111 protein-coding genes and 2 tRNA genes (2 of these 113 only partly in view) are annotated in these 113,010 nt (G+C 72.8%); 89 read left to right on the top strand and 24 right to left on the bottom strand.

What is annotated here, in order from left to right; translation table 11 throughout:
- The 4 genes from K4G59_RS04830 to cimA form a co-directional block, all read left to right on the top strand.
- Positions 1 to 216 carry the final stretch of a serine/threonine protein kinase gene (locus K4G59_RS04830; protein ID WP_231249697.1) on the top strand. It extends 1,500 nt beyond the left edge of the window, so only the last 216 of its 1,716 coding nucleotides appear in the window; its start codon lies beyond the left edge, outside the window; it ends in the stop codon at positions 214 to 216.
- 58 nt (positions 217 to 274) lie between these two features.
- Positions 275 to 589, top strand: coding sequence for an HNH endonuclease (locus tag K4G59_RS04825; protein ID WP_231249696.1), 315 nt, complete (start codon positions 275 to 277; stop codon positions 587 to 589).
- Between the two features lie 79 nt (positions 590 to 668).
- Complete coding sequence (locus K4G59_RS04820) at positions 669 to 1,694, top strand: zinc metalloprotease (RefSeq protein WP_231249694.1); 1,026 nt, start codon at positions 669 to 671, stop codon at positions 1,692 to 1,694.
- A gap of 211 nt (positions 1,695 to 1,905) precedes the next feature.
- Positions 1,906 to 3,486, top strand: coding sequence for a citramalate synthase (cimA, locus tag K4G59_RS04815; protein ID WP_231249692.1), 1,581 nt, complete (start codon positions 1,906 to 1,908; stop codon positions 3,484 to 3,486).
- A gap of 72 nt (positions 3,487 to 3,558) precedes the next feature.
- Here the strand turns inward: cimA and K4G59_RS04810 are convergent, their stop codons facing one another.
- On the bottom strand, positions 3,559 to 5,349 hold the full coding sequence (locus K4G59_RS04810; protein WP_231249691.1) for an LVIVD repeat-containing protein: 1,791 nt from the start codon (positions 5,347 to 5,349) through the stop codon (positions 3,559 to 3,561).
- A 154-nt stretch (positions 5,350 to 5,503) separates the two neighbouring features.
- On the opposite strand from K4G59_RS04810, the gene K4G59_RS04805 reads away from it, so the two are divergent.
- Positions 5,504 to 6,166 (top strand): DUF305 domain-containing protein, encoded by a 663-nt coding sequence (locus K4G59_RS04805; protein WP_231249689.1) that lies wholly within the window; start codon positions 5,504 to 5,506, stop codon positions 6,164 to 6,166.
- Between the two features lie 9 nt (positions 6,167 to 6,175).
- The gene (locus K4G59_RS04800) at positions 6,176 to 7,570 is read left to right on the top strand and encodes an amidase (protein WP_231249688.1); all 1,395 of its coding nucleotides are present in this window, start codon (positions 6,176 to 6,178) and stop codon (positions 7,568 to 7,570) included.
- A gap of 135 nt (positions 7,571 to 7,705) precedes the next feature.
- On the opposite strand, the gene K4G59_RS04795 is transcribed toward K4G59_RS04800, so the two are convergent.
- The 3 genes from K4G59_RS04795 to K4G59_RS04785 are packed head-to-tail and all read right to left on the bottom strand — an operon-like array spanning position 7,706 to position 9,638.
- On the bottom strand, positions 7,706 to 8,317 hold the full coding sequence (locus tag K4G59_RS04795; RefSeq protein ID WP_231249686.1) for a CbiQ family ECF transporter T component: 612 nt from the start codon (positions 8,315 to 8,317) through the stop codon (positions 7,706 to 7,708).
- 7 nt (positions 8,318 to 8,324) lie between these two features.
- Positions 8,325 to 9,023, bottom strand: coding sequence for an energy-coupling factor ABC transporter ATP-binding protein (locus tag K4G59_RS04790; RefSeq protein WP_231249685.1), 699 nt, complete (start codon positions 9,021 to 9,023; stop codon positions 8,325 to 8,327).
- A gap of 6 nt (positions 9,024 to 9,029) precedes the next feature.
- Positions 9,030 to 9,638, bottom strand: coding sequence for a biotin transporter BioY (locus K4G59_RS04785; protein ID WP_231249684.1), 609 nt, complete (start codon positions 9,636 to 9,638; stop codon positions 9,030 to 9,032).
- 97 nt (positions 9,639 to 9,735) lie between these two features.
- On the opposite strand from K4G59_RS04785, the gene K4G59_RS04780 reads away from it, so the two are divergent.
- Positions 9,736 to 10,287: a TetR family transcriptional regulator gene (locus tag K4G59_RS04780; protein WP_231249683.1), complete on the top strand. Its 552-nt coding sequence runs from the start codon at positions 9,736 to 9,738 to the stop codon at positions 10,285 to 10,287.
- Between the two features lie 5 nt (positions 10,288 to 10,292).
- Here K4G59_RS04780 and K4G59_RS04775 read toward each other — a convergent pair whose 3' ends face one another.
- Positions 10,293 to 10,901: a pentapeptide repeat-containing protein gene (locus tag K4G59_RS04775; protein ID WP_231249682.1), complete on the bottom strand. Its 609-nt coding sequence runs from the start codon at positions 10,899 to 10,901 to the stop codon at positions 10,293 to 10,295.
- 42 nt (positions 10,902 to 10,943) lie between these two features.
- Here K4G59_RS04775 and K4G59_RS04770 point away from each other — a divergent pair, with 42 nt between their 5' ends.
- On the top strand, positions 10,944 to 11,585 hold the full coding sequence (locus K4G59_RS04770; protein WP_231249681.1) for a sulfotransferase family protein: 642 nt from the start codon (positions 10,944 to 10,946) through the stop codon (positions 11,583 to 11,585).
- Here the strand turns inward: K4G59_RS04770 and K4G59_RS04765 are convergent.
- Complete coding sequence (locus tag K4G59_RS04765; RefSeq protein ID WP_231249679.1) at positions 11,573 to 12,430, bottom strand: 3-methyladenine DNA glycosylase; 858 nt, start codon at positions 12,428 to 12,430, stop codon at positions 11,573 to 11,575. The two genes, K4G59_RS04770 and K4G59_RS04765, sit on opposite strands and share 13 nt — an antisense overlap.
- A gap of 46 nt (positions 12,431 to 12,476) precedes the next feature.
- On the opposite strand from K4G59_RS04765, the gene K4G59_RS04760 reads away from it, so the two are divergent.
- The 8 genes from K4G59_RS04760 to K4G59_RS04725 all read left to right on the top strand — a co-directional run bounded on the left by K4G59_RS04760 (position 12,477) and on the right by K4G59_RS04725 (position 19,605).
- Complete coding sequence (locus tag K4G59_RS04760) at positions 12,477 to 13,844, top strand: pyridoxal phosphate-dependent decarboxylase family protein (protein ID WP_231249678.1); 1,368 nt, start codon at positions 12,477 to 12,479, stop codon at positions 13,842 to 13,844.
- 9 nt (positions 13,845 to 13,853) lie between these two features.
- Complete coding sequence (locus tag K4G59_RS04755) at positions 13,854 to 14,666, top strand: fumarylacetoacetate hydrolase family protein (protein ID WP_231249677.1); 813 nt, start codon at positions 13,854 to 13,856, stop codon at positions 14,664 to 14,666.
- Positions 14,667 to 14,672: 6 nt separating this feature from the next.
- Positions 14,673 to 16,139, top strand: coding sequence for a glutamate--tRNA ligase (gene gltX, locus K4G59_RS04750; RefSeq protein ID WP_231249676.1), 1,467 nt, complete (start codon positions 14,673 to 14,675; stop codon positions 16,137 to 16,139).
- Positions 16,140 to 16,146: 7 nt separating this feature from the next.
- A complete protein-coding gene (locus K4G59_RS04745) occupies positions 16,147 to 17,148 on the top strand; it encodes a CPBP family intramembrane glutamic endopeptidase (protein ID WP_231249675.1) in 1,002 nt (333 codons plus the stop codon).
- Between the two features lie 72 nt (positions 17,149 to 17,220).
- A tRNA-Gln gene (locus K4G59_RS04740) sits at positions 17,221 to 17,292 on the top strand.
- Positions 17,293 to 17,379: 87 nt separating this feature from the next.
- Positions 17,380 to 17,455: transfer RNA gene (locus K4G59_RS04735), tRNA-Glu, on the top strand.
- 139 nt (positions 17,456 to 17,594) lie between these two features.
- Positions 17,595 to 19,121 (top strand): DNA-3-methyladenine glycosylase 2 family protein, encoded by a 1,527-nt coding sequence (locus K4G59_RS04730; RefSeq protein ID WP_231249673.1) that lies wholly within the window; start codon positions 17,595 to 17,597, stop codon positions 19,119 to 19,121.
- Position 19,122: 1 nt separating this feature from the next.
- Complete coding sequence (locus K4G59_RS04725; RefSeq protein WP_231249672.1) at positions 19,123 to 19,605, top strand: methylated-DNA--[protein]-cysteine S-methyltransferase; 483 nt, start codon at positions 19,123 to 19,125, stop codon at positions 19,603 to 19,605.
- Positions 19,606 to 19,732: 127 nt separating this feature from the next.
- Here the strand turns inward: K4G59_RS04725 and K4G59_RS04720 are convergent, their stop codons facing one another.
- Entirely contained in the window at positions 19,733 to 20,455 is a 723-nt protein-coding gene (locus K4G59_RS04720) for an IclR family transcriptional regulator (protein ID WP_207082043.1), read from the bottom strand.
- An 80-nt stretch (positions 20,456 to 20,535) separates the two neighbouring features.
- On the opposite strand from K4G59_RS04720, the gene leuC reads away from it, so the two are divergent.
- The 3 genes from leuC to K4G59_RS04705 all read left to right on the top strand — a co-directional run bounded on the left by leuC (position 20,536) and on the right by K4G59_RS04705 (position 23,357).
- Entirely contained in the window at positions 20,536 to 21,942 is a 1,407-nt protein-coding gene (gene leuC, locus K4G59_RS04715; protein ID WP_231249671.1) for a 3-isopropylmalate dehydratase large subunit, read from the top strand.
- A gap of 3 nt (positions 21,943 to 21,945) precedes the next feature.
- Positions 21,946 to 22,545 carry a 3-isopropylmalate dehydratase small subunit gene (leuD, locus tag K4G59_RS04710; protein WP_231249669.1) on the top strand — a complete coding sequence of 200 codons (600 nt, stop codon included), beginning with the start codon at positions 21,946 to 21,948 and terminating at the stop codon, positions 22,543 to 22,545.
- Between the two features lie 116 nt (positions 22,546 to 22,661).
- Positions 22,662 to 23,357 (top strand): HU family DNA-binding protein, encoded by a 696-nt coding sequence (locus K4G59_RS04705; protein ID WP_231249667.1) that lies wholly within the window; start codon positions 22,662 to 22,664, stop codon positions 23,355 to 23,357.
- A gap of 33 nt (positions 23,358 to 23,390) precedes the next feature.
- Here K4G59_RS04705 and cofC read toward each other — a convergent pair whose 3' ends face one another.
- Positions 23,391 to 24,065 carry a 2-phospho-L-lactate guanylyltransferase gene (cofC, locus tag K4G59_RS04700; protein WP_231249666.1) on the bottom strand — a complete coding sequence of 225 codons (675 nt, stop codon included), beginning with the start codon at positions 24,063 to 24,065 and terminating at the stop codon, positions 23,391 to 23,393.
- A gap of 121 nt (positions 24,066 to 24,186) precedes the next feature.
- On the opposite strand from cofC, the gene K4G59_RS04695 reads away from it, so the two are divergent.
- Both K4G59_RS04695 and K4G59_RS04690 read left to right on the top strand, forming a co-directional pair.
- Positions 24,187 to 24,963, top strand: a complete 777-nt coding sequence (locus K4G59_RS04695) for a lysophospholipid acyltransferase family protein (RefSeq protein WP_231249665.1) — start codon at positions 24,187 to 24,189, stop codon at positions 24,961 to 24,963.
- Positions 24,960 to 25,961, top strand: a complete 1,002-nt coding sequence (locus K4G59_RS04690) for an NAD(P)H-dependent glycerol-3-phosphate dehydrogenase (RefSeq protein WP_224276613.1) — start codon at positions 24,960 to 24,962, stop codon at positions 25,959 to 25,961. Before K4G59_RS04695 ends, K4G59_RS04690 begins: the two co-directional genes overlap by 4 nt.
- A 104-nt stretch (positions 25,962 to 26,065) precedes the next feature.
- On the opposite strand, the gene K4G59_RS04685 is transcribed toward K4G59_RS04690, so the two are convergent.
- Positions 26,066 to 27,139: a trans-sulfuration enzyme family protein gene (locus K4G59_RS04685; RefSeq protein ID WP_231249663.1), complete on the bottom strand. Its 1,074-nt coding sequence runs from the start codon at positions 27,137 to 27,139 to the stop codon at positions 26,066 to 26,068.
- Between the two features lie 32 nt (positions 27,140 to 27,171).
- Here K4G59_RS04685 and K4G59_RS04680 point away from each other — a divergent pair, with 32 nt between their 5' ends.
- The gene (locus K4G59_RS04680) at positions 27,172 to 28,305 is read left to right on the top strand and encodes a D-alanine--D-alanine ligase family protein (RefSeq protein ID WP_231249661.1); all 1,134 of its coding nucleotides are present in this window, start codon (positions 27,172 to 27,174) and stop codon (positions 28,303 to 28,305) included.
- Positions 28,306 to 28,318: 13 nt separating this feature from the next.
- Here K4G59_RS04680 and K4G59_RS04675 read toward each other — a convergent pair whose 3' ends face one another.
- Positions 28,319 to 28,825, bottom strand: coding sequence for a DUF3515 domain-containing protein (locus tag K4G59_RS04675; RefSeq protein WP_231249660.1), 507 nt, complete (start codon positions 28,823 to 28,825; stop codon positions 28,319 to 28,321).
- A gap of 20 nt (positions 28,826 to 28,845) precedes the next feature.
- Entirely contained in the window at positions 28,846 to 29,082 is a 237-nt protein-coding gene (locus K4G59_RS04670; protein ID WP_231249658.1) for an Lrp/AsnC family transcriptional regulator, read from the bottom strand.
- Between the two features lie 116 nt (positions 29,083 to 29,198).
- Between K4G59_RS04670 and K4G59_RS04665 the strand changes: the two genes are divergently transcribed.
- Entirely contained in the window at positions 29,199 to 30,149 is a 951-nt protein-coding gene (locus K4G59_RS04665) for a thiamine-phosphate kinase (RefSeq protein ID WP_231249656.1), read from the top strand.
- Positions 30,150 to 30,322: 173 nt separating this feature from the next.
- Here K4G59_RS04665 and rpmB read toward each other — a convergent pair whose 3' ends face one another.
- On the bottom strand, positions 30,323 to 30,508 hold the full coding sequence (gene rpmB, locus K4G59_RS04660) for a 50S ribosomal protein L28 (protein ID WP_056602600.1): 186 nt from the start codon (positions 30,506 to 30,508) through the stop codon (positions 30,323 to 30,325).
- Positions 30,509 to 30,749: 241 nt separating this feature from the next.
- Between rpmB and K4G59_RS04655 the strand changes: the two genes are divergently transcribed.
- The 10 genes from K4G59_RS04655 (at position 30,750) to K4G59_RS04610 (ending at position 39,814) form a co-directional block, all read left to right on the top strand.
- Positions 30,750 to 32,408 carry a DAK2 domain-containing protein gene (locus K4G59_RS04655; protein WP_231249654.1) on the top strand — a complete coding sequence of 553 codons (1,659 nt, stop codon included), beginning with the start codon at positions 30,750 to 30,752 and terminating at the stop codon, positions 32,406 to 32,408.
- A 9-nt stretch (positions 32,409 to 32,417) separates the two neighbouring features.
- A complete protein-coding gene (locus K4G59_RS04650; protein ID WP_231249653.1) occupies positions 32,418 to 34,625 on the top strand; it encodes an ATP-dependent DNA helicase RecG in 2,208 nt (735 codons plus the stop codon).
- Between the two features lie 10 nt (positions 34,626 to 34,635).
- Positions 34,636 to 35,205, top strand: a complete 570-nt coding sequence (gene rsmD / locus K4G59_RS04645; RefSeq protein ID WP_231249651.1) for a 16S rRNA (guanine(966)-N(2))-methyltransferase RsmD — start codon at positions 34,636 to 34,638, stop codon at positions 35,203 to 35,205.
- Positions 35,206 to 35,236: 31 nt separating this feature from the next.
- Positions 35,237 to 35,722, top strand: coding sequence for a pantetheine-phosphate adenylyltransferase (gene coaD / locus K4G59_RS04640; RefSeq protein ID WP_231249650.1), 486 nt, complete (start codon positions 35,237 to 35,239; stop codon positions 35,720 to 35,722).
- Between the two features lie 88 nt (positions 35,723 to 35,810).
- Positions 35,811 to 36,386 carry a YceD family protein gene (locus K4G59_RS04635; RefSeq protein ID WP_231249649.1) on the top strand — a complete coding sequence of 192 codons (576 nt, stop codon included), beginning with the start codon at positions 35,811 to 35,813 and terminating at the stop codon, positions 36,384 to 36,386.
- 65 nt (positions 36,387 to 36,451) lie between these two features.
- Entirely contained in the window at positions 36,452 to 36,637 is a 186-nt protein-coding gene (gene rpmF / locus K4G59_RS04630) for a 50S ribosomal protein L32 (RefSeq protein ID WP_207082025.1), read from the top strand.
- Positions 36,592 to 37,365, top strand: a complete 774-nt coding sequence (rnc, locus tag K4G59_RS04625; protein ID WP_372461789.1) for a ribonuclease III — start codon at positions 36,592 to 36,594, stop codon at positions 37,363 to 37,365. Before rpmF ends, rnc begins: the two co-directional genes overlap by 46 nt.
- A 3-nt stretch (positions 37,366 to 37,368) precedes the next feature.
- Positions 37,369 to 38,226 carry a bifunctional DNA-formamidopyrimidine glycosylase/DNA-(apurinic or apyrimidinic site) lyase gene (mutM, locus tag K4G59_RS04620; RefSeq protein WP_231249648.1) on the top strand — a complete coding sequence of 286 codons (858 nt, stop codon included), beginning with the start codon at positions 37,369 to 37,371 and terminating at the stop codon, positions 38,224 to 38,226.
- A gap of 100 nt (positions 38,227 to 38,326) precedes the next feature.
- On the top strand, positions 38,327 to 38,521 hold the full coding sequence (locus K4G59_RS04615; protein WP_231249647.1) for a hypothetical protein: 195 nt from the start codon (positions 38,327 to 38,329) through the stop codon (positions 38,519 to 38,521).
- Between the two features lie 48 nt (positions 38,522 to 38,569).
- Entirely contained in the window at positions 38,570 to 39,814 is a 1,245-nt protein-coding gene (locus K4G59_RS04610) for an MFS transporter (RefSeq protein ID WP_231249645.1), read from the top strand.
- 6 nt (positions 39,815 to 39,820) lie between these two features.
- Here the strand turns inward: K4G59_RS04610 and K4G59_RS04605 are convergent, their stop codons facing one another.
- Positions 39,821 to 40,912 (bottom strand): class I SAM-dependent methyltransferase, encoded by a 1,092-nt coding sequence (locus tag K4G59_RS04605; protein WP_231249643.1) that lies wholly within the window; start codon positions 40,910 to 40,912, stop codon positions 39,821 to 39,823.
- A gap of 60 nt (positions 40,913 to 40,972) precedes the next feature.
- Here K4G59_RS04605 and K4G59_RS04600 point away from each other — a divergent pair, with 60 nt between their 5' ends.
- Entirely contained in the window at positions 40,973 to 42,334 is a 1,362-nt protein-coding gene (locus K4G59_RS04600) for an FAD-binding oxidoreductase (RefSeq protein WP_231249642.1), read from the top strand.
- Positions 42,335 to 42,361: 27 nt separating this feature from the next.
- Positions 42,362 to 43,453: a pyridoxal-phosphate-dependent aminotransferase family protein gene (locus tag K4G59_RS04595; protein WP_231249640.1), complete on the top strand. Its 1,092-nt coding sequence runs from the start codon at positions 42,362 to 42,364 to the stop codon at positions 43,451 to 43,453.
- Positions 43,454 to 43,459: 6 nt separating this feature from the next.
- Here K4G59_RS04595 and K4G59_RS04590 read toward each other — a convergent pair whose 3' ends face one another.
- Positions 43,460 to 44,101: a hypothetical protein gene (locus K4G59_RS04590; RefSeq protein WP_231249639.1), complete on the bottom strand. Its 642-nt coding sequence runs from the start codon at positions 44,099 to 44,101 to the stop codon at positions 43,460 to 43,462.
- 138 nt (positions 44,102 to 44,239) lie between these two features.
- Between K4G59_RS04590 and smc the strand changes: the two genes are divergently transcribed.
- The 17 genes from smc to ftsY all read left to right on the top strand — a co-directional run bounded on the left by smc (position 44,240) and on the right by ftsY (position 64,920).
- Positions 44,240 to 47,794 (top strand): chromosome segregation protein SMC, encoded by a 3,555-nt coding sequence (gene smc, locus K4G59_RS04585; RefSeq protein WP_231249637.1) that lies wholly within the window; start codon positions 44,240 to 44,242, stop codon positions 47,792 to 47,794.
- A complete protein-coding gene (uraD, locus tag K4G59_RS04580) occupies positions 47,791 to 48,285 on the top strand; it encodes a 2-oxo-4-hydroxy-4-carboxy-5-ureidoimidazoline decarboxylase (protein WP_231249635.1) in 495 nt (164 codons plus the stop codon). The genes smc and uraD overlap by 4 nt, the downstream gene beginning before the upstream one ends.
- A 55-nt stretch (positions 48,286 to 48,340) precedes the next feature.
- On the top strand, positions 48,341 to 49,843 hold the full coding sequence (locus tag K4G59_RS04575) for an AtzH-like domain-containing protein (RefSeq protein WP_231249633.1): 1,503 nt from the start codon (positions 48,341 to 48,343) through the stop codon (positions 49,841 to 49,843).
- A gap of 9 nt (positions 49,844 to 49,852) precedes the next feature.
- Positions 49,853 to 50,173 carry a hydroxyisourate hydrolase gene (uraH, locus tag K4G59_RS04570; RefSeq protein WP_231249631.1) on the top strand — a complete coding sequence of 107 codons (321 nt, stop codon included), beginning with the start codon at positions 49,853 to 49,855 and terminating at the stop codon, positions 50,171 to 50,173.
- 1 nt (position 50,174) lies between these two features.
- Positions 50,175 to 51,080, top strand: coding sequence for a factor-independent urate hydroxylase (gene pucL / locus K4G59_RS04565; protein ID WP_231249630.1), 906 nt, complete (start codon positions 50,175 to 50,177; stop codon positions 51,078 to 51,080).
- Positions 51,080 to 52,444 carry an allantoinase AllB gene (gene allB, locus K4G59_RS04560; protein WP_231249628.1) on the top strand — a complete coding sequence of 455 codons (1,365 nt, stop codon included), beginning with the start codon at positions 51,080 to 51,082 and terminating at the stop codon, positions 52,442 to 52,444. Before pucL ends, allB begins: the two co-directional genes overlap by 1 nt.
- 26 nt (positions 52,445 to 52,470) lie before the next feature.
- Positions 52,471 to 53,691, top strand: a complete 1,221-nt coding sequence (locus K4G59_RS04555) for a pyridoxal-phosphate-dependent aminotransferase family protein (RefSeq protein ID WP_231249626.1) — start codon at positions 52,471 to 52,473, stop codon at positions 53,689 to 53,691.
- Entirely contained in the window at positions 53,688 to 54,935 is a 1,248-nt protein-coding gene (locus tag K4G59_RS04550) for an allantoate amidohydrolase (protein WP_231249625.1), read from the top strand. Before K4G59_RS04555 ends, K4G59_RS04550 begins: the two co-directional genes overlap by 4 nt.
- A gap of 11 nt (positions 54,936 to 54,946) precedes the next feature.
- A complete protein-coding gene (locus K4G59_RS04545) occupies positions 54,947 to 55,786 on the top strand; it encodes a MurR/RpiR family transcriptional regulator (protein WP_231249623.1) in 840 nt (279 codons plus the stop codon).
- 88 nt (positions 55,787 to 55,874) lie between these two features.
- Positions 55,875 to 57,347: a xanthine dehydrogenase small subunit gene (locus K4G59_RS04540; protein ID WP_231249621.1), complete on the top strand. Its 1,473-nt coding sequence runs from the start codon at positions 55,875 to 55,877 to the stop codon at positions 57,345 to 57,347.
- Complete coding sequence (locus K4G59_RS04535) at positions 57,344 to 59,779, top strand: xanthine dehydrogenase molybdopterin binding subunit (protein ID WP_231249619.1); 2,436 nt, start codon at positions 57,344 to 57,346, stop codon at positions 59,777 to 59,779. The genes K4G59_RS04540 and K4G59_RS04535 overlap by 4 nt, the downstream gene beginning before the upstream one ends.
- The gene (gene xdhC, locus K4G59_RS04530) at positions 59,779 to 60,633 is read left to right on the top strand and encodes a xanthine dehydrogenase accessory protein XdhC (RefSeq protein WP_231249617.1); all 855 of its coding nucleotides are present in this window, start codon (positions 59,779 to 59,781) and stop codon (positions 60,631 to 60,633) included. Before K4G59_RS04535 ends, xdhC begins: the two co-directional genes overlap by 1 nt.
- Positions 60,630 to 61,976 carry a guanine deaminase gene (guaD, locus tag K4G59_RS04525; RefSeq protein WP_231249616.1) on the top strand — a complete coding sequence of 449 codons (1,347 nt, stop codon included), beginning with the start codon at positions 60,630 to 60,632 and terminating at the stop codon, positions 61,974 to 61,976. The genes xdhC and guaD overlap by 4 nt, the downstream gene beginning before the upstream one ends.
- Before the next feature lie 10 nt (positions 61,977 to 61,986).
- Positions 61,987 to 62,475: an acyl-CoA thioesterase gene (locus tag K4G59_RS04520; RefSeq protein WP_231249614.1), complete on the top strand. Its 489-nt coding sequence runs from the start codon at positions 61,987 to 61,989 to the stop codon at positions 62,473 to 62,475.
- A gap of 102 nt (positions 62,476 to 62,577) precedes the next feature.
- A complete protein-coding gene (locus tag K4G59_RS04515; protein WP_231249613.1) occupies positions 62,578 to 62,754 on the top strand; it encodes a hypothetical protein in 177 nt (58 codons plus the stop codon).
- Positions 62,755 to 62,828: 74 nt separating this feature from the next.
- The gene (locus K4G59_RS04510) at positions 62,829 to 63,740 is read left to right on the top strand and encodes a methyltransferase domain-containing protein (protein ID WP_231249611.1); all 912 of its coding nucleotides are present in this window, start codon (positions 62,829 to 62,831) and stop codon (positions 63,738 to 63,740) included.
- 13 nt (positions 63,741 to 63,753) lie between these two features.
- A complete protein-coding gene (gene ftsY, locus K4G59_RS04505; RefSeq protein ID WP_231249610.1) occupies positions 63,754 to 64,920 on the top strand; it encodes a signal recognition particle-docking protein FtsY in 1,167 nt (388 codons plus the stop codon).
- Between the two features lie 216 nt (positions 64,921 to 65,136).
- Here ftsY and K4G59_RS04500 read toward each other — a convergent pair whose 3' ends face one another.
- Both K4G59_RS04500 and K4G59_RS04495 read right to left on the bottom strand, forming a co-directional pair.
- A complete protein-coding gene (locus K4G59_RS04500; protein WP_231249608.1) occupies positions 65,137 to 68,124 on the bottom strand; it encodes a glycosyltransferase family protein in 2,988 nt (995 codons plus the stop codon).
- Positions 68,114 to 69,058: a rhamnan synthesis F family protein gene (locus K4G59_RS04495; protein WP_231249607.1), complete on the bottom strand. Its 945-nt coding sequence runs from the start codon at positions 69,056 to 69,058 to the stop codon at positions 68,114 to 68,116. The genes K4G59_RS04500 and K4G59_RS04495 overlap by 11 nt, the downstream gene beginning before the upstream one ends.
- Positions 69,059 to 69,261: 203 nt before the next feature.
- On the opposite strand from K4G59_RS04495, the gene K4G59_RS04490 reads away from it, so the two are divergent.
- The 6 genes from K4G59_RS04490 (at position 69,262) to K4G59_RS04465 (ending at position 76,401) form a co-directional block, all read left to right on the top strand.
- A complete protein-coding gene (locus K4G59_RS04490) occupies positions 69,262 to 70,563 on the top strand; it encodes an ammonium transporter (protein ID WP_231249605.1) in 1,302 nt (433 codons plus the stop codon).
- Positions 70,560 to 70,898, top strand: coding sequence for a P-II family nitrogen regulator (locus K4G59_RS04485; RefSeq protein ID WP_210438240.1), 339 nt, complete (start codon positions 70,560 to 70,562; stop codon positions 70,896 to 70,898). The genes K4G59_RS04490 and K4G59_RS04485 overlap by 4 nt, the downstream gene beginning before the upstream one ends.
- 25 nt (positions 70,899 to 70,923) lie before the next feature.
- Positions 70,924 to 73,146 (top strand): [protein-PII] uridylyltransferase, encoded by a 2,223-nt coding sequence (locus tag K4G59_RS04480; RefSeq protein ID WP_231249603.1) that lies wholly within the window; start codon positions 70,924 to 70,926, stop codon positions 73,144 to 73,146.
- Between the two features lie 124 nt (positions 73,147 to 73,270).
- Positions 73,271 to 74,845 carry a signal recognition particle protein gene (gene ffh / locus K4G59_RS04475; RefSeq protein WP_231249601.1) on the top strand — a complete coding sequence of 525 codons (1,575 nt, stop codon included), beginning with the start codon at positions 73,271 to 73,273 and terminating at the stop codon, positions 74,843 to 74,845.
- A 79-nt stretch (positions 74,846 to 74,924) separates the two neighbouring features.
- Entirely contained in the window at positions 74,925 to 75,293 is a 369-nt protein-coding gene (locus tag K4G59_RS04470) for a hypothetical protein (RefSeq protein WP_308189345.1), read from the top strand.
- Between the two features lie 34 nt (positions 75,294 to 75,327).
- Positions 75,328 to 76,401 (top strand): amidohydrolase family protein, encoded by a 1,074-nt coding sequence (locus K4G59_RS04465; protein WP_231249600.1) that lies wholly within the window; start codon positions 75,328 to 75,330, stop codon positions 76,399 to 76,401.
- A gap of 165 nt (positions 76,402 to 76,566) precedes the next feature.
- On the opposite strand, the gene K4G59_RS04460 is transcribed toward K4G59_RS04465, so the two are convergent.
- Positions 76,567 to 77,118: a hypothetical protein gene (locus tag K4G59_RS04460; protein WP_231249599.1), complete on the bottom strand. Its 552-nt coding sequence runs from the start codon at positions 77,116 to 77,118 to the stop codon at positions 76,567 to 76,569.
- A gap of 167 nt (positions 77,119 to 77,285) precedes the next feature.
- Between K4G59_RS04460 and K4G59_RS04455 the strand changes: the two genes are divergently transcribed.
- From K4G59_RS04455 to K4G59_RS04395, 13 genes are all read left to right on the top strand, one after another.
- Positions 77,286 to 77,942: a GNAT family N-acetyltransferase gene (locus K4G59_RS04455; protein ID WP_231249598.1), complete on the top strand. Its 657-nt coding sequence runs from the start codon at positions 77,286 to 77,288 to the stop codon at positions 77,940 to 77,942.
- A 179-nt stretch (positions 77,943 to 78,121) separates the two neighbouring features.
- A complete protein-coding gene (gene rpsP / locus K4G59_RS04450; RefSeq protein ID WP_231249597.1) occupies positions 78,122 to 78,655 on the top strand; it encodes a 30S ribosomal protein S16 in 534 nt (177 codons plus the stop codon).
- Positions 78,656 to 78,660: 5 nt separating this feature from the next.
- On the top strand, positions 78,661 to 78,903 hold the full coding sequence (locus K4G59_RS04445) for an RNA-binding protein (RefSeq protein WP_231250126.1): 243 nt from the start codon (positions 78,661 to 78,663) through the stop codon (positions 78,901 to 78,903).
- Positions 78,904 to 79,100: 197 nt separating this feature from the next.
- Entirely contained in the window at positions 79,101 to 79,685 is a 585-nt protein-coding gene (gene rimM / locus K4G59_RS04440; protein ID WP_231249595.1) for a ribosome maturation factor RimM, read from the top strand.
- The gene (gene trmD, locus K4G59_RS20375; RefSeq protein ID WP_231249594.1) at positions 79,682 to 80,860 is read left to right on the top strand and encodes a tRNA (guanosine(37)-N1)-methyltransferase TrmD; all 1,179 of its coding nucleotides are present in this window, start codon (positions 79,682 to 79,684) and stop codon (positions 80,858 to 80,860) included. Before rimM ends, trmD begins: the two co-directional genes overlap by 4 nt.
- 196 nt (positions 80,861 to 81,056) lie before the next feature.
- Complete coding sequence (gene rplS, locus K4G59_RS04430) at positions 81,057 to 81,407, top strand: 50S ribosomal protein L19 (protein WP_207081987.1); 351 nt, start codon at positions 81,057 to 81,059, stop codon at positions 81,405 to 81,407.
- A gap of 127 nt (positions 81,408 to 81,534) precedes the next feature.
- Positions 81,535 to 82,263, top strand: a complete 729-nt coding sequence (gene lepB, locus K4G59_RS04425; protein ID WP_231249593.1) for a signal peptidase I — start codon at positions 81,535 to 81,537, stop codon at positions 82,261 to 82,263.
- 29 nt (positions 82,264 to 82,292) lie between these two features.
- Positions 82,293 to 83,003: a ribonuclease HII gene (locus K4G59_RS04420; protein ID WP_231250125.1), complete on the top strand. Its 711-nt coding sequence runs from the start codon at positions 82,293 to 82,295 to the stop codon at positions 83,001 to 83,003.
- Positions 83,000 to 83,308 (top strand): DUF2469 domain-containing protein, encoded by a 309-nt coding sequence (locus K4G59_RS04415; protein WP_207081985.1) that lies wholly within the window; start codon positions 83,000 to 83,002, stop codon positions 83,306 to 83,308. The genes K4G59_RS04420 and K4G59_RS04415 overlap by 4 nt, the downstream gene beginning before the upstream one ends.
- Positions 83,309 to 83,449: 141 nt before the next feature.
- Positions 83,450 to 83,851, top strand: a complete 402-nt coding sequence (locus K4G59_RS04410) for a YraN family protein (protein WP_231249592.1) — start codon at positions 83,450 to 83,452, stop codon at positions 83,849 to 83,851.
- Positions 83,851 to 85,455: a YifB family Mg chelatase-like AAA ATPase gene (locus tag K4G59_RS04405; RefSeq protein WP_231249590.1), complete on the top strand. Its 1,605-nt coding sequence runs from the start codon at positions 83,851 to 83,853 to the stop codon at positions 85,453 to 85,455. Before K4G59_RS04410 ends, K4G59_RS04405 begins: the two co-directional genes overlap by 1 nt.
- The gene (gene dprA, locus K4G59_RS04400) at positions 85,452 to 86,573 is read left to right on the top strand and encodes a DNA-processing protein DprA (RefSeq protein ID WP_231249589.1); all 1,122 of its coding nucleotides are present in this window, start codon (positions 85,452 to 85,454) and stop codon (positions 86,571 to 86,573) included. The genes K4G59_RS04405 and dprA overlap by 4 nt, the downstream gene beginning before the upstream one ends.
- Before the next feature lie 28 nt (positions 86,574 to 86,601).
- Complete coding sequence (locus K4G59_RS04395) at positions 86,602 to 87,555, top strand: tyrosine recombinase XerC (protein ID WP_231249587.1); 954 nt, start codon at positions 86,602 to 86,604, stop codon at positions 87,553 to 87,555.
- Positions 87,556 to 87,581: 26 nt separating this feature from the next.
- Here the strand turns inward: K4G59_RS04395 and K4G59_RS04390 are convergent, their stop codons facing one another.
- Complete coding sequence (locus K4G59_RS04390) at positions 87,582 to 88,181, bottom strand: M23 family metallopeptidase (protein WP_231249586.1); 600 nt, start codon at positions 88,179 to 88,181, stop codon at positions 87,582 to 87,584.
- A 447-nt stretch (positions 88,182 to 88,628) separates the two neighbouring features.
- Between K4G59_RS04390 and rpsB the strand changes: the two genes are divergently transcribed.
- The 8 genes from rpsB to K4G59_RS04350 all read left to right on the top strand — a co-directional run bounded on the left by rpsB (position 88,629) and on the right by K4G59_RS04350 (position 95,955).
- A complete protein-coding gene (gene rpsB, locus K4G59_RS04385) occupies positions 88,629 to 89,615 on the top strand; it encodes a 30S ribosomal protein S2 (RefSeq protein ID WP_231249585.1) in 987 nt (328 codons plus the stop codon).
- Positions 89,616 to 89,744: 129 nt separating this feature from the next.
- Positions 89,745 to 90,557 carry a translation elongation factor Ts gene (gene tsf / locus K4G59_RS04380; RefSeq protein ID WP_231249583.1) on the top strand — a complete coding sequence of 271 codons (813 nt, stop codon included), beginning with the start codon at positions 89,745 to 89,747 and terminating at the stop codon, positions 90,555 to 90,557.
- A gap of 154 nt (positions 90,558 to 90,711) precedes the next feature.
- Complete coding sequence (gene pyrH / locus K4G59_RS04375; RefSeq protein ID WP_207081977.1) at positions 90,712 to 91,425, top strand: UMP kinase; 714 nt, start codon at positions 90,712 to 90,714, stop codon at positions 91,423 to 91,425.
- Between the two features lie 53 nt (positions 91,426 to 91,478).
- Entirely contained in the window at positions 91,479 to 92,033 is a 555-nt protein-coding gene (frr, locus tag K4G59_RS04370) for a ribosome recycling factor (RefSeq protein ID WP_207085562.1), read from the top strand.
- 10 nt (positions 92,034 to 92,043) lie between these two features.
- A complete protein-coding gene (locus K4G59_RS04365; RefSeq protein WP_231249581.1) occupies positions 92,044 to 92,952 on the top strand; it encodes a phosphatidate cytidylyltransferase in 909 nt (302 codons plus the stop codon).
- A 162-nt stretch (positions 92,953 to 93,114) separates the two neighbouring features.
- A complete protein-coding gene (locus K4G59_RS04360) occupies positions 93,115 to 93,462 on the top strand; it encodes a hypothetical protein (protein ID WP_231249580.1) in 348 nt (115 codons plus the stop codon).
- A 46-nt stretch (positions 93,463 to 93,508) separates the two neighbouring features.
- Positions 93,509 to 94,657, top strand: coding sequence for a dual-specificity RNA methyltransferase RlmN (gene rlmN / locus K4G59_RS04355; protein ID WP_231249578.1), 1,149 nt, complete (start codon positions 93,509 to 93,511; stop codon positions 94,655 to 94,657).
- A gap of 89 nt (positions 94,658 to 94,746) precedes the next feature.
- Positions 94,747 to 95,955, top strand: a complete 1,209-nt coding sequence (locus tag K4G59_RS04350) for a glycosyltransferase family 4 protein (RefSeq protein ID WP_231249576.1) — start codon at positions 94,747 to 94,749, stop codon at positions 95,953 to 95,955.
- Here K4G59_RS04350 and K4G59_RS04345 read toward each other — a convergent pair.
- On the bottom strand, positions 95,918 to 97,030 hold the full coding sequence (locus K4G59_RS04345; RefSeq protein WP_231249575.1) for an LOG family protein: 1,113 nt from the start codon (positions 97,028 to 97,030) through the stop codon (positions 95,918 to 95,920). The genes K4G59_RS04350 and K4G59_RS04345 overlap by 38 nt on opposite strands.
- Before the next feature lie 29 nt (positions 97,031 to 97,059).
- Positions 97,060 to 97,953: a serine protein kinase RIO gene (locus tag K4G59_RS04340; protein WP_231249573.1), complete on the bottom strand. Its 894-nt coding sequence runs from the start codon at positions 97,951 to 97,953 to the stop codon at positions 97,060 to 97,062.
- A gap of 205 nt (positions 97,954 to 98,158) precedes the next feature.
- On the opposite strand from K4G59_RS04340, the gene K4G59_RS04335 reads away from it, so the two are divergent.
- The 8 genes from K4G59_RS04335 to K4G59_RS04300 all read left to right on the top strand — a co-directional run bounded on the left by K4G59_RS04335 (position 98,159) and on the right by K4G59_RS04300 (position 106,158).
- The gene (locus K4G59_RS04335; RefSeq protein WP_231249572.1) at positions 98,159 to 99,592 is read left to right on the top strand and encodes a M1 family metallopeptidase; all 1,434 of its coding nucleotides are present in this window, start codon (positions 98,159 to 98,161) and stop codon (positions 99,590 to 99,592) included.
- Between the two features lie 3 nt (positions 99,593 to 99,595).
- Entirely contained in the window at positions 99,596 to 100,192 is a 597-nt protein-coding gene (locus tag K4G59_RS04330; protein ID WP_231249570.1) for an AMP-binding protein, read from the top strand.
- 51 nt (positions 100,193 to 100,243) lie between these two features.
- Complete coding sequence (gene dxr, locus K4G59_RS04325) at positions 100,244 to 101,338, top strand: 1-deoxy-D-xylulose-5-phosphate reductoisomerase (RefSeq protein WP_231249568.1); 1,095 nt, start codon at positions 100,244 to 100,246, stop codon at positions 101,336 to 101,338.
- A 57-nt stretch (positions 101,339 to 101,395) separates the two neighbouring features.
- On the top strand, positions 101,396 to 102,742 hold the full coding sequence (locus K4G59_RS04320; RefSeq protein ID WP_231249567.1) for a M50 family metallopeptidase: 1,347 nt from the start codon (positions 101,396 to 101,398) through the stop codon (positions 102,740 to 102,742).
- Between the two features lie 215 nt (positions 102,743 to 102,957).
- The gene (ispG, locus tag K4G59_RS04315) at positions 102,958 to 104,109 is read left to right on the top strand and encodes a flavodoxin-dependent (E)-4-hydroxy-3-methylbut-2-enyl-diphosphate synthase (protein ID WP_231249566.1); all 1,152 of its coding nucleotides are present in this window, start codon (positions 102,958 to 102,960) and stop codon (positions 104,107 to 104,109) included.
- A 55-nt stretch (positions 104,110 to 104,164) separates the two neighbouring features.
- The gene (locus K4G59_RS04310; protein WP_231249564.1) at positions 104,165 to 105,016 is read left to right on the top strand and encodes a GNAT family N-acetyltransferase; all 852 of its coding nucleotides are present in this window, start codon (positions 104,165 to 104,167) and stop codon (positions 105,014 to 105,016) included.
- 90 nt (positions 105,017 to 105,106) lie between these two features.
- Positions 105,107 to 105,700, top strand: coding sequence for an RNA polymerase sigma factor (locus K4G59_RS04305; RefSeq protein WP_231249563.1), 594 nt, complete (start codon positions 105,107 to 105,109; stop codon positions 105,698 to 105,700).
- A complete protein-coding gene (locus K4G59_RS04300; protein WP_231249561.1) occupies positions 105,697 to 106,158 on the top strand; it encodes a hypothetical protein in 462 nt (153 codons plus the stop codon). The genes K4G59_RS04305 and K4G59_RS04300 overlap by 4 nt, the downstream gene beginning before the upstream one ends.
- Here the strand turns inward: K4G59_RS04300 and K4G59_RS04295 are convergent.
- A complete protein-coding gene (locus K4G59_RS04295; protein ID WP_231249559.1) occupies positions 106,155 to 107,432 on the bottom strand; it encodes a S8/S53 family peptidase in 1,278 nt (425 codons plus the stop codon). The genes K4G59_RS04300 and K4G59_RS04295 overlap by 4 nt on opposite strands.
- A gap of 81 nt (positions 107,433 to 107,513) precedes the next feature.
- Between K4G59_RS04295 and K4G59_RS20370 the strand changes: the two genes are divergently transcribed.
- Positions 107,514 to 110,102, top strand: coding sequence for a CHAT domain-containing protein (locus K4G59_RS20370; RefSeq protein ID WP_231249558.1), 2,589 nt, complete (start codon positions 107,514 to 107,516; stop codon positions 110,100 to 110,102).
- A gap of 9 nt (positions 110,103 to 110,111) precedes the next feature.
- Here K4G59_RS20370 and K4G59_RS04285 read toward each other — a convergent pair whose 3' ends face one another.
- On the bottom strand, positions 110,112 to 110,435 hold the full coding sequence (locus K4G59_RS04285) for a hypothetical protein (RefSeq protein ID WP_231249556.1): 324 nt from the start codon (positions 110,433 to 110,435) through the stop codon (positions 110,112 to 110,114).
- Positions 110,436 to 110,533: 98 nt separating this feature from the next.
- On the opposite strand from K4G59_RS04285, the gene K4G59_RS04280 reads away from it, so the two are divergent.
- The gene (locus K4G59_RS04280) at positions 110,534 to 112,312 is read left to right on the top strand and encodes a proline--tRNA ligase (protein ID WP_231249555.1); all 1,779 of its coding nucleotides are present in this window, start codon (positions 110,534 to 110,536) and stop codon (positions 112,310 to 112,312) included.
- A gap of 248 nt (positions 112,313 to 112,560) precedes the next feature.
- On the opposite strand, the gene K4G59_RS04275 is transcribed toward K4G59_RS04280, so the two are convergent.
- Positions 112,561 to 112,989 (bottom strand): DUF4439 domain-containing protein, encoded by a 429-nt coding sequence (locus tag K4G59_RS04275; RefSeq protein ID WP_231249553.1) that lies wholly within the window; start codon positions 112,987 to 112,989, stop codon positions 112,561 to 112,563.
- Positions 112,986 to 113,010 carry the final stretch of a hypothetical protein gene (locus tag K4G59_RS04270; RefSeq protein WP_231249552.1) on the bottom strand. 473 nt of this gene lie beyond the right edge of the window, so 25 of the gene's 498 nt are visible here — the last part of the coding sequence; its start codon lies off the right edge, out of view; the stop codon is at positions 112,986 to 112,988. The genes K4G59_RS04275 and K4G59_RS04270 overlap by 4 nt, the downstream gene beginning before the upstream one ends.

Below are 113,010 nucleotides of genomic sequence, written 5' to 3'. Positions count from 1 at the left end.
GGCCTGTGGTGGGGTCCGGGCTCGGAGCGGCTGCGCTCACCCGTCCACCGGGTCGTCGACCCGCTCGCCCGCCGGGGCGTCCCGTGGCTGCTGGTCACCCTCCTCGTCGCCGCCGGCGCCTCCGGCCTCGGTGCCGCTGCCTCGGCGCAGGGGACGTCGTGGGCGCCGGACGACGCGGCCCCGCTCAGCGACGTACGCCTCCCCGGCTGGCTCTGAGCCGGTGGCGGCGCGCAACAGCCGGCAGGTGCGATCGGCCCGGCGTCGCAAGCGGCGCATGGACAGGGTGGTCCACGACCTGGGCGCCGAGCAGTGGGAGGCGCTCCAGGAGGCGTGGGGCGGCTGCGCCTACTGCGGCAGCGCCGACGGGCCGCTCCAGCGCGACTGCGTGCTCCCGATCTCGCGCGGTGGGCGCTACACGCTCACCAACGTCGTGCCGGCGTGTCGGTCCTGCAACGCCAGCAAGTGCAACGACGAGGTCACCGGCTGGCTGCGCCGCAAGAAGCTCGACGAGCGGGCCTTCCTGGTGCGGCACGCCGAGGTCCAGGCGGCCCTGCGCACCGCTGTGCCCGACCCGGGTCCCGCAGCCTGACCGGAGGTCTCCCGCAGGGTCTTCTGCCGGACCCCGTCGCGGGGTTAGGTTCCCCCCTACTGCCTTGGAAGGGGTCCCGATGTTCCGCAGCACCACCCTCCACGCCCGTCGTCTCGGCGTGACGATCACCGCACTGACCGTGGGCGTCGCACTCGCGACCCCCGTGGCGGCGGCGCCCGCGAAGGACAAGGGCACCGACTGCATCGACTACGCAGGACTCGCCGCGGCCCCGGCCGGGGCCATCCCGCGCGACGACCTGCACACGGTCCGCAAGGACCCGCTCGCCAAGGCGTCGAGGGCGGCGAGCGCGTCCGCCGACGCCGGCGGCGATCCCGCTGCGGCAGCGGCGGACTTCGAGACGGTCACGGTCCCGGTCCGCTTCCACGTCATCGCCAAGGACCGCGGGCAGCAGGGCGGCAACCTGTCGGCGGCCCGCATCGCCGAGCAGATCCGTGTTCTCGACGAGGCGTACACACCCCACGGGTTCGACTTCGAGCTGGAGCGGATCACGCGGACCTTCGAGCCGCAGTGGTTCAACCTGATCTCGTCCAACGGTGCGGAGCCGCGCTACTTCCGCGGCGGTGGCAAGGAGGTGGCGATGAAGAAGGCGCTCTACGGCGACAGCACGTCGGAGACGCTCAACATCTACTCCGCCTCTCTCGGCCAGTCGCTCCTGGGCTGGGCCTACTTCCCGTCCGACTTCGACGCCGAGCACACCGGGGGCAACCCGCTGCCGCGGTACCGCGACGGTGTCGTGGTCGACTTCCGCAGCCTGCCGACCGTGCCCGGCGACACGGGCGACAGCTCGGCCTACACCATCTACGGCGAGGGCGACACCGCCACGCACGAGGTCGGCCACTGGCTCGAGCTGTTCCACACGTTCCAGGGTGGGTGCGAGGGCGACGGTGACTTCGTCGACGACACCGCACCGGAGGCGTCCCCGGCGTTCGGGTGCCCGGAGGGCCGCGACACCTGCGAGGGCGGCGGGCCCGACCCGATCACCAACTTCATGGACTACACCCAGGACTCCTGCATGACCGAGTTCACCCCCGGCCAGGCGGCGCGCATGCAGATGGCCTGGACAGAGTTCCGCGCCCTCGGCTGAGATCTCCGCGGTGCGGTCCCGGCCCAGCCGTCGGGACCGCATCGCGAGACGCGCGTCTCATCAGGGGCGCCCGGGTGGCACGATTCCCTGGTGAGCACCAGCACGACCATCATTCCCTAGCGCGACGGCACACCCCGTCGCGCCGACCTCCTGCACCCCAGGAGGTCTTTTTGTTTCCCGAGCACGCAACAGCCCGACCGAGAGAAGACCGATGGACCTCCACGGCGCGTTCCACGTCTACGACACCACCCTGCGCGACGGCGCCCAGCAGGAGGGCCTCAACCTCTCGGTCGCCGACAAGCTGGGCATCGCTCGCCAGCTCGACGACCTCGGCGTGGGCTACATCGAGGGCGGCTGGCCGGGCGCCAACCCCAAGGACACCGAGTTCTTCCGCCGCGCTGCTGCCGAGCTGGACCTGCGCCACGCGCGGCTCGCCGCCTTCGGCGCGACCCGCCGTGCCGGCGTACGCGCTGCCGACGACCCGCTGGTCGCGGCCCTCCGCGACAGCGGCGCGGGCGTCGTCACCCTGGTCGCCAAGTCGCACGACCGCCACGTCGAGCTCGCGCTGCGCACCACGCTCGAGGAGAACCTCGCGATGGTGCGCGACACCGTGACCCACCTGCGCGAGGAGGGGCAGACGGTCTTCCTCGACGCCGAGCACTTCTTCGACGGCTACCGCGGCAACCGGGCGTACGCCCTCGAGGTGCTGCGCACCGCCGCCGAGGCCGGCGCCGAGGTGGTCGCGCTCTGCGACACCAACGGCGGGATGCTGCCCGACTGGGTCTCCGACGTGGTGCTCGACGTCATCGAGTCGACCGGTGCGCGGGTGGGCATCCACGCCCACAACGACAGCGGGTGCGCGGTCGCCAACTCGCTGGCCGCGGTCGCGGCCGGTGCCACGCACGTGCAGGGCTGCATCAACGGCTACGGCGAGCGCACCGGCAACGCCGACCTCGTCACCGTCGTGGCCAACCTCGAGCTCAAGCTGGACCGCAGCGTCCTGCCCCCCGGGCTGCTGCGCGAGGCGACCCGCATCGCCCACGCCGTCGCCGAGGTCACCAACGTCCCGCCCGCCTCGCGCCAGCCGTACGTCGGCACGTCGGCCTTCGCGCACAAGGCGGGGCTGCACGCCAGCGCGATCAAGGTCGACCCGAACCTCTACCAGCACATGGACCCCGTCGGCGTCGGCAACGACATGCGCCTGCTCGTCTCCGACATGGCCGGTCGCGCATCGATCGAGCTGAAGGGCCGCGAGCTCGGCTACGACCTCTCCGACGACCGCGAGCTCGTCACCCGCGTCACCGCACGCGTCAAGGAGATGGAGCAGCACGGCCACACCTTCGAGGCCGCCGACGCGTCCTTCGAGCTGCTGCTCGCCGAGGAGGTCGAGGGGACGCGTCCGTCGTACTTCGACGTCGAGTCGTGGCGCGTGATCACCGAGACCCGCACCGACGGCGAGGCCATCTCCGAGGCAACGGTGAAGCTGCGCGCCGAGGGCGTGAGGTTCGTCGTCACGGGGGAGGGCAACGGCCCGGTCAACGCGCTCGACGCCGCCCTGCGCGAGGCCATCGGGCAGGCCTTCCCCGAGGTCGCCAAGTTCGAGCTGATCGACTACAAGGTGCGCATCCTCGACCAGGGCCACGGCACGGACGCGATCACGCGGGTGCTCATCGAGACCACCGACGGCGAGTCGTCGTGGGTGACCGTCGGCGTCGGCGCCAACGTCATCGAGGCGTCGTGGGGCGCGCTCGTCGACGGGCTGACGTTCGGGCTGAGGCGCCACCACCGCTGAGCCCGGAGCGGCCGTCCCCGGGCAGGAGCGGCGCCACCGTGGGGAGTGGCGCCGCTCCTCGTCAGGGGCCGGTCAGAGGCTGGCGCGCAGTGCGACCAGCGCCTCGCGCAGCTCGCCCTGGTCACCCGAGGTGCCGAGCACCCTGATCGCGTTGGCCAGCTGGTCCTTCGCCGACGCCTTCTCGCCCTTGTCGGCCAGCGTCTCGGCCTTGTCGAGGTGCTTGCTCACCTTGGCGAGCGTCGCGCCGGCGAGCTCGCCCGAGCGGACCGCCTGGTCGTAGTAGGAGCCGGCCACGTTGAAGCTGGGCGCCCATGTGAGCGGCGTCTGGTGCTGGGCGTTGAACTCCGCGACCCGCACCTCGCTGGCGGCGGCGATCTCGTTCTCCGACATCACATCGCTCGGCAGCAGGCCGAAGGAGTCGAAGCCGCGGGCGATCTCGCTGCCGAAGACGTTGCCGTTGTACCAGTAGGTCGACCAGTAGCCAGCGAGGTTCACACCGGTCGCGCTCGGGGTGTTGACCGGACCACGGTCGTAGGACGCGATCTCGACCGGGTTGGCGGAGTCGGAGAAGTCGATCATCGACAGTCCGCCCTGGTACCACGCCTGGACGAGGATGTCGCGACCCGGCACCGGCACGAGCGAGGCGTTGTGGGCCACGCAGTTCTCCTGCACGGTCTGCGGCACCGGCAGCTTGTAGTAGCTGCGGAACTCCATCTTGCCGTCCACGACGTCGAAGATCGCGTCCGCGCCCCACTCGGGCCGGTCGGTCTCGCGGCAGCGCGCGCTGGTCCCGCCGCCCCACTCGTCGGTGAAGATCACCTTGGTGCCGTCGTTGTTGAGCGTGGCGGAGTGCCAGTAGGAGAAGTTGGGGTCGGCCACCGCGTCGAGACGGACCGGGTTCACCGGGTCGGAGATGTCGAGCAGGATGCCGTTGCCCTGGCACGCACCGGCCGCGAGCCCAAGCGCGGGATAGGCGGTGATGTCATGGCAGGTGTTGGTGTTCGGCAGCGGCGAGTAGTTGCTGCCCGAGGGGTGGCGGGTGCCGGGCAGCGTGTTCAGGAGGCCGTTGTAGGCGCCGGTCACCGGGTCGGTGAAGATCCGGGGCTGGCTCACGATCGCGGCGTCCTGCGGCGAGGCGAGCGGGACCTTGATGACGTCGATGCGCCAAGGGGTCGGGTTGCCGGTGGTCACCGGGGCGGTGGTGTTGGTGTTGGCCGACTCGCAGCCGGCCAGCTCGGCGGCCGGGCGCACGCCCGCGGTGCCGGAGTTGTAGACGTAGAGGTTGGCGTCGTCGTCAGGGTCGCTCACCAGCGTGTGGGTGTGCGAGCCGCGGCAGGTCTGGACCGCGGCGACCTGCACCGGGGCGGTGATGTCGGAGATGTCGAAGATGCGCACGCCGCGGAAGCGCTCTGGGTTGACGCTGCCGGGGGCGCCCTGGGTGCCGCAGTCGATGCGGCCCCTGGTCTCCTCGACCGAGAAGAAGAGCAGGTCGCCGTAGACCGACACGTCACCCTGCCCGCCGGGGCACACGTAGGACCCGCTCAGCGTCGGGTCGGACGGGTCGGAGACGTCGTAGACCTGGAAGCCGTTGAAGCTGCCCATGATCGCGTGGTCGCCGGTGAAGGCGAGGTCGGAGTTCACGAAGCCGAAGTTGCCCGGGGCGCCGTCGAAGGGCGCGACGCGCGGGGTGTTGTCGAGCAGCTCGATGTTGCTGCTCGCCTCGGACCACGGGAAGTAGCCCGGAGCGAGGCCGATGCGCGGGTCGTCGTCGGCGGCGTACGCCGCCGCGGGCACGAGGGCCGCGGCGAGGACCGCCGCTCCCATCACTCGCCATGGACTCCGGATGCGACGGGGGTGGGACATGGAGCGCGACCTTTCGCCGGGCGGTCGCGCCGGTGGTGCTCGGGTCGGGTTGTCCCGCTCGCCGGTCGACCTACTATGTGGGTCAACCTAGCCAGACACCCGCGCCGACCACCAGAAACTTTAGGCGCATCCAGCGACGGAGCGGAGCCCACGCATGACCTTCCTGGTGCGCCTCGGTGCCGTCACCGTCCTCGTCCTCGGCGCGGCCGCGTGCTCCGCCGACGAGCCGGCCGCGGAGCCCGACGGGGCGCCGCCCGTCGTGCAGCTCGGCGCACCGGGGGAGGCCGGCACGACGCTCGCGCCGGACGAGGTCGAGGGCCTCGAGGACCCGATCCACACGGCGGCCGACGTGACGTTCGTGCAGCAGATGATCCCGCACCACGAGCAGGCGCTCGCCATGACCGCGCTCGTCGCAGGTCGGGCCAGCAGCGACGACCTGGCCACCATCGCCGAGCGCATCGAGGCCTCCCAGGGCCAGGAGATCGACCAGATGGAGGACTGGCTCACCACCCGCGGGGAGGGCGTCGCCGGGATGCACGGAGACCACTCGGGCGACCACTCGGGCATGCCCGGGATGCTCTCGCCCCGCCAGCTCGACCGGCTCGAGGCCGCCAGCGGCAAGCGCTTCGACCGGCTCTTCCTCCAGGCGATGATCCGCCACCACGAGGGTGCCGTGGTGATGGTGGAGTCGCTGCTCGCCGGCGGCGAGGGCGGCCAGGAGTCCGAGGTCTTCCAGCTCGCCAGCCACATCGCCACCGACCAGGCGGTCGAGATCGCGGCGATGAAGCGCGAGCTGCGCCAGGCCGGCCGCGAGTAGGTTCGTGGAGTGCCCCTCCACGACCTGACCGCGCTCGAGCTGGGCGACGCCGTGCGGGGCGGTGACGTGTCGCCGCTGGAGCTGGTGGAGCACTACGCCGGCCGTGCCGACCACGTTGGTGCGTTCACCACGACCACCCACGACCGGGCGCGCGACCACGCGCGCCGACTGATGACGGCAGGACGCCCCGGGGACGCAGGTCCGCTCTGGGGCGTCCCGACCGGCATCAAGGACCTGCACCCCACCGCGGGCGTGCGCACCACCTTCGGCTCGGCGGCGTACGACGACTTCGTGCCCGAGGCGTCCGACGACCTGGTGCTCACGGTCGAGGCCGCCGGGCTGCCGAGCCTGGGCAAGACCAGCACGCCGGAGTTCGGGTCGCCCTGCTACACCGAGCCCGACGTGGCGCCGGCGTCGGTCACGCCGTGGGACACCACGCGCACCGCCGGCGGCTCGTCGGGCGGGGCCGCCGCCGCGGTCGCCGCCGGCCTGCTGCCGGTCGCTCCCGGCTCCGACGGCGGCGGGTCGATCCGGATCCCGGCCTCGTGCTGCGGACTGGTCGGCCTCAAGCCGTCGCGCGGACGGGTCAGCGGCGCGCCGCGCTACGGCGACCCGGTCGGGCTCGCCACGCCGGGCACGCTCGCCCGCACCGTCCGCGACGCCGCCGCGCTGCTCGACGTGCTGTCCGGACGGCGGGTCGGTGACCCCTTCTGGGCGCCACCGCCGAGCGGCACGTTCCTCGAGGCCTGCGACCGGGAGCCGGGCCGCCTGCGGGTCGCCCGCTTCGTGGCTCCCGTCATCGCGGACGTCGAGCTGCACCCCGCGTCCGTGGCCGCGTGGGAGGACGCCTCCCGCCTGCTCGAGCGCCTCGGCCACGACGTCGAGGACGTCCCCGCGCCGATCCCGCACGACGCGGTCGCCGACTTCGAGACCTGCTGGGCGGTGCTGACCGCCCTGTCCGCCGCACCGCCCGGACGGGAGGACCGGCTGCGTCCGCTGACCCGCTGGCTCTCCGCGCGCGGTCACGCCGTCAGCGGCCCGGAGTTCGGGCTGGCCATCGGCCGGCTGCGCCAGCACGCCGCCGGGGCGCTCGCCGCGCTGGCGGCGTACGACGTCGTCCTCACGCCGACCCTCGCGAGCCCGCCCGTGCCGGTGGGGTCGCTGCGCGACGACGCCGATCCCGAGCGTGACTTCGAGGCGCAGAAGGCCTTCACGCCGTGGACCAGTGCGTGGAACGTCACCGGCATGCCGGCGGTCTCACTGCCGCTGCACTGGACCGACGACGGCCTCCCGGTCGGGGTCATGCTGGCGGCCCGTCCAGCCGAGGAGGAGCTGCTGGTCTCGGTCTCCGCGCAGGTCGAGGCCGCGGCGCCGTGGGCGCACAGGCGCCCGCCGGGATGGTGAGCCTCAGTCGTCGCCGATGGACTTCCGCGCGTACGAGTGGAACTTCCGGCCGGGATCCCGGCGTCCGCGCTCGACCCCGGATGAAGATCCACTCCTGCGAGTGAAAATCCATCCGGACCTGCGCGGACAGGAGCCTCAGTCGTCGCCGATGCCGCGCGCGTGCAGCGCGTCGCCCGACTCGTGGGCGCGGGCGACGACCCGGATGACGAAGGGGGAGAGGTACGCCCGGGGGTTGCGGTCGAGGCCGCGGGCCCGCGCGGCGTCACGGGTCTCCCGCGCGATCGCGATCGTGCCCGGCAGCGCCCCGATCGTCAGCGCGACGGTCAGTCCCACGCGGTCGGGGTCGATCCCGAGCACCCTCAGCGGTCGCGCCCACCGGGCGAGGGCGTCGACCATCTGGTTGACCTCGGTGGTGGCGGTCAGCGCCAGCGCGGCCAGGCCCAGGCTGAGCAGGTCGAGGAAGGTCTCTGCCGCCTTCGCGCCGCCGTACCACCACCACTGCAGGAGGCTGGCGACCACTGCGATCAGCAGCACGCCGCGCGCCGCGCGCCACACCGACCGCGCCGGCACCCGGGCGAGCGCCGCGAGCAGGAGCGTGACGGCCAGGAAGGCCGGGGCGGCGCGGACGTCGCGCACCAGGACGATGGCCAGGCTCAGGCCCGCGAGGCCCAGGACCTTGGCGCCCACGGGGAGGCGGTGCAGGACGGTGTCGCCCGGCTGGTGCAGCCCGGCCATCAGGTCGGTCACGAGGCGCTCATCGGTCGACCAGGCCGGTGTAGTGCGCGATCGAGTCGGACGGCGAGCCGTCGGCGACCACTCGCGCCGCGTCGACCACCAGCACCCGGTCGCACCGCGCCGCGAGGTCCAGGTCGTGGGTGACGAGCACGAGCTGCTGGTCCAGGCCGAAGAGCGTGTCGCCGACCCGTCGGGTGTTGGCACGGTCGAGCAGCGTCGTCGGCTCGTCGGCGACGACGACGGTGGGGTCGAGCGCGAGCACGCCGGCCAGGGCGAGCAGCTGGCGCTGGCCGCCCGAGAGCGAGTGCACCGAGTCGTGCGCGTGGTCGGCCAGGCCGTTGGCGGCGAGGACCTCCATCGCCCGCGCGCGCCGCGTCGTCCCGTCGGCGACGCGACGGCGCAGCGAGAGCTCGATGTCCTCCACGCACGTCGGCATGACCAGCTGGGCAGCCGGGTCGGTGAAGCAGAAGCCCACCAGGCGTCGCACGGCCGCGCCCTCGCGCACCACGTCACGGCCCTCGACGCTCACTCGGCCCGACGTGGGGCGGACCAGGCCGTTGAGCAGGCGCGCGAGCGTCGACTTGCCCGAGCCGTTGGCGCCGATCACCCCGATCCGACGCTCGGTGAGCGTCAGCGTCGTGGGCGCGAGCACCTCGCGCTCGCCGCGACCCGGCAGGGGGACCCGGACGCTGGCCTCGTCGAGCTCGATCGTGGGCAAGGACGATCAGCCGCGCTGCAGCAGCTGCGGGAAGGCGCGGTGCACCTCGGCGGCGATCATCGCCACGAGCGACGTCTTCACCACGTCACCGAGCCAGAACGGCATGTCCCACGCGGCAGCCTCGAGGAACGAGACGTCGAAGTGCAGCATCATCCCCAGGATGCCGAGCGGGTGGATGACCAGGATGCTCGCGGCGATGGAGCACGCGAAGACGACCAGTGCGCGCACGCGCCGCTCACGGGCGACGTACGCCACCAGGAACCCGCCCAGCGCCGCGGCGATCGGGAACGACAGCAGGTATCCGCCGCTCGGACCGGTGAAGACGCCGATGCCCGAGGAGTGCTCGGCGAAGACCGGCAGGCCGACCGCGCCGAGCGCGAGGTAGAGGGTGACGGCGGAGAAGCCGCGGACCGGGCCCAGGACGCAGCCGGCCAGCATCACCGTCAGGGTCTGCAGGGTGATCGGCACGCCGGCGCTGCCGACCGGGATCGCTCCGACGTAGGCGCTGGCGCTGATGAGCGCGGCGAACGCGGCGACCAGGGCGATGTCGCGCGTCGGCGACGAGGACCCGCCGGTGGTGTCGGAGGTGGTCTCGGGCTGGGTGGTGGCAGTCATCGGGGTCCTTGCTGAGCGCTGCGGGCAACCTGAACGGTGTTCAGGTTAGAGTGGTCGCGAAGCCAGCGTCAACGTCGTCCGAGGACCGGGAGGGTGCGTGGCCCACCACCGCAGCGACGTGCTCGCCCACGCCGTCACCCTGCTCGACACCCACGGCCTCTCGGCGCTGACGATGCGCCGACTCGGCGCCGAGCTCGGCGTGCAGCCGAGCGCGATCTACCACCACTTCGCCAGCAAGCAGGCCCTGCTCGCCGCGGTCGCCGACGAGATCCTTGCTCGCGGGGCCCGACCGCGGCAGGCGGCGGCGTGGCCCGAGCGGCTGCGCGAGGTGTGCGCCGAGCTGCGCCACGCGATGCTCGCCGTGACCGACGGCGCCGACGTCGTGGCGACCGTCTGGGCCTTCGGGCTCGGCGCCACCGCCCCGGTCGCGGAGATGGAGGAGGTCCTCGCCGACGCCGAGGTTCCCGACGAGCTCGTGGCCGTCGCGTCGCGGACGCTCGTCCACTACGTCTTCGGCCACGCCTTCGAGGAGCAGACCGCGCGGCAGGCGGTGCGCCTCGGCGCGGTCGAGCGCTCGCTGGAGTCGCTGCCCGACTTCGACCTCGGGCTCGACCTGGTCGTCGACGGCCTGCGGGCGCGCCTCGCCTGAACCGGTCAGGCGGAGGTGTCCACGTCCGCGCCGTGGAGCTCGGCCAGCAGCACCGCGCCCGCGAGGTCGAGGTGGGCCCGTTTCAGCACCGCGGACGCGAGGTCCACGCCGTCGAGGCTCGCGCCCCGCAGGTCGGTGCGGTCCAGCACGGACTGCCGCAGCAGCGCGCGGTCCAGCCGCGCCCGCGCCAGCGAGGTGAGGGTGAGGTCCGACATCGAGAGGTCGGCCTCGCGCAGGTCGACCCCGCCGAGGTCCAGCCGGGAGAGGTTGGTGCCGCGGATCGTCACCCCGAGCCACGAGCCGCCGACGACGGTGAGCGGTCGCAGCGTGCACTCGGAGAAGGTGCTGCCGACCAGTTTGCAGCCGTCGAGCGTGGCGTCGAAGAACGACGTACGCCGGAAGTCGCAGCCCACGAACGCGGTGGCGGTGTGGGTGGAGGCGTTGAAGCGCCCGCCGTGGAAGGTGCACCGCTCGAAGACCGCCCCGGAGGTGGAGGCCTCCGACAGGTCGACGTCGGTGAAGGTGCACTCGACGAACCTGGCGGCCCCGAGGTCGTCACCCCACCAGTCCTCGCCACGGAAGTGGGTGCCTGTTGCTGTCTGGGCGTCGGTCACGGCAGCCACCGTATCCGCGGTCGGACGGATAGGGTTCTGCCCGTGATCGCGTCCCACCAGCACCGCTTCATCTTCCTCAAGACCCGCAAGACCGCGGGCACGAGCGTGGAGATCGCGTTGTCGAAGGTGTGCGGGCCCGACGACATCATCACCGAGATCAGCCCCGAGGACGAGGCCCTGCGCGCCGCAGCCGGGGGCCGCGCGCCGCAGAACTTCGAGTCGCCGCCGCTGCCGCGCAAGGCGTACAACCACATGGGCGCCAAGGCCACCCGCGACCTCGTCGGGGCGCAGGCCTTCGACGACTACTACACCTTCGCGATCGAGCGGAACCCGTGGGACGCGGTGGTCTCGCTCTACTTCTGGAAGTACAAGGACCGCCCCGAGCTGCCGGACTTCGAGAGCTACGTCCAGGAGATCTGGATCGAGCAGCTCGCCAACAACCGTCGCCTCTACCGCATCCGCGGCCAGATGGTGCTCGACCGGGTCCTGCGCTATGAGAACCTCGACGCCGAGCTCGGTGAGGTCTGGGGCCGTCTCGGCCTGCCGGGGGAGCCTGACCTGCCGCGCGCGAAGGGCAACGCCCGCCCCGCCGGGCACTACCGCGAGCTCTACTCCGACGCCTCCCGGCAGCGGGTCGCCGACGTGTTCGCCGACACGATCGAGGCCTTCGGCTACGAGTTCTGAGCCAGGAGCAGCCGCTCGCACTCCTCGAGCAGCCGCGCCCGCAGCGGCGCCCCGCGCTCGGCGAACCCGCGCTGCGCCTCGACGTACGCCGCCTTGCCCTCGGCCGTCTCGATCCGCACCGGCTCGAGACCGAGATCGGCGAGGTCGTACGGCGCCGCGCGCATGTCGAGCACCCGGATGTCGCGGGCCAGCTCGAAGCAGTCGGCCACCAGGTCGCTGCTGATCATCGGAGAGAGCCGGAAGGCGTGCTTGTAGAGGTCCATCCCGGCGTGGAGGCAGCCCGGCTGCTCGAAGGCCGGCCGGTCGTCGCGGCCGGGCTGGAGGGTGTTGAGCCCGCGCGCCGAGGGGGTGAAGAAGCGGAAGGCGTCGAAGTGCGAGCACCCGATGCGGTGCGACTCCACGACGGCGTCGGTGCCCTCCGGGCCGAGCCGCAGCGGCCAGTCGTGGCGGGTGCCGTACTCCGCTGCGCGGTGCACCATCGCCCACTCGTGCAGGCCGAAGCAGCCGAACTGCGGGGCCCGCCCGGCGGTCGCCGACAGGAGGGTGTGCAGCTGGGTGAGCAGCGGGCGCTGCGCGAGGACGTACGCATCGGTCACCGTGACCGGATCGGCTCCGTAGCCCTTGAGCCCGGCGTGGTCCGGGGCGTCCTCGAGTGCGACACCGAAGCCCGGGTGCCAGCGGCGCAGCTGGGCCGGGCGCTGGGAGTAGTAGGTGAAGAGGAAGTCGTGGACCGGGTGCGTGACCTGCTCCGAGCGCCGCGCGAGGTGCGGCTCGACGAACGCGTCGACGCGCGCGGCGTGGGCGTCGGCCAGGGGACGCCACTCGGCCGCGGGGAGCACCTTCACCAGTCCGAGGCTAGTGCGTGAGGGCGCTCGGGCGGACACTGACGAGATGGACAACGACCGCGGTGCCGGCCTCGACCGCGCCCACGCCCTCGCCGTGCAGTGGCTCGACTCGCTGGCCGCACGCCCCGTGCCGCCGCGGCTCACGTCCGAGGAGATGGCCGGGCGGCTCGAGCGGGTGCTTCCCGCCGGCCCGACGAACATCGCCGCGGTCGTCGACGAGCTCGCGGCGGCCTGCGACCCGGGGCTGACCGCCATGCCCGGCGGCCGGTTCTTCGGCTTCGTCATCGGCGGCACGCACCCCGCAGCCCTCGCGGTCGACTGGCTGGTGAGCGCCTGGGACCAGAACACCGGACTGCGAGTCCTCACCCCGGCGCACTCGGCCGTCGAGGATCTCACCGAGGCGTGGCTGCTCGACCTGCTCGGGCTCCCGCCGGGCGGCGCCGTCGGCTTCGTCACCGGCGGGACGATGGCCAACTTCACCTGCCTGGCCGCTGCCCGTGACGAGGTGCTGCGTCGGCACGGCTGGGACGTGGCGACGCAGGGACTGGCCGACTCCCCGGGCGTACGCGTCCTGGTGGGCGCGGAGCGGCACGACACCATCGACCTGGCGCTGCGCTACCTCGGGCTCGGCAGCCCGGAGGCGGTCGCCGCCGACGACCAGGGTCGGATCGAGCCGGCGGCCCTCGCCGCGGCGCTCGAGGCCGGGGACGGCCGTCCGACCACCGTCTGCCTCCAGGCCGGCAACGTGCACTCCGGCGCCTTCGACCCGTTCGCACCCTGCATCGCCGCCGCCCACGACGCGGGGGCCTGGGTGCACGTCGACGGCGCCTTCGGGCTCTTCGCCGCCGCGTCGCCCGCCCGCCGCCACCTCGTCGCCGGCTTCGAGGACGCCGACTCGTGGGCCACCGACGCCCACAAGACCCTCAACGTCCCCTACGACTGCGGCCTCGCGATCGTCCGCGACCGTGCTGCGCTGCGGGCGGCGATGGGCATGCACGGCGACTACCTCATCCACGACGTCGCCGGCGAGCCGCTCGACAAGGTCCCCGAGATCAGTCGCCGCGGCCGTGCCTTCCCCGTCTGGGCGGTGCTGCGGGCGCTGGGGCGCAATGGCGTCGCCGACCTCGTCGACGGCTTCTGCGCCCACGCGCGGGCCTTCGCCGACGGGATCGCCGCCATCGACGGCGCCGAGGTGCTCAACGACGTCGACTTCACCCAGGTGTGCGCGAGCTTCGGAGGCGACGACCACACGCGCGGGGTCGTCGAGGCGATGCTCGCTGACGGGACGGCATGGACGACGGGTTCGCGGTGGCGCGGCCGGGCGGTGCTCCGGGTCAGCGTCAGCAACTGGTCGACGACGGACGAGGACGTCGCCGTCAGTCTCGATGCGCTGCGGCGAGCGGCCGCTCGATAGGCTCGGTGCATGCGCATCTGTCGATTCAGCACGGGCGAGGAGCCGCGGTTCGGCGTCGTGACGGGAGAGGTTGACGAGCTCGGCCAGCCTGCCGAGGACTCCGTCGTCGTCGCCCTCGCCGGCGACCCCCTCTACGTCGGGATCAAGGTGCTCGAGGAGCAGTACGCGCTCAGCGACGTACGCCTCCTCGCGCCGATCATCCCGCGCAGCAAGGTGGTCGGGATCGGCAGGAACTACGCCGCCCATGCCGCGGAGATGGGCGGGGAGGTGCCGGCCGAGCCGCTGATGTTCCTCAAGCCCAACACCACCGTCGTCGGGCCCGGCGACCCGATCCAGTACCCGCCCCAGACCAGCGACCTCCACTACGAGGGAGAGCTGGCCGTCGTCATCGGGCGCATCTGCCGCGACGTCCCGGTCGAGCAGGCCACCGACGTGATCTTCGGCTACACGATCGCCAACGACGTGACCGCACGCGACCTGCAGAAGTCGGACGGGCAGTTCACCCGCGCCAAGGGCTTCGACTCCTTCTGCCCGCTGGGGCCCTGGATCGAGACCGACCTCGACCCGCAGGACTTCGTCGACGGCCGTGCGGTGCAGACCTTCCTCAACGGCGACGTGGTCCAGGACGGCACGACCGCCGACATGATCTTCGACGTCCCCGCGCTGGTCGCGCACGTCTCGTCGGTGATGACGCTGCTGCCCGGAGACGTCATCCTCACCGGCACCCCCGAGGGTGTCGGCCCCATGCAGGTCGGTGACGAGGTCGAGATCTCGATCGCCGGCATCGGCGCCCTGACCAACACCGTCTCCAAGAGGAACTGACACCCCATGACGAGCCCCGTCCGCGTCCGCTTCTGTCCCTCGCCCACCGGGTCGCCGCACGTCGGCCTGGTGCGCACCGCCCTGTTCAACTGGGCCTTCGCGCGCCACCACGGCGGGTCGATCGTCTTCCGGATGGAGGACACCGACAAGGAGCGCAGCACCCAGGAGTCGTACGACGCCATCGTCGAGCTGTGGCGCTGGCTCGGGCTCGACTGGGACGAGGGCATCGAGGTCGGCGGGCCGCACGGCCCCTACAGGCAGAGCGAGCGCGGCGACATCTACCGCGACGTGCTGGCGCAGCTGCGCGACTCGTCCTACTCCTACGACTGCTTCTGCACCAATGACGAGGTCACCGCCCGCCGGCAGGCGTCGGGCTCGAAGATGCAGGGCTACGACGGCTTCTGCCGCGAGCTCTCGCCCGAGCAGCGGGCCGCCTTCGAGGTGGAGGGTCGTGCGCCGATCGTGCGGTTCCGGATGCCCGACGGCTCCATCACCTGGACCGACGCGGTCCGCGGCGACATCACCTTCGAGACCGAGAACGTCCCCGACTTCGCGCTCTCGCGCGCCAACGGCGACCCGCTCTACACCCTGGTCAACCCGGTCGACGACGCGCTGATGGAGATCACCCACGTCCTGCGCGGCGAGGACCTGCTCTCCAGCACCCCGCGCCAGCTGGCGCTCTTCGAGGCGCTGGTCGCCCTCGGCGTCGCCGGGTCCGTGCCCGTCTACGGCCACCTGCCCTACGTCATGGGCCAGGGCAACAAGAAGCTCTCCAAGCGCGACCCCGAGGCGCACGCGCTGGCCTACCGCGAGCAGGGCTTCCTGCCCGAGGGCCTGCTCAACTACCTCGCGCTGCTCGGCTGGGCGATCTCGGGTGACCGCGACGTGTTCTCCATGGCGGAGATGGTCGAGGCGTTCGACATCAACGACGTCAACCCCAACCCCGCGCGCTTCGACCTCAAGAAGGCCGAGGCCATCAACACCGCCCAGATGCGGCTCCTGCCGCTCGACGACATCACCCACCGGGTGCTGCCGTTCCTCAAGGAGGCAGGTGTCGTCGGTGACCCGGTCAACGACGCCGACGCGCAGATGCTGGAGCTGGCGATGCCGCTCGTGGGCGAGCGCATCAACAAGCTCACCGAGGCCGCCCCCATGCTGGGTTTCCTCTTCGTCGACGAGGCCGACTTCGAGCGCGACCCCGACGACGTCGCCAAGCTGCTCGACGAGACCGGCCGCGGCGTCGTCCAGGCGGCGTACGACGCCCTCTCGGGCCTGCACGAGTGGTCGACCGCCGCCATCGAGGAGTCGCTCCGGGTGGCGCTGATCGAGGGCATGGAGCTCAAGCCCCGGGTGGCTTTCGGGCCGGTGCGAGTGGCGGTGTCCGGCAAGCGCATCAGCCCGCCACTGTTCGAGTCGATGGAGCTGCTCGGCCGCGAGCGCAGCCTGTCGCGGCTGACGTCCGCGCTGGCATGACGACGCCATGACCACTGAGCTCGCGCCCGACTTCCGGCCGCGCTACCACGAGCTCCACCGGGTCGGCCGCCGCGGCTGGTGGCGCTCCCTGGTGGGGTCTGCGGTGCTCCTGGTGATGGTCTTCGGGATCGTGCCGGCCGTGCTCGGCCTGGTCGCGCTGGTGGCCCTGGTCGCGGGCGGCACCAGCGTGGAGGACGCCGGGTCCCTGCTCGACGTCACCCAGGGCGTCACGCCGATGGGCCTTGCGGTGCTCAACGTCCTACTCGGCTCGGCCATAGCGTCCAGCTGGCTCGTGCTGTGGCTCTTCCACCGGCTCAAGCCGCGCTGGCTCTCGTCGGTGGCGCCGCGGCTGCGCTGGCGCTTCCTGCTGGCCTGCCTGCCGCTCTCGGTGTTCGCCCTGGTGGCCAGCCTGGGCGTGGCGCTGTTCCTGCCGGTGGCGGACGGCGCCGAACCCGTGGGTGCGCTCAACGACTTCACCAGCACCACCCGCGACTTCCTGCTGGTGATCGCCCTGCTGACGCCGCTGCAGGCGGCGGGGGAGGAGTACGTCTTCCGCGGCTACCTCACCCAGGCGTTCGGCTCGCTGCTGCGGTGGCGGCGGGTGTCGCTCGTGCTGGCGGTGGTCGTCCCGTCGCTGCTCTTCGCACTCGCGCACGGCGTCGGGCAGAGCGCCCCGGTCTTCTTCGACCGGTTCGCCTTCGGCGTGGTGGCGGGCATCCTCGTGATCCGCACCGGTGGCCTGGAGGCGGCCATCGCGATGCACGTGCTCAACAACTTCTTGGCCTACGGCATGGCGCTGGCGTTCGGCGACATGACCGAGGCGCTCAACGCGACCGGTCCGGCGAGCCCGTGGATGATCGTGTCCACGCTGGTCCAGTCCCTGGTCTACCTCGGGCTCGCGTCGTGGGTCGCGAAAGCGATGGGCCTGGTCGACGTCGGGCCGCCGGTCGGGGGAGCGCCCGCCCGTGTCGAGGACCCCGTTTTGGAAGGCTCGCCCCCGCGCGTGTAACGTTCGGGATCGGTTCCGCAAGGAACTGCGTGGTGGTCGGGACGATCGCAAGCGATCGGATCGATACCCCCATGGGGTATGGTGTAATTGGCAACACGGCTGGTTCTGGTCCAGTTGTTCTAGGTTCGAGTCCTAGTACCCCAGCGAATCCGGACCGCAAGGCCCCGGATTTGGAGCAGGACATCATCTTCGATAATGTTCTCTCCGCCGCTCACTGAGCGGCATCTGCAAGCCCCCGTCGTCTAGCGGCCTAGGACGTCGCCCTCTCACGGCGGTAACGCCGGTTCAAATCCGGTCGGGGGTACCAACGCAGGACGAAGGGCCCGGTCATCAGACCGGGCCCTTCGGTGTTGATCGGCCTCCTCCGGCGCGGGCACCAGGAGCGCCGTTCCCCCCGTGTCCGTTTTCCGCTGGTGTGTCATGCCCCGAGTCGTCAGACTCGGGGCATGACGCCGTCCGGACACCTCGACACCGACGCGTGCTACCGCGCCGTGCAGAGCCGGGACCGGCGCTTCGACGGTGTCTTCTACACAGCGGTGCGCACCACGGGGATCTACTGCCGGCCCTCCTGCCCGGCGCGCACCCCGGCGCCCGCCAACGTCACCTTCCACGCCACGGCCGCGAGCGCCCACGCCGCGGGCTACCGGGCCTGCAAGCGCTGCCTGCCCGACGCCACGCCCGGCAGCCCCGAGTGGGACGTCGCCGCCGACGTCGCGGGCCGCGCCATGCGGTTGATCGCCGACGGGCTCGTCGACCGCGAGGGGGTGGACGGCCTGGCCCGTCGCGTCGGCTACACCCCGCGGCACCTCGGTCGGCTGCTCACCCAGGAGCTGGGCGCCACGCCGCTCGCCCTGGCCCGCGCCCGTCGCGCGCAGACCGCGCGGATCCTGCTGGAGACCACCGACCTCGCCGTCACCGACGTGGCCTTCGCCGCCGGCTTCGCCAGCGTCCGTCAGTTCAACGAGACCGTGCGCGAGGTCTACGACGCTTCGCCGAGCCTGTTGCGGGGGAGGCGACGCTCGCCCCGTGACGGCCGGCCGTCGGGCTCGCTGGCCATGCGGCTGGCCGTGCGCACGCCCTTCGCGGGCGGACGGCTCCTCGACTTCCTCGCCTACCACCTCGTCCCGGGCGTCGAGGTGGCCGCGCCCGCCTGCTACGCCCGCACCCTCGACCTCCCGCACGGCCCCGGCACGGTCCGGCTGCGTCTGGAGGACCTGCCGCCCGCCGCGGGCACCGGCTTCGTGGAGGCCGAGTTCTGGCTCGCCGACCTGCGCGACACCGCCGCCGCCAGCGAGCGCGTACGCCGCCTGCTCGACGCCGACTGCGACCCCGGGGCCGTCGACGCGCACCTCGGCGCCGACCCCGTCCTCGGCGAGCTGGTGCGCGCCACGCCGGGACTGCGGGTCCCGGGCCAGGTCGACGGCGACGAGACCGCCGTGCGCACCGTCATCGGTCAGCAGGTCAGCGTCACCGGCGCACGCACCGTGGCCGGCCGCATCGTGGCCGCGCACGGCCATCCGGTCGACTCACCCGTCCCCGGCCTCACCCACCTGTTCCCGGACGCCGCCACGCTGGCCGGCGTCGATCCCGAGACCCTGCCGATGCCACGGGCCCGCGGTCGCGCGCTCGTCGGGCTGGCGAGCGCCCTGGCGCGCGGCGAGGTCGTGCTGGACCGCGGCCCCGACCGTGACGACGTACGCCGCGCGCTGCTCGCCCTGCCCGGCATCGGGCCGTGGACCGCTGACTACGTCGCCATGCGGGCGCTCGGGCACCCCGACGTCTTCCTGCCCACCGACCTCGCCGTGCGCCGGGTGCTCTCGGGCCTGGCTGCCGGCGGCTCCGAGCCAGACCCGCACTCCTGGCGGCCGTGGCGCTCCTACGCCCTGATGCACCTGTGGAACCCGCTCATGCCACCCACCCCGACCCCTGACAACCACCCGGCCGCGGCGCCCCGCCCGGCGAAGGAGACCTGACATGTGGACCGTGCTGCCCTCGCCCATCGGCGACCTGCGCATCGTCGAGCGCGACGGCTCGATCGTGGCGATTGAGTTCTCGCCGTTCCGCCCACCCGCCGACGGGCGCCCCCTCGGGGCCCGCTCCGACCGCGAGCCCGTGCTGGTCGAGGCAAGGCGCCAGCTGGCGGCGTACTTCGACCGCCGGCTCACCGACTTCGACCTGCCGCTCGCGCCGATCGGCACCGGCTTCCAGCAGCGGGTGTGGGAGCAGCTGGGTCGCATCGCGTACGGCGAGACGGCGTCCTACGGCGAGATCGCCGGCCGCCTCGGGATGACCAACGCCGCCTCGCGCGCCGTCGGCCTGGCCAACGGCCGCAACCCGATCCCGATCGTCGTCCCGTGCCACCGGGTCATCGGCGCCAACGGCACGTTGACCGGGTACGCCGGCGGGCTCGAGCGCAAGCAGCTGCTGCTCGAGCTGGAGCAGCAGGCCTTGTTCTAGGTCTAGGTCGAGCGGGCACTTCCTCGCGGTGGATTCGGGTCACCGGGCACTTCCTGGCGCTGAGGGCGACACCGAGCGCGAGGAAGTGCCCGGTCAGCGTCCCTCAGCGCGAGGAAGTGCCCGGTCGTCACTCGGCGGCGGCGCGGCGGAGGGACTCCGAGAGGCGGTCGGCGGCGGCGAGCACCGCGGGTGCGTGCATGCGGCCGGGCTGGCGCGAGAGGCGCTCGAGCGGACCGGAGACCGAGACCGCGGCGATGACCTTGCCGCCGGGGGAGCGGACCGGGGCGGAGACCGACGCGACGCCCTGCTCACGCTCGCCGACCGACTGCGACCAGCCGCGGCGGCGGATGCCGGAGAGCGCGGTGGCGGAGAAGGCGGCGTTCTGGAGGCCGCGGTGCATGCGCTCCGGGTCCTCCCAGGCCAGCAGTATCTGAGCGGCCGAGCCGGCGTTCATCGTCAGCTGCGAGCCGACCGGGATGGTGTCGCGCAGGCCGGAGGGGCGCTCGGCGGCGGCGACGCAGACGCGGTGCTCGCCCTGGCGGCGCCAGAGCTGGGCGGACTCGCCGGTGATGTCGCGCAGTCGCGCCAGGACCGGGCCGGCGGCGGCCAGCAGGCGGTCCTCGCCGGCGGCCGCGGAGAGCTCGGAGAGGCGGGGGCCGAGCACGAAGCGGCCCTGCATGTCGCGGGCGACGAGGCGGTGGTGCTCGAGCGCGACCGCGAGGCGGTGGGCGGTCGGGCGGGCCAGCCCGGTGCCGGCGACGAGCCCGGCCAGGGTGGCCGGTCCGGCCTCGAGGGCCGCGAGCACGAGGGCGGCCTTGTCCAGCACGCCGACACCAGATCCGTTGTCCATATGCCGATATTCTCATCTCAGAGAGTGGGATGCAAGATGTAGCGTCGTCCTACCGCAATGGAGCAGAAGGAGTTTGTGTCATGGGCAAGACCCTGTCCGAGAAGGTCTGGGACGAGCACGTCGTCCGGAGCGCCCCGGGAGAGCCCGACCTGCTCTACATCGACCTCCACCTCCTCCACGAGGTGACTTCGCCGCAGGCCTTCGACGGCCTGCGCCTCGCCAGTCGCACGGTGCGCCGCCCCGACCTGACGCTGGCCACCGAGGACCACAACGTCCCCACGGTCGACTGGGACAAGCCGATCGCCGACCCCGTGAGCCGCACGCAGGTCGAGACGCTGCGCAAGAACTGTGCCGACTTCGGCGTCCGCCTCCACCCGCTCGGCGACGTCGAGCAGGGCATCGTGCACGTCGTCGGTCCGCAGCTCGGCCTGACGCAGCCCGGGATGACCATCGTGTGCGGTGACTCGCACACCTCCACGCACGGCGCCTTCGGTGCGATCGCCTTCGGCATCGGCACCTCCGAGGTCGAGCACGTGCTCGCCACCCAGACGCTGACCCAGGCCCGCCCGAAGACGATGGCCGTCACGATCAACGGCAGCCTGCCCGAGGGCGTCACCGCCAAGGACATGGTGCTCACCCTCATCACCCACACCGGCACCGGTGGGGGCCAGGGCTACATCGTGGAGTACCGCGGCCAGGCCATCGAGGAGCTCTCGATGGAGGGCCGGATGACCGTGTGCAACATGTCGATCGAGTGGGGCGCGAAGGCCGGTCTGATCGCTCCCGACCAGACGACCTTCGACTACATCGAGGGCAAGCCCGAGGCGCCGAAGGGTGCCGACTGGGACGCTGCCGTCGCGCACTGGAAGACCCTGCGCACCGACGACGACGCCGTGTTCGATCGTGAGATCGAGCTCGACGCGTCCACGATGACGCCGTTCGTCACCTGGGGCACCAACCCCGGTCAGGGTGCGCCGCTGGGCGCCACCATCCCGAGCCCCGACGACTTCGGCGAGCCCAACGACAAGGTCGCGACCGAGAAGGCCCTGCACTACATGGGCCTGGAGGCCGGCACGCCGCTGCGCGAGGTCAAGGTCGACACCGTCTTCGTCGGCTCCTGCACCAACGGACGCATCGAGGACCTGCGCCTGGCGGCGTCGATCCTCGAGGGTCGCCACGTCGCCGACGACACGCGCCTCCTCGTGGTGCCGGGCTCGGTGCGCGTCCGCCTTCAGGCCGAGGCCGAGGGACTCGACAAGGTCTTCCTCGCCGCGGGTGCGGAGTGGCGCGGGGCAGGCTGCTCGATGTGCCTGGGCATGAACCCCGACCAGCTCGCCCCGGGCGAGCGGAGCGCGTCGACGTCGAACCGCAACTTCGAGGGGCGGCAGGGCAAGGGCGGTCGTACGCACCTGGTGTCCGTGCCCGTCGCCGCCGCCACCGCCGTGCGCGGCACCCTCTCGTCGCCCGCCGATCTCCAGGAGGTCTGACCCATGGACAAGTTCACCACCCACACCGGCGTCGGCGTCCCGCTGAAGCGCAGCAACGTCGACACCGACCAGATCATCCCCGCGGTCTACCTCAAGCGCGTGACCCGCACCGGGTTCGAGGACGGGCTGTTCGCCGCGTGGCGGGGAGATCCCGACTTCGTGCTCAACGACCCCGCCTACGCCAGCGGGTCGGTGCTGGTCGCGGGTCCGGACTTCGGCACCGGCAGCTCGCGCGAGCATGCCGTGTGGGCCTTGCAGAACTACGGCTTCCGGGCCGTCATCTCCTCGCGCTTCGCCGACATCTTCCGCGGCAACTCCGGCAAGGCCGGGCTGGTCGCCGCGCAGGTCGACGAGAAGGTCGTGCAGCGCCTGTGGGACTGGCTCGAGGACAACCCGGGCGGCGAGGTCACCGTCGACCTGGAGAGCCGTACGGTCCGGGCCGGCGCCGGTGAGGACGCCGTCGAGGACTCCTTCGACATCGACGACTACACCCGCTGGCGCCTGCTGGAGGGACTCGACGACATCGGCATCACCCTCGGGCACGACACCGACATCGCCGACTTCGAGGCGTCCCGGCCGAGCTGGAAGCCCGTCACGGCCTGAAAAAGCCCCACAAACAAGGGCGATGGTGATTGTCCTCACCCTCCCATGTGCCTAGCGTGCCTTGCAGAGGGTCGAGCACGAGCTCGGCTTCGCAGGTTCATTGGGAAGGGAAGCTAGTGAACAAGTCAGAGCTCATCGACGCGCTCGCCGCGCGTTACGAGGGGAACCGCAAGCAGGCGGCCCACGCACTGGAGTCGGTGCTCGACACCATCACCCGTGAGGTGGCCAAGGGCGAGAAGGTCGCCATCACCGGCTTCGGCTCGTTCGAGAAGGCCGTGCGCAACGCGCGCTGGGTCCGCAACCCGCAGACGGGCGAGCGGATGAAGTCGAAGAAGAAGGCCGTGCCGAAGTTCTCCGCGGGCAAGGAGCTCAAGGACGTCGTCGCGGGCGCGAAGAAGCTGCCGAAGCTGACGGCCGCGACGATGCCCAAGCCCCCGGCCAGCGTGCGTGCGGCGGCTGCCGCCGTCACCGGTGCCGCGACCAGGAAGTCGACGCCGGCGAAGAAGGCCGCCCCGGCCACGAAGACGTCCGCGAAGAAGGCGCCCGCCAAGACGACGTCCGCGAAGAAGGCGACCCCCGCCAAGAAGACCGCTGCGAAGAAGGCCCCGGCCACCAAGGCGTCCGCGTCCAAGGCCACCACGGCGAAGAAGACGACCCCGGCGAAGAAGACGACGACGGCCTCGACGTCCGCGGCGAAGAAGGCCACGCCGGCGAAGAAGGCGGCCGCCACGTCGACGGCCACGAAGGCCCCCGCCAAGAAGGCGACCCCGGCCAAGAAGGCCGCGGCCAAGAAGACCGCCAAGAAGTCCTGAGGCTCCAGCACTCCCGGACCGCGACGAGGCGGGTCACCCCAGTGGGGTGGCCCGCCTTCCGCATGCCCGGGCGGTGTGCGGTCCCACGCCACCGACGAGGACGGCACCCAGGTCGAGGAGGTCGTCGACGTCCGCCCGCAGGCTGCGCGCGGAGGCTCCGACCTCGACCGCACCCGACGCCGCGTGGCGCGCCGCCGACTCCATGCCGAACTGCGGCGCGAACTGTGCGGCAGGAGCGGCGTACGTCGTGGTGCCCGTGCCGGTCCGGTCCCGGACGAAGGCGGCGTGACCGGCATCGACCTGCGTCACCACGTCCTCCAGCGCCGCGGCGAGCTCGGCGGAACGCAGACCCGGCAGGTCGGCGCACAGCGCGACCGGCACCGCGCCCGGCCAGCGGCGTACGACCTCCGCGACGGCCTGCACGAGGGTCTCGTTGAGGTCCTCGCTGGCCCCGTCGGGCATCACCTCGGCGCCGAGGGCCCGCATGGGCGCGGCCAGGCGGAAGTCATCGGTGACCACGAGCACCCGCGCGACGCCGGGCGTCGCGACGGCCGCCTGCACGGTGTCGAGCGCGAATGCCTCGGCGAGCTGCCGGCGTCGCTCGTCGTCGAGACCCACGAGACGGGACTTGCCGTGCGCCGGCGGCTTGACGGGTACGACGACCACGCAGCGCGGCGTGTCGGCATCGGTCGGCGGGGGGCTGGTCATCACCGCGAATCCTGCCACCCGGGACCAGCGTGCCGCTGGGGTCCCGCAGGGCGGGTGACCGAGTAGCCTGCTGGCGACGCAGGGAGCGTCCGGGCGAGGCCCGTGGGAGCGGGAGGTGTCGGTGCGCGTCAGGAAGCTGGAGCGCCCACGCGGCTGGGCGATCACCGTCGCGGCCTCGATCCTCAAGCCGACCCTGCTCACCGCCACGTCGCGCACCTGGATCGACGGCGAGAAGATCCCCGCCACCGGCGGGTGCATCATCGCCCTCAACCACATCTCCCACGTCGACCCGCTGCTGTCCGCGCACTTCGTCTACGACCACGGACGGGTGCCGCGTTACCTCGCCAAGTCGGGTCTGTTCCAGAACAGGTACCTCGGTGGCCTGCTCTCCGCGGCCGGGCAGATCCCCGTCGAGCGACTGACCCGCAACGCGGTCGGTGCCTACGACGCCGCGGTGCGTGCGATAGGCGAGGGCGAGTGCATCGTCATCTACCCCGAGGGGACACTGACCCGCGACCCACACCTGTGGCCGATGAAGGGCAAGACCGGCGCCGCACGCATCGCGCTGGCGACGGGCTGTCCCGTGATCCCCGTCGGCCAGTGGGGCGCGCACGAGGTCCTGCCTCCCTACACCAAGCGCCCGCACCTCGTGCCGCGCAAGAACATCGTGATGAAGGCCGGCGACCCCGTGCCGCTCGACGACCTGGTCGCCGCGCCGCACACGCCGGAGACCACGGCGCAGGCCACCGAACGGATCATGACGGCGATCACCGCCGTCGTGGCCGACCTCCGCGGCGAGACGCCCCCGACCGACCGGTTCGACCCGCGCCGCAGCGGCGTACGCGAGACCGGCAACCCGTACGACCCCCACCGGACGAAGAGGAAGCGCACCCGATGACGAAGATCGCAGTGTTCAGTGCCGGATCGTGGGGCACCGCCTTCTCGCTGGTCCTCGCCGACGCCGGCAACGACGTGTCCCTGTGGGCGCGCCGCGACGAGGTGGTCGAGGCGGTCAACGAGCGCCGCGAGAACACCGACTACCTGCCCGGCATCGAGCTGCCGCCCTCGATCCGCGCATCGACCGACCCCGAGGAGGTCGCGGCAGACGCCGACGTCGTGGTGCTGACCGTCCCGTCGCAGTCACTGCGGGAGAACCTGACCGCGTGGGCGCCGATCCTGCCCGAGAAGGCGACGCTGGTGTCCTTGATGAAGGGGGTCGAGCTCGGGACCCTGATGCGGATGAGCGAGGTGATCCAGGAGGTCACCGACGCGTCCGCCAACCGGATCGCGGTGATCAGCGGACCCAACCTTGCCCGCGAGATCGCGCGCCGTGAGCCGGCCGCGTCGGTCGTCGCCTGCGTCGACGAGGAGCGCGCCAAGCACCTGCAGGCGATCACGCACGGCCCGTCGTGGCGGCCCTACACCTCCGTCGACGTGCTCGGGTGCGAGATCGGCGGTGCCTACAAGAACGTCGTCGGCCTCGCGGTCGGCATGGCCGTCGGTCTCGGCTTCGGCGACAACACCACGGCCTCTGTCATCACGCGCGGGCTCGCCGAGACCGCCCGCCTCGCCACCGCGCAGGGCGCCAACCCGCTCACCCTGATGGGCCTCGCGGGCCTCGGCGACCTCGTCGCCACCTGCTCCTCGCCGCTCTCGCGCAACCGCACCTTCGGCGAGCGCCTCGGCCAGGGGATGACGACCGAGGAGATCTACGCCTCCACGCGACAGGTCGCCGAGGGCGCCAAGTCCTGCAAGTCGCTGCTCGCGCTGGCCGACAGCGTCGGCGTCGACGCCCCGATCGCGCAGGCCGTCGACGCGGTCGTCGACGGCCGGATGACCGCGCTCGACATGATGAACTCCTTCATCGCGCGCGACACCAAGCCCGAGCTGCACTGAGCCACGACGGAGCTCCACCGAGACCTCCTACGGGACCTTGTCGCGCAACGTCATGGGAAGTGGCGGTTCGAACCGCCGACTTCCATGACGTCAGGCGGTCGGCCTCAGCCGACGCACCCGTCGAGCGCGTCGCGCAGGTCGTCCCAGAGGTCCTCGACGTCCTCGACGCCGACCGACAGGCGCACCAGCCCCTCGGGGATGGTCGCGGCCTCGGCCTTCCAGCGCCGGCGGCGCTCGAGCGTCGACTCGACCCCTCCGAGCGAGGTCGCGTGCACCCAGAGGCGGGTCTTGCGGCAGAGCAGGTCGGCCGCCATCTCGCCCTGCGCGAGCACGATGCTGACGATGCCGCTGAAGCCCGGGTAGCGGACCTCCGACAGCGCGGGGTGCTCGCCGAGCCGGCGTACGAGCTCCTCGGCGTTGGACTGGGCGCGCTCGACGCGCAGGTGCAGGGTGCGCAGGCCGCGCAGCGTCAGCCACGCCTCGAACGGACCCGGGATCGCGCCGACGAGGTCGCGGCGACCCTTGAGCACCGTCCAGAGGTCGTCGTCTCCGGTGACGATCGCGCCCATCTGCACGTCGGAGTGGCCGGCGAGGTACTTGGTCGCGGAGTGCACGACGAGGTCGACGCCGTGCTCGAGCGGGCGCTGGAGCAGGGGAGTGGCGAAGGTGTTGTCCACCACGACGTAGGCGCCGGCCTCGTGGGCGGCGGCCGTGATCGTCGCGATGTCCGCGACCTCGAGCGCCGGGTTGGTGGGCGACTCCAGCCACACGAGTGCGGCGTCTGCGCAGGCAGCGACCACGGCCTCGGTGTCGGTGATGTCGACGAGCTCGGCGTGAAGCCGCCCGCGCGACTCCAGGTCGCCGAGCTGCATGATCGTTCCGGTGTAGGCGTGCCGCGGCACCACGACCTTGCCGTCCGCGCCGACGAGGTCCAGCACCGTCGCCACGGCCGCGAGGCCGGAGGCGAAGGTCAGGCAGCGCCCACCCTCGAGCGCGCCGAGCGCGTCCTCGAGGGCGGTCCAGGTCGGGTTGCCGTAGCGGCCGTACTCCACCTCGCCGCCCGCGACGTAGGTCGCGGCCATGGTGATCGGGGTGTTGAGCGGGGCGTCCGGCGCCTTCTCGGGGCGCCCGGCCGTGACGGCGATGGTGCCGGGCCTGTGCTGCGGGTCGTGAGCCATGGCGGCAAGCCTAGGTGGATAGGGTCGGGTCGATGAACGACACCTCCTCGCACACGACCGGTCGCAAGCCCCGGGTCGCCGTCGTCTTCGGCGGCCGCTCCTCCGAGCACGGCATCTCGTGCGTCACCGCGGGGAGCGTGCTGGCAGCGATCGACCGCGAGGCGTACGACGTGGTCCCGGTCGGCATCGCCGCCGACGGGAGGTGGGTGCTCGAGGTCGACGAGCCGGGCCGGCTCGCGATCCGCGGCAGCGACCTGCCCGCCGTCGACGGCGCGCGCTCGCCCGTCGCGCTGATGGGTGCCGCCACCGGCACCGACCTCGTGGTCACGGAGCCGGCCAGCGTGCCGTTGGTCATCGGTGAGGTCGATGTCGTCTTCCCGCTGCTGCACGGTCCCTGGGGCGAGGACGGCACCCTGCAGGGAATGCTCGAGATGGCGGGCGTGCGCTACGTCGGCTCGGGTGTGCTGGCCTCGGCGGTCGGCATGGACAAGGCCTTCATGAAGGTCGTGCTCCAGTCCGCCGGCCTCCCGGTGACGCCCGGCATCGTCGTGACCCGCTCGGAGTGGGAGCAGGACCCCGTCGGCTGCCGCTCGCGGATCGAGGACCTCGGATTCCCTTCCTTCGCCAAGCCCGCGCGCGCCGGTTCGAGCATGGGCATCAGCAAGCTCCACGACGCCGGCGAGGTCGAGGCGGCGTTTGACGAGGCCTTCCGCCACGACCCGAAGGTCCTCGTCGAGCAGTCGATGGAGGGCGGTCGCGAGGTGGAGTGCGGCGTGCTCGGCACGTTCGAGGGTCCGCCGGAGACGTCGCGGCCCGGCGAGGTCCGCACGGGCGGCGACCACGAGTTCTACGACTTCGAGGCCAAGTACCTCGCCGACCAGCACACCGAGATCGTCATCCCCGCGGTGCTCCCCGCCGAGACCGAGCAGGAGCTGCGGGCGATGGCCGTGCGCGCCTTCGAGGCGCTGTCGTGCGAGGGCCTTGCCCGCGTGGACTTCTTCGTGATGCCCGACGGCTCGCTGGTGATCAACGAGCTCAACACGATGCCCGGCTTCACGCCGACGTCGATGTACCCCCAGCTGTGGGCGTCGACGGGGATGTCCTACCCCGAGCTCGTCGACCGGCTCGTCCAGCTCGCGCTGCGCCGCGACACCGGCCTGCGCTGACGGGCGGCCGTCCCTAGAGGCAGGGCACGCCCTCGTCCAGGTGCTCCTGCAGGAGCGGCGCCAGCTCGGCGAGGGCGCGGTCGATGCCTTCGGTGCGGTAGTCGGCAGGCACCCGCACCTCGACGTAGGGCGTACGGGTCAGCGCGATCGGGGTCGCGTCCTCGGACAGGTCGGTGAGCTGGTCTTCGGTGACGTACCACCCCACGCCCGCGATGACGCTGCACTCGGCGGTCGGCTCGTAGTCGTCGGGCTCCGGGACACCGCACGTGAGGACGTACGCCGGATCGCCCCAGGCCGCGCCCGGCCCGCCGTCGGGTGCGACCTCGGTCCGCGTCTCGCCGGCCAGGGTGTCGGGCAGGTCTGCGACGAGGGCCTCGCACGCGGCCCGGTCGGCCTCGGAGAGGTCGTGCTCCTCGATGCTGACCGTCCCGGGGCTGCAGGCGACCAGGGCGAGGCAGACGGCTGCGGACGCGACGACGCCCCGGCCCGTGGAAGGGCCGAGGCGTCGGCGGGAGTGCACGTGGTTCGTGGTGAGAGGGATCAGATGTGGACGACCGGGCAGGTCAGGGTGCGGGTGATGCCGTCGAGGTTCTGCACCTTCGACACCACCAGCCTGCCCAGCTCGTCGACGTTCTTCGCCTCGGCGCGGACGATCACGTCGTAGGGACCGGTGACGTCCTCAGCAAGCGTGACGCCGCTGACCTGCGCGATGGCCTTGGCCACCTCGGCGGCCTTGCCGACGTCGGTCTGGATCAGGATGTAGGCCTGGACGACCATCGTGGACTCCTCGGTCTCGTTCAGCGGGTGTGTCGTGGTCAACCTACCGCGCGGCGCGGGCGGGCCGACAGGGGATGGGTGACTGTGATCACCGTGCTGTCTGGTGGGATGGAGACATGGCCCTCACTCCGGACGCGACCCTCGGCGAGGCAGGTGAGTTCGGCCTGATCTCCGAGCTCGTGAAGATCTTCGAGGGCGACGAGCACGTGCTCGTCGGACCCGGCGACGACGCCGCCGTCCTGCGCATCAAGCACGGCCACGTTGTGGTGTCGACGGACATGGTCGTCGAGGGCCGGCACTTCCGCCGTGACTGGGCCAGCGCCTCCGACGTCGGCCACCGCGCCGCGGCGCAGAACCTCTCCGACATCAACGCCATGGGCGGCACCGCGCGTCACCTCACGATCGGCCTCGCCGCCCCGGCGGACCTGCCCGTGGCGTGGGCCCTCGACTTCGCCCGGGGCTTCGCCGAGGAGTGCGCGAGCGTCGGCGCCACCGTCGTCGGCGGCGACCTCACCCGCGCCGACCAAGTGGTGATCGCGGTGACCGTGCTGGGACAGTGCACCCAGGCGCCCGTGCTGCGCTCCGGTGCGCAGCCGGGCGACGTCCTCGCGCTCGTCGGTCGCCAGGGTTGGGCCGCGGGCGGCCTGGCCGTCCTCGGGCGAGGGTTCCGGTCGCCGCGGGTGCTCGTCGAGGCCTACCGCCGCCCAGAGACGCCGTACGCCGCGGGCAAGCAGGCCGCCGAGGCCGGCGCGACCTCCCTCATCGACATCTCCGACGGACTCGTCGCCGAGGCCGGGCACCTCGCCGAGGCGAGCGGCGTGGCGATCGACGTACGCACCGACGCCTTCGTGATCCCCGAGCCCCTCCAGGCGGTCGGCGCTGCGCTGGGCGCGGACCCGATGCAGTTCATCCTCGGCGGGGGAGACGACCACGCGCTCCTCGCGACCTTCCCCGACGCGGCGGTGGTGCCCGGCGGCTGGCAGGTCGTAGGGGACGTGCGTGAGGGCGAGGGCGTGACGGTCGACGGAGCGGCGTACGACGGCCCCCCCGGCTGGACCCACTTCTGAGCTCGTCGAGGGATCCCCGGCTGGCCGGGGATCCCCCATGTTGTCGGCCCGTGCAAGGCCTGACAACCTCAGGAAGAGCCGGTCAGCCGGGGATCCCTCAAGGGGGGGACGCCCCCCGCACGCACAAGACCCCCGCCGCAGAGCGACGGGGGTCTTGCAGAAGTCTGGTCAGGTCAGCGGGAGACCTTGCCGGCCTTGAGGCAGCCGGTGCAGACGTTGAGGCGCTTGGGCGTGCCGTTCACGGTCGCCCGGACGCGCTGGATGTTGGGGTTGAAGCGACGCTTCGTGATCTTGCGCGACCAGGGACGGTTGTTTCCGAAGCCCGGCTTCTTGGCGCAGATGTCGCAGACGGCAGCCACCGTGCACTCCGATCCGTTCGAGGTTGATAGAGAGATCCACAGCCTGCACACCGCCAGGTGGCAGCAACAGGCAACCGCAGAAGAGTAGCCGAGGACCGTCCGGGGGAGGAAATCGCAGGCACCGTCGGACCGGGGCACTACCCTGTGGCGCGCGACACGTGGTCGCACCAGCCAGGCTCAGCACACCAGACACGACCGACCCGCACGGCGGCCGGAGCACACCCGGGAGCACACCGACTCGATGGAGCCAGTCACCCACGGCATCACCCTCGACGCGGTCGCCCGGTTCGTCGACATCGCCACCGACGCGCTGTCCTCGGCGCGCGAGGAGATCGACGCGCTCAACGTCTACCCAGTGCCTGACGGCGACACCGGCACCAACATGTTCCTCACCGTCTCCGCGGCCCGCGACGAGCTGCGCGCCGCCCGCGCCGCCGACCCCGGGCTGGCCCTCGAGACGGGCATGGCGCTCCTGGCGCGCGCCGCGCTGATGGGGGCGCGGGGCAACTCCGGCGTGATCCTCAGCCAGATGCTCCGCGGCTACGTCACCCACCTCGCCGCCGCGGGGGTCGAGGACCGTCGCGCCCGCACGATCGCCGCGGCGATGGCCGCGGCCACCGACGCCAGCTACGCCGCGGTCGGCGTCCCGGTCGAGGGCACCATCCTCACCGTCGCGCGTGCCGCGTCCGACGCCGCGCTGGCCGTCGCCGAGCTTCCGGGCGCCCGCGCCCGCGACGTCTTCACCGCGGCTGCGGCAGCGGCCCGCACCGCCCTCGCCCGTACGCCGGAGCAGCTGCCCGTGCTGGCCCAGGCGGGCGTCGTCGACGCGGGCGGTCGCGGCCTCACCGTCGTGCTCGACGCGGTCGAGACCACCGCCACCGGTCGCCGGCCGATGCCGTGGACCACCCCCATCGGCACCCACCTCATCCCCGTCGCAGCCCCTGCCGTGCCCGGCGACGACCTCACCGAGGACGGACCGGGCTACGAGGTGATGTACCTCCTCGACGTCGGCGCCGAGGTCGAGGACGAGCGCATCGGCGAGCTGCGCCGCACGCTGGCCGGCCTGGGCGACAGCCTCGTGGTCGTCGGCGGTGACGGGTTGTGGAACGTCCACGTGCACGTCGACGACGTCGGTTCCGCCATCGAGGCGGGGATCACGGCCGGCCGCCCGCACCGGATCCGCGTCACCCACTTCGCCGAGCAGGTGGCCGCCGCACGCCAACGCACCTCGGACCGCACCGGGCGCAGGGTCGTCGCGGTGGCGGCCGGCCCCGGCCTGGCCGAGCTCTTCGAGTCCGCGGGCGCCGTCGTCGTCGAGGGCGGGCCGGGGCAGCGTCCCTCGACCGGCCAGCTGCTCGAGGCCATCACCGGGTGCGGTGCCGCGGAGGTCGTCGTGCTGCCCAACGACAGCGACACCGTCCGTGCCGCGGAGATCGCCGCCCGGACCGCCGAGGCCGAGCACGACATCTCCGTCGAGGTGATCTCCACCCAGGCGCAGGTGCAGGGTCTGGCCGCGATCTCGGTGCACGAGCCCGGCCGCGCCTTCGACGCCGACGTCCGGGAGATGACCGCCACGGCCCGCCACGCCCGTCACGGCGCGGTCACCGTCGCAGCCCGCCGGGCCATCACGATGGCCGGCCCGTGCGAGCCCGGTGACGCGCTCGGCGTGGTCGCCGGTGACTTCGCCGTCGTCGGCACCGACCTCGAGGTGGTGGCCGACGAGGTCCTCGAGCGGCTGCTCGCCGGTGGCGGCGAGCTGGTCACGATCGTCTCCGGCGAGGGTGGGGTCGAGCTCGCTGCGGCCGTCGCTGCCCACGTCGAGGAGCGCCACCCCCACGTCGATGTCGCCGTCCACGACGGAGGCCAGCCCCGCTACCCGCTGCTAGTCAGCGTCGAGTGAGCGCCGTCCATGGTCGCCATCACGCCGGACAGCCCGATCGGGGCGGTCTTCGGCAGCTCGCACAAGAAGCGCAAGCTCGCCGAGGAGGGCCTCGGCCTGCGCACCGTCGGTGACCTGCTGCGCCACTTCCCGCGCCGCTACGTCGCGGCCACCGAGCTCTCCGAGGTCGCCACCCCGGTCGTCGGCGAGCAGCTCACCATCGTGGGGGAGGTGCGCTCGTGCTCCAGCGCCCCGTTCAGTGCCGGCAACCGTCGCCAGTGGCGTACGACGATCCGCCTGCGCACCGACGGCCCCGACTTCTCCGTGACGCTGTTCAGCCCCTACAAGAACCTCGCGGACCGGCACGAGGCCGAGTTCGGGTGGGGGAGCCGGGCGCTGTTCACCGGCAAGGCCAAGCAGTTCCGCGGGAGCTGGCAGCTCGAGCAGGCCCACGGCTTCGCCCTCGACGGTGACGAGGGGGCGATGCTCAGCAAGCTGATCCCGGTCTACCCGCTCACCGCGAAGCTCTACACGTGGGACCTGCAGAAGGTCATCACAGCCACCCTCGACCTCGTCACCGGAGTGCCCGACGTCTTCACCCCCGAGCTCCGCGAGCGCTTCGAGCTGCTCACGGTGATGCAGGCGCTCCGGTGGATCCACGGTCCCGACGACTGGAGCCAGCTCGGTGCGGCGCAGAAGCGCTTCCGCTTCGAGGAGGCGCTGGTGCTCCAGCTCGTGCTCGCGCGGCGCCGCGCCACGCACCGTGAGCAGGGCGCGCGTTCGCGTCCCGGTCGCCCCGATGGGCTGCTGGCGGCCTTCGACGCCCGGCTGCCGTTCGAGCTCACCGGGGGGCAGCGCGAGATCGGCGAGGTGGTCGCCGGCGAGCTGGCCCGCGACCACCCGATGAACCGGCTCCTCCAGGGCGAGGTCGGCTCCGGCAAGACGCTGGTCGCGCTGCGCGCGATGCTCCAGGTCGTCGACTCCGGCGGGCAGGCGGCGCTGCTCGCGCCGACCGAGGTCCTGGCCCAGCAGCACCACCGCTCCATCTCCGCGATGCTCGGCGACCTCGCGCAGGGCGGGATGCTCGGCGGGGCCGCCGAGGCGACCTCCGTCGTGCTGCTCACCGGCTCGATGGGCCGCACGGCGCGCCAGGAGGCGATGCTGCGGATCATGACCGGCGAGGCCGGGATCGTCATCGGCACCCACGCGCTGCTGCAGGACACCGTCGAGTTCGCCGACCTCGGCCTGGTCGTGGTCGACGAGCAGCACCGCTTCGGCGTGGAGCAGCGGGCCGCCCTGACCGACAAGGCCGGCACCCCGCCGCACGTGCTGGTCATGACGGCGACGCCGATCCCGCGCACGGTCGCGATGACCGTCTTCGGCGACCTCGAGACCTCGGTGCTGGCCGAGCTGCCCGCGGGACGCGCCCCGATCCAGACCAACGTCGTCCCGCTCGCCGACCAGCCCACCTGGATCGAGCGGGTGTGGCAGCGGGTGCGCGAGGAGGTCGAGAAGGGCCACCAGGTCTACGTCGTGTGCCCGCGCATCTCCGGCGACGCGGGCGAGGAGGGCGAGCGCGACCAGCTCGACCTCGACGAGGACGGCTCCGAGGTCGCGCCTAAGCGCGCGCTCGCCGCGGTCGAGGATGTGCACGCGGAGCTCTCCGGAGGCCCGCTCGCGGGCCTGCGGACAGCGGTGCTCCACGGCCGCCTCGCCCCCGACGAGAAGGACCGCACGATGCGCGCCTTCGCCGCGGGCGAGGTCGACGTGCTCGTCTCCACGACCGTCATCGAGGTCGGCGTCGACGTGCACAACGCCACCACGATGGTGCTCCTCGATGCCGACCGCTTCGGCGTCTCCCAGCTGCACCAGCTGCGTGGTCGGGTCGGCCGCGGGGGCCTGCCGGGGTTGTGCCTGCTGGTCTCCCACGCCGAGCTCGGCTCGCCCGCGCGCGACCGGCTCGACGCCGTCGCGTCCACCACCGACGGCTTCGAGCTGAGCCGGGTCGACCTCGAGCAGCGGCGCGAGGGCGACGTGCTCGGCGCCAGCCAGTCCGGCTTCCGCTCGGGGCTCGTCTCCTTGCGCGTGCTGCGCGACGAGAAGACGATCGTGCGTGCCCGCGAGGCCGCGGAGGCGCTACTCTCCGAAGATCCTGCGCTGGCGCAGGCGCCCGACCTCGCCGACGCTGTCGCCGAGGTCGAGCGCTCGGCGGCGTCGGAGTTCATGGAGAAGGGCTGAGCACGGGCAGATGACTCGCATCATCGGGGGAACGGCCGGGGGTAGGCGTCTGGAGACGCCCCGCGGCCAGACGACGCGACCCACGAGCGACCGGGTGCGCGAGGCGCTCTTCTCCGCCGTCGAGTCGCGCACCGGATCCCTCGACGGGCTGCGGTTCCTCGACCTCTACGCCGGCTCCGGGGCCGTCGGACTCGAGGCGTGGTCGCGCGGTGCGGGGGTGGTGACGATGGTCGAGCAGGACCGGCGCACGGCCGCCCTCATCACCCGCAACGCCGCCACGCTCGGCTTCTCCCGGGCACGGGTGATCGCCGGCACGGTCGCCACGGTGCTCGCCTCGCCGCCGGCCGCCCCCTACGACGTGGTCTTCTCCGACCCGCCCTACCCGATGCCCGACGCTGACGTGACCGCCGACCTCACGGCGCTCGTCGCGCACGGCTGGCTCGTCCCCGGCGCCCTGGTGATCGTCGAGCGGGCCGCCAAGCGCAGCCAGGTCTCGTGGCCGGACGGGATCGAGGAGGACCGTACGAAGCGCTACGGCGAGACTGCGCTTTGGTACGGTCACGCCACCCCGGCGCCCTGACCGGGACCGCTCCACGACGGGAAGGACGCCTGTGCGTCGCGCTGTCTGCCCCGGGTCGTTCGACCCGGTGACCAACGGCCACCTCGACATCATCGGGCGAGCCGCCCGGCTCTTCGACGAGGTCGTGGTCGCGGTCGGCGTCAACATGAGCAAGAACCGTCTCTTCACCCCCGACGAGCGCATCGCGATGCTCGAGGAGGCCACCTCCGCGATCACCAACGTCCGGGTCGCCGGCTTCGACGGCCTGATCGTCGACTTCTGCCGCGAGAGCGATGCCGTCGCGATCGTCAAGGGCCTGCGTGGTGCCGGCGACTACGAGTACGAGCTCCCGATGGCCCAGATGAACTCCCACCTCACCGACGTGGAGACCGTCTTCCTCCCCGGTGCGGTCGGCAACGCGTTCGTGTCCTCCAGCCTGATCAAGGAGGTCGCGGCGCTGGGCGGTGACGTACGCGGCCTGGTGCCCGAGCCGGTCCGTGAGCAGCTGGTGCGCCGGCTGGCCGAGCGCCGGGGATGAGCGGCTCGTCCCCCACCCGTTTTGCCCCGCCACACCGTGACGGATACGATTCTCCGGTTGTGTCTGTGTCCAGTAGTGGGAGTTCGTCTTGACCAGCCTGGACCCGAGGGCGCCGCTCGTGCTTGACACCCGCGAGCTCGGCCGCCGCCCGGGGTCCCAGCGTGAAGTCGAGCTGACAGTGCCGGCGCCGACAGAACTTGGCATCGAAGTCCTCTCTGTCCCCGAAGGATCGCCGGTCGACCTCGACCTGCGCCTGGAGGCGGTCATGGAGGGCGTGCTGCTCACGGGCACGGCCACGGCCACGCTCGCGGGGGAGTGCGTACGGTGCCTGGAGCCGATCGAGGACGAGATCCACGCGCGGTTGCAGGAGCTCTACGTCTATCCCGACCAGCACGACAAGGCCACGGAGCACGACGACCGTGACCTCGACGACGAGACCAGCCGGCTCGAGGACGACCTGGTCGACCTCGAGCCCCTGCTGCGGGACGCGGTGGTGCTCGCACTGCCGTTCCAGCCGCTGTGCTCCGAGGACTGCCCCGGACTGTGCACCGAATGTGGTGCGCGGCTCGCGGACGACCCGCAGCACGCGCACGACGCACCGATCGACCCGCGCTGGGCGGGACTGCAGGACCTCCAGCAGGACACCCAGCACGACCAGGACTGACTCCACCGGGAATCCCCGGACGGAGACGCAAGGCCAAGCAAGCCGACGTAAGTAGGAGACACACCATGGCTGTTCCGAAGCGGAAGATGTCGCGCAGCAACACGCGTCACCGCCGTTCGCAGTGGAAGGCCGTCGCGCCTGCCCTCGCGACCTGCGCCAACCCCGCCTGCGGTGCCAAGCACCTCCCGCACCGTGCGTGCGGCCAGTGCGGCCAGTACGGCGCCAAGGCCGACCGTCGCCAGGTCCTCTGACCACCGACGAGCTCCGCGCAGCGCTCGGTGATCCGGTCCTGGATCCCGAGCTGCTGCAGCGTGCCCTGACGCACCGCTCGTTCGCCTACGAGAACGGGCAGATCCCGACCAACGAGCGCCTGGAGTTCCTCGGGGACTCCGTGCTCGGGATCGTGGTCACCGAGACGCTCTACCGCGCCCACCCGGACTTCTCCGAGGGTCGGCTGGCCAAGCTGCGGGCCGCGGTCGTCAACGCCCGCGCCCTGGCCGACGTCGCCCGGGAGATCGGCCTGGGCCAGCACATCATGCTGGGCCGCGGCGAGGAGACCACCGGTGGCCGCGACAAGGCCTCGATCCTGTCCGACACCGTCGAGGCGGTCATCGGCGCGATCCACCTCAGTGGTGGCATCGACGAGGCCGCCAAGGTCGTCCACCGGCTCTTCGACCCGGTGATGGAGGCTGCCGCGTCCATGGGCGCCGGCCTCGACTGGAAGACCTCCCTGCAGGAGCTGTCGGCCGACCTGGGCCTCGGCGTCCCCGAATACCTCATCGAGGACGACGGCCCCGACCACATGAAGACCTTCGTCGCGCGCGTCCGCGTCGGCGAGCAGGTCCTCGGCAACGGCACCGGCCGCTCCAAGAAGGAGGCCGAGCAGGGCGCCGCCGAGACGGCCTACCGCGAGATCGAGGCCGCCCGCCCGGTCGCGGGGGTCGACACGACGGTGGACGTCGCCACCGCTGACGCCTGAGACGTGCCCGAGCTCCCCGAGGTCGAGGTCGTCCGCGCCGGTCTCGAGCGCCACGTCGTCGACTCGACGATCAGGGCTGTCGAGGTGCTGCACCCGCGGCCCGTCCGCCGAGACCACCGCGGCTCCACCGGCTTCGTCGCCGCCCTCGTGGGACGTCGCATCGAGGCTGTCCGGCGCCGCGGCAAGTACTTCTGGATCGCGCTGGACAACGGCGACGCGCTCCTGGGCCACCTCGGCATGAGCGGTCAGATGCTGCTCCACGAGCCCGGCGCCCCCGACGAGCGGCACCTGCGGGTGCGCTTCACGCTCGCGACCCCCGAGGCGCGACCGCTGGAGATGCGCTTCGTCGACCAGCGCATGTTCGGCGGCCTCGCCGTCTCCGCCGGCGGCGCCGAGCTCCCGACCGAGATCGTGCACATCGCCCGCGACCCCATCGACCCGGACTTCGACGACGCCGAGTTCGTGCGCCGCGCGCGACGGCGTACGTCCGCGATCAAGCGGCTGCTCCTCGACCAGGGGCTGATCTCCGGCGTCGGCAACATCTATGCCGACGAGGCGCTGTGGCGCGCGCGGCTGCACGGCGAGCGGCCGGGCGACCGGCTCACGGGGCAGGTGCTGCGCGGACTGCTCGGCCACGTCCGCGACGTGATGGGCGAGGCGCTCGCGCAGGGCGGCACGTCCTTCGACGCGCTCTACGTCAACGTCAACGGCGAGTCGGGCTACTTCGACCGCTCGCTCGACGCCTACGGCCAGGAGGGCGAGCCGTGTCGGCGCTGCGGGACGCCGATCCGCCGGGTGGCGTTCATGAACCGCTCGTCGTACTTCTGCCCCCGCTGCCAGCGACCCCCACGCCGTCGCTGACGGGCTGCCTGCGTCGGCGTTGACCCACCGCGGCAGTGGTGGGACTCTGGTAGACGGCCGGATGTCGCGGCCGTCGAACCCAGTCGTGGAAAGGCTCCCCATGGCGAAGGCGCTGTTGGGCCATGTGAACAGTGATGCGCGGACCACCTCGGTCCTCGCGGTGGAGAACCGGCGCCTGCGCCGGCGCGTCGAGGACCTCGAGTCCTTGGTGCTGCGCCTCCAGGCCGACAACGACCGCCTCGCTGCGGCCGTGCGTGACGACCGCCTCGCGGCCGAGGGCCTGCAGCCGGTCTGAGAAACCCGCGTGCGTGCAGCCCCTGCGGCGCCGTAGGCTCTCGCGCTTGTGAGCAGGCTCGGCGAGACGATCATCCCGGCCCGTCTCGGACCCCGTTTCCGCTGGCTGCTGGTGTCGTCGTGGACGACCAACATCGGCGACGGCATCGCCATGGCGGCGGGCCCGCTGCTGGTGGCATCGCAGACCGACGACGCGCGACTCGTGGCCCTGGCGGGCCTCCTGCGCGGCCTGCCGTGGCTGCTCGTCGGGCTGTACGCCGGAGCGCTGGCCGACCGGCTCGACCGGCGTACGGTCGTCGTGGTGGCCAACGCGGTCCGCAGCGTCGTGCTGGCCCTGCTGTGCGGCTCGATCGCCACCGGGCACGTGTCGATCGGTGTGGTGCTGGTCGCCGTCTTCGCCCTGGGCATGGCCGAGGTGTTCGCGGACTCGACCTCCAGCACCCTCACCCCGATGTTCGTCGACAAGCCCGACCTCGGCATCGCCAACTCGCGCATGCAGGCCGGCTTCCTCACCGCCAACCAGCTGGTGGGCCCGCCCGTCGGGGCCTTCCTCTTCGCCGCCGGGATGGCGTGGCCGTTCGTCACCCAGCTGGTGTGCGTCGTGCTGGGCGTGGTGCTGGTGGCGCGCATCGGTTCCACCCGCGAGCAGGTGCCGGCGTCGGTGGACACCCACGTGCGGCAGGACATCGTCGAGGGCATCCGCTGGCTCTGGGCCCACGCGGCCATCCGGACCCTGGCGATCGTGATCCTGACCTTCAACATCACCTGGGGCGCGGCCTGGTCGATCCTCGTGCTCTGGTCGCTCGACCGGGTCGGGATGGGCGAGGTGGGGTTCGGGCTGCTGACCACCGCGTCCGCGCTCGGCGGGATCGTGGGCACGGCCTGCTACGGCTGGCTCGAGCGTCGCTTCGACCTCGCGGTGCTGATGAAGACCTGCCTGCTCCTCGAGGTGATGATGCACCTCGCGCTCGCCCTGACCACGGTGCCGTGGCTGGCGCTGCTCATCATGTTCGGCTTCGGCGCCTACGCCTTCGTGTGGCTCAACGTCTCCCAGGTCGTACGCCAGCGCGCGGTGCCCACGGAGTTCCAGGGCCGCGTGGGTTCGGTCTACCTCATCTTCGTCTTCGGCGGGATGGTCATCGGGCAGGGGATCGGTGGCCTGATCGCGGAGCAGTGGGGCCTGGCCGCGCCCTTCTGGTTCGCCTTCGTCGGCTCGGGGATCACCCTCGCGCTGGTCTGGTCGCGGCTGTCGAGCATCGCGCACGCCGACGAGCCGGCGAGCGCCTCGGCCTGATCGGGGCTACGGCGTCGGCCGAGGTCGGCGACCCAGCCCGCGCGTGACCCGCCGTCGCAGCCGCGCCGCGGCTCCGGCGGCCCGGGCCGTGGCAACCTCGGCACGCGCCCGGTCGCGCTGGCGTCGTGCCCGGTCGCGGGCAGCGCGCACCCGGGTGAGCCGCTCGCGCGTCTCGGCCAGCTGCCGTTCGAGGTCGGCGACGAGGTGGCCCGGCACGAGCTCTCCGTCGCCGCTCCGGGCCGGCGGCGACTCGTCGGGGAGGTCGGACCGCAGCTGGGCCAGCGCGACGCGCGCATCGTCGATCGCCACCGATGGCTCGCGGCTGCGGTCGAGACGCCGCAGGGTCGCGTAGAACTCCTGCTCGCCCACCCGTGTCGCGGTGAGCCGCTCGACGGCGAAGTCCACCTCGCCGAGGGCGAGGAGGTCGTCCATGAGGTCGGCGAAGCCGCGTGGCGTCAGCGGCCAGACGTGGCAGTCGACGTAGTCGCCGGCCTGCTGTCGTGCGAGGTGGCGACGGACGTCGTCGATCGGGTGCGAGCCCTGCGTGGGGGGCTGCTCGCCGGCCCACGCCTGCTCGGCCGAGTAGTCGACGGCGCTCATGAAGTGGTCGAGAACCGCTCGCACCGACGGCGTCCGGTCGCCGTCGAGGTGCGCCTGGAGCACCTGACCCACCGTCGCGGGGGTGCGGTGCACGTCGAAGCAGAAGCGACGGTCGGGGACGGCCAGCACCAACGCGCCGTCCCACGTGAGCACCTGAGCGACGTCGCGCAGCCAGCCGACCATGTCGGGCACGTGCTCGATGACGTGGCTGGCCACGACGTGCTGGTAGGGCGCGTCGGCCGCGACCGCCTCGGCGAGCGTCGACACGGTGCCGTCGGGTCGGGTCAGCCAGAAGTGCTGCTCGGGGATCGCGTCAGGATCGACCGCCGGGTTGCCCTCGTAGTGGGCGAGGAGTCCCGCCCGGTCGACGACGTCGACGTACCGGACGTCGGCGACGTCCGGGTCGACGACAGGGTTGGCCAGTGGGCCGATCTCGAGGCAGCGGCCGCGGCGGAGGTCGGTGTCCCCCACGATGCGGGCTCGGCGGGCGGCTCTCATGTGTCACGACCCTAGGCCGTCACACCGCCCGGCCTCCGTCCGCCGTGCCACGATGGGCCGGTGGATGTCGTCGCCGAGCTCGTGGAGTCCCTGCCCGCTGGAGTCGTCGCGACCGACCCGGCCACCGTGGCGAACTACCGGTTCGACTGGTCGAAGGACGAGGGCGCCGGGACACCCGTGGCCGTGGTGCGGGCGGAGGACGCCGAGCAGGTGCAGGTCGCGGTGCGGTGGGCGGCCAGGCACGGTGTGGCTGTCGTGCCGCGTGGTGCCGGGTCCGGCCTCTCCGGAGGCGCCAGCGCGGTGGACGGCGGCATCGTGCTCAGCCTCGAGCGGATGCGCGGCATCGAGATCGACAGCGACTGCCAGGTCGCCGTCGTCGAGCCGGGTGCCTTCAACGCGGAGGTGAAGGCCACCGCGCGGGAGCACGGACTCTGGTACCCGCCGGACCCGTCGTCGTACGAGATCTGCTCGATCGGCGGCAACATCGCCACCAACGCCGGTGGGCTGTGCTGCGTGAAGTACGGCGTCACCACCGACTACGTCCTGGGCCTCGACGTCGTCCTCGCCGACGGCACGCTCATCACGCTCGGTGGCAAGCGGATCAAGGACGTCGCCGGCCTCTCGCTGCTCAAGCTGTTCGTGGGGTCGGAGGGCACGCTCGGCATCGTCACGCGCGCGATCCTGCGCCTGGTGCCGCTGCCGCTGCCACCCGCGACGCTGGTCGCGTCCTTCGCGTCCGTGGTGGCGGCGGCCGAGGCGGTGGTCGCCGTACGCCGCACGCTCCGACCATCGATGATGGAGCTGATGGACAGGGCCACCATCAACGCGGTCGAGGACTTCTCCCCGCGCGGCCTCGACAGGACCGCGGGGGCGCTCCTGGTCGTGCAGTCCGATGCGCCGGGCGACGCGCGGGTCGCCGAGATCGCGGCCGTGGAGGCGGCCTGCGTCGCCGCCGGTGCGACGGAGGTCGTGGTCACCGACGACCCGGACGAGGGGGAGATGTTCGTCGAGGCGCGGCGCATGGCCTTCCCGGCCGTCGAGGCACGCGGCAGCCTCCTGCTCGAGGACGTGGGGGCAGCGGTGCCGCTGCTCCCCGAGCTGCTCGCCGCGGTCACGGCGATCGCGGCGAGCCACGACCTCGAGATCCCCACCGTCGCCCACGCCGGCGACGGCAACACCCACCCCATCATCGTCTACGACGCCACCGACCCCGACTCCGCGCGGCGGGCCCGCGCCGCCTTCGACGACATCCTCCGGGCCGCCATCCGGCTCGGCGGCACCATCACCGGCGAGCACGGGGTGGGGCGCACGAAGAAGGCCGCCCTGCCCGACCAGCTCGGCGAGGACGTGATGGCCCTCTCGCGCCGGATCAAGGACGCCCTCGACCCGGCCGGCATCCTCAACCCCGGGGCGGTGCTGTGACGCCCGCCGGTTGGTTACGGTCGACCCATGATCCGCGAGCGCCACCTCCTCGGTCCCGGTCCGTCCAACCCCTACCCCGAGGCGACGCGCGCCCTGGCCGAACCGCTGCTCGGCCACCTCGACCCCGAGTTCCTGCGCATCATGGACGAGACCTGCGACATGCTGCGCGAGGCGTGGGGCACCTCCAACGCGCGCACCCTCCCGCTGAGCGCGACCGGTTCGGCCGGCATGGAGGCGGCCTTCGTCAACACCGTCCACCCGGGCGACGTGGTGGTCGTCGCGGTCAACGGCCTCTTCGGGCAGCGGATGACCGACGTCGCGGCGCGCTGCGGTGCCGAGGTCGTCGCCGTGGATCACGACTGGGGCCAGCCGGTCGACGTGGACCGGGTGCTGTCCGCGCACCCGTCGCCGGCGATCATCGCCGCCGTGCACGCCGAGACCTCGACAGGGGTGCGCTCCGACATCGCCGCGCTCGGCGCCGGCAAGGGCGACGCCCTGCTGCTCACCGACGCGGTCACCTCCATCGGCGGCATCGAGCTGCGCGCCGACGACTGGGGCGTCGACATCGGCTACGCCGGCACGCAGAAGTGCCTCGGCGTGGCCCCGGGCCTGGCGCCCTTCACCATCAACGACCGCGCCTTCGACCGCCGGGTCGAGACGCCGCGGTCGTGGTACCTCGACCTCGGCATGCTCGGCGGCTACGTCGGTGAGGCCGGCGGCCGGGCGCAGCGGACCTACCACCACACCGCGCCCACCGCGATGGTCGCCAGCCTCCACGCCGGTCTCACCCGCATCCTCGACGAGGGGCTCGAGGCCGTCTGGGCGCGGCACCAGGCCGTGGGCGACTCGCTCCAGGCCGGCCTGGAGGAGATGGGGCTCGAGCTGTTCGCCGCTGAGGGCCACCGCTTGCCAGACCTGACGACCGTCCGGGTCCCCGAAGGCGTCGACTCCGCCGCGGTGCGCCGCGAGCTGCTCGAGCGCCACGGCATCGAGATCGGCGCCGGCGCCGGGGCGTACGCCACCAGCGTGTGGCGCATCGGGCTGATGGGCCACAACGCCCGACCGGACGCGGCGCTCCTCGTGCTCGCCGCGCTGGAGGACGTGCTCGGCCGGTCGTGAGCGGGCTCAGCGCAGCCGGTCGGCCGCCCGCTCACCCAGGGCGACGACGCCGGCCCTCGGCGGCCGGGAGCCGGTGAAGCCGACGTCGAGCACCGACACCGTCCGCCCGACGCGCACGGCCAGCACCCGACGCCAGTCGACGCCGCCGCGGGAGAACCAGCCGATGAGCATCCCGGCCGACTGGTCGCCGACGCGCGGCGGGGACCACGCGCGGTTCTTAAGCAGGACCGTGCCGCCCTCGCCGTCGTCGGTGCGTACGTCGCCCACGCACTCCTTGCTGAAGAGCCGGTAGCGGCGCACCAGCGCGCGCGCCTCGCGGCGGGACTCCAGGCGCACCAGGTTCTGGTCGATCAGCGAGACCGACGACCGCCGTCCCACCGGCGAGACGCTGCCCTGGATCCGGCCGGTGCCGCGGACCAGGAGCGCTCGGTCGTCGCACCCGCGCGGCGCGAAGAGCGGCGAGCGCAGCACCGAGCGGGAGCGGTCGCGCAGGTCGGGGTAGACGCTCGCGTGGTCCTCGCCGGTGAGCAGGTGCGTCCGGGTGAGCGGGTCGTCGGCCGTGGCACCGGCAACGGCACCGGCAGCGGCGACGGGGGAGGGCGCGACGAGGGCACCCAGGCAGACCAGGACGACGAGCGTGCGGCGCATCTGCCCAGCATGGGGCGTGGCACGCCTCGCGCGCAACGGCGGCGGCGCCGGGTGTCGTAGGGTGATCCGCGCTGATCTTCCCCAGTATTCAGTGGCCCGTGGCGAGGGCCTGGCCATGACCCGGTGAGGAGCACGCGTGTGTACCTGAAGAGCCTGACCCTCAAGGGGTTCAAGTCCTTCGCCTCCTCGACGACGATGCAGCTCGAGCCCGGCATCACGTGCATCGTCGGCCCCAACGGCTCGGGCAAGTCCAACGTCGTCGACGCCCTCGCCTGGGTGATGGGCGAGCAGGGCGCCAAGAGCCTGCGCGGCGGCAAGATGGAGGACGTCATCTTCGCCGGCACGTCCGGCCGCCCGCCGCTCGGCCGGGCCGAGGTGCAGCTGACCATCGACAACTCCGACGGCGCCCTGCCGATCGACTACGCCGAGGTCACCATCAGCCGCACGATGTTCCGCAACGGCGGCTCGGAGTACGCCATCAACTCCCAGGGCTGCCGGCTGCTCGACGTCCAGGAGCTGCTCAGCGACTCCGGCATCGGCCGCGAGATGCACGTGATCGTCGGGCAGGGACAGCTCGACTCGATCCTGCACGCCACCCCCGAGGACCGTCGTGGCTTCATCGAGGAGGCCGCCGGCGTCCTCAAGCACCGCAAGCGCAAGGAGAAGGCGCTCCGCAAGCTCGACGCCACCGACGGCAACCTGACCCGCCTGGCCGACCTGCTGTCGGAGATTCGCCGCCAGCTCAAGCCGCTGGGGCGCCAGGCCGAGGTCGCGCGCCAGGCGCAGACCGTGCAGGCCGACGTCCGCGACGCCCGCGCGCGCCTGCTCGCCGACGACCTGGTCACCGCACGCACCGCGCTGGAGACCGAGCTGGCCGACGAGTCGGTGCTCCTGGAGCGGCGCGAGGAGGTCGAGACCGCGATCGCCGAGGGCCGCGACCGCGAGTCGGCGCTCGAGGCGACGCTGCGCGACGACCTGCCGCGGCTGGCTGCGGCGCAGGAGACCTGGTTCGCCCTCTCGGGCCTCAAGGAGCGCCTGCGCGGCACCGCGTCGCTGGCCGACGAGCGGATCCGCAACGCCGCCGGTGCCGCCGAGGGCGACACCGTCGACTCCGGTCGCGACCCCGACGACCTCGAGGCGCAGGCCGAGCGCGTGCGGCGCCAGGAGGCGGAGATCGCCGAGCAGGTCGCGCAGCACCGCGCTGCCCTCGAGTCCGCGGTCGTGGCCAGGCGCGCCGCCGAGGAGGCCGCCGCCGAGGAGGACAAGCGCATCTCCGGGCTGCTGCGCGCCGCGGCCGACCGCCGCGAGGGCCTGGCCCGGCTCGCCGGCCAGGTCAACGCCCTCACCTCGCGCGCGGAGGCAGCCGACGCGGAGATCCAGCGCCTGACCGAGGCCCGCGAGGAGGCTGCCGCCCGCGCCGAGCGCGCCCAGCGCGACTTCACCGCCCTCGAGACCCGCGTCGCCGGCCTCGACGCCGGCGAGGAGGGTCTCGACTCCGAGCACGAGGACGCCGTCGCCGTGCTCGACGAGGTCGACGACCAGCTGGCCCGCGCGCGCGAGGACGCCCAGCAGGCCGACCGCGAGCGCGCCGGTCTCACCGCCCGCCGCGACGCTCTCGAGATCGGGCTGAACCGCAAGGACGGCGCAGGGGCACTGCTCGCGGCCACCGAGTCCGTCGCCGGGTTGCTCGGATCCGTGGCCGCGCTGCTCGACGTCGAGCACGGCTACGAGACGGCCGTCGCGGCCGCCCTCGGCAGTGCCGCCGACGCCGTGGTCGTCACCGGCTCGCAGGCCGCGGTCGACGCGATCACCCACCTCAAGCACGACGACCTCGGCCGCGCCGGGCTCATCCTCGGCGGGGCGCCTGCCGCCGACCGCGACTGGGCCGCGCTGCCGGACGGAGCGGCGTACGCCGTCGACGTGGTCTCCGCGCCCGCCGACGTCCGCCCTGCGCTGGCGCGCCTGCTGGAGCGCGTCGCCGTCGTCGACGACCTCGCGGCAGCACGCCGCCTGGTCGCCGACCTCCCCGAGGTCGTCGCGGTGACCCGCGACGGCGACCTGCTCGGCACACACTTCGCCGCAGGGGGCTCCTCCAGCCAGCCCAGCCTCATCGAGGTCCAGGCCGCAGTCGACGAGGCCACCGAGCTCCTGGCCGCCGCGACCGCGACCACCGAGCGGCTCGGCTTCGAGATCTCCCGCCTCGAGGCCGCACGCCACGACGCCCTCAAGCGCGTCGACGTCGCGCTGGCCCGCCTCCACGAGTCCGACGCGACGCTGGCGGCCGTGGCCGAGGAGCTCGGCCAGCACGGCTCCCAGGCGCGCGCGGCCAAGGGCGAGGCCGACCGGCTCGAGCGGGCCATCGTCACCGCCCGTGAGGCCCGTGAGGCCGACCTCGCCGGGCTCGCGGACCTCCAGGCCCGCCTCGCCGCGGCCGAGCACGTCACCGACGAGGAACCCGACACCTCCGAGCGCGAGCGCCTCGTCGAGGCCGCGCGCGAGGCCCGCCAGGGCGAGATGGACGCACGCCTCGCGCTGCGCACCGCCGAGGAGCGCGCCCGAGCGCTGCACGGTCGCGCCGACTCGCTGCTGCGCGCTGCGCAGGCCGAGCGCGAGTCCCGGGCGCGCGCCGCCGAGCGCCGCGAGCGGCTGATCCGCGAGGGCCGGGCCGCGCAAGCGGTGTCGGTGGCCGTGCGCGTCGTGCTGCACGAGCTCGAGCGCTCGGTCATGGAGGCCGCCGACGAGCGAGCCGCCGTCGAGGAGTCGCGGCAGGGGAGCGAGCAGCAGCTCATGGCCGTGCGCACCCGGCTGCGCGACCTCGGCCGTGAGCACGACGAGCTGGTCAGCTCGGTGCACCGCGACGAGATGGCGCGCACCCAGCAGAAGATGCGGATCCAGCAGCTCGAGGAGCGTGCGCTCGAGGAGCTCGGGCTCGATGCCGACGGCCTCGTCGCCGACTACGGCCCGGCCACGCTGATCCCCTTCAGCGGCGAGGTACCCGAGGGTGAGGAGGCCCCCGAGCCGGCGGCGTTCGTGCGCGAGGAGCAGGTCAAGCGGCTGCGGACCGCCGAGCGGGCCCTCTCCATGCTCGGCCGGGTCAATCCGCTCGCGCTGGAGGAGTTCTCCGCGATGGAGGAGCGGCACAAGTTCCTCACCGAGCAGCTCGAGGACCTCAAGCGCACCCGCAAGGACCTGCTCGACATCGTCCGCGAGGTCGACGCCCGCGTGGAGCAGGTCTTCACCGAGGCCTACGGCGACGTGGAGAAGGCCTTCGACTCGACCTTCGCCCGGCTCTTCCCCGGCGGGGAGGGCCGACTCGTCCTCACCGACCCCGGCGACATGCTCAACACCGGCATCGAGGTCGAGGCCCGACCGGCCGGCAAGAAGGTCAAGCGGCTCTCGCTGCTCTCCGGCGGCGAGCGGTCCCTCGTCGCGGTCGCCTTCCTGGTCGCGCTCTTCAAGGCGCGCCCGTCGCCTTTCTACATCCTCGACGAGGTCGAGGCGGCGCTCGACGACACCAACCTGGGCCGTCTGCTGGAGATCTACGAGGAGCTCCGTGAGAACTCCCAGCTGCTGGTGATCACCCACCAGAAGCGCACGATGGAGGTCGGTGACGCGCTCTACGGCGTGACCATGCGCGGTGACGGCGTGTCGGCCGTGATCAGCCAGCGTCTGCGCGACGCGGAGCCGGCGTGAGCGCGTATGCCTTCGACGACCTCACGGAGCCCGAGGCGCGCGCCGTGCTCGCCGAGTGCCTCGACGTCGACCGCTTCGTCGCCCACCTGCTGGCCGGCCGGCCGTACGGCGACGCCGACCGGGTCCGCGCAGCGGCGTCCGCGGCGGCGTCCTCGCTCGACGACGCCGAGCTCGAGCGGGCGCTCTCCCGTCATCCGCGCATCGGCGAGCGGGCGCAGGCCGACCGGCACGACGCCGCCCACTCCGCCCGCGAGCAGTCCGGGGTCGACCGTGGCGACGCCGACCTCGCGGCACGGCTGCTGGCCGGCAACCGGGCCTACGAGGAGCGCTTCGACCGGGTCTTCCTGATCCGAGCCGCCGGTCGCAGCGGACCGGAGATCCTCGCCGAGCTCGAACGACGGCTGGGCAACGACGACACCACGGAGCGCGCCGAGACGGTCGACCAGCTGCGCCAGATCGCGCTGCTGCGCCTCGAGCCGCACCTCGGCTGAGTCCGCTTCGTCGTACGACACACGCGCGTCACAGGAGCGGTCTAGGGTCCCCTCCGTGACCACCGCCCTGATGGAGGCCTTCTGGGCCTACGAGCGCGCGCTGATGGCCGACGACGTCGCGGCGCTCGATCGCCTCTTCGCCCCCGGGCCGACGACGCTGCGCGGCGACGCCGAGGGACTGCTGGTGGGCCACGACGCCATCGCCGCGTTCCGAGCGGTGCGTGGCGGAGCTCCCGCGCGGCGCATCGTCGACACGCACGTGCGCCCCATCGACGACGACCATGCCCTCGTCGTCGCGGTCACCGAGCCCGAGCGCGGTGGCCGCGGGCAGCAGACCCAGCTGTGGGTGCGGGGCGGGGCCGGCTGGCAGGTGGTCGCCGCACACGTCTCGGGTCCGGCCCCCGCCCTGGACCGCCGCGTCTGGCGTGTGGTCGGCGACCCGCTGGTGGCGGCGACGGCCCCCGGTCCGCTCGACGGGCGCCGGGTCGCGGTCAAGGACCTCGTGGCCGTCGCCGGCCACCGCATCGGTGCCGGCAACCCCGCCTGGCTCGCCGCCGCCGGACCCGAGGCCGCCCACGCGCCCGTCGTCGCCGCGCTCCTGGCCGCGGGCGCCGACGTCGCCGGCATCGCCCGCTCCGACGAGCTCGCCTGGAGCCTGGCGGGCACCAACGTCCACACCGGCACGCCGCCCAACCCGCGCGCGCCGCACCGCATCAGCGGCGGCTCCAGCTCGGGGCCGGCGAGCGCCGTCTCGCTCGGGCACGCCGACATCGGCCTCGCCACCGACACCGGGGGATCGATCCGGGTCCCGGCGGCCTACCAGGGCCTCGCCGGGCACCGGCCCACCCACGGCGTGGTGTCGACCCGGGGCGTCGTCCCGCTCGCCCCCTGCTTCGACACCGTCGGCTGGCTCACGCGCGGCCCGGAGCTGCTCGCCGCGGTCGGCGACGTGCTGCTTCCCGCGGACACCGCGGACCTGGCCACGGACCTGGTGCACGACGCAGGTCTCACCGCGCTCGCTGCGCCCGAGGTCGCGCGGACGGTCGAGTCCTGGGCGGCTGCCCGGGGCGTCCGCCCGCTCGAGGTCCCGCTCGGTCCGGTCGCGCAGTGGCGCGCGGCCTTCAGCACCCTCCAGGGATGGGAGGCGGTCCAGGAGCACGGCGAGTGGGCGGCCGCCCATGCGGCCGACCTCGGCCCGGACGTCCGTGCGCGCTTCGAGCGCGCCGCCCGCACGACCGACGCGGAGGCAGACCGTGCCCGCGCCGTCGTGGCCTCAGCGCGGGCGCGGGTGCGGGAGGACCTCGGCGACCGGGTGCTGGTGCTGCCGGCGGCACCCACCACCGCGCCCCGCCTGGGCGCCGACCTCGCCCCGGTGCGCGAGGCGACCCTCGCCCTCACCTGCGTCGCGGGCGTCGCCGGGCTGCCTGCGGTGACGCTGCCGCTGACGGCGGCCGACGGCCTTCCGTGCGGGGTCAGCCTCGTCGGACCCGCGGGCAGCGACCGCGCCCTGCTGGCCCTTGCGACGCGGCTGGCCGCGATGGACCGGACCGGGACGTAGCATCCGCCCATGACCAGCACCTGCTCGACCCACGTGCTCGACTCCGCGCGCGGCCGGCCCGCCGCAGGCATCGGCCTGCGGCTGCTCGACGCCGACGGCGCGACCGTCGCCGACACCCGGGCCGACGACGACGGCCGGGTGCGGTTCGAGGGCCAGGTCGCCCCGGGTCGGCACACCCTGGTCGTGGGCTCCGGCGCCTACTTCGCCGCGCAGGACCGCGACACCTTCTACCCCGAGGTCGTCGTCGCCTTCGACGTGGCACCGGGGGAGCACCACCACGTGGCGGTGCTGCTGGCGCCGTTCGCCTACACCACCTACCGAGGGAGCTGAGGTGAGCGAGCAGCGGATCGTCCTGGGGGACAACCAGTACGGCAAGGCCGAGTGCCGGCTGGTGCGCGTCACCCGTGACTCCCCGGTGCACACCCTCGCCGACCTCAACGTCACCAGCCAGCTGCGCGGCGACTTCGAGGCCGCGCACACCGAGGGTGACAACGGGCGGGTGGTGGCCACCGACACGCAGAAGAACACCGTGTACGCCTTCGCCCGTGAGCACGGGGTGGTGAGTCCCGAGGCGTTCCTGCTGCGCCTGGCCGCGCACTTCACCGAGCTCGACTGGGTGACGGGTGGTCGCTGGTCGGCCGAGCAGTACGCATGGGACCGCATCGTGACCGGCGACGGTCCGCACGACCACGCCTTCGTCCGCAACGGTCGCTCCACGCGTACGGCCCTGGTCCACGTCGACGAGGACGGCACCACGGTGCTCGCCGGACTCCGGGACTGCACGGTGCTCAAGACCACCGGCTCGGAGTTCCACGGGTTCCCGCGCGACCGCTTCACCACGCTCGCCGACACCGACGACCGCGTGCTCTCGACGTCGGTGACCGCGTGGTGGCGCTACGCCGACGCCGATCCCGCGCGTGACCACGACGCCCTCCACGCCTCGGTCGAGGCGCTGCTGCTCGCCACCTTCGCCGAGGTGCACTCGCTGGCGCTCCAGCAGACGGTGCACGCGATGGGCCGCGCCGTGCTGGAGGCACATCCCGAGATCGTCGAGATCCGCATCTCCTGCCCCAACAAGCACCACTTCCTGGTCGACCTCGGTCCCTTCGGCCTCGACAACCCGGGAGAGGTCTTCTTCGCCGCCGACCGCCCCTACGGGCTGATCGAGGCCAGCCTGACCCGGGAGGGGCAGCCGCCCGCGCCGGCCGCGTGGGCCTCGGTCACCGGGTTCTGCTGATGCGCCTCGACGCCGTGGTCGCCGACCGGGTGCTCGTCGGCGACGGCGTACGCCCCGCGACGCTGCTGCTGGCGGACGGTGTCGTGCGGTCGGTGGCCCCGGTCGACCACCCCGTGACGGGCGAGGTGCTGCGCGTGGGAGCGTCGTCGATCGTGCTTCCCGGGGTGGTCGACACCCACGTGCACGTGAACGAGCCCGGCCGCACCGAGTGGGAGGGCTTCGCGACCGCCACCCGGGCCGCCGCGCTGGGTGGCGTCACGACGCTGGTCGACATGCCGCTCAACTCCGTGCCGCCGACCACGACGCTCGCGGGACTGGTCGCCAAGCGCGCGGCCGCCGACACCCAGCTCGCCGTCGACGTCGGGCTGTGGGGCGGCGCGGTGCCCGGCAACCTCGACGACCTCGAGCCGCTCTGGGAGGCCGGTGTCTTCGGCTTCAAGTGCTTCCTGTCGCCCTCCGGCGTCGACGAGTTCCCCCCGCTCGACCCAGCCGGCTTCCGCGCCGCCCTGGCCCGCGTGGCCGACCTCGGGGCGCTGATGGTGGTGCACGCCGAGGACGCCGACGTCCTGGATGCGGCGCCCCACCCGCCGAGCCGGGCGTACGCCGACTTCCTGCTGTCGCGGCCCGACCGGGCCGAGACCGAGGCCGTCGGTCGGGTCATCGAGGGTGCGCGGGAGAGCGGCGCCCGGGTGCACGTGCTGCACCTCTCGAGCGCCCGCGCGCTCGACCTGCTCGCCGACGCGCGGGCCGAGGGCCTGGCCGTCACCGTCGAGACCTGTCCGCACTACCTCTGCTTCGACGCCGAGGCGCTGCCCGACGCCGCACCGGCGTTCAAGTGCTGTCCGCCGATCCGCGACGCGGGCAACCGCGACGCGCTGTGGCAGGGCCTCCTCCAGGGGGTGGTCGACATGGTCGTCACCGACCACTCGCCGGCCACCGCGGCGGAGAAGGGGCGGGGCGACGGTGACCTGCAGCAGGCCTGGGGCGGCATCGCCGGGCTCCAGGTCGGGTTCACCGCCGTGGTGGACGAGGCGCGCCGTCGCGGGATCGGGCCGGAGGTGGTGAGCCGCTGGATGTCGCGAGCGACGGCCGACCTGGTCGGCCTGGGCGCCAAGGGCCGGATCGAGGTCGGCGCCGATGCCGACCTCGTGGTGCTCGACGAGGCGGCGACCACCGACGTCGACGTGACCCGGCTGGCGCACCGCAACCCGATCTCGGCCTACGACGGCCGGTCGCTGGCCGGGTCGGTCACCACGACCGTCCTCCGAGGCGAGCTGCTCCACCGCGACGAACCCACGCAGCGGACCGGACGGCTCCTCGTCCGTCCCGGCGCGCGAGGCGTGACGCAGATGAAACAACGCTGAAACGCGAGTTTCAGTAGCATGCGGGGATGACGTCGTCCCCGCCGCTCGTGCCGCCGCCCCGCCTGCTGATGGGGCCCGGTCCGATCACGGCCCACCCCCGGGTGCTCCAGGCGATGTCGCAGCAGCTCGTCGGGCAGTTCGACCCGGCGATGACGGGCTGGATGAACGACACGATGGACCTCTACCGCCGGGTCTTCCGCACCGCCAACGAGCAGACGTTCCTCGTCGACGGCACCTCGCGCGCCGGTATCGAGGCCGCGCTGGTGAGCCTGCTCGAGCCCGGCGACCGCCTGCTCGTCCCGGTCTTCGGCCGCTTCGGCCACCTGCTCCGCGAGATCGGGGAGCGGTGCGGCGCCGAGGTGCACACCATCGAGCGCCCCTGGGGAGAGGTCTTCGACGTCGAGGAGATCACGTCCGCGGTCGCCCGGGTCCGGCCCAAGGTCCTCGCCCTCGTGCAGGGTGACACCTCCACCACGATGAACCAGCCGCTGGCGGGCCTGGCCGAGGCCCTGGCCGGGGACGACGTGATCGTCTACTGCGACGCCACGGCTAGCCTGGGGGGCAACGAGCTGGCGACCGACGCGTGGGGCCTGGACGTGGTGACCGCCGGTCTGCAGAAGTGCCTCGGCGGCCCGTCGGGCAGCGCTCCCATCACCGTGTCGCCGCGTGCCGTGGAGCTCGTCCAGGGGCGCCGCCACGTCGAGGCGGGCATCCGCGAGGACCGCGACACGGCGCGCGGCACGCGCATCGCCAGCAACTACCTCGACCTCGCGATGCTCATCGACTACTGGGGCCCGCGCCGGCTCAACCACCACACCGAGGCCACGACCATGCTCTACGGCGCGCGCGAGTGCGCCCGCGTGCTCCTCGACGAGGGCCTCGACGAGTCGGTCGAGCGGCACCGGCTCCACGGAGCTGCGATGCTCGCCGGGGTGCAGGGCCTGGGCCTCAGCGTCTTCGGCGACCAGGCCCACAAGATGCACAACGTGGTGGCGGTGGAGATCCCCGACGGCGTCGACGGTGACGCCGTGCGCGCCGGCATGCTCACCGACTACGGCATCGAGATCGGCACCTCGTTCGGTCCGCTGCACGGCCGGGTCTGGCGGATCGGCACGATGGGCTGGAACGCGCGGCGGGACGCGGTGCTCACCACGCTGGCCACCCTCGAGCAGGTGCTCCGCGAGGCGGGCGCGGCGGTCACCGCCGGTGGCGGCACGGGTGCCGCCCGCGAGGTGTACGCCGGATGAGCGGGCCAGCCGGTGCCGCGCGAGTGCTCGACCGCTGCGCCGAGCTCGACCTGATCAGCGCCCGCCCCGGTGTCCTGGAGCGCACCCACCTGACGCCCGAGCACGCCCGGGCCAACCAGGCCGTGGCCGGGTGGCTGCAGGCAGGCGGCGCCACCTCCACCTGGCAGGACGCCGCCGGCAACCAGTGGGGCCGCCGCGAGGGTCGTCGCCCCGGCCTGCCGGCGCTCGTGCTCGGCTCGCACGTCGACACCGTGCCCGACGCCGGCAGCTTCGACGGCATGCTCGGCGTCCTCATGGCCGTCGAGGTGCTCGACCGGCTGGGTGACCGGGTCGGCGGGCTGCCGTTCGCGCTGGAGGTGGTGGCGTTCAGCGACGAGGAGGGCACCCGGTTCGGCTCCGCGCTGCTGGGGAGCAAGGCGGTCGCCGGGCTGTGGGACGAGGCCGACTGGGACCTGCGCGACCGCGACGGCACCACGCTGCACCAGGCCTTCCTCGACTTCGGCCTCGACCCGCGTGCGGTGGGTGACGCGGCCCGGGACCCCGCCAGCATGGTCGGCTACCTCGAGGCGCACATCGAGCAGGGCCCCTACCTCGAGGCCGCGGGAGCCTCCCTGGGCAACGTCACCTCGATCGCGGGCGCGCGACGCTTCCGGCTGGTCTTCACCGGCGAGGCCCGGCACGCCGGCGGGACGCCGTACGCCCGGCGTCGCGACGCGCTGGTGGGCGCGTCCGAGGCCGTCGTGGCCATCGAGAGGGTCGCCCGCGAGCGCGACTGCATCGCCACCGTCGGCCGCATCGAGGTCTCGCCCGGTGCGGTCAACGTGATCCCCGGTCGCGCGGTGATCAGCCTCGACCTGCGCGCCGAGGCCGACGTCGAGCGCGACGCGACGTGGGCCGAGCTCGAGCGCGTGCTGGATGAGATCTGCGGGCGGCGCAATCTCGAGCTCGACGTGGTCGAGGCCCACCGCGCCGACTCCGCCCCCTGCGCTCCTTGGCTGCAGCGGGCCGTCGCCGCGGGCATCCGCGCCACGGGCGACGACGCGCCGATGGACCTGTGGAGCCGGGCCGGCCACGACGCGATGGTCATGGCGTCGGTGACCGACATCGGGATGCTCTTCGTGAGGTGCGCCGACGGCATCAGCCACCACCCCGACGAGGACGTGCGCGAGGTGGACGTCGAGGCCGGCCTGGTCGCCCTCGAGCGCGCCGTGCTCGAGGTGGCCGCCGCGGTGGAGGCCGGGTGATGAGCGCGAGCGTGAGCGTGACCGGGGTCGACGGCCCGGCGGGGCCGCGCATCGACGAGCGGATCGCCCGGCACCATGCCCACCTCTCCCCGCAGGAGCAGCGTGCCGCCGCCACGCTGCTCGCGCACCTCGACGACCTCGCGACCTACCGTGCCTCGGAGCTGGCCGACATGGCGGGGGTGTCCAAGGCCACGATGAGCCGCCTCTTCCGCAGCCTCGGGTTCGCGGGCTTCGACGAGGTGCGCGACCACCTGCGCTCGCTGCGCTCGGCGGGGGAGCCGCGCCGCGTCGACGCGGGCGGCACCCCGGCGGAGCAGGCACAGTCGGACGCCTCGGCGATCGCCGTCGCCCTGGGCCAGCCCTCCATCACCCGTGCGGTCGAGCTGCTGGCCGACGCCGAGCGGGTGCTCGTCGTCGGCTGGCGCAACGGCCACGTCGTCGGGCTCCACCTGCGCCAGCAGCTGGCGCAGGTCCGCCCCGACGTCCGACTGGCACCCCTTCCCGGCCAGGTGGTCGGCGAGGAGCTCGCCGACCTCGGGCCGCGTGACGTCGTGGTGCTCATGGGCTTCCGGCGCCGGCCCCGTGGGTTCTCGCTGCTGCTGGAGCAGGCGGGTGCCACGGGGGCCGGGGTCGTCCTCGTCGCCGACCCGACCGCCGCCGGTCACGCGGGTGCCGCGACGGTCTTCCTCGAGTGCCCGGTGCACAGCGGCCTGGCCTTCGACTCCTACGCCGCGGCGATGAGCCTGGTCAGCGTCCTCGCCGACGGCGTCCTGCGCCGCGTGGGCCGCGCCGGCTCCGAGCGTACGGCACGGATCAGCCGGACCTACCAGGACCTGAGCGAGGTCGAGTGAGCCGCCCGCACGACCAGCCGCACGACCACCCGCCCGCGACCAGTCCCGACCACACGGGTCCTGCCCGAGGAGCACCTAGCCTGTGACGATGGAGATGCACGTGAACGGCCGGCAGCGCGCGCTGCCCGCCCGGCCGCACGTCAACCTGCTCGACTACCTGCGCGGCCTGGGCCTGACAGGTGCCAAGGAGGGCTGCGCCGAGGGGGAGTGCGGCGCGTGCGCCGTCCTGGTCGCCCGCCCCGGCGCTGACGGTGACGGAGCGACCTGGACCGCCCTCAACTCCTGCCTGCCGGCGAGCGTGGCGCTCGCGGGCCAGGAGGTCATCACGGCCGAGGGCCTCGGGTCCCCGCAGGCGCTGCACCCCGTGCAGCGCGAGATGGCCGAGCGTGGCGGCTCCCAGTGCGGCTACTGCACGCCCGGGTTCGTGTGCAGCATGGCCGCGGAGTTCTACCGCCCCGACCGCACGCCCGTCGACGAGGGGCAGGAGCCGCAGGAGGAGCACGGGCCCAACGGCTTCGACCTGCACGCCCTCTCGGGCAACCTCTGCCGCTGCACCGGCTACCGCCCGATCCGCGACGCGGCGTACGCCCTCGAGGGGCCGTCCGCCGACGACCCGCTCGCCGGGCGCTGCGCGGCACCGGCGCCCGGCCCGGTCGTCACCGACGCGTCCGACGACAGCGGGCGCTACGTGCGTCCCTCCTCGCTCACCGAGGTCCTCGAGCTGCTGGCCGGCGACCCCACGGCCGTCCCGGTGGCCGGGGCGACCGACCACGGCGTCGAGGTGAACCTGCGGGGTCGCCGCGACCGCCTCGTCGTCGGCATCGACCGGCTGGCCGAGCTGCGCAGGCTCGAGGTCGGCGACGACGTCGTCGAGATCGGGGCCGCGCTCACCCTCACCGAGGTCGAGCAGCGGCTGGGCGGCCGCGTCCCGCTGCTCGACGCGCTCGTGCCGCAGTTCGCCTCGCGGCTGATCCGCAACGCCGCGACGCTCGGAGGCAACCTCGGCACCGCCTCGCCCATCGGCGACGCCGCCCCCGTCCTGCTCGCGCTGGACGCCTCCCTCGTCCTGGCCCACGCCGACGGTGAGCGGGAGGTGGCGCTGGCCGACTACTTCACCGGCTACCGCGAGACCGTACGCCGACCCGGCGAGCTGATCCGCGCCGTCCGGGTGCCGCTGCCCACCGCGTCCGTGACGGCGTTCCACAAGATCGCCAAGCGCCGCTTCGACGACATCTCGTCGGTCGCGGTGGCGTTCGCCCTCGACCTCGGCCCGGCCGACGACGGCGCCCAGGTCGTACGACGCGCCCGGATCGGGCTCGGTGGCGTGGCGGCCGTGCCGTTGCGCGCCCTGGCCACCGAGCAGGCCCTCGAGGGCCGTCCGTGGACCGAGGAGACCGTCGGGCACGCTGCTGAGGTGCTGCGCGGGGAGGGCACCCCGCTGAGCGACCAGCGTGCCAGTGCCGCCTACCGCAGCGCCATGCTGGGCAACGCGCTGCGTCGTCTGTGGGCGGAGTCGCAGGATCCGGGTCCCACGACCGCGGGCGGAGGAGCGGGCCGATGAGCGAGCTGTCCCGCCGTCCCGCCGAAGGCGTCGTCGTGGGCCGGGCCCTGCCGCACGAGAGCGCCGGCCTGCACGTCACGGGCCACGCGCTCTACACCGACGACCTGGTGGCGGCGTGCGCCGACGTGCTGCACGCGCACCCGGTGCCCGCTCCCCACGCGCACGCGCGGGTGCTCCGCCTCGACGCGGCCCGGGCGCTGGCCGTGTCCGGTGTGGTGCGCGTGCTCACCGCCGCCGACGTCCCCGGCACCAACGACTCGGGCGTCAAGCACGACGAGCCCCTGTTCCCCGACACCGTGATGTTCCACGGCCAGGCGGTGGCCTGGGTGCTGGGGGAGAGCCTGGAGGCGGCGCGGCTCGGCGCTGCGGCGGTGCAGGTCGACTACGAGCCGCTGCCCGCGGTGCTCACGCTCGCCGAGGCGATCGAGGCGGGGTCCTACCAGGGCGGGCGGCCCACGGTGGAGCGCGGAGACGTCGAGCGTGGCTTCGCCGAGGCGGCCCACGTGTTCAGCGGCGTCACCGAGATGGCCGGGCAGGAGCACTTCTACCTCGAGACGCACGCCTCCCTGGCCGTCGTCGACGAGGCCGGGCAGGTGTTCGTCCAGTGCAGCACCCAGCACCCGACCGAGACGCAGGAGATCGTCGCCCACGTCCTGGGGCTGCGCAGCCACGAGGTCACCGTCCAGTGCCTGCGGATGGGCGGCGGGTTCGGCGGCAAGGAGATGCAGCCCCACGGCTATGCGGCCGTCGCCGCCCTCGGGGCCGTGCTGACCGGACGTCCCGTGCGGGTCCGGCTGACGCGGCAGCAGGACGTGACGATGACCGGCAAGCGCCACGGCTTCCACGCCGAGTGGCGCGCCGGCTTCGACGCCGAGGGCCGGCTGCTCGCCCTCGACGCCACCCTCACCTCCGACGGTGGGTGGAGCCTGGACCTGTCCGAGCCGGTCCTGGCCCGCGCCCTGTGCCACGTCGACAACGCCTACTGGCTGCCGCACGTGCGCCTCCACGGCCGCGTCGCCCACACCCACAAGACCTCCCAGACCGCGTTCCGCGGCTTCGGCGGCCCGCAGGGGATGCTGGTCGTCGAGGACGTCATCGGACGGTGTGCGCCGCTGGTCGGGCTCGACGCGCGCGAGGTGCGTCGCCGCAGCTTCTACGTCGACGGCCAGGAGACGCCGTACGGCCAGCCGGTCCGGCACGCCGAGCGGCTGGCCGCCGCGTGGCGGCAGCTCCACGACGAGGCGGACGTCGAGCGACGCCTCGAGGAGGTCGCAGCCTTCAACGCCACGCACGCGCACACCAAGCGGGCGCTGGCGCTCACGCCGGTGAAGTTCGGCATCTCCTTCAACTTCACCGCCTTCAACCAGGGCGGCGCCCTCGTCCACGTCTACAAGGACGGGTCGGTGCTGGTGAACCACGGCGGCACCGAGATGGGCCAGGGCCTGCACACCAAGATGCTCCAGGTGGCCGCGACCGCGCTGGGCGTGCCACTCGAGCTGGTGCGCCTGGCCCCGACCCGCACCGACAAGGTCCCCAACACCTCTGCCACCGCCGCGAGCGCGGGGGCCGACCTCAACGGCGGGGCCGTCAAGGACGCCTGCGAGCAGATCCTGCGTCGTCTGGCCGAGGTCGACGCCGGCCGCGGCCTGCCATGGCACGACCTGGTCCAGGCGGCCTACTTCGCGCGGGTGCAGCTCTGGGCGGCCGGCTTCTACCGCACCGAGGGACTGCACTGGGACTCCACCGCGATGCGCGGGCACCCGTTCAAGTACTTCGCCTACGGCGTCTGCGCCGCCGAGGTCGAGGTCGACGGCTTCACCGGCGCCCACCGCACCCGGCGCGTCGACATCGTCCACGACGTCGGCGACTCCCTCTCACCCCTGGTGGACCTCGGGCAGGTCGAGGGCGGGTTCGTCCAGGGGGCGGGCTGGCTGACCCTGGAGGACCTGCGCTGGGACACCTCCGAGGGGCCGCAGCGGGGCCGGCTGTCCACCCAGGCCGCCTCGACCTACAAGCTGCCCTCGTTCTCCGAGATGCCGGTCGACTTCCGGGTCTCCCTGCTCCAGCACGCCCGCGAGGACGGCGCCGTCTACGGCTCGAAGGCCGTGGGCGAGCCACCGCTGATGCTGGCGTTCGCGGTGCGTGAGGCGCTGCGGGACGCCGCCGCGGCCTTCGCCCCCGACGGTGGCGGCGGGACCTCGGTGGACCTCGCGTCCCCAGCGACGCCGGAGTCGGTATTCTGGGCCGTGGAGGACGCCCGGTCCGGTGACCCCGACCGCGCCCGCCTGGTGCGAGGGGCCCCGGGCGTCGTGCCGGACCAGCCCGCTCCCGGCGAGCCGGCGCTGCACCCTCGCTCCGAGCAGGTCCAGCGCGACCTGCTCGCCCACGAGCCGGGCAGGGACGGCTCCCGGTCCGCACAGGTGGAGGCCTGATGTCCTGGATCCGCGCCGTCACGGCCCTGCGCGAGCAGCGACTGCCCGGTGTGCTCGTGACCGTCGTCGCGGTGCGCGGGCACGCCCCGCGTGACCCTGGTGCGCGCATGGTCGTCGGACCGGACCGGACCTGGGGGTCGGTCGGCGGGGGGAACCTCGAGGCGACCGTCCTCGACCGGGCCCGGGAGCTCCTCGCCTCCGGCTCGTCGGCGGTGGAGAGGTGCCGCTTCGACCTCCACGAGCGGGCCCGCACCGACCACGGCCGCCAGTGCTGCGGTGGCGAGGTCGAGGTCCTCCTCGAGCCGCTCCCGGTCGTGGCCTCGGTCGCGGTGGTCGGCCTCGGCCACGTGGGCCTCGAGCTCGCCCGGCTGCTCTCGCGCCACGACCTCGACCTGCACCTGGTCGACTCGCGTGCCGCCCACGTGGACGCCGTACGCCACCACCCGGCCCTCGCGGACGCCGAGGCCACGGTGCACCTGCACCACGCGCCGCTGCCCGAGGTGGCGCTCGGGCTGGTGCCCGCTGGCACCCACCTGCTGGTGATGAGCCACGACCATGCCGAGGACCTCGCGGTGTGCGACGCGGCGCTGCGCACCGGTCCCGGCCACCTGGCCTCGATCGGCGTCATCGGCTCGGCGGCGAAGGCCCGCAGGTTCGCCAAGGCGCTGCGCGAGGAGGGACACCCGCCCGATGTCGTCGAGCGGGTCCGGTGCCCGATCGGGACTCCGGGGCCCGGCAAGGAGCCGGCGGTGATCGCCCTCGGAGTGGCGGCCGACGTGCTCGGTCTCACCGGGGCGACGTACGCCGACGCGGACGGCCGGCCCGACGGGCGCGGAGCGGCGGCCACGCCGTGACCCTCTTCCGGGCGCGCGTGCTCGACACGCCGGAGGACCCGTTCGTCGGCGACGCCCGCGACCCGTCCCACCTCCGGGCCGGTGAGGACGTGGGGATCGTGGTGGAGGGAGGCACGATCACCGAGCGCGACGACTTCGCCGTCGTGCGCGCAGCGCATCCGGACGAGGCCGTGATCGACCTGCGCGACGGCTGGCTGCTGCCCGGCCTGGTCGACACGCACGTCCACTACCCGCAGGTGCGGGTGATCGGTGCCCTCGGGATGCCGCTGCTGGAGTGGCTCGAGCGCTGCGCGCTGCCCGAGGAGCAGCGGCTGGCCGATGCTGACTACGCCGCCGAGGTCGCCACGGAGTTCGTGGGCTCCCTGGTCGCGGCAGGCACCACGACGGCCCTGGTCTTCGGCTCGCACTTCCCGGCTGCCGTCGACGCACTGTTCACCGAGGCGGCCCGCTACGGCCTGCGGATCACCAGCGGGCTCGTGGTCTCCGACCGCGGCCTGCCCGAGCCGCTGCTCGTCGACCCGCGCCGGGCGGCGGCCGACCAGGCGGCGCTCGCGGTGCGGTGGCACGGGGTGGGCCGGGCGCGCTATGCCGTCACGCCGCGCTTCTCCTACTCCGCCTCCGACGCGATGCTCGACGCCTGCGCGGAGGCCGCGGCCTCGGTGCCCGGTGCGTGGTTCACCTCCCACGTCAACGAGAACCCTGCCGAGGTGGCCGAGGTCGGGCGCCTCTTCCGCAGCGCCGAGCACTACGTCGACACCTACGACCGGCACGGGCTCCTCGGGCCGCGCTCGGTCCTGGCCCACAATGTCCACGCCAGCGACGCCGAGCTCGCCGTGCTCGCCGCGGCCGGTAGCGCCGTGGCGCACTGCCCCTCGTCGAACTCCGCCCTGGGCTCCGGGCTGTTCCCCATGCGACGGCACCTGGACCACGGCGTCACGGTGGCGCTCGGCTCGGACGTCGGGGCCGGGACCGGCTTCTCGATGTTCAAGGAGGGCCTGCAGGCGTGCTTCGTGCAAGGACTGCTCGGCGCCGAGGGGGTGGCGCTGTCGGCCGCGCAGCTGCTCTGGCTCGCCACCCGGGGCGGCGCCCGCGCGCTCGGCCTCGACGACCAGGTGGGTGACCTGTCGGTGGGGCGCCAGTTCGACGCGATCTGCGTACGACCTCGTGGGGGCACCGCGCTCGACATCGGGCTGCGGCACGTCGGGTCGCCCGCCGAGGCGCTGGGCAAGATCTTCGCGCTCGCCGGCGACCCGGACGTGGCCGACGTGTGGGTCGCGGGCGAGCAGGTCGCCGCGGCGGGGTTGCGTCGGGCGGCTCCCGTCGCGGGACGACCCGCTCGCTAGGGTGCCGCGCATGAGCGGGGCGAACGGTGACCGGGACCAGCGGCGCATGCCCACGCGCGAGTCGTACGTCGAGTGGCGCACGGCCACCACCCGGTGGCGCGACGACGACGCCTACGGCCACCTCAACAACGCGACCTACTACGAGCTCTTCGACACGGCCGTCAACGCCTACCTCTACGACGCGACCGGTGTCGACGTCCGCGCGCTGCCGCAGATCGGCGTGGTGGCCGAGACGGGCTGTCGCTACTTCCGCGAGATCGGCTTCCCCGAGCCGATCGAGATGGGCCTGGTCGCCGACAGGGTGGGGCGGAGCTCGGTGGTCTACCGCATCGGCCTGTTCCAGGGCGACTCCGAGCACGCGGCCGCCGAGGGCCGCTTCGTCCACGTCTACGTCGACAACTCCCGCGGCGCCGGCGACCGGCCGGTCACACCGATCCCGGACGTGGTCCGCGACGCCGTCGTACGCCTCCTGCGACCCGACGCACCACCGGAGGGGTGACGGTCACCACCCCGACGCGCCGGTGGCTGACGTCGATGCGGGCAGTCACCGCCCGGTGTGTCATGTTGGGGCCGACCTGACCGGACCACCTCGGAGGAACCCGTGCTCGCGATCATCCTGACGATGACCCTCGGCGTGCTCGTCGCCGCAGCCGTGGCCGTCTACGTCGCCTACCCCCACCGGGGCGAGCAGATGCCGGTCGTCCCCCAGCTGGGGGACGCGATGCGCAAGGGCGTCGACTCCCTGCCGACCCTCGAGGACTCCGAGTCGCGCGTCTGAGCGCCTGAGCGCCCTGCAGGCCCGACTCGGCGTGGCACCCCGCCCCGGCGCCGCCGGGGTCTAGCGTGCACGACGTGACCGGCTCACGCCACGACCAGCACCGGACCTACTGCGCGGCCTGCGGGAGCCGCGTGTCCCGGGACTTCCGCCCGGGACCGGACGGACGCCCGGCCGCCAAGTGCCCGCGTTGCGGCAGCCTCGAGCGGCACCGGTTCCTGTCGCTGCTGCTCGGTGCGCTCGGACCTGACCTGCGCGACCTCGACACCGTGGTGGAGATCGCGCCATCGCGGCAGTCCACGCCGCTGATCGACCGGCTGGGCGCCCGCCACCGGGTGCGCCTCGACCTCGGCCACGACAAGCGGGACGTCGACGCGCTCGCCTGCCTCACGGCGCTGCCGCTGCGCGACGCCTCGGTGGACCTCCTGGTCTGCTACCACGTCCTCGAGCACGTGCCTGACGACCGCGCGGCCATGGCCGAGATCGCCCGCGTGCTCAGTCCGCGCGGGATCGCCCTGCTCGAGGTCCCGATCAGGACGGGGATCGCCACCGAGGAGGACCCGACCGCGTCGCCGGAGGAGTGCCTGCGCCGCTTCGGCCAGGCCGACCACGTGCGGTGGTACGGCGACGACGTCGACGAGCGGTTCTCGCAGGCCGGACTGGCGACCCTGCGGGTCACCCCGCCGGCGCTGCTCGGCGAGGCGGCGGTCGAGTGGTTCAACCTGATGCCGCACGAAGTGGTGTGGATCGCCCGGCCCGGGGAGGGCGTGGCCTCACCGATGGTGGCGTGCGCGGCGTCGGGCCTGACCGCGGCCTTCGACGCGGTCCTCGGCGAGCTGGCGCACACCCGGGAGCAGCTCGGTCGTGCCCGGGCACGGGGCGACCGGCTGGCCCGCGAGCGGGACGGGCTGCGCGCCCGCCTCGACCAGGTGCTGGTCCGGCACGAGCCCGCGGTCCTCACCCGACTTCGACGCGTGGCCCGCCTCTGATTGGATTGGCCCCATGGGTGTCCTGGGTGAATGGCTCTATCTGATCGTCGCCATCGCGGTCGTCGGCGTGCTGACGCTCGCCGGCCTGCTGACCGCGGGTCGACGCCGCCGCGTCGAGCCGCCGGCGGGTGGCACCGACGTCATCGCGCCGCCGCCGACCGAGGGGGAGGTCGCCACCGAGGCGCCGCCGGAGCCCGCTGTCGCCACGGCGGAGCCGCTGGCCGAGCCGACCGCCGAGGCCCCGCCCGCGCTGGAGAAGCCCGAGGGCACCGCGTCGCGACTCGTGCGGCTGCGCCAGCGTCTCTCCCGCTCGCAGGGCGGCTTGGGCAAGGGCCTGCTGGCCCTGCTGAGCCGCGACCGCCTCGACGACGACACCTGGGAGGAGATCGAGGACACCCTCCTGACCGCCGACATCGGCGTCGCCCCCACCCAGGCCCTCGTGGAGCGGCTGCGTGAGCGGCTCCGGGTCGAGGGCGGGCAGTCGCCCGACCCGCGCACGGTGCTGCGCGAGGAGCTCATCTCGCTCGTCGGCACCGACATGGACCGCCGCGTCCAGGTGACCGGCACCGACGGCAACCCCGGTGTCGTCCTCGTCGTCGGCGTCAACGGCGCCGGCAAGACCACCACGGTCGGCAAGATCGCGCGCATCCTCGTCGCCGAGGACCTCACCGTCACGCTCGGGGCGGCCGACACCTTCCGCGCCGCCGCGGTCGACCAGCTCGCCACGTGGGGCGAGCGCGTCGGTGTCGAGGTCGTGCGTGGCCCCGAGGGCGGCGACCCCGCGAGCGTCGCCTTCGACGCGGTCAAGCACGGCGTGGAGCACGGCGTCGACACGGTGCTCGTCGACACCGCCGGCCGCCTGCAGAACAAGGCCGGCCTGATGGACGAGCTCGGCAAGGTCAAGCGCGTCATCGAGAAGCAGGCGCCCGTCACCGAGGTGCTGCTCGTCCTCGACGCCACCACCGGCCAGAACGGCCTCATCCAGGCCCGCGTCTTCAGCGAGATCGTCGACGTCACGGGCATCGTGCTGACCAAGCTCGACGGCTCCGCCAAGGGCGGCATCGTCGTGCAGGTCCAGCGCGAGCTCGGCGTCCCGGTCAAGCTCGTCGGCCTCGGCGAGGGTGCCGACGACATGGCGCCCTTCGACGCCGCGGCGTTCGTCGACGCGCTCCTCGGCTGACCGGGCACTTCCTCGCGTCACACGACGCTGACCGGGCACTTCCTCGCGTCACACGACGCTGACCGGGCACTTCCTCGCCCGAGACGACGCTGACCGGGCACTTCGGCCGCAAGGCAGCGGTGTGCGACCGGCGCGCGCGGGATGAAGCGCCCGATCAGGCCCTGCGCACAGAACGAAGCGCCCGGTCAGGGCCTGCGTACAGAACGAAGCGCCCGATCAGCGGCGAGCGAGGAGCGCGCGCACGGCGTCGTCGATGAGCGTCTCCGCGCGCTTGTCGAAGCTGTGCTCGGCGATGATGCGGGTGGCGATCCGGCGCCGGGTCTCGCCGTCGGGGAAGGCGTCGTACGGCGGCTGCACCAGGCGGGCCAGCTCGTGCTCGTTGTCGAACGGGACGACCAGCCCGGAGAAGGTCTCCTCCAGGCCGTCGATGCGGTCGCTGAGGATCCGCGCCCCGCACGCCGCGGCGTCGAAGAGCCGGTTGGAGGCGAAGCTGTCGCGACGCATGTCGAGGTGGTGGTCGTTGAGCACGACGCCGGCGGAGGCGTAGAGCGCGCCGACCTCCTCGTTGGCCACACCGCCGGAGGCGATCTGCTCGCGCTCCACGAACTCGGTCCAGTCGTTGCCGTGGAGGGTGAGGTCGGCGCCGATCGCGAGCGCGCTGCGGACGGCGTAGCGGTAGACCCCTCGCGAGTTGCCGACGAACAGCAGCGCCGGACCGGTGTCGGGCGCGGCGCGGTCGGGGTGGAACCAGCGGGTGTCGGTGCACTGGAGGAGCGGCTCGATCCGCGTGCCCCAGGCGCTCGTCATCCGCTCCGACCAGCTGGTGCTGGCGGCGTAGACCAGGTCGAAGCCCGCGACCTCTTCCGGCTCGATCATGTCGGGGTGGCTGATGATCCACTCCACGTTGAGCAACCCCGGCCTGGGGGCGACCCGGTCGAGCCCGCGCAGGACCAGCAGCACGTCGTCGTGGTCGCGGGAGTCGCGCTCGCGCGCGTCGCGCCGGTCGATGGCCACGTGCTGGCCGCGTCGCTCGAGCGCGTCGGCGAGCGAGCGGGCGAAGTAGGTGTCGCCCCAGCGGTCGCCGCGCGGCGCGGCCGGCGCGGCGATGTCGACGGCCCAGCGCAGCCGCGGCGGCGACTCGTGGATGCCGTCGAGGGCGCGCACGACCAGCTGCGGCACCAGCACGGCGGGGGCGCTGCGGTCCTCGAGGTCGGCCGACACCCGGCGCTGGCGCTCGTCGGTGACCTCCAGCCCGGCACGCAGCAGCAGCCCGACCGCGGGGTCGGGCGACGAAGGTGTCGCCCGCGCGGTCGAGCGCAGCGACGACAGGGCGCCGATCAGCTCCTCGTCCCTGGCGTACGCCGTGCGCGAGGTGATGACGGTGTCGGGCACGACCACGGCGTGACCGTGCCCGGCCTGCTCGGCCCGCAGGCCGAGGTCGGTCTCGGCGAGCACGGAGTGGAAGCGCGCGTCGAGGCCGCGCAGCGCGAGCGCCGTGCTCGTGCGCACCGCCACCACCGGGGCGGCGGGTGCGGCGACGGCGTTCTGCCCGATGCGGACGGCATCGCTGGAGGGCAGGCCCGCCAGGAAGAGCTCGGGGTGGGGGTTGTCCGCGCCGAACCTCGCGCCGGCACTCAGCACCACCCCGTCGAGGTCCACGACCAGGGGCTGGGCCGTCGCGACGTCCTCCTCGCGGAGCACGCCGGCCAGGCGCTGGGCGATCGGCTGTCGCGGGGGCATCGCCTCGGGGCGGACCAGCAGCACCGTGCTGCCCGCGACCTGCGCGAGGCCCACGTTGGTGGCCGCCGACATCGAGACCGCCGCCGGCACGGAGACGAAGCGCGCACCGGAGATGACCGAGGCGATCGAGGCCGCCAGGACGTGGTGGGCGCGCCGCAGCCGGACCCCGACGAGGATCAGCTCGGCACCCTCGCGCGGCACCGAGCCCAGCCACTCGACGGTGCGTCGCGGCTCGGGCCCCACCGGCATGACGTGGCTGACCAGGTCCTCGGAGGTCTCGCGCGCCGCGGCCGCCTCCCAGTCGACCAGCTGTCGCTCGAGCACCACCGATCCCCAGTCGTCACCGTGGCCGACCGGGACCGGCTCGGGCCGACGGAGGACGGGTACGTCGACCGCCACCGGCTCGCTCGTGCGCGTCAGGCGCAGCAGCAGGTCGCGCTCGACCGCGCCGCCGAGGGACTCGTCGAAGCCGCCCACGTCCTCGACCGCGTCGCGGCGCAGCAGCGCGGTGGCCAGGTCGACGGGGCGGCCGCCGAGCAGCTCGTGGCGCGAGCGGCCCACGGCGCCGACCCCGGCCAGGACGCACGCTGCCCCGGTCTGGCGGGCGTGCGCGAGCAGGTCTGCGAGCATCTCCGGGAGCCACTCGCGGCCCAGCGGCAGGAACGCCACGTGGTCGGCCGTGCCGTGCTCGAGGGCGGCGTTGAGCGCGCGCGCCTCGCCGCAGCGCCCCTCCCGCACGAGCGTGATGCGGTCGTCGAAGGCCGCCATGCCCTGGAGGACGGCTGCGGTGTCGTCCACCGAGCCGCGGTCCACCGCGACGAGGTGCCAGTCGACGAAGGTCTGGGCCTGCAGCGACGCGACCGTGCGGTGGACCGACGGGCCGGCGTCCTGGGCGGCCATCACGACCGTCACGGCGGGGGAGGAGCCCGCAACCGGGGTGAGGGCGGGTGCGGGGCCGACGAGCTCGGGTCGCTGGACCACGACCTCCTCGCGCCACCCGGCGGCCGCCTCGATCGCGGCGGCGCGGTAGGTGCCCCACGACACCCGCCTGGGCAGGATCCGCGTCGGCAGGGGCGTGCCCGGCCCGGACACCGAGAGCCAGTAGGACAGCGCGCCGTAGGGGTGGTGCCGCGCCTCGGGGTGGGCGGCGAAGATGATCCGCGGGTCGACCAGGGGGTGGGGGGCGATCCGGTTGCGACGCCGGCGCTCGGCGACGTACCAGAGCGCCGGGTGCTGGCCCAGGCGCTGCCAGGAGCGGCGTCGGCCGATCCACTGCGCCTCGAAGAGCGGGTGCGGCGAGACGTCGCCGGCCTCGACGACCGCGCGCGCGGCCTCCTCCGGCGAGTCGAACGCGGTGCCGAGCTGCGCGGCGACGTAGTCGACGTCGACGAGCCCGGCCTCGACCATGACCTGCGCGGCGTCGTCGAACCTCACCTGCCCCGCGCGGCGACGATCACCGCGCATCCGAGTACCTCACGCGCGGGAAGAGCGGCTCGAGCGCCAGCGGCGTCGGCAGCAGCCGCTCGGTGTCGCGCAGCGGGTAGTGCTGGGCGGTCTCCTCGAGGAACTCCCGCACGCCCTCGAAGCGCTGGGGGAAGCGGCGCTCGCACAGCTCGAGGAGCCGGTCGGCGTCGAGGTTGTAGGGGTCGTAGCGCAGGGTGTCGATCTTGACGTAGGGCAGGCGGGCGTTGTCGAGGACGCGGTCGGCCAGGCTGCGTGCCGGGTTCCACGGCTCGTTGGCGCGCTCGCGCCACTCGCGCACCTCCGCGCGCGTGCGGGGGAAGTGGGAGCGGTGCGCGGCCCACCACCGCATGCGCTCGCGGGCGATGCGGCGGTCCTCGGGGGTCTCGACGAAGTAGGTGTCGGAGACGAACCCGGCGTCGTACAGGCGCCGCGACATGCCGACCTCGTAGCGGCGGATGACCTGGCGCCGCTTGGAGATCGGCTCCATCTCCTCCCAGAAGGCCGTGAAGGCACGCGAGGCGACGACCCAGGGGCGGAAGGCGATGAAGAAGGACTGGATGTGCGGGGCGACACGCTCGGCGCCGGTGAGTCCCCAGAAGTCGCACGGCCGCGCCGCCATCTCCTCGAAGACGCGGTCGTAGGAGTCGAGGGCGAAGACGTAGGTGTCGTTGCAGACCACCACCTCGTCGTACGCCGTCAGGTCGCCCGCGGCGTCGAGACCCACCTTGTAGCTGAAGAAGTCGTAGCCGTAGTTGGCCCGCTCGACCAGCACCGCGCGCTCGCTCAACCAGGCGCGGGCGGACTCCTGCAGCTGGGCGGTGGTGCAGACCAGCAGGGTGTCGACCGAGGCGGCCAGCGCCTCCACCTGTCCACGCACGTGCGGTCGCAGCTCCCCGGCGACGTCGTAGTGCGCCATCACGGCCAGTCTGGACACGGCCGAACACTAACAAGGCGGTTGCGCGGCCCGATCCGTTCACACACCCGTAACACGAGGCGCGATTCCGTTGCCTGGCCGCAACATCGGTCGCGGGCGGGTGAAACCTCCTCCCAGCAGGCTTCGGAGCATCGCGTGGGCCCCGGCATGACAGCGGCGTCATGAGCCAGGGGCCCACACCCTGTTCGTTTCCTGGAGGTTCTGTGGACGGCTATTACGCCTTCATGCTGGTGGCGACTGCCTTCGTCCTGATGATGACGGTGCCCGCCCTGGCCCTGTTCTACGGCGGCATGTCACGGTCGAAGTCCGTGCTCAACATGATGATGATGTCCTACGTCGCCGCGGCGATCGTCGGCATCCTGTACGTCGCTGTCGGCTGGTCGATGGGCTTCGGCGGGGACGGCACGTTCTTCGCCAACCCCTTCGAGCTGTTCTGGCTCGACGGCGTCTCGACCGGTGACTACATCTTCGTGATGTTCCAGATGACCTTCGCGATCATCACCGCCGCGCTCATCAGCGGCGCCGTCGCCGACCGGATGAAGTTCTCGGCCTGGGTGCTGTTCGTGCCGCTGTGGGCGGTCATCGTCTACTTCCCGATGGCCCACATGGTCTTCAGCTGCACCGAGGACTCGCTCATCTGCGGCCGCATCGGTGCGCAGGACTACGCGGGCGGCACCGCCGTCCACATCAACGCCGGCGTCGCGGCCCTCGTGCTCGTGCTGCTGCTCGGCAAGCGCATCGGCTGGCCACGGGAGCAGATGCGCCCGCACAACCTGACGTTGACCATGCTCGGCGCGGGCCTGCTGTGGATGGGCTGGTACGGCTTCAACGTGGGCTCGATCGTCTTCGGCGACGACCCGGAGACCCAGTTCCCGCTCGAGACCGGCCGCACCTTCGCCACCACCACGCTGGCCACGATGGCAGCCATCCTCGGCTGGCTGGCCGTCGAGCGCCTGATCCACAAGAAGGCCACCTCGCTGGGCGCCGCGTCCGGCATCGTCGCCGGCCTCGTGGCGATCACGCCGGCCACGGGCGCGGTCAACTTGTCCGGTGCCGTCGCCATCGGCGCCATCGCCGGCGCGGTCTGTGCCTGGGCGGTGGGCCTGAAGTACAAGCTCGGCTACGACGACTCGCTCGACGTGGTCGGCGTCCACCTGGTCGGTGGCATCATCGGGACCGTGCTGATCGGCGTGTTCTCGACGTCGGAGGGCGCCGGCGGCGTCGACGGCCTGATCTACGGCGGCGGCTTCGGCTCGCTCGGCGACCAGGCCCTCGGTGTGGTCGTCGCGGTCATCTACTCCGGCATCCTCACCGCCGTCATCGCGCTGGCCATCAAGTACACGATCGGCCTGCGCCTCGACGAGGAGGACGAGGTCAACGGCATCGACCTCGTCGCCCACGGCGAGTCGGCGTACGACCTGCACAGCGGCACCAGCGGCGGCGGCAGCGTCCTCGCCGCCTCCACCGCCCCTGTCACCACCAAGGCTGAAGGAGCCAGCGCATGAAGCTCGTGACCGCGGTCATCAAGCCGCACAAGTGGGAGGACGTCCGCGAGGCGCTCGAGACCTTCGGGGTCGCCGGCATGACGGTCTCCGAGGTGAGCGGCTACGGCCGCCAGAAGGGCCACACCGAGGTCTACCGCGGCGCGGAGTACGACATCGCGCTCGTGCCCAAGATCCGCATCGAGATCGTCGTCGACGACGCGGACGCCGACGACGTGGTGGGGATCGTGGTCAAGACCGCGCAGACCGGTCGCATCGGTGACGGCAAGGTCTGGGTCAGCCCGGTCGAGACCGTCGTTCGCGTGCGCACCGGCGAGCAGGACGCGTCCGCGCTCTGATGGTGACCGTCTCGGGATCGCAGCAGTGACCGCAGCGCAGCGACAGACCAGGGCCACCTCGGCCGACGAGCTCTGCAGGGAGGCATACGCTGCCTCGGCAGGGCCCGCCACCGGGGTGGCCCTGGTCGCGGTCGGGGGCTACGGCCGCGGTGAGCTCGCCCCGCACTCCGACCTCGACGTGGTGCTCGTCCACGACGACGGGGTCGATCTCGGTGAGCTCGGGAGCACGCTCTGGTACCCCCTCTGGGACTCCGGGCGCCGGCTCGACCACTCGGTGCGCTCGATGGGCGAGGTGGTCGAGGCGGCAGCCGACCTGCGGGTGGCGCTCGGGCTGCTCGACGCCCGCCACCTCGCCGGCGACCCGGGCCTCAGCCTGCGCCTGCGCACCACGATGCTCGCCGACTGGCGCCGCCAGGCGCGGACCCGCCTGCCCGAGCTCAAGACGATGACCCTCAAGCGACACGACGTGACCGGCGAGCTCGCCCACGCCTCGGTGCCAGACGTGAAGGAGTCCGAGGGTGGGCTGCGCGACGCCGGGGTGCTCAAGGCGATCGAGGCGAGCTGGCTCGTCGACGCCTCCACCCCGGCGCTGGAGGCCGCGCGCCAGATGCTGCTCGACGTCCGCGACGAGGTCCACGACCTCGCCGGGCGGCCCAGCGACCGGATCGGCCCCGAGATGTGGGGTCCGCTCGCGCAGCGCCTCGGGCTCGCCGACGCCGGTGCCGCGCAACGCCACGTGCGCTCGCTCGGACGCCGGATCGCACACCTCTCGCGCCTGGCCTGGCGGCGTACGGACGCGGTGATGACCCGCACGACGGGGGAGAAGGGGCGGCGCACGCCCGCCCTCGAGCGCATCGCGCCCGGAATCGCCGTCTCGCGCGGCGAGGTCGTCCTCGACGCGGGCACCCGCCCCGGCGACGACCCGACGCTGCTGCTGCGCGCCGCTGCAGAGGCCGCCGGACGCGACCTCGTGCTGGCGCCCTCGACCGCGGCCCGCCTGGTCCGCGAGGGCGCCCGGCTGCCCGTCCCGTGGCCGGCCCCCGCCCGCGACGCCCTGGTGCGGCTGCTCGCCAGCGGCGACGGCCTGCTGCCGGTCTGGGAGACCCTCGACGAGGTCGACGGCATCGAGACCTTCCTGCCCGAGTGGGAGCAGATCCGGCTCCTGCCGCACGCCTCGGCGATCCACCGCTTCACCGTCGACCGCCACGTCGTGGAGACCTGCGCGGAGGCCGGTGCGCTGATCCGGGGCGTACGCCGTCCCGACCTGCTGCTGGTCGCGGCGCTGCTCCACGACATCGGCAAGGGCTCGCTCCACGACCACTCCGTCGCCGGTGAGCCGCAGGCCCGCAAGATCGTGGCGCGGATGGGCTTCACCGACCTGGACGCCGAGGTGGTCGCCTCCCTGGTGCGCTGGCACCTGCTGCTGGCGACGCTCGCGACCACCCGCGACCCCGACGACCCGGCGACCACCGCCGAGCTCCTCACCCACGTGCCCGACGGCGCCAGCCTCGAGCTGCTGCGTGCCCTCACGGAGGCCGACGCCCGTGCCGCGTCGCCCGCGGCCTGGACGGCGTGGAGGGCCTCGCTCGTCGACCGGCTGGTCGCGCGCGCCGGCACCGCGCTGGGGGCGGAGATCTCCCACGTCGTGCCCGTCGAGACGCTGCCCGTGCCCGACGCCGTACGCCGTGACGCCACCGCGGTCTCCGTCGACGTCGCCCCGCACGAGGTCGGCGCGACCGTCACCGTCATCGCCGCAGACCGGGTCGGGCTCCTCGCCGACGTCGCCGGCGGGCTCGCCGCGCTCAGGGTGCCCGTGCACGCCGCCCGCGCATGGTCGCAGGTGGACGCCGAGGGCGAGTGGGGTGTCAGCGCGTGGGAGGTGCCCGACGCCTACCTCGACGCCACGGTCGTGCGGGAGAGGATCCGGCGGGTCGTCGAGGGCACCCAGCAGCTCCCCGACCTGGGGGCACGCCCGGACGACGAGCTGCCGCCGATCGTCGAGGTGCGTCCCGACGCCTCCCGCGCCTCGCTGGTGCTGGAGATCCGCACCTCCGACCGGCCCGGGGTGGTCCACCGCGTGCTCACCACGCTCGCGCGGCTGGGGCTGACCGTCGCGTCCGCGCACGTGTCCACGCTGGGGCCGCAGGCGGTGGACGTGTTCTACGTGCAGGAGGTCGGTGGGGTGCGCCCCACCGAGGAGCGTGCCGCTGCCGCCGCGCACGCCGTACGCACTGCGCTCGGCGGGTGAGCGCCGGCGACCGGGCGGCGTCCGGCACGGGCGTCGCCGAGGCGGGACGCAGCGGGCCCGGCGGCTAGGCTTGCGCGTCGTAGCACCCTGATCCAGTCATCGATGCGAGGGATTGACCCACACCGTGTTCGCCACACTCTCCGACCGCCTTGCCGACACCTTCAAGAACCTGCGCGGCAAGGGACGGCTCTCCGAGGCCGACATCGACGCGACCGCGCGCGAGATCCGCATCGCGCTGCTGGAGGCCGACGTCGCCCTGCCGGTCGTCAAGGAGTTCGTCGGCGCGGTGAAGGAGAGGGCCCGCTCCGAGGAGGTCAGCGGGGCGCTCAACCCGGCCCAGCAGATCATCAAGATCGTCCACGAGGAGCTCGTGACGATCCTCGGCGGCGAGACCCGTCGGCTGCGCTACGCCAAGTCCGGTCCCACGGTCATCATGCTCGCGGGGCTGCAGGGCGCCGGCAAGACGACGCTCGCGGCCAAGCTCGCGCTCTGGCTCAAGGAGCAGGACAAGACCCCCATGCTGGTCGCGGCCGACCTGCAGCGCCCCAACGCGGTGCAGCAGCTCCAGGTCAACGGCGAGCGCGCCGGCGTCCCGGTCTTCGCGCCGTCGCCGGGCAACGGCACCGGCGACCCCGTCGAGGTCGCGCGCGCCTCGATCGAGGAAGCCCGCCGCAAGCTCCACGACGTCGTCATCATCGACACCGCGGGCCGCCTCGGCGTCGACCAGACCCTGATGCAGCAGGCCGCCGACATCCGCGACGCGGTGCAGCCCGACGAGGTGCTCTTCGTCGTCGACGCGATGATCGGCCAGGACGCGGTCACCACGGCGCAGGCCTTCCTCGACGGCGTGGGCTTCGACGGCGTCGTGCTGACCAAGCTGGACGGTGACGCCCGCGGTGGTGCGGCCCTGTCGATCCGCTCGATCACCGGCAAGCCGGTTATGTTCGCCTCCAGCGGCGAGAAGATGACCGACTTCGACACCTTCCACCCCGACCGGATGGCCTCGCGCATCCTCGACATGGGCGACATGCTCACCCTGATCGAGCAGGCGGAGAAGGCCTTCGACTCCGAGCAGTCGATGAAGGCGGCCGAGAAGCTCGCCACCAAGGGCGGCTTCACCCTGGAGGACTTCCTCCAGCAGATGATGCAGATCCGCAAGCTCGGCTCGATGACCAAGATCATGGGGATGCTCCCGGGGATGGGGCAGTTCCGCGACCAGCTCGAGAACTTCGACGAGCGCGAGATCGACCGCATCCAGGCGATCATCCAGTCGATGACCCCCGCCGAGCGGGAGAACCCCAAGATCATCGACGGCTCCCGCCGTGCCCGTATCGCCAAGGGCTCCGGACGCCAGGTCTCCGACGTCAATCAGCTCGTCGACCGCTTCTTCGAGGCGCGCAAGATGATGGAGTCGATGGCCCGCGGCGGCGGTGTCCCCGGCATGCCGGGCATGCCGGGGATGCCGGGCCTCGGCGGCGGCAAGCGCGGCGGCGCCAAGCAGCCGGCGAAGGGCAAGAAGGGCAAGAAGCGCGTCTCGGGCAACCCGGCGAAGGCCGCCCAGCAGAAGGCCGCCGAGCGGGCGACCGCAGCCGAGAAGGCCGGCAACCCGTTCGGCAACCCCGACGGCGCCGAGGTCGACTACGAGAAGGCCGCCGAGCAGCTCAACCTGCCCAAGGACTTCTCGCAGTTCCTGAAGTGAGACGAGCAGCCGGGATCGAGGAACGAGATCGCGGTGTGGGCTCGGCCAGGTCGAGCGCGTCGAGACCAGGGACGTGAGCGTGGCTGTGAACACTTGTCTGGTCGTCGACGGCGCCAACGTCGTCGGGTCCGTGCCCGACGGCTGGTGGAAGGACCGCGCGGGTGCCGCGCGGCGCCTGCACGAGCGCCTCTTGGTCGCCGACACGGCGTACGACGAGATCGTGCTGGTGCTGGAGGGGCAGGCCAAGGGCGGCGTACGCCCGGGTCGTGACGCGCACGTGACGACGGTGCACGCCTCGCGTGACGGTGACCGTGAGATCCGTGAGCAGGCGCGCCTCGCCGCGGAGGCGGGCGCCCGGGTCACGGTGGTGACCGCCGACCGGGCACTGGCGGCGAACGTGTCGCCGGCGCAGGTGCTCAGCCCCTCGTGGTTGCTGGACCGCATCTGAGACCAGGTCCGCGGCGGTGGCTAGGGTCGGACGCATGACTGCCCAGCGCTTCCGTGGCCCGGTCCTGCCCGACGGAGAGGCCCGCGACCTCTACGTCGTCGACGGTCGGATCACCTACGAGCCGCAGCCCGGCGCCGACACCGCGGCGGAGGGCTGGATCGTGCCGGGCCTGGTCGACGCGCACTGCCACCTCGGGCTCGACGACTTCGGCGCGACCGACGACGAGGCCACCGAGCAGCAGGCCGTCGCCGACCGCGACGGGGGAGCACTCCTCATCCGCGACGCGGGATCCGCCGCGGACACGCGCTGGATCCACGACCGCGACGACCTTCCCCGGCTGATCCGGTGCGGGCGCCACATCGCCGCGACGAAGCGCTACATCCGCGGCTACGCCCACGAGGTCGAGCCCGCCGACCTGGCGACGTACGCCGCGCAGGAGGCCCGGAACGGCGACGGCTGGATCAAGCTGGTCGGCGACTGGATATCCCGCGACGAGGGCGACCTCGCCCCGTCGTTCCCAGCGGAGGCCTTCGCTGCGGCGATCGATGCCGCCCACGCCGAGGGGGCCAAGGTCACCGCGCACTGCTTCGGCCACGGCGTGCTGCCCGGGCTGATCGAGGCCGGCATCGACTGCATCGAGCACGGCACCGGCCTGACCGAGGACCTCATCGATGCCATGGTCGAGCACGGCACCCGCCTGGTGCCGACGGTCATGCAGCTCGACAAGTTCCCCGAGCACGCGGCGGCTGGCGCGGAGAAGTTCCCGGCCTACGCCTCGACGATGACCGACCTCTACGCCCGGATGCCCGCCACGATCATGGCCGCCCACGAGGCGGGTGTGCCGATCTACGCCGGGTCCGACGGGGGCGGGATCAGCCGCCACGGCAACATCGCGGGCGAGATCGAGGCGCTCGTGCGCATCGGGATGTCCCCCCACGAGGCCCTCGGTGCGGCGAGCTGGCGCGCACGCGAGTGGCTCGGGGTCGACGGCCTGACGGAGGGCGCCTCCGCGGACTTCGTGGTCTACGACCGCGACCCGCGTGCGGACCTGTCGGTGCTGCGCACGCCGACCGCGATCGTGCTGCGCGGCGTCAGCCGCGGTCGTTGACCTCGACGTCCGGCCCGCGCTCGTGGGCCACCAGCGCGCAGTGCTCGTCGCCAGCAACGGCGGTAGGCGATCTGGTCACGTGCCCGACCGGCGCGTCCGGAGATGACGACGGGCGGTCCATCCCCCCAGAGATGGACCGCCCGTCGCGCCAAGGAAGGGCCTGACTCAGGCGGTGACGCCATCGAGCTCGGCCAGCGCCGCCCGGACGTGCGCCCGCACGGCGCGGATGTCGGCCTTGGTGCTGGTGGCGGTGATCTCCAGGGCAGCGGCCTCGGCAGCGGTGAGGTGCATGACGGCCTCGGGGTCGGCGGCGGCGGCCTCCTCGAGGCCCTCCACCTTCTTCACCACGTTGACGACGATGCGGAAGTTCTCGACCCGGAAGGAACGCAGCTCCTTGCGGGCCGCACGGGTGTCGACCGTGCTGTCCGCGGCCTCGACCGTGGTCGCGAGGTCGGCCAGGGCCGTACGCGCGTCGGTCACGTTCGAGACGACCTGGGCCTCGGCGTCGTCCGCGAGGCCCTCGACGGCGTTGCTGGTGGCCATGCGCGCCAGGCGCTTGTCCTTGCCGGCGATGTCCTTGAGCAGCTGCTTGGTCTGAGCCTTGACGGTCTTGACCGGCTTGACGGGCCGGGCCTCGGCCGTGCTGGCCAGGGCGGACGGGGCGGCCAGGGCGGCCGTCGCGAGCAGGGCGGCGGTGATACGCCGGGTGCGGTTCATCGAAGTGCTCCTGTGTTGTTGGGGGATGGAGTACTGCCCGAGCGTGTCCCAGGGCGCTGGTCCAGACAATTCGAGGATCGGTCGGGATCCATGGTCATTTCGGGCCATGGCTCCCCCTGCCCCTAATGCGTTTGCGCCTCGGCCGGGCCGGCCGGTGGGATGGAGCCATGACGACCACCGCTGACCTGTTCCCGCCGATCGGGCTGCGCGTGGTCGCGGGCCCGCTGGAGCTGCGCGGCCTGACCGACGAGCTCATCGTCGAGCTGTGCGACCTGGCCGAGGCCGGGATCCACGACCCCGGCGAGATGCCGTTCTACTTCCCGTGGACCGCGGCGCCTCCCGGGCAGCTCACGCGCAACACCGCGGCCTACCACTGGGGAAAGCGCGCCGCCTTCTCGCCCGACGACTTCTGCCTCGACCTCGCCGTCCTCCTCGAGGGCCGGGTGATCGGCTGCCAGGGTGTGGCGGCCAGGCACTTCCCGGTGACCCGCACCGGTGAGACAGGCTCGTGGCTCGGCCGCGAGTTCCAGGGCCGCGGCCTCGGCACCGCGATGCGCCGCGCGATGTGCGCCCTCCTCTTCGACCACCTCGGGTTCGAGGAGATCACCTCCGCCGCCTTCCTCGACAACCCCGCCTCGCTCGGCGTCTCGCGCAACGTGGGCTACCGGCCGACCGTGGTGAGCCGGATCAAGCGTCGCGAGGGCGAGCTCGCGCTCAACCAGGGCCTGGTGCTGACGCCGGAGACGTTCCTCCGCGGTGACGTGCCGGTCGAGGTCACCGGCGCCGCCGCCGTACGCTCCTTCATCGGCCTCGACGCGGGCTGAACGGCCCCGGGGCCGGGCGATTGGTGACCCACGGCGTACGTCTGGCAGAATCTCTCCTCGTGTCCTGCGCGCCCGGACCCTCTCATCCGTGCGACGCAGCGCCCATCGAGCGACCAGACCCGGTCCCCACCTGGCGAGGGTCGCTCACCCACGACAATTCCTGAGGAGACACCACAAACGTGGCCGTCAAGATTCGTTTGAAGCGCCTGGGCAAGATCCGGGTGCCGCAGTACCGCATCGTCGTCGTCGACTCGCGCAAGAAGCGCGACGGTCGGGTGCTCGAGGAGATCGGCAAGTACCACCCGAAGGAGGAGCCCTCCTTCATCGAGGTGACCTCCGACCGGGCGCAGTACTGGCTCGGCGTGGGCGCACAGCCCTCCGAGGCCGTCGAGGCGATCCTCAAGGTCACCGGTGACTGGCAGACGTTCAAGGGCCTGCCGGGCGCCGAGGGCACCCTCAAGGTGAAGGAGCCCAAGCGCTCCAAGCTCGACATCTTCAACGAGGCCCTCAAGGAGGCCGCCGCCGAGCCCAAGGGCGCCGCGACGACCTCCAAGAAGAAGGCCGAGAAGAAGACCGAGGAGCCTGCTGCTGCCGAGGCCACCCCCGAGGCCCCGGCCGCGGTGCCCGCCTCGGAGACCCCTGAGGGCGCTGCCGACGCCGCGGAGGCCACCGAGACGGTGACCGCCGAGGACGCCGGCAAGAGCGAGGCGTGAGCGACGTGCTGGCCGAGGCTCTCGAGCACCTGGTGCGCGGCATCGTCGACCACCCCGACGCCGTCGTCGTCCGCGACAAGCAGATGCGTCGTGGCTCGATCCTCGAGGTCCGGGTGCACCCCGACGACCTCGGCAAGGTGATCGGCCGCAACGGCCGCACCGCCACTGCCTTCCGCACCGTCGTCTCGGCCCTCGCGGGCCGTGGCGGGGCCCGGGTCGACTTCGTCGACACCGACCGCCGCCGCTGAGCGACGTACGCACGCACTGATCGTCGGGCGCCACCCCAGCCGGGGTGGCGCCCGACGTGCATTTCCTGTCGGCCCGGGGTCTGGTCGCGGTCCCCGGGCACCCGGGGAAACTGGAGGTTCCGGTGCGAAGGTTCGGGGGTGAGGCTCGAGGTTCCCCGGGTGGCCGGGGATCCCGACGAGAGCGATAGCCTCGCCACGTGAGCGACAAGCAGCCCGGCGAGATCGAGGTCGTGGTCGGCCGGATCGGCAAGCCCCACGGCATCCGCGGCGAGGTCACCCTCGACGTCCGCACCGACGAGCCCGAGCGCCGCTTCGCCCCCGGTACGACGCTGCGCGCCGAGGCCCCGGCCGGCGCCGACCGGCGGCCGGCGAGCCTCACCGTCGCGCGGGCCCGCTGGCACCAGAGCACCCTTCTCGTCACCTTCGAGGAGCTCGCCGACCGCAACGCGGCCGAGGCCCTGCGCGGCACGGTCCTCCACGCCACCATCGGGCCCGACGACATGCCCGAGGACCCCGACGAGTACTACGACCACCAGCTGGTGGGCCTCGAAGTCGTCGACCTCGACGGGACGTTGCTGGGACAGGTGAAGGCCCTCGTGCACGGGTCCGCGCAGGACTTGCTGACCGTGCGCACCCCCGACGGGCGCGACACGCTCGTGCCCTTCGTCTCCGCGCTCGTGCCGGAGGTCGACCTCGACGCCGGCCGGATCGTCGTCGCCGACCGGCCCGGGCTGGTGACGCCGTTCCCCGACGACAGCGACGGGCAGGACGCCGCACCGTGAAGATCGACGTCGTCACGATCTTCCCCGACTACCTCGCCCCCCTCGGGCTCAGCCTGCCGGGCAAGGCGCGCGCCAAGGGACTGCTCGACGTCGCGGTGCACGACCTGCGGCAGTGGACGACCGACCGCCACCACACCGTCGACGACACACCGTACGGCGGCGGGGCCGGGATGGTCATGAAGCCCGAGCCCTGGGGCCGGGCGCTCGACGACGTCGCGCGCGGCGCCACGATCATCTTCACCACCCCCAGCGGCGAGCCCTTCACCCAGCAGCTCGCCCACGAGCTCAGCACCCACGAGCACCTCGTGTTCGCCTGCGGGCGCTACGAGGGCATCGACCAGCGCGTCATCGAGCACGCCGCCACCCTCGGCACGGTGCGGGAGGTGTCGCTGGGCGACTACGTCCTCAACGGCGGCGAGGTCGCTGCCCTGGCGATCACCGAGGCGGTCGTACGCCTCGTCCCGGGGTTCATGGGCAATGCGGAGTCCCTCGTCGAGGAGTCCCACGCCGACGGCCTGCTGGAGTACCCCGTCTACACCAAGCCCGCGTCGTGGCAGGGCCGCGAGGTGCCCGACGTGCTCCTGTCCGGCGACCACGGCCGCATCGCGGTCTGGCGCCGCGAGCAGGCCGAGCGCCGCACCGCCGAGCGCCGTCCCGACCTGCTGCCGTCAACCGGCACGGTCCGCAGCCTCGACGACCTCGACGTACGCCTCGCGGTCCTCGCCGACGCCGGTGAGCTCTACACCCTCCAGCGGGCCTGCTGGCTCCAGGAGCTCATCGCCAACCCCGGCGTGGAGATCCCGGCGCTCATCGAGTCGCTCGACGACGTACGCCGCTGGCTGGGGGAGTGGACCGTGATGGTCGCGCGCGACCCGGCATCGGGACGGCTGGTCGGCGCGGTCCGCGGCCGCCTCGACGCCCACGGCGAGTGGGACATCGGCCGCATCATGGTCGCCCCGGACCTCCAGGGGCGCGGACTGGGCCGCGCGTTGCTGGAGCTGGTCGAGGACCTTGCGCCGCGCGAGGCGCGGACCTTCGTGCTCTTCACGGGCGCCGAGTCGGTGGACAACCTGCGGATGTACAGGAAGGCCGGCTTCCGGCTCCGTCCCGACCGCCAGGCCCCGCCCGGCGCCGTCGTGCTCACCAAGAGGGCCGGTCAGCGGATTTCACGCTGACCGCACGCTCTGGCAGACTTCTGCACTGGTCCGCTCGAGGCCAGGGTCGCCCGGACGCATCCCAGATGCACCGCCCCGGGGTCCCGTCGAACCGCACCTGCCACAGGGGGCGCGCCGGCCGGCCACTCGAGCACCAGCCGAATCCACCCCACTGAAGATTCCGCGGTTGACCTGTGGCACTCGCGAGGAGCACGTCATGACCAATGTCATCGCCGAACTCGGCAACTCCCTCAAGCGTGACGACGTCCCGGCCTTCCGCGCCGGCGACAACATCAAGGTCCACGTCAAGGTCATCGAGGGCAGCCGCTCGCGTGTCCAGGTGTTCCAGGGCGTCGTCATCCGCATCCACGGCTCGGGCGTCGGGCGCACCTTCACCGTCCGCAAGGTCTCCTTCGGCGTCGGCGTCGAGCGCACCTTCCCGCTGAACTCCCCGATCTTCGAGAAGATCGAGGTCGTGACCCGCGGTGACGTGCGTCGCGCCAAGCTCTACTACCTGCGCAACCTGCGCGGCAAGGCTGCCAAGATCAAGGAGCGCCGCGAGGCGTGAGCCGGTGGGCTGCGCGCCTGACGCGTGGCTTCGCCCAGTGACTGGTTAGTCTCTGCGAGTGACTTCAGACGACCGCGGTTCCACGTCGATCTCCACCGACGAGGAACCGCGGTCGTCGCGTTCTGGGGTGACCCGCTCGGGCAGGCCGAAGCGCAAGCAGCTGCCCCTGTGGCAGGAGACCGTGCTGCTGCTGAGCGTGGCGCTCGTGCTGGCGGTGGTCATCAAGACCTTCTTCGTCCAGGCCTTCTACATCCCCTCGGAGTCGATGGAGCCCGGCCTCATCCTCAACGACCGGATCCTCATCCAGAAGGTGTCCTACTGGGGCGGTGAGCCCGAGCGCGGCGAGGTGGTCGTCTTCAAGGACCCGGGCGGCTGGCTCCCTCCGATGGACAGCGCCGGTCCCACCAACCCCATCGCGAAGGGGATGGCCAAGATCGGCCTCTACCCGACCGGCGGGCACCTGGTGAAGCGCGTCATCGGAGTCGCCGGCGACACCATCGAGTGCTGCGACGACCAGGGCCGCCTCCTGGTCAACGGCGAGCCCCTCGACGAGGGCGCCTACGTCAAGCGCGGCGAGGCCTCGTGCGCGGGGCCGATGCCGACCCAGTGCAACGAGGACTGGGAGGTCGGCCCGATCCCCGCGGGCCACGTCTTCGTGATGGGCGACAACCGCTCCCAGTCGGCGGACTCCTCAGCCAAGATGTGCCGCCCCGACGAGACCGAGTGCGTGCCGGGCGACGAGTTCGTTCCCGTCGACCTCGTGGTCGGCAAGGTGTTCGTGCTGCTGTGGCCGGCCGACCGCTTCCGCTGGAACACCCGCCCGGACACGTTCGAGGACGTCCCGGACCCGTCGTGAGCCAGCCGCCCCCCTCCCTGCAGGGCGGCGTGACCGTACGCCGCGACGCCGGGCTCTACGGCTACGAGCGGGCACTGCGCCGCGCGGGACTCGAGCCGATCGCCGGCGTCGACGAGGCCGGCCGCGGAGCGTGCGCCGGACCGCTGGTCGCCGGCGCTGTGGTGCTGCCGCCCGGCCGGGCCGGCATCGTGCCGGGGCTGGCCGACAGCAAGCTGCTCACCGAGGCGGCACGCGAGCAGGTCTACGCCCAGGTCGTGCGCCGCGCATTGGCGTGGTCGGTCGTGGTGATCGACAACGAGGAGTGCGACCGGCTCGGCATGCACGTCGCCAACGTCGAGGCGCTGCGACGTGCGGTCGCCCGACTCGGCACCCGTCCGGCGTACGTCCTCACCGACGGCTTCCCGGTCGACGGGCTCGGCGTGCCGGGCCTCGCAGTCTGGAAGGGCGACCGCGTCGCCGCCTGCATCGCAGCGGCCTCGGTGATCGCCAAGGTGACGCGCGACCGCCTGATGGAGGAGCTGCACGACGACTGGCCGGCCTACGACTTCGCGACCCACAAGGGCTACATCACCGCCGAGCACGAGGCCGCCCTGGCCGCGCACGGTCCCTCGCCGGTGCACCGCATGCGCTTCGTCAACGTACGCCGCGCGGCGGGTCTGGAGCCGGCTGCTGCGCCCGGGCTGGATCCGGCCACTAGTGTCGGCCCGGACGAGCCGGGGACGACGGAGGAGGACGCATGAGCGCCGAGGATCTCGAGAAGTACGAGACCGAGATGGAGCTCACCCTCTATCGCGAGTACCGCGACGTCGTCGGGATCTTCAAGTACGTCGTGGAGACCGACCGGCGGTTCTACCTCTGCAACCAGGTCGACGTGAAGGCCCGTTCGGAGAGCGGCGACGTCTTCTTCGAGGTGTCGATGACCGACGCCTGGGTCTGGGACATGTACCGCCCCGCCCGCTTCGCCAAGAACGTCAAGGTGCTGACCTTCAAGGACGTCAACGTCGAGGAGCTCGCGCCGCAGGAGATCGACCCGCCCAAGGACTGACCGCCGACGCGGGCCACCAACCGTCCACAGGCGACGGTCTGCGGCCGTCGTCCACAGCCCCGAGGTCGCGCCCCGCACGGGTGTCGGCCCGCCGATGTGTGCTGGTGCCTTCCCGATCTGCCCGACCGGAAGGCACCCACGATGGCCCGCACCGCAGCCGCCTCACCCTTCGCGCCCGACCCTGCCGCCGAGCACCGGCGCCTGCTGGGCGAGCGCGGCGAGACCATCGCCGCCCGTCACCTGACGCGCCTGGGCCTGGTGCTCGTCGACCGCAACTGGCGCTGCGACGCCGGCGAGATCGACCTCGTCCTGCGCGACGGCGCGGTCCTGGTGATCTGCGAGGTGAAGACCCGCACCTCCACCGACTACGGCGACCCGCTGGAGGCGGTCACGCCGGTCAAGGTGGCCAGGCTGCGGCGCCTCGCCGCGCGGTGGCTCCGGGTCCACGGCTGCCACCCCGAGGACGTCCGCATCGACATGGTCGGCGTCCTGGCGCGGCCGGGTCGACCGGTCGAGGTCGAGCACGTGGAAGGCATCGGCTGATGGCCTTCGCGACGGCCCGGTCGCTGGCCCTGAAGGGACCGGACGGGCACGTGATCGACGTGCAGGTCGACGTCTCGCCGGGCGTCGTCGGCACGACGCTGGTCGGCCGGGTCGACAAGAGCCTGTCCGAGGCCCGCGACAGGGTGCGGATGGCGATCAACAACGACTGCGGCCGGTTCCCGGCCACCAAACGGGTCACGATCCTGCTCTCGCCGGCCGACCTGCCCAAGGGCGGCACCCACTATGACCTGGCCATCGCCGTCGCGGTGATGGCGGCCGACAAGTCCCACAAGGAGCTCACGCCCGACCTCCTCGAGGGCTGGGCCTTCGTCGGCGAGCTCTCCGTCTCGGGCAGCCTGCGCCCGGTGCCGGGGGTGCTCCCGATGGTCATCGCCGCGGCCTCCCACGGCATCACCCGCGTCTTCGTGCCGGAGCCGCAGGCGGCCGAGGCCGGGCTGGTGCCGGGCATGACGGTGTTCGGCGTGCGCTCGCTCGCCCAGGTCTCCGCCGTGCTCCGCGGTGCCGAGGTGCCGCAGGCGCCTCCGGTGGTCGGGCCCTCGGGCAGCCCGCTGGCCACCTGGCGCGGCGAGGACCGCCTCGACGACCTCGACCTGCGTGATCTCGACGGCCTCGAGGACGTCCGCTACGCCGTCGAGGTCGCGGCCGCGGGCGGACACCCGCTGATGCTGGTCGGGCCACGCGGCACCGGCAAGACGTCGATCGCCGAGCGGATCCCGACGATCCTGCCCGACCTGACGACCGAGCAGTCGCTCGAGGTGTCGGCGCTGCACTCAGTGGCCGGCATCCTTCCGCAGGGAGCGGGGTTGCTGCGTCGTCCACCGTGGTTCGCCCCCCACCACGGTGCGTCGGCCGCGAGCGTCCTGGGTGGTGGGTCGGGACGGGTGCACCCCGGCCAGGTCAGCCTGGCCCACCACGGGGTGCTCTTCCTCGACGAGTTCCCCCACTTCCGCACCGACGTCATCGAGGCGATGCGCCAGCCGCTGGAGTCGGGGGAGGTGACCATCGCCCGCGGGGACGAGTCGGCCACCTACCCCGCCCGGTCCCTCGTCGTGCTGGCCGCCAACCCGTGCCCGTGCGGCAACTTTCACGCCCAGGCGCCGCAGGCGTGCGACTGCACCGAGGTCCAGCGCTCCCACTACCAACGCAAGCTCAGCGGGCCGATCCTCGACCGCGTCGACATCTGGATGGAGGTGCGTCCCCAGCTGGGGCCGCGGGGCCAGGGCTTCGGGCCTGCGCCGGAGTCGTCGGCCGACGTCCGGGCCCGTGTCGAGGGCGCGCGGATGCGCCAGGCCCGGCGGTTCCGCGACTGCGCCTGGCTGGTCAACGCGTCCGTGCCCGGCCCGGCGCTCACCGAGAGGTGGCCGTTGGAGCCTGACGCCCAGCGACTCATCGACGACCAGCTGAGTGCCGGGACTCTCACCCGCCGGGGTCTCACCCGGGTCCAGCGCCTCGCGTGGACCGTGGCCGACTGTGCTGGTGTGCCGCGCCCGGGTGTGGCGGAAGCGACACTCGCGCTGGCCCTGCGCTCCGGCAGCTCCGCCTGCACCCTCCCCGCCCGTGTGGTGACGGCGGCCGCCTCGTGAGCCCGGGGAGCGAGAGCGACCGCCTGGCCCGTGTGGTGCTCAGCTGCGGCGTGGAGCCGGGGGACCGGACGACGTCGTCGCTGGTCCGGCAGCTGGGCGCCCGCCGGGCGCTGGAGGTCCAGCTGGTGCCCAAGCCCGGCAGCGGGTTGGCCGAGCGGCTGTCGGCCGTCGACCCCGTGCGCCAGCTCGAGCAGGCGGCGCGCTGCGGCATCCGCTTCCTGGTCCCCGGCGACGCGGAGTGGCCGGTCGGGCTCGACGACCTCGACCACGGCACCGAGGTCCAAGAGCTCGGCGGCACCCCACCGGGGATCTGGGTCAGGGGACCGATGCCCCTCACCGCGCTCGCCGGCTCGGTCGCCGTGGTGGGGTCGCGCTCCGCGTCCACCTACGGCGCCGAGGTGACCCGCGGTGTCGCCGGCCACCTCGCGGGCGCCGGGGTGCCCGTGGTCTCGGGCGGGGCCAAGGGCATCGACTTCGTCGCCCACGACGCCGCTCTGCTCGCCGGAGGGGCCTCCGTCGCTGTGCTGGCCTGCGGCGTCGACCGGGTCTACCCCGAGCAGAACCGCCGCCTGCTGACCCACCTCGCCGCCGAGTTCGCGGTGGTCTCGGAGCAGCCGCCCGGGTCGGCACCCACCCGGATCCGCTTCCTGGCCCGCAACCGGCTCATCGCGGCTCTCACCCGGGGGACCGTCCTGGTCGAGGCCGCGCTGCGCAGCGGCGCCCTCAACACCGTCGCATGGGCCGAGGGGCTCAGCCGCCACGTGATGTGCGTGCCCGGACCCGTCACGAGCTACACCTCCCAGGGTGTGCACCACTGGTTCCGGCGCGGCACCGCCACGCTGGTCACGCACGGCTCGGAGGTGCTCGAGGTGGTGGGCGGGTCCGGCGAGCACCTCGTGGTCGACCCGCGCGGGCCCGAGCGCCCGCGCGACCGGCTGACGTCGGTCGAGCGGCGGGTGCTGGAGTGGGTGCCCGTCAGCAGGCCCGCCGAGGTCGACTCGATCGCCCGCCTGAGCGACGTCCACGTCCGCGACGCCGACCCGACGCTGCGTCGCCTCGAGGAGGCGGGGTTCGTGTGCGCCGTCGAAGGTGGGTGGCGACTCGCAGGTGCCGGATGAGGAGGCGCGCCGCACCTAGGATCGGAGCGTGGACGAGGACCGGGCAGCGGAGCAGGCGGAGCCCGAAGGACTGCCGGAGCCGTTCGTCCGGCTCCTGGGCGACTATGAGCGCCACCTCGTCTCCGAGCGCGACCTGGCCCCGCACACGGTGCGGGCCTACCTCGGCGACGTCTCCGGCCTGCTCGACCACTGCGGGCGCCTCGGGATCGACGACGTCGCCGACCTGGACCTCCGCGCGCTGCGCAGCTGGCTGGCGCGCCTGCAGACCGTGGGGCGAAGCCGCACGACGATCGCGCGGCGAGCCACGGCCGCCCGTGTCTTCACCGCCTGGCTGCACCGCACCGGCCGGGTGCCAGCCGACCCGGGCGCCGCGCTGGGGTCGCCCAAGAAGCACAAGACGCTGCCACCGGTGCTGCGCGCCGACGAGGCCGAGGCGCTCATCCGCTCGGTCGCCGACCTGGCCGACGACGGCACCCCGGTAGGCCTGCGCGACGTGGCGATGGTGGAGCTGCTCTACGCCACCGGGATCAGGGTGGGCGAGCTCGTCGGCCTCGACATCGACGACGTCGACGCCGAGCGGCGGGTCGTGCGGGTCCTCGGCAAGGGCCGCAAGGAGCGCGCCGTCCCCTACGGCGTCCCTGCGGGCCGGGCGGTGGAGCACTGGCTCGCCACCGGCCGTCCCGCGCTGCGGGTCGAGGGCTCGGGGCCGGCGCTGTTCCTCGGCGTGCGGGGACGGCGCATCGACCAGCGCGCGGTCCGCGACCTGGTGCACCGCCGCATCGCCGACGTGCCGGGCGCCCCGGACATCGGACCGCACGGTCTTCGACACACCGCTGCCACCCACCTCCTCGAGGGCGGGGCGGACCTGCGCTCGGTGCAGGAGCTGCTGGGCCATGCGTCCCTCGCCACCACGCAGCTCTACACCCACGTCACCACCGACCGGCTCCGCAAGGCCTACCAGCAGGCGCACCCGCGCGCCTGAGGTCCGCTGCAGGGCGCGGGTCTCCCTCAGACCAGGAAGTCCAGCGGACGCCTCCAGCGCCCCAGCGGGGCAGCCCACGGGGTCCGCACGGAGGCCGGCTCCTCGCGCCACAGCGGCAGCAGGCGCACTGGGCCGCCGCCGACGAGCGTCAGGGGGTCGGCGTACTGCTCCCCGGCGCCCGTGCCCTCGATCAGTCCCCAGTGAAGGCACGCACCGGGGAAGCAGTGGCTGTCGGTCACCACGAGGCGCCCGAGCACGTCACCGGCCGCCACCTCGTCGCCGCGCGAGACCGACGCGGCGACCGGTTCGTAGGTCGTACGCCGACCTCCGTGCAGCACGGTCACGACCGGCTTGCCCGCGATAGAACCCGCGAAGCCCACCGTGCCGGCGAGGGCTGCGCGCACGGGTTGGCCGGGACGGCCGGCCAGGTCCACCCCGCGATGGCCCGGGGCGTACGGGTGCGGGGGCTGCGAGAAGCCCTGCACCACCTCCGGCTCCGGATCCAGGGGCCAGACCCCGACCGGCTCCTCGGGAGCAGCCGCGGCGGGGGAGAGGCCCGAGGGGCTGGGGAGGCCGGTGGGGTCGAGGAGGACGGCAAGAAGGAGGGCACCGACGACGGATCGCATCCGGCCATGCTGGCGCGCTCGGGCCCCGGGCGGCAGCGTCCCGGGCGGCGCCTGTGGACGAGCGTCCCGGGACCAGGGCTGTGGGCGATCCGTGGCCCCGGATCCACGCGTGGCCCACGCCCACGCCAGGACGCCCGCAGCGGATTCGCCGCGTGCCGAATCCGTGGCCTACGATGTCCGGAGCAGTCCTCATGGACTGACTTCGCACGTTCACCGGCCACGTCGGGATGCATCCCTGGTCCCGAGTCACCCGTGGGCGTCGGCCCTCAGTTCCGCGCCAGCTCCAGGTCCATCGGAGCGGGCGCGGGTCGGACCGGCGTGTGGACGTCAGGGCACCCGGCACCCGTCGGGTGCAGCAACTGAAACCAACAGGAGTCACGCTCCCGGTCCGCACCTGCGTCAAGGTCGGGCACAACGGCGAGCGCCTCCGTCACCACAGGAGAACCCATGGCAGTCGTCACCATGCGCCAGCTGCTCGAGAGCGGCGTCCACTTCGGTCACCAGACCCGTCGCTGGAACCCCAAGATGAAGCGCTTCATCATGACCGAGCGCAACGGCATCTACATCATCGACCTGCAGCAGTCGCTCGCCTACATCGACCGCTCCTACGCCTTCGTCAAGGAGACGGTCGCCCGCGGCGGCGTCGTGATGTTCGTCGGCACCAAGAAGCAGGCCCAGGAGGCCATCGCCGAGCAGGCCACCCGCGTCGGCATGCCCTACGTCAACCAGCGCTGGCTCGGCGGCATGCTGACCAACTTCCAGACCGTGCACCAGCGGATCAACCGCCTCAAGGAGCTCGACGACGTCGACTTCGAGACGGTGGCCGGCTCGGGTCGCACGAAGAAGGAGCTCCTGCAGATGAAGCGGGAGCACACCAAGCTCGAGAAGACCCTCGGTGGCATCCGCGAGATGACGAAGGTCCCCTCCGCGGTGTGGATCGTCGACACCAACAAGGAGCACCTCGCCGTCGAGGAGGCGCGCAAGCTGCGGATCCCGATCATCGGCATCCTCGACTCCAACTGCGACCCCGACCTCGTCGACTTCCCGATCCCGGGCAACGACGACGCCATCCGCGCGGTGGGCCTGCTGACGCGCGTGGTCGCCGACGCCGTGGCCGAGGGCCTCATCGCCCGTTCGGGCGCGAAGGGTGGCGACGCCGCGACCGTCGGTGCCGAGGAGCCCCTCGCCGAGTGGGAGCGCGAGCTGCTCGAGGGTGACGCCGAGAAGACGGCTGCGGCCGCGACCGGGGACGCCACCGCCGAGACCCCGGCCTCCGAGGCCACCGGCGCGTCCTCCGAGGCCCCCGCGGCCGAGGCTGCCGCCGACGCCGCGACCGAGGCGCCCGCCGCGACCGACGCTGCGACCGAGGCGCCCGCCGAGGCCGAGGCTGCGACCGAGGCCCCCGCCGAGGCCGAGGCCGACAAGAAGGACTGATCGCGGTCGGCCGGTCGCGGGTCCTGCCCGCGACCGGCCCCCGTGCTGCTCGTTCCACCCACCGCCCGCACTCCGCCCCGATCTGATCCCGATCCCGGAGCCGGGCCCCTGACACAAGGAAGAGGGACCATGGCCAACTTCACCGCTGCTGACGTCAAGAAGCTCCGTGAGCTGACCCAGGCCGGGATGATGGACTGCAAGAAGGCGCTGACCGAGTCCGACGGTGACTTCGACAAGGCCGTCGAGCTGCTCCGCGTCAAGGGTGCTGCCAAGGCCGCCGCCCGCGGCGCCGAGCGCGAGACCGCCGCCGGCCTCGTCGCCACCGCCGGCAACGCGCTGGTCGAGCTCAAGAGCGAGACCGACTTCGTCGCCAAGAACGAGGACTTCATCGCCAAGGCGCAGCAGATCGCCGAGGTCGCCAACGAGGTCAAGGCCGCCGACACCGCGGCGCTGAAGGCCGCCGACCTCGACGGCAAGACCGTCGGCGAGGTCGTCGAGGACCTGGCCATCACCATCGGCGAGAAGATCGAGCTGGGCGAGGTCGCCTACTTCGAGGGCACCACCGTCACCTACATGCACAAGCGTGCCGCCGACCTGCCGCCCGCCGTCGGCGTGCTCGTCGAGTTCGAGGGTGACGAGGCCGCCGCCCGCGCCGCCGCGATGCAGATCGCCGCGATGAAGGCCCAGTACCTCACCCGCGACGAGGTCCCCGCCGACGTCGTCGAGTCCGAGCGCTCGATCGCCGAGCAGAAGACCCGCGAGGAGGGCAAGCCCGAGCAGGCGATCGCGAAGATCGTCGAGGGTCGCCTCGGTGGGTTCTTCAAGGAGATCGTCCTGCTCGAGCAGGAGTCGGTCACCGAGTCGAAGAAGTCGGTCAAGGCCGTCCTCGACGCGGCCGGCACCACCGTGAAGCGGTTCGCCCGCTTCGAGGTCGGCGCCTGACCCGCAGCACCCCAGCACCCGACAGGGGCCCGTACGCCTGGCGTACGGGCCCCTGCGGCATCTGCCGTCACACCTCGGGGTGTGTGGGTTCGACCGGCGAGGTCCGCGGCCGGTAGGTTTCTCGCCGACCGCGTGTGTGTGCGAAGGGAACCCAGTGACGGCCTACAACCGAGTCCTCCTCAAGCTCTCCGGTGAAGTGTTCGGCGGCGGTGAGGTCGGACTCGACCTCGACGTCATCAACGCACTGGCCGCCGAGGTCGCCGAGGTCGCCAAGTCAGGCGTGCAGATCGCCATCGTCGTGGGCGGAGGCAACTTCTTCCGCGGCGCGGAGCTGCAGCAGCGCGGCATGGAGCGTGCCCGCGCCGACTACATGGGCATGCTCGGCACGGTCATGAACTGCCTCGCGCTCCAGGACTTCGTCGAGAAGCACGGCGTCGAGACCCGCGTGCAGACCGCGATCACGATGGGCCAGGTCGCCGAGCCCTACATCCCGCGCCGCGCGATCCGCCACATGGAGAAGGGACGCGTGGTGATCTTCGGTGCCGGCGCCGGCATGCCGTTCTTCTCCACCGACACTGTCGCCGCCCAGCGTGCTCTCGAGACGCGCTGCGAGGTCATCCTGATGGGCAAGCAGGGGGTCGACGGGGTCTACGACTCCGACCCGAAGACCAACCCGGCAGCGGTCAAGTTCGACACCCTGACCTACGACGAGTACCTCGCCCGCGACCTCAAGGTCGCCGATGCCACCGGCATCGCGATGGCGCGCGACAACAAGATGGACATGGTCTTCTTCAACCTCTCCACGCCGGGCACGATCGTGCGCGCCGTGCGGGGTGAGAAGATCGGCACGCTGGTGACCTCGGCCTGACCCCGGCCGCGCCGCACCCGCACCCAGACGTACGAGGAGAGAGAGCCGCTGTGATCAACGACGTCATGAACGATGCCGACGCCAAGATGGGCAAGTCCGTCGAGGCGACCCGTGAGGAGTTCGCCACGATCCGCGCCGGTCGCGCGAACCCCGCGATGTTCGCGAAGATCACGGCCGACTACTACGGCACCCAGACCCCGCTGCAGCAGCTCGCGAGCTTCACCTCGCAGGACGCGCGCACGATCTTGATCCAGGTCTTCGACCAGGGCGCGATGCCGGCGGTCGAGCGGGCGATCCGCGACTCCGACCTCGGCGTCAACCCCGCCAACGACGGCAAGGTGCTCCGCTGCGTGTTCCCCGAGCTCACCGAGGAGCGGCGCAAGGAGTACATCAAGCTCGCCAAGGGCAAGGCCGAGGACGGCCGGGTGTCGGTGCGCAACATCCGCCGCACGGCCAAGCAGGCCCTGGAGAAGCTCGAGAAGGACGGCGAGGTCGGCAAGGACGACGTCACGGGTGCGGAGAAGCGCCTCGACGCGATGACCAAGACCCACACCGACAAGATCGACGACCTGCTCAAGCACAAGGAAGCCGAGCTGCTCGAGGTCTGAGCATCCACCCATGACCACCTCCGACCCGTCCGCCTCGGGCGAACCCCAGCCGCCGTCCGAGGCGATCAAGAAGGACCACGGCCGTGCCGGCCGCGACCTTCCGACCGCCGTCGGCTCCGCCGTGGTCCTGGTCGGGGCGATCCTGCTGTCGCTGCTGTTCTGGAAGACCGCCTTCATGGCGATCGTGGCGGCGGCCGTGGTCGTGGCGATCTGGGAGCTGCACAAGGGTCTCGGGGCCAAGGACATCGACATCCCCGAGCAGCCGTTGATGCTCGGCGGCGTCGTCATGGTGGTCGTGGCCTACTTCTGGGGCGCGCCTGCGCTGGTGACCGCGACCGCGGTGACGGCGCTGGTGATCATGCTGTGGCTGCTGCGGCGCGGCGTCGACGGCTACGTCAAGAACGCCACTGCGGCGGTCTTCACGCTCGTCTACGTGCCGTTCCTCGGCTCGTTCGTCGCCCTGCTGCTCTCCGAGGGCGGCCACAACCCGGCGTTCGGCCTCGACACCGACGACAACGGGGTGCGCGCGATCATCGTCTTCATCGCGATCACGGTCGCCTCGGACACCGGTGGCTACGTCGCCGGCGTGCTGTTCGGCAAGCACCCGATGGCGCCGGTCATCTCGCCGAAGAAGTCGTGGGAGGGCTTCGCCGGCTCGATCGTCGCGACGATCGCCGTCGGTGTCTGGCTGGTCGCCTCCTTCCTCGGGGGTGAGTGGTGGGTCGGCGTGCTGCTCGGTGTCATCGCCGCAGTGATGGCCACCCTCGGCGACCTCTGCGAGTCGGTCATCAAGCGCGACCTCGGCATCAAGGACATGAGCCAGGTCATCCCGGGCCACGGCGGGTTGATGGACCGCCTCGACTCGCTCCTCGCGACGGTCGCGCCGATCTGGCTGGTCCTCTACTACCTCGTCTTCTAGAGGCCTGCGTCGACGATCCACCTCGTCCGCCACGGACGCCCGCCATCGTGCCCGGCGTCCCCGCCGCGGAGTGGGACCACCTCGACCTGATCCCACGGGCGACGGCGCCGGTCACCGCGTGCCCCGTCGGGCTCGACGCACCTGAGCACCTAGGCTGGTCCTGTGGAGAGCGAACAGGCCCTGGAGTCAGAGGCGGAGCAGGGTGAGCGGCTCGGCTGGTGGCACCACAGCCACCCGACCTTCGCCGGCATCACCGGCTTCTTCGCGGGCATGCTCTTCGTCACCGCCCTGCCCGGCGCGTTCGCCGGCCTGCTGCGACTGCTGCTCGACTACGAGACGGCTGAGAAGCTCTTCCCCTTCGTGCTGCTCGCGCTGGCGCTGCCGATCGCGATGCTGGTCAAGCGCAAGACGCGCCGCTTCGCGCAGTTCATGTTCGTCGGGATGGTCGTGACCGCGCTCGTGGTCCTCGGCGTCGCGTCGTTGGTGCTCTACTTCATGGTCGACGCCTGAGCCGCTGAATCGACCGGCCGTGGCCCGGGATGGGAGGATCGACCCGATGTCCGACTCCACTCCCCACGCGGCCCCCGAGCCGATCAAGACGCTGCCGCTCGTCTTCGACGAGCCCCGCGGACGCAAGAAGCCGCCGCGGCACCTCGCCGACCTCGACGAGCCGGGCCGCAAGGCGCTCCTCGAGGAGATGGGCCTGCCGGGCTTCCGCGCCAAGCAGCTCTCCACCCACTACTTCGGGCGCCTCGTCGACGACCCCGAGCAGATGACCGACCTGCCGGCGGGTCAGCGCGACGACCTCGTGTCCGCGCTCCTGCCGGACCTGATGACGCCGCTGCGCACGATGGAGGCCGACAAGGGCACCACGCGCAAGACGCTGTGGAAGCTCTTCGACGGCGCGCTCGTCGAGTCCGTGCTGATGCGCTACCCCGATCGCGCCACCGTCTGCGTCTCGAGCCAGGCCGGCTGCGGCATGGCGTGCCCCTTCTGCGCGACCGGCATGGGCGGGCTCCAGCGCAACATGTCGACCGCCGAGATCGTCGAGCAGGTCGTCGCCGGTGCGCGCACCATGGCCCGCGGCGAGGTCCCCGGCGGTCCGGGCCGCGTCTCCAACGTCGTCTTCATGGGCATGGGCGAGCCGTTGGCCAACTACAAGGCCGTCATCGGCGCCGTACGCCGCCTCACCGACCCCGCTCCCGCCGGGCTCGGCATGAGCGCACGCGGCATCACCGTCTCCACCGTCGGCCTGGTCCCGCGCATCCGCCAGCTGACCGAGGAGGGCATCCCGGTCACGCTCGCGCTGAGCCTCCACGCGCCCGACGACGAGCTGCGCAACGAGCTGGTGCCGATCAACACCCGCTTCTCGGTCGCAGAGACCGTCGAGGCGGCCTGGGACTACGCCCGCGTCACCAAGCGCCGGGTCTCGATCGAGTACGCCATGATGCGCGGCATCAACGACCAGGCGTGGCGCGCCGACCTGCTGGGCGACGTGCTCAACTCCTACGGCGACTGGGGCTGGGTGCACGTCAACCTGATCCCGCTCAACCCCGTCGAGGGTTCGAAGTGGACCGCCTCCGACCCCGCCGACGAGCGCGAGTTCGTGCGGCGGCTCGAGGCCAAGGGCATCTCGACCACCGTCCGCGACACCCGCGGGCGCGAGATCGACGGAGCCTGCGGCCAGCTGGCCGCCAAGGAGTAGCCCGGGCGCACCGCCGCGTCGCGGAGCGTTCACGTGTCGTCCCCTCGGGACGGTGCGTGCGTTGCGTCGCGCTCCCTAGCGTCCGCGGCATGGACCTGCTCGAGAGGCGGCGTCGCAGCCGCACCGCCCCGATCCACCTCCCTGCTCCCTCCCTCCCGCCGACCCGGGAGCCGCGCCTGCGGGTCCTGGTGGTGAGCGAGTCGTTCCTGCCCCAGGTCAACGGCGTCACCAACTCCGTGCGCCGTGTGCTGGAGCACCTCGCGGCCGAGGGCCACGAGGCCGAGCTGGTCGCGCCGACCGGCCCGGAGACGTACGCCGGCTTCCCGGTCACGCACGCGCGCGGGGCGAGCCTGCCGTTCTACGCCGACTTCCGCATCGGTCTGGAGACGCGGCGCCGGCTCCGAGCGGTCATGGAGCGGTTCCGCCCCGACGTGGTGCACGTCGCCTCACCGGCGACGCTCGGCTACCAGGCGGTGCGCGCCGCCCGCTCGCTCGGCATCCCGACCGTCGCGATCTACCAGACCGATCTCGTCGGCTTCGCGGACCGATACACCGTCCCGGGCGGCGCTCGCGCGATGGAGTCGCTCACCCGACGCATCCACCTGGGCGTCGATCGCACCCTCGCGCCGTCGACCGCGAGCATCGACCAGCTCCGCCGGCTCGGCGTCCCCGACCTGGCCCGCTGGCCCCGGGGCGTGGACCAGGAGCTCTTCGAGCCCGGCAAGCGGGACGAGGCGTTGCACGCCGAGCTCGCCCCGGACGGCGAGGTGCTGGTCGGCTACGTCGGACGGCTGGCGGCCGAGAAGGAGCTGGAGCTGCTCGCGCACGTCGACCGGCTGCCCGGAGTGCGCCTGGTGCTGGTCGGCGGCGGTCCCGAGGAGGCTCGCCTGCGCCACCTGCTGCCCCGGGCCGCGTTCCTCGGGCTGCTGCACGGCGACGAGCTCGCCCGGGCGTACGCCACCCTCGACGTCTTCGTGCACACGGGGCGTCACGAGACCTACTGCCAGTCCGCGCAGGAGGCACTCGCCAGCGGCGTGCCGGTCGTGGCGCCCCGGGCCGGGGGACCGGTCGACGTCGTGGACGACACCGTCGCGGGCTTCCTCTACGAGCCGGGTGACGCCGGCGAGCTGATGGCCCACGTCGAGCGACTCGTGACCCGCCCGGTGCTGCGTCGCCGGATGTCGCTCGCTGCCCGTCGCAGCGTGCAGGGTCGCACCTGGCAGGCGGTCAACGACCTCCTGCTGGGCCACTACCGCGAGGTCAGCGCCCCAGCTGCGAGCCGTCGTCGCGCCGGCTGAGCCGGATCGTCGCGACGGCCTCCTCGAGGCTGTCGACGAGGTGGATGTGCGGCTCCATGGCCCGACCGCGCGCGAGGGCCTGCAGCAGCGGCCACGCGGGCACGTCCTCGGTCCAGTGGCGCACACCCACCAGCACCATCGGCGCGATGGTCGCGGGGTCGCCGTAGTAGTTCTCGCACGCGTCCTGGAAGACCTCCTGGACGGTGCCGGCCGCGCCGGGCAGGAAGACGATTCCGGCGTCGCACACCTCGAGCAGGATCGCCTCGCGGGTGGCGTTGCGGAAGTACTTCGCGATCGCGGTGGCGAACGGGTTGGGCGGCTCGTGGCCGTAGTGCCAGGTCGGCACGCCGAGGGACTCGTGGCCCGGGTGGGCGTCGAGGACCTCGAACGCGGTGCGCGCCCAGGCGCCGATGGAGTGGTGGAACGACGGCACTGTCGCCAGGCGTGCCAGCGCGTCGTCGACGGCCGCGGTCGGCTCGTCGGCGAGGAAGGCGCCGAGGTTGGCGGCCTCCATCGCTCCCGGCCCGCCGCCCGTCGCGACCGTCAGCGCCGCGCCGAGGCCGTGGCCGAGGTGGGCCGCGGCGGCGTACTGCTCGCTCCCGCGCTCGAGGGAGTGCCCGCCCATCACGCCGACCACCGACCGCCCGCGGAGCCAGCCGGCGAGTGCCACGTCGACGGAGTGGTCGTGCAGGTCCATCGCGAGCTGGTCGTCGATCCCGGTGTGGCCCTGCGACCAGGCGTACGCCCTCGCGTCGAGGGAGTCGCGGTACCGCGGGGTGTCGTAGAGCTCGCGCGGTGCGTAGAGCGACGCGCGGTAGGGGTCGACCGGGGCGTCGGGGATGGTGGGCAGCACCACGCCGCCGGCGCGCCGGACGGCCTCGGCGTCCCCGTCGGCGAAGGTGCAGCCGAGGAAGAGCGCCTCCTGGACCGAGCGGTCGAGCAGGGCGTCGGCCCGGTCGGTGAGGTCGAGCCGGACCAGCCGCCAGCCCGCGAGCGCGCGTGCGCCGCCCGCGAGCCGGCGGTCGAGGTCGTCGAGGGTGGTCACGTCGACGACGCGACCTCGGGTGTGCTTCACGCGCACAACCTATGTTGCCGGCCACCGCGTCAGAAGGCGTGCGCCATCAGCTCCCCGAACAGCTCCTGCTCGTCGGCGTCGAGCCCGCGCGAGCGGAACCAGGCGCACATGTGGGCGCAGTCGCGCAGCAGGAAGTCCATGCCCCGCGGATTGCCCACCAGGTCGACCACCTGCGGGAGGTCGATGATGACGAGCCGGTCACCGGCGGCGAGGGTGTTGTAGGGCGACAGGTCGCCGTGCACGATCCCCGACTGCACCATCGTGGCGAGCGCGTCGCGGAGCTGGTCGTAGTAGCCCTCGACGACCGCCCGCTCAGGGCGGACCTGGGCCACGCGGGGCGCGGTCTCGACCTCCCCGTCGACGGTGTGGGTGATCCACTCCATGAGGATCTCGGTCTCGTCGATCTGCACGGGGTAGGGCACCGGCAGGCCGAGCTCCCAGCAGCGGCGCAGGGCGTCCCACTCCGAGATCGCCCACTCGCCGGCCGCGACCTGGCGGCCCCACGTGGACTTCCGCTTGAGGGCGCGCTCGTCGCGCGAGCGCTTCATCGAGCGACCCTCGGTGTAGGCCGCAGCCCGGTGGAAGGTGCGGTGGTCGGTGTCGCGGTAGCGCTTGGCGGCCAGCACCACCGCGCCGTCCGGGTCGTGCGGGTCGGCGCGCTCGAGCAGGAAGACGTCGGCCTCCTTGCCGGTCTTGAGGACGCCGAGGTCGGTGTCGATCGCGCCGCTGGAGGTCACGACCCAGTCGGGTCGCGGCTCGGGACCGCGCATCAGCGCCTCGAGGTCCTCCCAGCGCGACCAGCGCTGGCCCTCGCCGAGCTCGTCGGCGTAGGTGTCGTAGTCGAAGACGAACGACTCGTCGAGCCCCTCGAGGGGGACGCGGTCGTCAGGTCGGAGGAAGTCCTCCGGGAATCGTGGGTGCATGTCGTGCGACAAGGCGGGTGCTCCGTGTCGGTGAGAGGTGGTCGGCGGACAGGCCGGGGACAGTGATCGACATGTCACGGCTCCTTTCACGACGGGCACGGCGTGCGGGCAGCACGACGAGGGCGGGGCGCCGGGGCCATCGTCGAGGATGCGACGGGGCCGCGCAACGCATTTGTCCGGGGGCGACAGGCGCTAGGTTCGGGGAGTGCCCACGCGAACTCTCTCTCGGACCGTGCTCGCCGCCTCGCTGGTCGGCGCCCTGGCCGTCGGGCTCACCGGTGCCACCGCGACCGCGCGCACGTCGACGCCGCTCGACGGTGCGCCCGGCATCGGCGACCCCTACTGGCCGCTCGACGGCAACGGCGGCATCGACGTGGCGTCGTACGCCATCTCGCACCGCTACGTGCTCGCGACCAAGCGGCTCAGCGGCCGCACGCGGATCGAGCTCACCGCCACGCAGGACCTGCGGAGCTTCTCGCTGGACTTCCTGCTCGAGGTCACGAAGGTCACCGTCGACGGCGAGCGGGCGGCGTACGCGAAGACCGACGGCGGCCACGAGCTGCGGATCACCCCGGCCCGGTCGCTAGTTGCGGGCACCGAGCACCGCGTCGTGGTGACGTACGCCGACAAGCCGGGCCGGCACGCCTACGCAGGGGAGCGCAACTGGCTGGCGAGCTCGCGCGAGGTCGTGACGATGAACGAGCCACACATGGCGCCGTGGTGGTTCCCGGCCAACGACCACCCGCTCGACAAGGCGCTCGTCGACGTGAAGGTGCAGGTGCCGCGGGGACGTGAGGTGATCTCCAACGGCGAGCTGAAGGGTCGTGAGGTCGGCAAGCGGTGGACCACCTGGCACTGGCGTGCGGATGAGCCGATGGTGCCCTACCTCGCCTTCTTCGCCGCCGGCGACTTCGCCATCGAGAAGGGCACCCGCCGTGGACTGCCGTGGCTCGTGGCGGTCTCGGAGCTGCTCAGCCCCCGCGACCAGCGGGCGAGCATGCGGCTGATGAAGCGGACTCCAGAGGTCGTGGCCGCGCTGGAGAAGGACCTCGGTGACTACCCGTTCTCGGTCGTCGGCGGGATCACCACGGGCCTCGACCCGGGCTTCGCGCTCGAGAACCAGACCCGCCCGACCTACCCGGCGGTCGGCGGCAGCTACGTCAGCCTCGTCGTCCACGAGCTGGCCCACCAGTGGTTCGGCGACGACATCGCTGTCCAGCACTGGCGCGACATCTGGCTCAACGAGGGCTTCGCCAGCTTCATGGAGTGGCGGTGGGCCGAGACCCACGGGGGTCGCTCGGGCGCGGCGACCCTGCGCAGCTACTACGACGGCGTCGCCGCGTCCTCGGGCTTCTGGGACGTCGTGGTCGGGGACCCGGGCGCCGAGCGCGTCTTCGACGCGGCGGTCTACGGCCGCGGCGCGATGACGCTCCAGGCGCTGCGCAACCGGGTGGGCGACCGGGTCTTCTGGCGGGTGCTGCGCACGTGGATTCGCGAGCAGCGCGGTGGCAACGGGTCGAGCGCGGAGTTCGAGGCGCTGGCCGCGCGCGTCAGCGGCCAGGACCTCACCTCGTTCTTCCAGGCCTGGCTCCGGACCCCGGAGAAGCCGGCCGCCACCGCCGACAACGGGCTGGCCTGAGCCATGGTGGACGTCGCCTGGTTCCGCGTGCCCACCGACGGTGATCCGGGCACGCTCAACGCCTGCTACGTGGCGCTCGACCTACCCGTGATCCGCGGTCGCGCAGACGAGGTCGCGCTCACCCTCGACGGCGCGGACCACACGTTCGCCCGGCTGCTCACCGAGGTGGCGGCCTGTGCCGGGGTGTTGCGCGCCTTCGGCGTCGAGCTGGGCGACGAGGTCGCGCTCGACCCCCTGCCGGGGGAGACGGCGGTCGTCGCCGCCCTCGCGGTGGCCCGGGTCGGTGCCGTGGCGTCGTACGACGACTCGCCGAGCCCGTCCGCGAAGGTGCGGCTCACCGCGACGGACGCCGGTGTCGTCCTCGTCGCCGGTGGTGACGAGGTGGCGTGGGACGTCGCGATGCGAGCCGGTCGCACCGACCCGGCCGGCTGCGCCGACGTTCCCGGTGACGCAGTGCTCTCCCGCCGCGGCGAGAGCGTGCTGCCGGTGCTGACCGCCCTCGGCGCGTCCGACGACCAGCTGTCGGCCATGCCCTCGGGGGCCACGCTCGTCGAGGTCGGCGCACTGAGGTTGTGGTCGTTCGACCCGCCGCAGGCCTGATCGGGTCGGGGGCGGCCGGGAGGGGGTGCACCGCCCTGCCACACTGGCGCGGTGACTGTCCGCGACATCGTGATCCTCGGCTCGACCGGGTCGATCGGCACCCAGGCCCTCGACCTCGTCCGCGCCCACCCCGACCGGTTCCGCGTGGTTGGGCTGACCGCGGGCGGGTCCAACCCCGACCTCTTCGCCGCGCAGGTCGAGGAGTTCCGCCCAGCGTTCTCCGGGCTGGGTGAGGAGGCCTCGACCGAGGCGGCCGCCCGGCCCTGCGACGTCGTGCTGAACGGGATCACCGGCGCGGTCGGGCTGCGCCCCACGCTCGCCGCCCTCGACGCCGGCACCACGCTCGCGCTGGCCAACAAGGAGTCGCTGATCATCGGCGGCCCGCTGGTCAGGGAGCGGGCCCGTCCCGGCCAGATCGTGCCCGTCGACTCCGAGCACAGCGCGATCGCGCAGAGCCTGCGCGCCGGCAGCGCCGGGGAGGTACGCCGACTCGTGCTGACCGCGTCGGGCGGTCCCTTCCGCGGCCGCACCGCAGACGAGCTCGCTGCGGTCACCCCCGAGCAGGCGCTGGCGCACCCCAACTTCGCGATGGGCCGGGTGATCACCACCAACTCCGCGACCCTGGTCAACAAGGGACTGGAGGTGATCGAGGCGCACCTGCTCTTCGACGTCCCCTTCGACCGCATCGACGTCGTCGTGCACCCGCAGCAGCTCATCCACTCGATGGTCGAGTTCGTCGACGGCGCGGTGGTCGCCCAGCTGGGCCTGCCGACGATGCTGGTGCCGATCTCGCTGGGCATGGGGTGGCCCGACCGGGTGCCCGACGCAGAGACCCCGATCGACTGGACGAAGGCGGCCGACTGGCGCTTCGAGCCGCTCGACGACGAGGTCTTCCCGGCCGTCACCCTCGCCCGGGCGGCGGGTGAGCGGGGCGGCACTGCCCCGGCGGTCTACAACGCCGCCAACGAGGTGGCCGTCGACGCCTTCCACGAGGGCAGGTTGGGCTTCCCCGACATCGTGGCCACGGTTTCGCAGGTCCTGGCCGCGCACGGCGTACCATCGAGGGAGCACCTCACGGTGGACGACGTCCTCGCCGCCGATGCCTGGGCGCGTGCCGAGGCCTCCGAACTGATCCGGCAGCCCTGATCTGAGCCCTCCCCGCACCCCGCCCCAGCCAGCCCCGCACCCGAAGGACCTGCCTGCATGACCGCCCTGCTCTACACCCTGGGTGTCGTCGCCTTCGTGGTGGCGATCCTGGTCTCGATCGGGCTCCACGAGTTCGGTCACCTCGTGCCGGCCAAGAAGTTCGGCTGCAAGGTCCCGCAGTGGTTCATCGGCTTCGGGCCGACGGTGTGGAGCAAGCAGATCGGCGAGACCGAGTACGGCATCAAGGCCATCCCGCTCGGCGGCTACGTCAAGATCGTCGGGATGCTCCCCCCGGGCGCCGAGGGTCTCGTCGAGGAGACGACGTACGACGAGTTCGGCGAGGCGGTGCACAAGGTGCGCCGATCCAACACCGGCATGTTCACCCAGCTGATCTCCGACGCGCGAGCCGCGGAGTGGGAGTACGTCAAGCAGCACGACACCGACCGGCTCTTCTACCGCCTGCCGTGGTGGAAGAAGGTGATCGTGATGGCGGGTGGCCCGATGGTCAACATCGCCATCGCCTTCTCGCTCTTCGTGCTGCTCTTCGCGACCTACGGCAACCCGCGCGACGAGGTCGTCGAGCCCACCGTCGCCGGCGTGCCCGAGTGCGTGATCCCGGTCGAGGAGCTGCCGCGCGACTGCACGACCGAGGACCCCACGACGCCCGCGAAGGAGGCCGGCCTCCAGCCGGGCGACGAGATCCTCAGCTTCAACGGCACCCCCTTCAGCGACTGGGACAGCTTCCAGTCGCAGATCCGCGGCAACGCCGACGGTGACGCGGTCCTCGAGGTGCGACGCGGCGACGAGCAGCTGACACTGACGACCAACACGACCGTCACGCTGCGCCAGACCTCGCTGGAGGACGAGACCCTCACCGAGGTCGGCTTCCTCGGCGTGCAGCCCGTGACCCGCCTCGAGACCGGCGGCGTGCTCTACACCGGCGTGCAGATGGGCACGATGACGGTCGAGACCGCCCAGGCCCTCGCGCAGCTGCCGGTCAAGGTCTACGAGGTCGGCCGCGCGATCGTCGGGCTCCAGGAGCGCGACCCCGAGAGCCCCGTCTCGATCGTCGGCGGCGGCCGCTTCGCCGGCGAGGCGGCCTCCAGCGAGGCCTTCCCGCTGACCGAGAAGATCGTCACGCTGCTCTTCCTCATCGCGAGCTTCAACTTCTTCATCGGCATGTTCAACTTCGTGCCGCTGCTCCCGCTCGACGGCGGCCACATCGCCGGTGCCCTCTACGAGGGCGTCAAGCGCGGCGTCGCCCGGCTGCGCGGTCGTCCCGACCCCGGGCACGTCGATGTCGCCAGGCTGTTGCCGGTGGCCTACGTGGTGGGGATGGCCATGCTCGTGATGGGCGTCGTGCTCATCGTGGCCGACATCGTCGTACCGCTGCGCCTGAGCTGAGCGGTGTACGGGGCGGGCTTCGGCCGTCCCGCTCAGCGGTGCGTGACGCAGGTTCGGTGGCGCAGAAACGTGTCCCACGCACCGGTCTGCTGGGGGCTGGCCGGGCAGCGGTGAGCAAGACAGCTTTCGACCTCCGAGAACCTGTCTCACGCACCGCCCCAGCCGACGCAACCGCGCCGGGGGGACGTGACGCCCCGGCCCGTACGATGGGCGCCATGACCGCCGTCGGCCTCGGCATGCCTGCCCTCCCGCCCCCCGTCCTCGCTCCGCGTCGCAAGACCCGCCAGATCAAGGTGGGCTCCGTGGGGGTCGGCAGCGACTCGCCGATCTCGGTGCAGTCGATGACCACGACGCTCACCTCCGACATCAACGCCACGCTCCAGCAGATCGCCGAGCTCACCGCCACCGGGTGCGACATCGTCCGCGTCGCGTGCCCGAGCCAGGACGACGCCGACGCCCTGCCGGCCATCGCGCAGAAGTCGCAGATCCCGGTCATCGCCGACATCCACTTCCAGCCGAAGTACGTCTTCGCTGCCATCGACGCCGGCTGCGCGGCGGTCCGGGTCAACCCCGGCAACATCCGCAAGTTCGACGACCAGGTCAAGGAGATCGCGCGGGCCGCCAAGGACCGCGGCACCTCGATCCGCATCGGCGTCAACGCCGGCTCGCTCGACAAGCGGATCATGGACAAGTACGGCAAGGCCACGCCCGAGGCGCTGGTCGAGTCGGCCGTGTGGGAGGCGAGCCTGTTCGAGGAGCACGACTTCCACGACTTCAAGATCTCGGTCAAGCACAACGACCCCGTCGTGATGGTCCGCGCCTACGAGCTGCTCGCCGAGGCGGGCGACTGGCCGCTGCACCTCGGCGTGACCGAGGCAGGCCCCGCCTTCCAGGGCACGATCAAGTCCTCGGTCGCCTTCGGCCACCTGCTCAGCAAGGGCATCGGCGACACCATCCGTGTCTCGCTGTCCGCGCCGCCGGTCGAGGAGGTCAAGGTCGGTCTCCAGATCCTGGAGTCGCTCAACCTCAAGCCGCGCCGCCTCGAGATCGTGTCGTGCCCGAGCTGCGGCCGGGCCCAGGTCGACGTCTACAAGCTCGCCGAGGAGGTCACCGCCGGCCTCGAGGGCATGGAGGTGCCGCTGCGCGTCGCCGTCATGGGCTGCGTGGTCAACGGTCCGGGCGAGGCCCGCGAGGCCGACCTCGGCGTCGCCTCCGGCAACGGCAAGGGCCAGATCTTCGTCAAGGGCGAGGTCATCAAGACCGTCCCGGAGTCGCAGATCGTGGAGACCCTCATCGAGGAGGCCATGCGCCTCGCCGAGGGCATGGACCCGGTCGAGGGCTCCGAGGCCTCCGTCACGGTCAGCTGACGCCCATCCCGTGGGCCGACGGGCGTGGCGACCGCCGCGGCCCTAGGCTCGCAGCGTGCTGAGGACCCGCGAACAGGTGCGCGTGCTGGGCCCGGGTGACCGGGACCGGTTCGTGGCGCTCGCGGAGCAGGACCCGGTGGTCAACGTCTTCGCCGACTACCGTGCGCGCCTCACCAACCTCGACGAGCGCTGGCTCGGTGGGCAGGTCTGGGGCCGGTTCGACGGCGACGAGCTCGTCGCCGGCTGCCACCTCGGTGCCAACCTGGTGCCGGTGCAGTGCACGCCCGACGACGTCGGCGTCTTCGCCGACGCGGCGCTGCGCCGACGCGGCCACGTCGGCACGATCGTGGGTCCCAGCGACGTCGTCTCAGCGCTCTGGGAGGTCCTCGAGCCGCGGTGGACCCGCCCGCGCGAGATGCGGCTGCGCCAGCCCCACCTCGAGATCGACCACGTGCCCGAGCTCGCGCCCGCCACGGACGTACGTCTCACGACCCAGGGCGACCTCGAGGTGCTCTACCCGGCCTGTGTGGCGATGTACACCGAGGAGGTCGGGGTCTCCCCCGAGAACGACGCCGGGGGCGGCGACCTCTACCGCGCGCGGGTGCAGCAGCTCATCGGGCGCGGCTGGTCGATGGCGAGCTTCGACGAGGCAGGGGTGGTCTTCAAGGCGGAGATCGCCTGCGTCACCCCGTACGCCGCCCAGGTGCAGGGCGTGTGGGTGCGACCGGACCGCCGGGGCGAGGGTCTCGCGGCGAGCGGGATGGCCGCCGTGGTCGCGCACGTCCTCGACGCAGGCGTGGCGCCGGTGGTCTCGCTCTACGTCAACGAGTGGAACACGCCCGCGCGTGCGGCGTACGCCCGTGTCGGCTTCGAGCAGACGGCGACCTTCGCGACCCTGATGTTCTAGCCACGATCGAGCCGGCAAAAAGAAGTCCGGCCGGGACGTATCAGCACGGCGCGTGCCGCCTCCTGTGAAGACATGGGGACAATGGTCACCATGTCAGAGGACCGAAGGGCTGAGGGGCAGTCCGACCAGTCACCGTGGGACATGGCCAGTGGGGCGTTCATCGCCTGGCGTGCAGGGGACGCCAGCGCGGTGGACGAGCTGGTTGCCGCGATGACACCGGTGCTCTGGCACGTGGTGAGGGCATACGGGCACGACCGACAGTCGGCCGAGGACGTGATCCAGGCGACCTGGCTGGGGTTCGTGCGGCTCCACCAGACCATCGAGGACCCGCAGGCGGTCGCGTCCTGGCTGATCACCTCAGCCAGGCGCGGCGCAGCCGCCCACGCCCGGACCGCACGCCGTGCGGCACCGGTGGAGGACGAGACGCTGCACGCCGTGCTCCCGGACGCGGAGTCGGCGGAGGCGATCGCCCAGCGTGACGACGAGGCGGCACGGCTGTGGGGAGCCGTGGCGTCGGTCGACGAACGGTGCCGCAAGCTGCTGAGGGTCGTGGCCTTCATGGACCGGCCCGACTACCAGTCCCTGAGCCAGGAGCTCGACATGCCTGTCGGGAGCATCGGGCCCACCCGGGCGCGGTGCCTGGCCAAGGTCCGATCCGCCCTGATGGGAGGAGGCGCGCGATGACCACCGATGACGATGCCGCTCTCCTCGAGGAGCTGCGAGCCGTGTGGACGACCTACGACCCGCCGCCGCCCGGACTGACGCAGACGATGATCGCCGCCGTCGCGGCCGCCGACCTCGACGCGGAGTGGGAGATGCTGGTCCTGGTCCGCGACTCCGCCCACGAGCCGCTCGCCCAGGTGCGCGGCCTGGCCACCGCCCGGATGCTGTGGTTCACCGCGGCCGAGGGCTGGTCGATGGAGGCCGAGGTCGACGGCGACCAGGTGCGCGGGCAGGTGCTCGACCTCGACGGCGACATGGGGACCGTCGAGGTCACGGTCGAGACCGCGGACGGACGGTCGTGGACGACCGGCGTGGACGAGGTGGGGTTCTTCGCGATCACCGCCGAGCCCACCGGCTCGGTGCGCTTCACCGTGCGGATCGGCCCGACCTCGTCCAGCAGCCGCTGGGTCGAGCTCTAGAGGAGGTCCAGCTCGCGGTGTGGGCCGACCATCGGATCGGAGTCGTACCTCGCGCGGGCCAGCACGGCGTCGCGCGCGTCACGCGCTGACGACCCGGTCTCGGAGATCTCACGGGCGATCCGTCCCGCCACGTAGGGCGCGGCGAAGGACGTGCCGCTCCACCGCGCCATCCCGGAGGTGAAGACCCGTACGTCGCCCTTGTCGGGGCTCTCGTGGCACGTGAACGTCCCGTCCGGGAACGCGTTGACGTGGTTGCGGCCCAGCGCGTAGACGTCCGCGGACACCCCGAAGTTGGAGAAGTCCGAGACCCGCTCGTCGCGGTCGATCGAGCCGACGCCGAGGCACCAGTCGAAGGCGGCCGGCCAGAACGGCGCCGCCCAGGAGTCGTTGCCGGCCGCTGCCACGAGCACGCAGTCGCGGTGGCGCAGGTGCTTGTGGTGGAACTTCTCCAGCGCGATCGACGGCAGGTCCAGCCGGGTGCGGCAGCCGGCCGACAGGTTGATCACCTGCGGGTCGTGGTCCAGGGCCTTCTCGAGGTGGTGCACCAGGTCCGACTCGAGCACGCCGCCGCCGTGGAGCCCGCCGATCGCGAAACCCTGCACGAAGACCTTCGTCTCCGGAGCGACGCACCGCACGACGCCGGCGATGAAGGTGCCGTGCCCGGCGTAGGGGCGCAGGTCGGGGCCGTTGAGCTCGTCGTCACCGTGCACGCCGTGCAGCCAGGGCGTACGCGGGTCGTTCCCCGACGCCGGGTTCCACCCGGTGTCCACCACGACGACGCGGACGTCGCACGCGACCTCGTGCTGGGGGACCAGCGGGGGCCAGGGCTCGGCCAGCCCGGTCTCCTCGGGCTCGATCGCCGGGCAGAGCGTGCCGCCGGGGCCGCCCCCGGGGGACACGTGGACCCAGTGGTCGGGGGAGGCAGCGCCGCGGCGCAGGCCCCTTGCCTCGAGAAGGTCGAGGACGTCCGGCACCGACTCGCCGCCGGGTCGCTCACCGAGCAGGTAGCGGACCAGCTCACCGTCGAGCAGGCGCACGTCGTCGCGCTGCGGCGGGTCGCCGAGCACGCCCTTGTCCAGCCGGGCGACCGCGGCCTCGAACTCCTCGACATCCTCGACGCGCACCAGCACGTGGTGCGGGTGGAAGACGTAGGTGAAGTCCGCCGGCGCCTCGGTGTCCCAGGCCACCGCACCGTCGTTCGCCTCGCGGAAGTCGCGCAGCTGGTCGGTGGTGCGTCGTCGTGCGTCGTTGCCGATCTTCCAGTCGCTCGCCATGGGTCCGACGCTAGCCCTGAGAGGTCACCGTCAGGGGTGGAATCCGCGCAAGTCCTCGACGAGATCCGCAAGGATGGCCGGGTGGATCGCGACGAGGCGGAGGAGCTGCTGCGCACGCTCTTCGCCGATCCCGGGGCCGCACGGGTCCGTGCCGAGCACGAGCTCGTGCCCCACCACGACCCTGCGGTCACCTCGATCGGCCACCAGGTCGTCGGCATCGTGCTGCGTGACCTCGGGGAGACCGATGAGGCGCTCGCCCGGCTGCGCACCTCACTGCGGTGTGCGCGCCGCTCGGGCGACCCGACCCGGGTGGCCGACGCAATGGCCACCCTCGGCGGCTCGCTGTGCACTGCCGGCCGCATGCGGGCCGGGCTGAGGTACCTCGACGAGGCAGCGGCCACGCTCGACGGCGTACCCCTGGCGCGGGTGCTGGTGCGGCGCGCCTACGTCCAGGGTTACCTCCAGTCCCGGTTCGAGGAGAGCGCCGCGGACCTGCGCCGCGCGCGAGGGCTGTTCGCCGGGTCGGGCGACGAGGTGTGGGAGGCCCGCGCGCTCAACCTGCACGGCCTCGTCGCCGCCAGGCTGGGCGACCTCGAGTCGGCGGCCGAGGCGTTCGCGGAGTACGGCGGGATGTCGGCGCGCCTCGGTGACGGTGACGGGGTCGCCATCGCGCACCACAACACCGGGTGGCTGGCCGCCATCCGTGGCGACCTGCCGCAGGCGCTCGAGAGGTACGCCGACGCGGCGGGGTGCTACGACGACCTCTGTGTGACCAACGTGGACCTCGTCCTCGACCAGGCTGCGGCCTACCTCTCGGGTGGCCTGGCCCACGACGCCCTCGCCGCCGTCGAGGCGGCCCTGGTCGCGCGTCCGCTCCAGGAGCGCGAGCACGCCGACCTCCTGGTCGCGGTCGCCGAGGCCGCCCTCGCCGCCGGGGACTGGCAGCGTGCGGTGACGGCGGCCGACGAGGGATCGGCCCTGATGCGCGCCCAGTCCCGCCCCGTCCGCCGCCTCGAGGCAGACCTCCTCGCGCTCACCGCTCGCGAGCGCGCGGGACAGCCGGCGGCGCCGTTGCTCCGGCGGGTGGAGCGGGTCGTCGCCGGGCTTCGGGAGGCCGACGCGCCGGAGCTCCCACGCGCACTGCTGCTGGGCGCGGGACTCGCCCGACAGGTCCGGTCCCTCCGCGCCGCAGGCCTGGCGGCCGACTGGCTCGCCGAGGCGACGACCTATCGGCGTGCGCCGACCAGCGCCGTGCGCGCGCTGGGCTGGCTCGCGCAGGCCCATCTGCGTGAGGGGTCAGGTGCCCCCAGCGACGTGCTGCGGGCGTGCGACCTGGGCCTCCGGGCCCTCGACGAGCACCAGGCCACCCTCGGGAGCCAGGAGCTGCGCGCGGGCTCCTCGGGCCACGGCGCGTCGCTCGCCGAGCTCGGCACGCGCACGGCGCTGGCCTCGGGGGACGCCCGCCGGCTGCTGCGCTGGTCTGAGCGCTGGCGGGCGACGGCGCTCGCCACGGCCTCCGGGAGCGGGGCGCACGATCCCCGGGCGCTCGCTGACCTCGCAGCGCTGCGTGCGCAGCGACGCCGGGTGGAGGAGGCGCGTGCCGAGGGGTCTCCCACCGATGGTCTCGAGAGCCGGGCCGCCCGCCTCGAGCAGCAGGTGAGGCGCCGGATGCTCCAGGCGCGTGGTTCGGGCGTGGCGGCGAGGGCCCTCGACGTCGGGGTGCTGCTGGACTCCCTGGCCGAGGACGACACCGTGCTCGTCGAGCTGACCGAGATCGACGGCGTGCTGCACGCGCTCGTCGCGGGTCGCGGACGCGTACGCCACCTCGTGGTCGGCGACGCCGCGGCGGGCGCGGCCGCGGTCGACTTCTCGTTGTTCGCCATGCGCCAGGCAGCGCGCGGGCGTCGCTCCCAGCTCGACGTCGCCGGCGCCCGGCTGGAGCGGTCGCTGCTCGGGACGGCGCTCGACGGGGTGGGGGAGTCCCGGGTCGTCGTGTCCGGCACGTCGGCGTTGCAGGGCGTCCCCTGGGGCCTGCTGCCGTCCCTGGCCCACCGACCCGTGACCAGCACGCCGTCAGCGCGGCTGTGGCTGCGCGCCCGCGCTGCGGCTCCGGCGGAGGACGCCCGTCGCGTGATGCTCGTCGGCCCCGGGCTCGGGAGTGGAGGGGCGGAGGTGCCCGCGGTGGCGGCCCAGGACCCCGACGCCGAGGTGCTGGACGGCGAGGCGGCGACGGTCGCGGCGGCGCTCGCGGCGCTGGACGGCGCCTCGCTCGCGCACGTCGCGGCTCATGGACACTTCCGGGAGGACAGCCCGCTGTTCTCCGCGCTCACGCTCGCCGACGGACCGCTGCTGGTCCACGACCTCCAGCGGCTCGAGCACCCGCCGCACCGTGTCGTGCTGTCGGCCTGCGAGTCCGGCGTGATGGCGCCCGTCGGCGACGAGGAGCTGCTCGGACTGGCCGCAGCGCTCCTGTCGATGGGCACCGCCGGTGTCGTGTCGAGCCTCGCCGAGGTCGACGACGCCGCGACGGTCGAGGTGATGGTGGCGCTGCACGCTCGGCTCCGCTCGGGCGGCGGGCTCGGCGACGCACTGCTCGCCGCGCGGACCGTGGCAGCGGGCGACCCGGTCCTGGCCGCGACGGCGGCGTCGTTCACGGTGCTCGGCACCTAGGAGCGGCACTCAGCCGGGATGGGTGAACGTGACCGGCTTCCCCGTCGCGCGGGCGTAGGCGATCTCCCGGCTCGTCGAGTCGCCGACGTAGCCGCCCGGGTTGACCACCAGCACCCGGTCGGCCAGGTCGATCTTGTGCAGGTGCAGCTCGTCCAGCGCCGCCTTCTGCTCCGGCGTGATCGAGGCGTCCGCGCCGCGGTCCTCCACGCGCAAGAAGACGCCCGGCGCGAGGACGATCGCGCCGGCGAAGGTGAGGTCCCGGTTGGCCTCGGCCATCTCGTCGACGAAGCGGGTCGAGCCGCAGATGCAGACGATCTCGGGGCGCTCGGGCACGGCTCGGTCCTTCGGTTCGGACGGTGGAGGAGCCGGCAGTCTAGGCACTGCCGAATCTGGTGTGCGGTGCCGCGCGGCGCACACCTATCCTTGCGCCCATGACTGGCCGCCTCCTCCGCATGTCGACCCTGTTCGTGCGCACCCTGCGCGACGACCCCAACGACGCCGAGGTCCCGAGCCACCGCTTGCTGGTCCGCGCCGGCTACATCCGCCGCGTCGCGCCGGGCATGTACACCTGGCTGCCCCTGGGCCTGCGCGTGCTGCGCCGGATCGAGGCCATCATCCGCGACGAGATGGACGACATGGGCGCCCAGGAGCTGTCGTTCCCCGCGCTGCTGCCCAAGGAGCCCTACGAGGCGACCGGCCGCTGGACCGACTACGGCCCGAACATCTTCCGCCTCCAGGACCGCAAGGGCGCCGACTACCTCCTCGGTCCCACCCACGAGGAGATGTTCACCCTCGTGGTGAAGGACCTCTACTCCTCCTACAAGGACCTGCCGCTCTCGATCTACCAGATCCAGACGAAGTACCGCGACGAGGCCCGTCCTCGCGCGGGCCTCCTGCGCGGGCGCGAGTTCGTGATGAAGGACTCCTACTCCTTCGACATCGACGATGCCGGGCTCGAGAAGTCCTACCAGCAGCACCGTGACGCCTACATCCGGATCTTCGACCGGCTCGGCTTCGACTACGTCATCGTCAAGGCGACCTCGGGCGCGATGGGAGGCTCGGCCAGCGAGGAGTTCCTCGCCAAGGCCGAGGTCGGAGAGGACACCTACGTCCGCTGCACCGCGTGCGACTACGCCGCCAACGTCGAGGCGGTCCGGGTGCGCGCGCCCGAGGCGATCTCGTACGCCGACGCGCCCACCGCGCACGCGGAGGACACTCCCGACACCCCCACCATCGACACGCTGGTCGAACACCTCAACGCCACGTTCCCGCGCGACGACCGGCCCTGGGCCGCCGGCGACACCCTGAAGAACGTGCTCGTCGTGCTCAAGCACCCCGACGGCACGCGCGAGCCGCTCGCCATCGGCGTGCCCGGGGACCGTGAGGTCGACCAGAAGCGCCTCGAGGGCCAGCTCGAGCCCATCGAGGTGGAGCCCATGGACGAGGGCGAGCTCGCCAAGCACCCCGCGCTGGTCAAGGGCTACATCGGCCCCGAGGTCCTCGGCGAGGAGTCGAAGTCCGGCATCCGCTACCTCGTCGACCCTCGCGTCGTGGAGGGCACCCGCTGGGTGACCGGCGCCAACGTCGCCGGATCCCACGTCGTCGACCTCGTGGCCGGGCGTGACTTCACGCCGGACGGCACCATCGAGGCCGCTGACGTGCGTGACGGCGACGAGTGCCCCAACTGCGTCGAGGGCACGCTCGAGTCGGCGCGCGGCGTGGAGATGGGCCACATCTTCCAGCTCGGTCGCAAGTACGCCGAGGCGCTCGGGCTCAAGGTCCTCGATGAGAACGGCAAGCTCGTCACCGTCACGATGGGCTCCTACGGCATCGGCCCCTCGCGTGCCGTGGCCGCCATCGCCGAGGGCACCCTCGACGACATCGGCCTGTGCTGGCCGCGCAACGTCGCGCCCGCCGACGTCCACGTCGTGGCCGCCGGCAAGGACGACGCGATCTTCGAGGCCGCCGAGAAGCTCGCCGCGGACCTCACCGCCCAGGGCGTCGAGGTCCTGCTCGACGACCGTCGCGGCAAGGTCAGCCCGGGCGTGAAGTTCAAGGACGCCGAGCTCATCGGCGTACCCACGATCGTCACCGTGGGCCGCGGCCTGGCCGACGGCACCGTCGAGGTGCGCGATCGCCGGACCGGCGAGCGCGAGGAGGTCGCGGTCGACGCGGCCGCCGCGCGCGTGGTCGAGGCCGTCCGCAGCTGACCCTCACCCAGGCGCCGACGGACCGGTCCTGCATGTTTGTGCGTTGCGAGAACATGCAAGTCGGATGTGCTTTCCCAACCGCCCGATCGAATGCATGATTGTGCATGTGGCCGCCACTACCCCACAAGTGGGCCACACAGGGTGATGCTGACCAACCCCATGTAGCGGTCCGCGTCCTCGGCCTTTGGGAGAGATCTCGGGACTTTCCCAAAGGCTGAGGCCGCGGGCCGTTTCCCTTTCCCGTGGCCTCAGCCGAGCTCGGGGGCGCCGGGCCAGGTCTGCGCCTCGCCGCCCAGCTCCAGCTGCCACGACGCCGACCACGTCGCCTCCGCCATGGCCCACTCGCGGACCGTGCCGGTCGACCTGGCCACCAGGGCCAGCATCGTGGCCACACCGGTGGCCTCGAGCTCCAGCGCCGCGGCCTGCAGCTGCGCGGGGCGCACCGGTCGACCGTCCAGGCCGTACGCCGCCGCTGCCGCCACCGGTTCACCGCCGGCCTCCACGACCAGGAGTCGCAGACGGTCCCGGCGAGCGCGGTGCCGGCGGTAGCCGGCTGTGAGGACGTCGTACAGCTCGGTCGTCGCGGCCTGCGAGGTGCGCGCGCCCAGCACGCCGTAGGTGTAGAGCGCGGCGTGCTCGGCGGCGAGGGTCTGCTGGAGGGCGTCGAGGACCGTCATGCCGCCGTCCCGGAGCCCAGG

Source organism: Nocardioides furvisabuli (assembly GCF_021083185.1).
Lineage (GTDB): Bacteria > Actinomycetota > Actinomycetes > Propionibacteriales > Nocardioidaceae > Nocardioides > Nocardioides furvisabuli.
This window is presented reverse-complemented; position numbering and strand designations above follow the sequence as displayed.

What these genes read in the sequence shown, in the direction of transcription:
- K4G59_RS04280 (WP_231249555.1), top strand. Translation starts at nt 110,534, where the DNA reads ATGACTGGCCGCCTCCTCCGCATGTCGACCCTGTTCGTGCGCACCCTG.
- K4G59_RS04685 (WP_231249663.1), bottom strand. Translation starts at nt 27,139, where the DNA reads ATGGCTCACGACCCGCAGCACAGGCCCGGCACCATCGCCGTCACGGCC.
- K4G59_RS04415 (WP_207081985.1), top strand. Translation starts at nt 83,000, where the DNA reads ATGAGCGCCGAGGATCTCGAGAAGTACGAGACCGAGATGGAGCTCACC.
- K4G59_RS04665 (WP_231249656.1), top strand. Translation starts at nt 29,199, where the DNA reads ATGGCCCTCACTCCGGACGCGACCCTCGGCGAGGCAGGTGAGTTCGGC.
- K4G59_RS04305 (WP_231249563.1), top strand. Translation starts at nt 105,107, where the DNA reads ATGTCAGAGGACCGAAGGGCTGAGGGGCAGTCCGACCAGTCACCGTGG.
- K4G59_RS04650 (WP_231249653.1), top strand. Translation starts at nt 32,418, where the DNA reads ATGGTCGCCATCACGCCGGACAGCCCGATCGGGGCGGTCTTCGGCAGC.
- uraH (WP_231249631.1), top strand. Translation starts at nt 49,853, where the DNA reads ATGACCAGCACCTGCTCGACCCACGTGCTCGACTCCGCGCGCGGCCGG.
- K4G59_RS04410 (WP_231249592.1), top strand. Translation starts at nt 83,450, where the DNA reads ATGGCCCGCACCGCAGCCGCCTCACCCTTCGCGCCCGACCCTGCCGCC.
- K4G59_RS04460 (WP_231249599.1), bottom strand. Translation starts at nt 77,118, where the DNA reads ATGAACCGCACCCGGCGTATCACCGCCGCCCTGCTCGCGACGGCCGCC.
- K4G59_RS04340 (WP_231249573.1), bottom strand. Translation starts at nt 97,953, where the DNA reads ATGCACCCACGATTCCCGGAGGACTTCCTCCGACCTGACGACCGCGTC.
- rpsB (WP_231249585.1), top strand. Translation starts at nt 88,629, where the DNA reads ATGGCAGTCGTCACCATGCGCCAGCTGCTCGAGAGCGGCGTCCACTTC.
- K4G59_RS04350 (WP_231249576.1), top strand. Translation starts at nt 94,747, where the DNA reads ATGGACCTGCTCGAGAGGCGGCGTCGCAGCCGCACCGCCCCGATCCAC.
- K4G59_RS04760 (WP_231249678.1), top strand. Translation starts at nt 12,477, where the DNA reads ATGGACAACGACCGCGGTGCCGGCCTCGACCGCGCCCACGCCCTCGCC.
- rsmD (WP_231249651.1), top strand. Translation starts at nt 34,636, where the DNA reads ATGACTCGCATCATCGGGGGAACGGCCGGGGGTAGGCGTCTGGAGACG.
- K4G59_RS04615 (WP_231249647.1), top strand. Translation starts at nt 38,327, where the DNA reads ATGGCGAAGGCGCTGTTGGGCCATGTGAACAGTGATGCGCGGACCACC.
- K4G59_RS04605 (WP_231249643.1), bottom strand. Translation starts at nt 40,912, where the DNA reads ATGAGAGCCGCCCGCCGAGCCCGCATCGTGGGGGACACCGACCTCCGC.
- K4G59_RS04745 (WP_231249675.1), top strand. Translation starts at nt 16,147, where the DNA reads ATGACCACTGAGCTCGCGCCCGACTTCCGGCCGCGCTACCACGAGCTC.
- K4G59_RS04755 (WP_231249677.1), top strand. Translation starts at nt 13,854, where the DNA reads ATGCGCATCTGTCGATTCAGCACGGGCGAGGAGCCGCGGTTCGGCGTC.
- K4G59_RS04365 (WP_231249581.1), top strand. Translation starts at nt 92,044, where the DNA reads ATGACCACCTCCGACCCGTCCGCCTCGGGCGAACCCCAGCCGCCGTCC.
- K4G59_RS04550 (WP_231249625.1), top strand. Translation starts at nt 53,688, where the DNA reads ATGAGCGGGCCAGCCGGTGCCGCGCGAGTGCTCGACCGCTGCGCCGAG.
- K4G59_RS04805 (WP_231249689.1), top strand. Translation starts at nt 5,504, where the DNA reads ATGACCTTCCTGGTGCGCCTCGGTGCCGTCACCGTCCTCGTCCTCGGC.
- K4G59_RS04405 (WP_231249590.1), top strand. Translation starts at nt 83,851, where the DNA reads ATGGCCTTCGCGACGGCCCGGTCGCTGGCCCTGAAGGGACCGGACGGG.
- K4G59_RS04730 (WP_231249673.1), top strand. Translation starts at nt 17,595, where the DNA reads ATGACGCCGTCCGGACACCTCGACACCGACGCGTGCTACCGCGCCGTG.
- K4G59_RS04535 (WP_231249619.1), top strand. Translation starts at nt 57,344, where the DNA reads ATGAGCGAGCTGTCCCGCCGTCCCGCCGAAGGCGTCGTCGTGGGCCGG.
- rlmN (WP_231249578.1), top strand. Translation starts at nt 93,509, where the DNA reads ATGTCCGACTCCACTCCCCACGCGGCCCCCGAGCCGATCAAGACGCTG.
- K4G59_RS04540 (WP_231249621.1), top strand. Translation starts at nt 55,875, where the DNA reads ATGGAGATGCACGTGAACGGCCGGCAGCGCGCGCTGCCCGCCCGGCCG.
- cofC (WP_231249666.1), bottom strand. Translation starts at nt 24,065, where the DNA reads ATGACCAGCCCCCCGCCGACCGATGCCGACACGCCGCGCTGCGTGGTC.
- rplS (WP_207081987.1), top strand. Translation starts at nt 81,057, where the DNA reads ATGACCAATGTCATCGCCGAACTCGGCAACTCCCTCAAGCGTGACGAC.
- xdhC (WP_231249617.1), top strand. Translation starts at nt 59,779, where the DNA reads ATGTCCTGGATCCGCGCCGTCACGGCCCTGCGCGAGCAGCGACTGCCC.
- K4G59_RS04725 (WP_231249672.1), top strand. Translation starts at nt 19,123, where the DNA reads ATGTGGACCGTGCTGCCCTCGCCCATCGGCGACCTGCGCATCGTCGAG.
- allB (WP_231249628.1), top strand. Translation starts at nt 51,080, where the DNA reads ATGCGCCTCGACGCCGTGGTCGCCGACCGGGTGCTCGTCGGCGACGGC.
- K4G59_RS04320 (WP_231249567.1), top strand. Translation starts at nt 101,396, where the DNA reads ATGACCGCCCTGCTCTACACCCTGGGTGTCGTCGCCTTCGTGGTGGCG.
- K4G59_RS04520 (WP_231249614.1), top strand. Translation starts at nt 61,987, where the DNA reads ATGAGCGGGGCGAACGGTGACCGGGACCAGCGGCGCATGCCCACGCGC.
- gltX (WP_231249676.1), top strand. Translation starts at nt 14,673, where the DNA reads ATGACGAGCCCCGTCCGCGTCCGCTTCTGTCCCTCGCCCACCGGGTCG.
- K4G59_RS04785 (WP_231249684.1), bottom strand. Translation starts at nt 9,638, where the DNA reads ATGACTGCCACCACCCAGCCCGAGACCACCTCCGACACCACCGGCGGG.
- K4G59_RS04465 (WP_231249600.1), top strand. Translation starts at nt 75,328, where the DNA reads ATGACTGCCCAGCGCTTCCGTGGCCCGGTCCTGCCCGACGGAGAGGCC.
- K4G59_RS04555 (WP_231249626.1), top strand. Translation starts at nt 52,471, where the DNA reads ATGACGTCGTCCCCGCCGCTCGTGCCGCCGCCCCGCCTGCTGATGGGG.
- K4G59_RS04670 (WP_231249658.1), bottom strand. Translation starts at nt 29,082, where the DNA reads ATGGTCGTCCAGGCCTACATCCTGATCCAGACCGACGTCGGCAAGGCC.
- K4G59_RS04390 (WP_231249586.1), bottom strand. Translation starts at nt 88,181, where the DNA reads ATGCGATCCGTCGTCGGTGCCCTCCTTCTTGCCGTCCTCCTCGACCCC.
- K4G59_RS04295 (WP_231249559.1), bottom strand. Translation starts at nt 107,432, where the DNA reads ATGGCGAGCGACTGGAAGATCGGCAACGACGCACGACGACGCACCACC.
- K4G59_RS04595 (WP_231249640.1), top strand. Translation starts at nt 42,362, where the DNA reads ATGATCCGCGAGCGCCACCTCCTCGGTCCCGGTCCGTCCAACCCCTAC.
- leuD (WP_231249669.1), top strand. Translation starts at nt 21,946, where the DNA reads ATGGACAAGTTCACCACCCACACCGGCGTCGGCGTCCCGCTGAAGCGC.
- K4G59_RS04690 (WP_224276613.1), top strand. Translation starts at nt 24,960, where the DNA reads ATGACGAAGATCGCAGTGTTCAGTGCCGGATCGTGGGGCACCGCCTTC.
- K4G59_RS04680 (WP_231249661.1), top strand. Translation starts at nt 27,172, where the DNA reads ATGAACGACACCTCCTCGCACACGACCGGTCGCAAGCCCCGGGTCGCC.
- K4G59_RS04455 (WP_231249598.1), top strand. Translation starts at nt 77,286, where the DNA reads ATGACGACCACCGCTGACCTGTTCCCGCCGATCGGGCTGCGCGTGGTC.
- K4G59_RS04810 (WP_231249691.1), bottom strand. Translation starts at nt 5,349, where the DNA reads ATGTCCCACCCCCGTCGCATCCGGAGTCCATGGCGAGTGATGGGAGCG.
- rpmF (WP_207082025.1), top strand. Translation starts at nt 36,452, where the DNA reads ATGGCTGTTCCGAAGCGGAAGATGTCGCGCAGCAACACGCGTCACCGC.
- K4G59_RS04330 (WP_231249570.1), top strand. Translation starts at nt 99,596, where the DNA reads ATGGTGGACGTCGCCTGGTTCCGCGTGCCCACCGACGGTGATCCGGGC.
- K4G59_RS04500 (WP_231249608.1), bottom strand. Translation starts at nt 68,124, where the DNA reads ATGCGCGGTGATCGTCGCCGCGCGGGGCAGGTGAGGTTCGACGACGCC.
- K4G59_RS04590 (WP_231249639.1), bottom strand. Translation starts at nt 44,101, where the DNA reads ATGCGCCGCACGCTCGTCGTCCTGGTCTGCCTGGGTGCCCTCGTCGCG.
- K4G59_RS04275 (WP_231249553.1), bottom strand. Translation starts at nt 112,989, where the DNA reads ATGACGGTCCTCGACGCCCTCCAGCAGACCCTCGCCGCCGAGCACGCC.
- K4G59_RS04720 (WP_207082043.1), bottom strand. Translation starts at nt 20,455, where the DNA reads ATGGACAACGGATCTGGTGTCGGCGTGCTGGACAAGGCCGCCCTCGTG.
- ispG (WP_231249566.1), top strand. Translation starts at nt 102,958, where the DNA reads ATGACCGCCGTCGGCCTCGGCATGCCTGCCCTCCCGCCCCCCGTCCTC.
- tsf (WP_231249583.1), top strand. Translation starts at nt 89,745, where the DNA reads ATGGCCAACTTCACCGCTGCTGACGTCAAGAAGCTCCGTGAGCTGACC.
- K4G59_RS04300 (WP_231249561.1), top strand. Translation starts at nt 105,697, where the DNA reads ATGACCACCGATGACGATGCCGCTCTCCTCGAGGAGCTGCGAGCCGTG.
- K4G59_RS04485 (WP_210438240.1), top strand. Translation starts at nt 70,560, where the DNA reads ATGAAGCTCGTGACCGCGGTCATCAAGCCGCACAAGTGGGAGGACGTC.
- K4G59_RS04825 (WP_231249696.1), top strand. Translation starts at nt 275, where the DNA reads ATGGACAGGGTGGTCCACGACCTGGGCGCCGAGCAGTGGGAGGCGCTC.
- leuC (WP_231249671.1), top strand. Translation starts at nt 20,536, where the DNA reads ATGGGCAAGACCCTGTCCGAGAAGGTCTGGGACGAGCACGTCGTCCGG.
- K4G59_RS04820 (WP_231249694.1), top strand. Translation starts at nt 669, where the DNA reads ATGTTCCGCAGCACCACCCTCCACGCCCGTCGTCTCGGCGTGACGATC.
- ftsY (WP_231249610.1), top strand. Translation starts at nt 63,754, where the DNA reads ATGGGTGTCCTGGGTGAATGGCTCTATCTGATCGTCGCCATCGCGGTC.
- K4G59_RS04655 (WP_231249654.1), top strand. Translation starts at nt 30,750, where the DNA reads ATGGAGCCAGTCACCCACGGCATCACCCTCGACGCGGTCGCCCGGTTC.
- cimA (WP_231249692.1), top strand. Translation starts at nt 1,906, where the DNA reads ATGGACCTCCACGGCGCGTTCCACGTCTACGACACCACCCTGCGCGAC.